This window comes from Bacteroidota bacterium (assembly GCA_016714535.1).
Taxonomy (GTDB): Bacteria; Bacteroidota; Bacteroidia; order AKYH767-A; family OLB10; genus JADKFV01.
This window is the reverse complement of sequence record JADKDR010000001.1, coordinates 115,344-230,686: the sequence shown is the minus strand read 5'-3', so window position 1 is coordinate 230,686 and position 115,343 is coordinate 115,344. Positions and strand designations below refer to the sequence as shown.

79 protein-coding genes, 1 tRNA gene, 1 other RNA gene and 6 pseudogenes (2 of these 87 cut by a window edge) are annotated in these 115,343 nt (G+C 39.3%); 49 read left to right on the top strand and 38 right to left on the bottom strand.

Features of this window, described 5'->3' with window-relative positions; genetic code table 11:
- The 9 genes from IPO27_00960 to IPO27_00920 all read left to right on the top strand — a co-directional run.
- Positions 1–1,088 carry the end of a SprB repeat-containing protein gene (locus tag IPO27_00960; GenBank protein MBK8845180.1) on the top strand. It extends 1,231 nt beyond the left edge of the window, so only the last 1,088 of its 2,319 coding nucleotides appear in the window; its start codon lies off the left edge, out of view; the stop codon is at positions 1,086–1,088.
- A gap of 91 nt (positions 1,089–1,179) precedes the next feature.
- Positions 1,180–1,521 carry a hypothetical protein gene (locus IPO27_00955; GenBank protein MBK8845179.1) on the top strand — a complete coding sequence of 114 codons (342 nt, stop codon included), beginning with the start codon at positions 1,180–1,182 and terminating at the stop codon, positions 1,519–1,521.
- Positions 1,508–1,813 carry a SprB repeat-containing protein gene (locus IPO27_00950; protein MBK8845178.1) on the top strand — a complete coding sequence of 102 codons (306 nt, stop codon included), beginning with the start codon at positions 1,508–1,510 and terminating at the stop codon, positions 1,811–1,813. The genes IPO27_00955 and IPO27_00950 overlap by 14 nt, the downstream gene beginning before the upstream one ends.
- Before the next feature lies 1 nt (position 1,814).
- Complete coding sequence (locus IPO27_00945; protein MBK8845177.1) at positions 1,815–1,982, top strand: hypothetical protein; 168 nt, start codon at positions 1,815–1,817, stop codon at positions 1,980–1,982.
- Positions 1,983–1,989: 7 nt separating this feature from the next.
- The gene (locus IPO27_00940) at positions 1,990–3,123 is read left to right on the top strand and encodes a SprB repeat-containing protein (GenBank protein MBK8845176.1); all 1,134 of its coding nucleotides are present in this window, start codon (positions 1,990–1,992) and stop codon (positions 3,121–3,123) included.
- Positions 3,124–3,184: 61 nt separating this feature from the next.
- A complete protein-coding gene (locus IPO27_00935; protein MBK8845175.1) occupies positions 3,185–3,577 on the top strand; it encodes a hypothetical protein in 393 nt (130 codons plus the stop codon).
- On the top strand, positions 3,570–12,596 hold the full coding sequence (locus IPO27_00930; GenBank protein MBK8845174.1) for a gliding motility-associated C-terminal domain-containing protein: 9,027 nt from the start codon (positions 3,570–3,572) through the stop codon (positions 12,594–12,596). Before IPO27_00935 ends, IPO27_00930 begins: the two co-directional genes overlap by 8 nt.
- A gap of 1 nt (position 12,597) precedes the next feature.
- Positions 12,598–13,518, top strand: a complete 921-nt coding sequence (locus IPO27_00925) for a type IX secretion system membrane protein PorP/SprF (GenBank protein ID MBK8845173.1) — start codon at positions 12,598–12,600, stop codon at positions 13,516–13,518.
- A 33-nt stretch (positions 13,519–13,551) separates the two neighbouring features.
- On the top strand, positions 13,552–15,435 hold the full coding sequence (locus IPO27_00920; protein MBK8845172.1) for an OmpA family protein: 1,884 nt from the start codon (positions 13,552–13,554) through the stop codon (positions 15,433–15,435).
- Positions 15,436–15,476: 41 nt separating this feature from the next.
- Here IPO27_00920 and IPO27_00915 read toward each other — a convergent pair.
- Positions 15,477–15,552, bottom strand: a tRNA-His gene (locus IPO27_00915).
- A gap of 140 nt (positions 15,553–15,692) precedes the next feature.
- Here IPO27_00915 and IPO27_00910 point away from each other — a divergent pair.
- Positions 15,693–17,018 (top strand): tail fiber domain-containing protein, encoded by a 1,326-nt coding sequence (locus IPO27_00910; GenBank protein ID MBK8845171.1) that lies wholly within the window; start codon positions 15,693–15,695, stop codon positions 17,016–17,018.
- Between the two features lie 468 nt (positions 17,019–17,486).
- Here IPO27_00910 and IPO27_00905 read toward each other — a convergent pair whose 3' ends face one another.
- Genes IPO27_00905 through IPO27_00895 form a run of 3 tightly spaced genes read right to left on the bottom strand, consistent with a single transcriptional unit; the run spans position 17,487 to position 21,472 of the window.
- On the bottom strand, positions 17,487–18,644 hold the full coding sequence (locus IPO27_00905; protein ID MBK8845170.1) for a T9SS type A sorting domain-containing protein: 1,158 nt from the start codon (positions 18,642–18,644) through the stop codon (positions 17,487–17,489).
- The gene (locus IPO27_00900) at positions 18,617–19,342 is read right to left on the bottom strand and encodes a hypothetical protein (GenBank protein MBK8845169.1); all 726 of its coding nucleotides are present in this window, start codon (positions 19,340–19,342) and stop codon (positions 18,617–18,619) included. Before IPO27_00900 ends, IPO27_00905 begins: the two co-directional genes overlap by 28 nt.
- Positions 19,343–19,372: 30 nt before the next feature.
- The gene (locus tag IPO27_00895; GenBank protein ID MBK8845168.1) at positions 19,373–21,472 is read right to left on the bottom strand and encodes a T9SS type A sorting domain-containing protein; all 2,100 of its coding nucleotides are present in this window, start codon (positions 21,470–21,472) and stop codon (positions 19,373–19,375) included.
- A gap of 651 nt (positions 21,473–22,123) precedes the next feature.
- Between IPO27_00895 and IPO27_00890 the strand changes: the two genes are divergently transcribed.
- From IPO27_00890 to IPO27_00870, 5 genes are read left to right on the top strand one after another with little or no spacing between them, the layout of a single operon-like run.
- Positions 22,124–22,912: a polysaccharide biosynthesis/export family protein gene (locus IPO27_00890; protein ID MBK8845167.1), complete on the top strand. Its 789-nt coding sequence runs from the start codon at positions 22,124–22,126 to the stop codon at positions 22,910–22,912.
- A gap of 2 nt (positions 22,913–22,914) precedes the next feature.
- Entirely contained in the window at positions 22,915–25,368 is a 2,454-nt protein-coding gene (locus IPO27_00885; protein MBK8845166.1) for a polysaccharide biosynthesis tyrosine autokinase, read from the top strand.
- Positions 25,369–25,381: 13 nt separating this feature from the next.
- Positions 25,382–25,924: a dTDP-4-dehydrorhamnose 3,5-epimerase gene (rfbC, locus tag IPO27_00880; GenBank protein ID MBK8845165.1), complete on the top strand. Its 543-nt coding sequence runs from the start codon at positions 25,382–25,384 to the stop codon at positions 25,922–25,924.
- A gap of 4 nt (positions 25,925–25,928) precedes the next feature.
- Complete coding sequence (locus IPO27_00875; protein MBK8845164.1) at positions 25,929–26,510, top strand: hypothetical protein; 582 nt, start codon at positions 25,929–25,931, stop codon at positions 26,508–26,510.
- Positions 26,488–27,087, top strand: a complete 600-nt coding sequence (locus IPO27_00870) for a hypothetical protein (protein ID MBK8845163.1) — start codon at positions 26,488–26,490, stop codon at positions 27,085–27,087. Before IPO27_00875 ends, IPO27_00870 begins: the two co-directional genes overlap by 23 nt.
- Positions 27,088–27,125: 38 nt before the next feature.
- Here IPO27_00870 and IPO27_00865 read toward each other — a convergent pair.
- A pseudogene (locus IPO27_00865) lies at positions 27,126–27,859 on the bottom strand (rhomboid family intramembrane serine protease).
- Between the two features lie 150 nt (positions 27,860–28,009).
- Between IPO27_00865 and IPO27_00860 the strand changes: the two are divergent.
- Positions 28,010–28,642 carry a YceI family protein gene (locus IPO27_00860; GenBank protein MBK8845162.1) on the top strand — a complete coding sequence of 211 codons (633 nt, stop codon included), beginning with the start codon at positions 28,010–28,012 and terminating at the stop codon, positions 28,640–28,642.
- 122 nt (positions 28,643–28,764) lie between these two features.
- On the opposite strand, the gene IPO27_00855 is transcribed toward IPO27_00860, so the two are convergent.
- Positions 28,765–31,452: a valine--tRNA ligase gene (locus IPO27_00855; GenBank protein ID MBK8845161.1), complete on the bottom strand. Its 2,688-nt coding sequence runs from the start codon at positions 31,450–31,452 to the stop codon at positions 28,765–28,767.
- 372 nt (positions 31,453–31,824) lie between these two features.
- Here IPO27_00855 and ygiD point away from each other — a divergent pair, with 372 nt between their 5' ends.
- Together ygiD and IPO27_00845 are read left to right on the top strand one after the other, a co-directional pair.
- Complete coding sequence (gene ygiD / locus IPO27_00850; GenBank protein ID MBK8845160.1) at positions 31,825–32,688, top strand: 4,5-DOPA dioxygenase extradiol; 864 nt, start codon at positions 31,825–31,827, stop codon at positions 32,686–32,688.
- Positions 32,689–32,693: 5 nt separating this feature from the next.
- Positions 32,694–33,401, top strand: coding sequence for a hypothetical protein (locus IPO27_00845; GenBank protein MBK8845159.1), 708 nt, complete (start codon positions 32,694–32,696; stop codon positions 33,399–33,401).
- Between the two features lie 44 nt (positions 33,402–33,445).
- On the opposite strand, the gene IPO27_00840 is transcribed toward IPO27_00845, so the two are convergent.
- Entirely contained in the window at positions 33,446–34,108 is a 663-nt protein-coding gene (locus IPO27_00840) for an SAM-dependent methyltransferase (protein MBK8845158.1), read from the bottom strand.
- A gap of 3 nt (positions 34,109–34,111) precedes the next feature.
- Positions 34,112–34,576, bottom strand: coding sequence for a low molecular weight phosphotyrosine protein phosphatase (locus IPO27_00835; protein ID MBK8845157.1), 465 nt, complete (start codon positions 34,574–34,576; stop codon positions 34,112–34,114).
- A gap of 302 nt (positions 34,577–34,878) precedes the next feature.
- On the opposite strand from IPO27_00835, the gene IPO27_00830 reads away from it, so the two are divergent.
- The 8 genes and pseudogenes from IPO27_00830 to IPO27_00795 all read left to right on the top strand — a co-directional run bounded on the left by IPO27_00830 (position 34,879) and on the right by IPO27_00795 (position 45,214).
- The gene (locus IPO27_00830) at positions 34,879–35,910 is read left to right on the top strand and encodes a histidine kinase (GenBank protein ID MBK8845156.1); all 1,032 of its coding nucleotides are present in this window, start codon (positions 34,879–34,881) and stop codon (positions 35,908–35,910) included.
- Positions 35,907–36,634, top strand: a pseudogene (locus tag IPO27_00825) (LytTR family transcriptional regulator DNA-binding domain-containing protein). The gene IPO27_00830 and the pseudogene IPO27_00825 overlap by 4 nt, the downstream one beginning before the upstream one ends.
- 68 nt (positions 36,635–36,702) lie before the next feature.
- Positions 36,703–40,419 (top strand): T9SS type A sorting domain-containing protein, encoded by a 3,717-nt coding sequence (locus IPO27_00820; protein MBK8845155.1) that lies wholly within the window; start codon positions 36,703–36,705, stop codon positions 40,417–40,419.
- A gap of 378 nt (positions 40,420–40,797) precedes the next feature.
- A complete protein-coding gene (locus IPO27_00815; protein MBK8845154.1) occupies positions 40,798–41,220 on the top strand; it encodes a DUF1573 domain-containing protein in 423 nt (140 codons plus the stop codon).
- Between the two features lie 16 nt (positions 41,221–41,236).
- Positions 41,237–41,593 (top strand): preprotein translocase subunit YajC, encoded by a 357-nt coding sequence (yajC, locus tag IPO27_00810; GenBank protein MBK8845153.1) that lies wholly within the window; start codon positions 41,237–41,239, stop codon positions 41,591–41,593.
- Between the two features lie 18 nt (positions 41,594–41,611).
- On the top strand, positions 41,612–41,995 hold the full coding sequence (locus tag IPO27_00805; protein MBK8845152.1) for a hypothetical protein: 384 nt from the start codon (positions 41,612–41,614) through the stop codon (positions 41,993–41,995).
- A 39-nt stretch (positions 41,996–42,034) separates the two neighbouring features.
- On the top strand, positions 42,035–42,676 hold the full coding sequence (locus IPO27_00800; GenBank protein ID MBK8845151.1) for a hypothetical protein: 642 nt from the start codon (positions 42,035–42,037) through the stop codon (positions 42,674–42,676).
- 39 nt (positions 42,677–42,715) lie between these two features.
- On the top strand, positions 42,716–45,214 hold the full coding sequence (locus tag IPO27_00795) for a metallophosphoesterase (protein MBK8845150.1): 2,499 nt from the start codon (positions 42,716–42,718) through the stop codon (positions 45,212–45,214).
- A gap of 587 nt (positions 45,215–45,801) precedes the next feature.
- Here the strand turns inward: IPO27_00795 and thrC are convergent.
- The 5 genes and pseudogenes from thrC to IPO27_00770 all read right to left on the bottom strand — a co-directional run bounded on the left by thrC (position 45,802) and on the right by IPO27_00770 (position 52,876).
- Positions 45,802–47,091, bottom strand: coding sequence for a threonine synthase (thrC, locus tag IPO27_00790; protein ID MBK8845149.1), 1,290 nt, complete (start codon positions 47,089–47,091; stop codon positions 45,802–45,804).
- A 91-nt stretch (positions 47,092–47,182) separates the two neighbouring features.
- The gene (locus tag IPO27_00785) at positions 47,183–48,034 is read right to left on the bottom strand and encodes a homoserine kinase (protein MBK8845148.1); all 852 of its coding nucleotides are present in this window, start codon (positions 48,032–48,034) and stop codon (positions 47,183–47,185) included.
- Positions 48,031–50,492 (bottom strand): annotated as a pseudogene (thrA, locus tag IPO27_00780) (bifunctional aspartate kinase/homoserine dehydrogenase I). The gene IPO27_00785 and the pseudogene thrA overlap by 4 nt, the downstream one beginning before the upstream one ends.
- Positions 50,493–50,603: 111 nt before the next feature.
- Entirely contained in the window at positions 50,604–52,226 is a 1,623-nt protein-coding gene (locus IPO27_00775; protein MBK8845147.1) for an amidohydrolase, read from the bottom strand.
- Complete coding sequence (locus tag IPO27_00770) at positions 52,223–52,876, bottom strand: protein-L-isoaspartate(D-aspartate) O-methyltransferase (GenBank protein ID MBK8845146.1); 654 nt, start codon at positions 52,874–52,876, stop codon at positions 52,223–52,225. Before IPO27_00770 ends, IPO27_00775 begins: the two co-directional genes overlap by 4 nt.
- A gap of 274 nt (positions 52,877–53,150) precedes the next feature.
- Here IPO27_00770 and IPO27_00765 point away from each other — a divergent pair, with 274 nt between their 5' ends.
- On the top strand, positions 53,151–54,116 hold the full coding sequence (locus IPO27_00765) for a Gfo/Idh/MocA family oxidoreductase (GenBank protein ID MBK8845145.1): 966 nt from the start codon (positions 53,151–53,153) through the stop codon (positions 54,114–54,116).
- On the opposite strand, the gene IPO27_00760 is transcribed toward IPO27_00765, so the two are convergent.
- Genes IPO27_00760 through IPO27_00740 form a run of 5 tightly spaced genes read right to left on the bottom strand, consistent with a single transcriptional unit; the run spans position 54,110 to position 57,054 of the window.
- Positions 54,110–54,598 (bottom strand): acyltransferase family protein, encoded by a 489-nt coding sequence (locus tag IPO27_00760; GenBank protein MBK8845144.1) that lies wholly within the window; start codon positions 54,596–54,598, stop codon positions 54,110–54,112. The genes IPO27_00765 and IPO27_00760 overlap by 7 nt on opposite strands.
- A complete protein-coding gene (locus IPO27_00755; GenBank protein MBK8845143.1) occupies positions 54,588–55,298 on the bottom strand; it encodes an acyltransferase family protein in 711 nt (236 codons plus the stop codon). Before IPO27_00755 ends, IPO27_00760 begins: the two co-directional genes overlap by 11 nt.
- Before the next feature lie 31 nt (positions 55,299–55,329).
- Entirely contained in the window at positions 55,330–56,079 is a 750-nt protein-coding gene (gene aroE / locus IPO27_00750) for a shikimate dehydrogenase (GenBank protein MBK8845142.1), read from the bottom strand.
- Positions 56,072–56,725: a DedA family protein gene (locus IPO27_00745; protein MBK8845141.1), complete on the bottom strand. Its 654-nt coding sequence runs from the start codon at positions 56,723–56,725 to the stop codon at positions 56,072–56,074. Before IPO27_00745 ends, aroE begins: the two co-directional genes overlap by 8 nt.
- Positions 56,726–56,736: 11 nt before the next feature.
- Positions 56,737–57,054, bottom strand: coding sequence for a rhodanese-like domain-containing protein (locus IPO27_00740; protein MBK8845140.1), 318 nt, complete (start codon positions 57,052–57,054; stop codon positions 56,737–56,739).
- 231 nt (positions 57,055–57,285) lie between these two features.
- Between IPO27_00740 and IPO27_00735 the strand changes: the two genes are divergently transcribed.
- Entirely contained in the window at positions 57,286–58,275 is a 990-nt protein-coding gene (locus IPO27_00735; protein MBK8845139.1) for a ketoacyl-ACP synthase III, read from the top strand.
- Between the two features lie 200 nt (positions 58,276–58,475).
- Complete coding sequence (locus tag IPO27_00730; GenBank protein ID MBK8845138.1) at positions 58,476–59,306, top strand: OmpA family protein; 831 nt, start codon at positions 58,476–58,478, stop codon at positions 59,304–59,306.
- 361 nt (positions 59,307–59,667) lie between these two features.
- On the opposite strand, the gene IPO27_00725 is transcribed toward IPO27_00730, so the two are convergent.
- Positions 59,668–61,485 (bottom strand): tetratricopeptide repeat protein, encoded by a 1,818-nt coding sequence (locus IPO27_00725; GenBank protein MBK8845137.1) that lies wholly within the window; start codon positions 61,483–61,485, stop codon positions 59,668–59,670.
- 181 nt (positions 61,486–61,666) lie between these two features.
- On the opposite strand from IPO27_00725, the gene prfA reads away from it, so the two are divergent.
- The 4 genes from prfA (at position 61,667) to IPO27_00705 (ending at position 67,322) form a co-directional block, all read left to right on the top strand.
- Complete coding sequence (gene prfA / locus IPO27_00720; GenBank protein ID MBK8845136.1) at positions 61,667–62,737, top strand: peptide chain release factor 1; 1,071 nt, start codon at positions 61,667–61,669, stop codon at positions 62,735–62,737.
- 15 nt (positions 62,738–62,752) lie between these two features.
- Positions 62,753–63,571 (top strand): orotidine-5'-phosphate decarboxylase, encoded by an 819-nt coding sequence (gene pyrF, locus IPO27_00715; GenBank protein MBK8845135.1) that lies wholly within the window; start codon positions 62,753–62,755, stop codon positions 63,569–63,571.
- 407 nt (positions 63,572–63,978) lie between these two features.
- Positions 63,979–65,505: a bifunctional phosphoribosylaminoimidazolecarboxamide formyltransferase/IMP cyclohydrolase gene (gene purH, locus IPO27_00710; GenBank protein MBK8845134.1), complete on the top strand. Its 1,527-nt coding sequence runs from the start codon at positions 63,979–63,981 to the stop codon at positions 65,503–65,505.
- A 254-nt stretch (positions 65,506–65,759) separates the two neighbouring features.
- On the top strand, positions 65,760–67,322 hold the full coding sequence (locus IPO27_00705) for a T9SS type A sorting domain-containing protein (GenBank protein MBK8845133.1): 1,563 nt from the start codon (positions 65,760–65,762) through the stop codon (positions 67,320–67,322).
- Positions 67,323–67,470: 148 nt separating this feature from the next.
- Here IPO27_00705 and IPO27_00700 read toward each other — a convergent pair whose 3' ends face one another.
- The 9 genes from IPO27_00700 to IPO27_00660 form a co-directional block, all read right to left on the bottom strand.
- Positions 67,471–68,817: a peptidylprolyl isomerase gene (locus tag IPO27_00700; protein MBK8845132.1), complete on the bottom strand. Its 1,347-nt coding sequence runs from the start codon at positions 68,815–68,817 to the stop codon at positions 67,471–67,473.
- A gap of 131 nt (positions 68,818–68,948) precedes the next feature.
- Positions 68,949–69,722, bottom strand: coding sequence for a hypothetical protein (locus tag IPO27_00695; GenBank protein MBK8845131.1), 774 nt, complete (start codon positions 69,720–69,722; stop codon positions 68,949–68,951).
- 85 nt (positions 69,723–69,807) lie between these two features.
- Positions 69,808–71,760: a peptidylprolyl isomerase gene (locus tag IPO27_00690; GenBank protein MBK8845130.1), complete on the bottom strand. Its 1,953-nt coding sequence runs from the start codon at positions 71,758–71,760 to the stop codon at positions 69,808–69,810.
- 124 nt (positions 71,761–71,884) lie between these two features.
- Positions 71,885–73,342 (bottom strand): T9SS type A sorting domain-containing protein, encoded by a 1,458-nt coding sequence (locus tag IPO27_00685; GenBank protein MBK8845129.1) that lies wholly within the window; start codon positions 73,340–73,342, stop codon positions 71,885–71,887.
- Between the two features lie 65 nt (positions 73,343–73,407).
- Positions 73,408–74,262: a hypothetical protein gene (locus tag IPO27_00680; GenBank protein MBK8845128.1), complete on the bottom strand. Its 855-nt coding sequence runs from the start codon at positions 74,260–74,262 to the stop codon at positions 73,408–73,410.
- A 36-nt stretch (positions 74,263–74,298) separates the two neighbouring features.
- Positions 74,299–75,423, bottom strand: a complete 1,125-nt coding sequence (locus tag IPO27_00675; protein ID MBK8845127.1) for a hypothetical protein — start codon at positions 75,421–75,423, stop codon at positions 74,299–74,301.
- Positions 75,365–76,006 carry a hypothetical protein gene (locus IPO27_00670; GenBank protein MBK8845126.1) on the bottom strand — a complete coding sequence of 214 codons (642 nt, stop codon included), beginning with the start codon at positions 76,004–76,006 and terminating at the stop codon, positions 75,365–75,367. Before IPO27_00670 ends, IPO27_00675 begins: the two co-directional genes overlap by 59 nt.
- Before the next feature lie 309 nt (positions 76,007–76,315).
- Positions 76,316–78,601 carry a T9SS type A sorting domain-containing protein gene (locus tag IPO27_00665; protein MBK8845125.1) on the bottom strand — a complete coding sequence of 762 codons (2,286 nt, stop codon included), beginning with the start codon at positions 78,599–78,601 and terminating at the stop codon, positions 76,316–76,318.
- Positions 78,553–78,840, bottom strand: a complete 288-nt coding sequence (locus IPO27_00660) for a hypothetical protein (protein ID MBK8845124.1) — start codon at positions 78,838–78,840, stop codon at positions 78,553–78,555. Before IPO27_00660 ends, IPO27_00665 begins: the two co-directional genes overlap by 49 nt.
- Before the next feature lie 225 nt (positions 78,841–79,065).
- Between IPO27_00660 and IPO27_00655 the strand changes: the two genes are divergently transcribed.
- From IPO27_00655 to IPO27_00630, 6 genes and pseudogenes are all read left to right on the top strand, one after another.
- Positions 79,066–80,730 (top strand): peptide MFS transporter, encoded by a 1,665-nt coding sequence (locus IPO27_00655; GenBank protein ID MBK8845123.1) that lies wholly within the window; start codon positions 79,066–79,068, stop codon positions 80,728–80,730.
- Positions 80,731–80,777: 47 nt separating this feature from the next.
- Positions 80,778–83,245, top strand: a pseudogene (locus tag IPO27_00650) (ligase-associated DNA damage response DEXH box helicase).
- A gap of 133 nt (positions 83,246–83,378) precedes the next feature.
- The gene (locus tag IPO27_00645) at positions 83,379–84,023 is read left to right on the top strand and encodes a hypothetical protein (GenBank protein MBK8845122.1); all 645 of its coding nucleotides are present in this window, start codon (positions 83,379–83,381) and stop codon (positions 84,021–84,023) included.
- Positions 84,024–84,041: 18 nt separating this feature from the next.
- Positions 84,042–84,365, top strand: a complete 324-nt coding sequence (gene ytxJ / locus IPO27_00640; GenBank protein MBK8845121.1) for a bacillithiol system redox-active protein YtxJ — start codon at positions 84,042–84,044, stop codon at positions 84,363–84,365.
- A gap of 9 nt (positions 84,366–84,374) precedes the next feature.
- The gene (locus IPO27_00635) at positions 84,375–84,818 is read left to right on the top strand and encodes a hypothetical protein (protein ID MBK8845120.1); all 444 of its coding nucleotides are present in this window, start codon (positions 84,375–84,377) and stop codon (positions 84,816–84,818) included.
- 11 nt (positions 84,819–84,829) lie between these two features.
- Positions 84,830–88,408 (top strand): M4 family metallopeptidase, encoded by a 3,579-nt coding sequence (locus IPO27_00630; protein ID MBK8845119.1) that lies wholly within the window; start codon positions 84,830–84,832, stop codon positions 88,406–88,408.
- A 348-nt stretch (positions 88,409–88,756) separates the two neighbouring features.
- Here IPO27_00630 and IPO27_00625 read toward each other — a convergent pair whose 3' ends face one another.
- The 4 genes from IPO27_00625 to IPO27_00610 form a co-directional block, all read right to left on the bottom strand.
- A complete protein-coding gene (locus IPO27_00625) occupies positions 88,757–89,869 on the bottom strand; it encodes an efflux RND transporter periplasmic adaptor subunit (protein MBK8845118.1) in 1,113 nt (370 codons plus the stop codon).
- Positions 89,870–89,931: 62 nt separating this feature from the next.
- On the bottom strand, positions 89,932–91,182 hold the full coding sequence (locus IPO27_00620; protein ID MBK8845117.1) for an ABC transporter permease: 1,251 nt from the start codon (positions 91,180–91,182) through the stop codon (positions 89,932–89,934).
- Positions 91,183–91,193: 11 nt separating this feature from the next.
- The gene (locus IPO27_00615) at positions 91,194–92,420 is read right to left on the bottom strand and encodes an ABC transporter permease (protein ID MBK8845116.1); all 1,227 of its coding nucleotides are present in this window, start codon (positions 92,418–92,420) and stop codon (positions 91,194–91,196) included.
- 46 nt (positions 92,421–92,466) lie between these two features.
- Positions 92,467–93,132, bottom strand: coding sequence for an ABC transporter ATP-binding protein (locus IPO27_00610; GenBank protein ID MBK8845115.1), 666 nt, complete (start codon positions 93,130–93,132; stop codon positions 92,467–92,469).
- Positions 93,133–94,009: 877 nt separating this feature from the next.
- Here IPO27_00610 and IPO27_00605 point away from each other — a divergent pair.
- A complete protein-coding gene (locus IPO27_00605; protein MBK8845114.1) occupies positions 94,010–95,629 on the top strand; it encodes a T9SS type A sorting domain-containing protein in 1,620 nt (539 codons plus the stop codon).
- Positions 95,630–95,709: 80 nt separating this feature from the next.
- Here IPO27_00605 and IPO27_00600 read toward each other — a convergent pair whose 3' ends face one another.
- From IPO27_00600 to IPO27_00590, 3 genes and pseudogenes are all read right to left on the bottom strand, one after another.
- Positions 95,710–97,596: a fibronectin type III domain-containing protein gene (locus IPO27_00600; GenBank protein MBK8845113.1), complete on the bottom strand. Its 1,887-nt coding sequence runs from the start codon at positions 97,594–97,596 to the stop codon at positions 95,710–95,712.
- Positions 97,597–97,736: 140 nt separating this feature from the next.
- A pseudogene (feoB, locus tag IPO27_00595) lies at positions 97,737–99,868 on the bottom strand (ferrous iron transport protein B).
- A 5-nt stretch (positions 99,869–99,873) separates the two neighbouring features.
- Positions 99,874–100,131, bottom strand: coding sequence for a ferrous iron transport protein A (locus IPO27_00590; protein ID MBK8845112.1), 258 nt, complete (start codon positions 100,129–100,131; stop codon positions 99,874–99,876).
- 312 nt (positions 100,132–100,443) lie between these two features.
- Here IPO27_00590 and rnpB point away from each other — a divergent pair.
- Positions 100,444–100,839, top strand: an RNA gene (gene rnpB, locus IPO27_00585) — RNase P RNA component class A.
- 14 nt (positions 100,840–100,853) lie between these two features.
- On the opposite strand, the gene IPO27_00580 is transcribed toward rnpB, so the two are convergent.
- A complete protein-coding gene (locus IPO27_00580) occupies positions 100,854–101,651 on the bottom strand; it encodes a hypothetical protein (protein MBK8845111.1) in 798 nt (265 codons plus the stop codon).
- 72 nt (positions 101,652–101,723) lie between these two features.
- Between IPO27_00580 and fabG the strand changes: the two genes are divergently transcribed.
- The 7 genes and pseudogenes from fabG (at position 101,724) to IPO27_00545 (ending at position 112,074) form a co-directional block, all read left to right on the top strand.
- The gene (gene fabG / locus IPO27_00575; protein MBK8845110.1) at positions 101,724–102,470 is read left to right on the top strand and encodes a 3-oxoacyl-[acyl-carrier-protein] reductase; all 747 of its coding nucleotides are present in this window, start codon (positions 101,724–101,726) and stop codon (positions 102,468–102,470) included.
- Between the two features lie 219 nt (positions 102,471–102,689).
- A complete protein-coding gene (dnaE, locus tag IPO27_00570) occupies positions 102,690–106,313 on the top strand; it encodes a DNA polymerase III subunit alpha (protein MBK8845109.1) in 3,624 nt (1,207 codons plus the stop codon).
- A gap of 111 nt (positions 106,314–106,424) precedes the next feature.
- A pseudogene (locus IPO27_00565) lies at positions 106,425–107,863 on the top strand (CoA-acylating methylmalonate-semialdehyde dehydrogenase).
- A gap of 455 nt (positions 107,864–108,318) precedes the next feature.
- Positions 108,319–109,656 carry an aminotransferase class III-fold pyridoxal phosphate-dependent enzyme gene (locus IPO27_00560; protein ID MBK8845108.1) on the top strand — a complete coding sequence of 446 codons (1,338 nt, stop codon included), beginning with the start codon at positions 108,319–108,321 and terminating at the stop codon, positions 109,654–109,656.
- 78 nt (positions 109,657–109,734) lie between these two features.
- Complete coding sequence (locus tag IPO27_00555) at positions 109,735–111,195, top strand: NCS1 family nucleobase:cation symporter-1 (GenBank protein MBK8845107.1); 1,461 nt, start codon at positions 109,735–109,737, stop codon at positions 111,193–111,195.
- Between the two features lie 310 nt (positions 111,196–111,505).
- Positions 111,506–111,709: a dodecin domain-containing protein gene (locus IPO27_00550; protein ID MBK8845106.1), complete on the top strand. Its 204-nt coding sequence runs from the start codon at positions 111,506–111,508 to the stop codon at positions 111,707–111,709.
- 116 nt (positions 111,710–111,825) lie between these two features.
- Positions 111,826–112,074, top strand: a complete 249-nt coding sequence (locus IPO27_00545) for an RNA-binding protein (GenBank protein ID MBK8845105.1) — start codon at positions 111,826–111,828, stop codon at positions 112,072–112,074.
- Positions 112,075–112,076: 2 nt separating this feature from the next.
- Here the strand turns inward: IPO27_00545 and aroB are convergent, their stop codons facing one another.
- Positions 112,077–113,060 carry a 3-dehydroquinate synthase gene (gene aroB, locus IPO27_00540; protein ID MBK8845104.1) on the bottom strand — a complete coding sequence of 328 codons (984 nt, stop codon included), beginning with the start codon at positions 113,058–113,060 and terminating at the stop codon, positions 112,077–112,079.
- Positions 113,061–113,114: 54 nt separating this feature from the next.
- Positions 113,115–114,233: a bifunctional 3-deoxy-7-phosphoheptulonate synthase/chorismate mutase type II gene (locus IPO27_00535; protein ID MBK8845103.1), complete on the bottom strand. Its 1,119-nt coding sequence runs from the start codon at positions 114,231–114,233 to the stop codon at positions 113,115–113,117.
- Between the two features lie 367 nt (positions 114,234–114,600).
- On the opposite strand from IPO27_00535, the gene IPO27_00530 reads away from it, so the two are divergent.
- Positions 114,601–115,343 carry the 5' portion of an acyltransferase gene (locus IPO27_00530; protein MBK8845102.1) on the top strand. It continues 124 nt past the right edge of the window, so 743 of the gene's 867 nt are visible here — the first part of the coding sequence; the start codon lies at positions 114,601–114,603; its stop codon lies beyond the right edge, outside the window.

Below are 115,343 nucleotides of genomic sequence, written 5' to 3'. Positions count from 1 at the left end.
CAAGCGGAGGAACTACACCTTATGGTTACGTTTGGAGCAATGGTTCAACCAATCAGAATCAAACAGGCTTAGCAGCCGGAACTTATACCGTTACCGTAACTGATGCGAATGGTTGCACCAAAACCGTGTCGCAAACTGTGACACAACCATCCACATTGGATGTGATAATAAGTAACTTCACCAATGTTGGTTGCAATGGTGCTTCCAATGGAACAATCAACATCACTGCAAGCGGAGGAACTACGCCTTATGGATACGTTTGGAGTAATGGTTCAACCAATCAGAATCAAACAGGCCTTGCAGCCGGAACTTATACCGTTACCGTAACAGATGCGAATGGTTGCACCAAAACCGTGTCACAAACGGTGACACAACCATCCACATTGAATATAGTGGTTAGCAGCTTTATCAATGTTGGTTGCAATGGTGCTTCCAATGGAACAATCAACATCACTGCAAGCGGAGGAACTACGCCTTATGGATACGTTTGGAGTAATGGTTCAACCAATCAGAATCAAACAGGCCTTGCAGCCGGAACATATACCGTTACCGTAACTGATGCGAATGGTTGCACCAAAACCGTGTCGCAAACGGTGACACAACCATCTACATTGAATGTAGTGGTTAGCAGCTTTACCAATGTTAGCTGCAATGGTGCTTCCAATGGAACAATCAACATCAATACAAGCGGAGGAACTACACCTTATGGTTACGTTTGGAGTAATGGATCAACCACTCAGAATCAAACAGGGCTTGCAGCCGGAACATATACCGTTACCGTAACTGATGCGAATGGTTGCACCAAAACCTTGTCACAAACAGTAACACAACCATCCACATTGAATGTAGTGGTAAGTAACTTCACCAATGTTGGTTGCAATGGAGCATCCAATGGAATAATCAACATCAATACAAGCGGAGGAACTACACCTTATGGATACGTTTGGAGCAATGGCTCAACCAATCAGAATCAAACAAGCCTTGCAGCCGGAACATATACCGTTACCGTAACAGATGCGAATGGTTGCACCAAAACCGTGTCACAAACGGTGACACAACCATCCACATTGGATGTGATAATAAGTTAACTGATGCGAATGGTTGCACCAAAACCGTGTCACAAACGGTGACACAACCATCCACATTGGATGTGGTAATTAGTAACTTTACCAATGTTGGTTGCAATGGTGCATCCAATGGAACAATCAACATCAGCCTGCAAGCGGAGGAACTACGCCTTATGGATACGTTTGGAGTAATGGTTCAACTATCCAGAATCAAACAGGCTTAGCAGCCGGAACTTATACCGTTACCGTAACTGATGCGAATGGATGCACTGCAACCGAATCACAAACTGTGACACAACCAACTACAGTGAATGCAGTTGTTAACAGCTTTACCAACATTGGTTGCAATGGAGGAACTACCGGAACAATCAGCATAACGACCACCGGAGGCACTACCCCCCCCCCCCCCCCCGCCCCCCCCCCCGAGTCCTTACAGTTATTTGTGGAACAATAGTTCAACGCTACAAGACCAAACAGGTCTTGCAGTTGGTACCTATACAGTCACGGTAACTGATGTGAATGGATGCACTGCAACTGTATCCCAAACTTTGACCGGTGCGGCAGGATTAAGTGTAGCGGTAAGCAGCTTTACCAACATTGCTTGCAATGGAGGAGCCACGGGAACCATCAGCATAACGACCAACGGAGGAAGTACCCCTTACAGTTATTTATGGAACAATAGTTCAACGCCTGCAAGACCAAACAAAAGGTCTTGCAGCCGGAACCTATACAGTCACGGTAACTGATGTGAATGGATGCACTGCAACCGTGTCCCAAACTTTGACCGGTGCGGCAGGATTAAGTGTAGCGGTAAGCAGCTTTACCAACATTGCTTGCAATGGAGGAACTACGGGAACAATCAGCATAACGACCACCGGAGGCACTACCCCCTTACAGTTATTTATGGAACAATAGTTCAACGTTGCAAGACCAAACAGGTCTTGCAGTTGGAACCTTTACAGTCACGGTAACTGATGTGAATGGATGCACTGCAACCGTGTCCCAAACTTTGACCGGTGCGGCAGGATTAAGTGTAGCGGTAAGCAGCTTTACCAACATTGCTTGCAATGGAGGAGCTACCGGAGCTATCAGCATAACAACCACTGGAGGCACTACCCCTTACAGTTATTTATGGAACAATAGTTCAACGCTGCAAGACCAAACAGGTCTTGCAGCCGGAACCTATACAGTCACGGTAACTGATGTGAATGGATGCACTGCAACCGTGTCCCAAACTTTGACCGGTGCGGCAGGATTAAGTGCAGCGGTAAGCAGCTTTACCAACATTGGTTGTAATGGAGGAACTACCGGAACAATCAGCATAACGACCACTGGAGGCACTACCCCTTACAGTTATTTATGGAACAATAGTTCAACGCTACAAGACCAAACAGGTCTTGCAGTTGGTACCTATACAGTCACGGTAACTGATGTGAATGGATGCACTGCAACCGTGTCCCAAACTTTGACCGGTGCGGCAGGATTAAGTGTAGCGGTAAGCAGCTTTACCAACATTGCTTGCAATGGAGGAACTACCGGAACAATCAGTATAACGACCACTGGAGGCACTACCCCTTACAGTTATTTATGGAACAATAGTTCAACGCTGCAAGACCAAACAGGTCTTGCAGTTGGTACCTATACAGTCACGGTAACTGATGTGAATGGATGCACTGCAACCGTGTCCCAAACTTTGACCGGTGCGGCAGTATTAAGTGTTGCGGTAAGCAGCTTTACCAACATTGCTTGCAATGGTGGAGCCACGGGAACCATCAGCATAACGACCAACGGAGGAAGTACCCCTTACAGTTATTTATGGAACAATAGTTCAACGCTGCAAGACCAAACAGGTCTTGCAGCCGGAACCTATACAGTCACGGTAACTGATGTGAATGGATGCACTGCAACCGTGTCCCAAACTTTGACCGGTGCGGCAGGATTAAGTGTAGCGGTAAGCAGCTTTACCAACATTGCTTGCAATGGAGGAGCCACGGGAACCATCAGCATAACGACCACTGGAGGCACTACCCCCTTACAGTTATTTATGGAACAATAGTTCAACGCTGCAAGACCAAACAGGTCTTGCAGCCGGAACCTATACAGTCACGGTAACTGATGTGAATGGATGCACTGCAACCGTGTCCCAAACTTTGACCGGTGCGGCAGGATTAAGTGTAGCGGTAAGCAGCTTTACCAACATTGCTTGCAATGGAGGAACTACCGGAGCTATCAGCATAACAACCACCGGAGGCACTACCCCTTACAGTTATTTATGGAACAATAGTTCAACGCTACAAGACCAAACAGGTCTTGCAGTTGGTACCTATACAGTCACGGTAACTGATGTGAATGGATGCACTGCAACCGTGTCCCAAACTTTGACCGGTGCGGCAGGATTAAGTGTAGCGGTAAGCAGCTTTACCAACATTGCGTGCAATGGAGGAACTACCGGAACAATCAGTATAACGACCACTGAGGCACTACCCTTACAGTTATTTATGAATGAATAGTTCAACGCTACAAGACCAAACTGGTCTTGCAGCCGGAACCTATACAGTCACGGTAACCGATGTAAATGGATGTACTGCAACCGTGTCACAAACCTTAACCGCTGCTGCAGTATTAAGTGTAGCGGTAAGCAGCTTTACCAACATTGCTTGCAATGGAGGAACTACCGGAACAATCAGCATAACGACCACCGGAGGCACTACCCCTTACAGTTATTTATGGAACAATAGTTCAACGCTACAAGACCAAACAGGTCTTGCAGTTGGAACCTATACAGTCACGGTAACTGATGTGAATGGATGTACTATAACAACCTCACAGATAATTTTATCCGTTTCGGGAGTTATAATTGATTTGGACAGTACTTCAAATCCGAACTGCCATGGTGCTTTGAACGGTTCAATATTTATTAGCGTTTCAGGTGGGACACCTCCATATTTGTTTACATGGAGTAATGGTAGCTCAACGGAGGATATTACAAATATTGGAGTTGGCCTATACCTAGTTACTGTATCAGATATCAATGGTTGTACAACAACACTTCAACAGTTGATTTCGCAGCCAGACTCTATAATTATACAACTTGACACATTAATTAACTCACCATGTTTTCAAGTAGGTTCTGCAAGTATTCAAATTTCAGTTTTAGGAGGCACTCCACCTTATAGTTATTTATGGTCAAATGGAGTAACCATGCAGGACATTTTTTCTTTGCTTAGTGGGAATTATTCAGTTACCGTGACCGATTCAATAGGATGTATTCAGGCCGTTTCGTATGTAGTTACTCAGCCGCCAAATTTAATTGGGGCAATAACTAATGTTAGTAATGTTAGCTGTAATGGGCAAAACAATGGCTCAATCAATGTTTTTGTTGGCGGAGGCGCTGGTGGGTATACCTATAACTGGAGCAATGGTGCAACCAACCAGAATTTAACGAACGTCTCTGCAGGAACCTATACATTGTCCATAAAAGATGTTAATAACTGTTCTGTGACAATTGATACAACTATTACAGAGCCATTATTTTTGCAGATTGATTTAATCAACAAAAATGATGTTACTTGCTACGGTGGTAGCAATGGCTCAATAACAATTCAGGTTTCCGGAGGCACATCACCATATTCTTATCTCTGGAGCAATGGAAACACTACATTAAGTATGACAGGTTTGATAGTTGGATTATATACCCTTTTGGTAACTGATGTAAATGGTTGCACAAAAAATTTTAGTGAATCAATCTTGCAAAACGATTCTTTGGTAGTTACATTCAACTCAACTTCTCCAATATGCAATCTATCTAATGGGAGTATTGGTGTAAATGTTAGTGGAGGAACTGCGCCATACACCTATTTATGGAGCACCGGTGGTACAAATGATACTGTTTCAAATGTTCCTGCTGGCTTATATACAGTCAGTATTTCAGACTTTGATGGTTGTTCAAAGTCAGCAACTGTTAGTTTAAGTAATATAAATGGCCCATCTATAGTTGTGGATTCAATAAATCAGCCCTTATGTAATGGGCCAAACAATGGTTCAATCTATATTACATGCACTAGCGGAACATTTCCTTATACTTTTCTATGGTCGGATGGATCGACCAATGAGGATTTGTTAAATGAACAAATTGGCATTTATACAGTAACAGTTACCGATGCTGCCGGATGCATTTCAATTCTTACAGACAGTATACAAATTGATGATAGTATTGAAGTGCAGTTTAATGTCACCAATGCACAGTGTAATCTGCAGAATGGATCTGTTTTAACCTCAGTTACCGGAGGGGTAGGCCCATACGGCTATTTGTGGTCGAGTGGTAGCACCAACTCGCAGTTGACGAATGTATTTGCTGGCACTTACACCTTAACTATTACAGATGTAAATGGATGTATTGCTATTGATTCAGTTCAAATAGGGAATGCAGGAAGTTTCAGTGTGCAAATGAATGTAATTCAAAATGCGCTATGCTATGGAGCAAATACTGGAGCCATAAGTTGTACTCCGGTTGGTGGTGTTGCCCCCTACAGTTTTTTATGGAGTAATGCAATTACCAATCAGAATGTGGTTAGTTTGGTGGCAGGTACCTATACAGTCACTGTGACCGATGCGCTAGGCTGCACAAGCTCTGCATCTGAAACCATAACTGAGCCAACGGAGATTATACTCAGTACTAGTTCTATAAATAGTTTGTGCGGGCAAGCAAACGGTAGTGCGAGTGTTCTGGCCGCGGGAGGAGTTGGCCCATACCAATATAACTGGTCCAACGGCAGTACGACTAACACCACGGGGCCTTCAGGAGCCGGCACTTATACTGTTACCGTTACAGACGCAATTAATTGCAGTGTATCATCCTCTGTAGTTATTTTAAACACCAATGGGCCGATTGCCCTGGTCACCGGATTTACAAATAATTCATGTAATAGCGACTCAAGTGGCTCTATAGTAATTTCAGTAAGTGGAGGTGCTCCGCCTTATAGTGTGATTTGGTCGAATGGTACAACTACATTAAATAATAATTTTATTCCTTCGGGAACGTATACTGCTACGGTGACAGATACGAATAATTGCTCATCTGTAGTTGTGCAAACAATTATACAGCCTGATTCAATAAATATTGTTACTTCAGTGAATCCTGCAATATGCACAAATGACAATGGCAGTATAACAGTATCTGCTTCCGGTGGTACAGGGTTATTGACTTTTTTATGGTCAACAGGAGCAAGCGTTCAAACGTTAAACGGTCTGTCTTCCGGAATCTATACGGTTACAGTAACAGACCAAAATTCTTGTACAAAAACCACATCAATTTCAGTAATCTATTTTCCTCCACCCAACCTGTCTATAGCTTCTTTTACAAATATTAGCTGTTATGGATTTAATAATGGTGTAATCAACATCAATGTAAGTTCCGGAACCCTACCTTATACCTATTTATGGAGCAACGGATCAACAGTAGCAAATCAAAGTAATTTAGCTCCAGGTAATTATTCGGTTGTTGTTACAGATTCTTTAGGCTGCAAGGATACTGCGACACAATTTTTGACTGAGCCCGATTCATTGTATTTATTGTTAGCAGGAACCAACTTAACCTGCGGCATTCAAAACGGATTAGTGAGCGTTACCGCGATTGGAGGTACACCATTATATACTTATTTATGGTCGAATAATAATACGAATGCCAGTCAGAACGGGCTTGCAGCAGGAACATATACTGTTACTGTTACTGATGCAAAAGGATGTACCAAGTCTGGATCACAAACGATTGTTGCGCTATCTACTCCCCAACTTGCTGTGCAGTCTCAAGTAAATGTCAGTTGCAATGGAGGTAACAATGGTTCAGTAACCGTCTCAGTTTCGGGCGGACAATTAGCGTATTCGTATCTTTGGTCTACAGGTGGCACCACTACCTCCCTAGCAGGTTTGATTGCAGGTAGCTATACTGTTACGGTAACAGACGCTAACGGATGCAAAGACACCTTAATTGTAAATATAACTCAGCCTGCAAATTTATCTGTAGTTCTGACAAAACTGAATGCAATTTGCGGTAGTAATAATGGGCAAATAACTACTAGTGTTAGCGGAGGGACAACCCCTTACAGTTTCTTATGGTCAAATACAGCTACAACATCTGCTATCAATAATTTGGCGGCTGGTACGTATACTGTAACGGTAACAGATAGCAACGGTTGCACTGTAATTTCTTCGGTTTCCTTGCAGCAAATAAATGGTCCGGTGGTAACTATTCAAAACATAGGAAGTCCATCCTGTAATGGAGGAAGCAACGGGTTTATCAATATTAATGCATCAGGTGCGGGCAATCTTAATTTTTTATGGAGTAATGCTGCGACTACCCAGAATATAAGCCTGATAACTTCAGGAACGTATACAGTAACGGTAACTGATACCAATGGATGCACAAGTACATTATCGCAATTGATTATTGAGCCTGCTCTAATTGATATATTAATTGCCAAGGTTGATGTAACGTGCAATGCTCCAAACGGGGTAGCCATCGCTTCAGCGAGCGGAGGAACCGGCAGCTTAGCCTATTTATGGAGCAACAGCAACACAACAAACACCATTACCGGACTATTGCCTGGAGTATATACGGTTACGGTAACTGACGGTAATTTATGTTCGAAAACAGCCTCGGTAACTATTATTTCCTTAGCAACCCCGGTAATAACTTTCGACTCAGTAAAACATGTTTCCTGTTTTGGAGGAAGTGATGGTTATGCTTCTGTTTTTGTAACCGGGGGAACATCACCCTATTCCTACTTATGGTCAAACGGAAGTACTACTTCAGTTGCCAATGGACTATTAGCAGGTTTGGTGCTTATTACAGTGACTGATGCAAGCAACTGTAGTGTTTACGAAGACACATTAATTATTGAACCTTTGCCGCTCAGTTTAGGAATGAACAGCACCCTTGTTTCATGTTTTGGCATAGATGGCACGGCCTCAGTTAATGTTTCGGGCGGAGTTTCACCCTATACGTATTTATGGAGCACCGGATCTACCTTGAATTCAATTGTAGGTCAAAATACTGGAACATATACTGTCACTGTGACTGATGGTAATGGATGTCTTAAGAGTGATACAGTGAATATTAGCAAGGCTCCAGATCCTGTTATAGCATTTAATTCGGTTACCGGCATTGGTTGTACAGGTAATCCTGTTGGTGCAATTGATATCCTTGTTACGGGTGGCATCTCTTTCACTTATTTGTGGAGCAATGCAGCTACTACGCAGGATTTAAGTGGTTTGCTGCCCGGCTTATATACTATAACCGTTACCAATAACTATGGATGCAGCTCTACTGACACCATAATCGTACCTGGATTTTATCCCATCTCTATATCTTCAAACATCACTAATGCAACATGTGAAAACCCGAATGGAAGCATTTCATCTATAGTGAGCGGTGGATCAGGTGCGTATTTTTATTTATGGAGTAACAACGCTACCACTTCTGCGATTTCTGGTTTACCTGCGGGAGTATATACGGTTACGGTTACAGACAATCAGCAATGTACTACCACAACCACATTTAATTTAATCAATCTTGCCTCTCCGGGTATTGTAATCGATTCGATAATTGAGCCCTTATGCGCTGGTGATTCCAATGCTGCCATTTATATTTCTGCTTTAGGTAATGGGTTGTTATCTTACCTCTGGTCGAATGGAAATACCTTGGAAGACTTAATAGGAGTGCCAGCCGGTACTTATACCATTGCCATTTCTGACTCTAATAATTGCCAAACAGATTCAACAATTATTATTTCGCAAACACTGGCAATGCAAATTCAATTCAGTGTTGTACCTGCAAATTGTGGACTTTCGAACGGAGCTATTTCAGCAGCCATCATAAATGGAAGTCAGCCTTACTCTTATTTGTGGAGTACTAGTTCAAGTAGTGATACTATTAGTTCGCTTAGTGCAGGATTATTTGCCCTAACAGTTACAGATATTAACGGATGCATCATTAGCGATACCGTTTCGGTTCCAAGTTTGAACAAGGTTTTATTTATAGTTGATTCAATAGTTCAGCCACTGTGCAACGGAGGGAGCGATGGAGGCGTATATCTAAATGTGCAAAGCTCATCTTTGTTTAGTTACTTGTGGACAGGCGGTGCAACTACAGAAGATTTGACCGGAGTAGCAGCGGGTCTATATACTCTTTCCATAACGGGTCCTAATGGCTGTAGTTTCGATACAACTTTCAATATTGGGCAACCTGCTGCGCTTAGCGCAGTATTTCAATTGGTAGCATCTGCATGCAGTTCGGCAACCGGATCAGCCACTATAAATGTTAGCGGAGGTACACAAGCTTATTCGTATAACTGGTCGAACGGAGCTACCATAAATAGTATTTCCGGAGTAGGGTCAGGCACTTATACATGCACCGTTACAGATTTAAATGGATGTGTGTTTGAAGATAGTATTGTGATTGGGTTGCTTTCCAATATACAAGTAGTGACCGATTCCATTATAAATGAAAAGTGTTATGGAGAATCCAATGGAGGCATCTATATCACTGCATTGAATGGAATTCCTTTGTATAACTATCAGTGGTCGAATGGGGCCACAAGCCAAAATATAACAACGTTACTTGCAGGAAATTATTCGGTATTAGTAACCGATTCGGCCGGCTGCAAAGATTCGGCAGTATTTAATATCACACAGCCCGATAGCATTTCCATTGCCTTACAATCAGTTGCTCCTGATTGTAACACTGCCAATGGATCAATAACTGCACAGTCTTCCGGAGGCACAGCAGGATATACATATCTTTGGGATAATGGAAATACGGATGCTGTCTTAAGTAACTTGGCGCAAGGTACCTATACAGTAACGGTTACTGATATAAACGGATGCAGTAAGTCGGTCTCTTTTAATTTGTTTGCGGTAGGAGCACCGGTTATTGCGGTAGACTCTGTTATAAATGTCGTGTGCGGAGGAAGTAATTCAGGCGCTATCTATATTACTGCATCAGGAAATCAGCCGTTCAGCTATGTATGGTCAAATGGATCAACACTTGACGATTTATCCGGAATAGCGGGAGGAACATATAGTGTTACGGTAACAGACTTTGCAGGGTGTACTTCATTAATTCAAATAAGCGTAAATGAAAACCCTGAGATTATTTTAACACCTGGTTCGATCAATGCCGCATGTGGAAGCAGCACTGGTGTTGCTTATGTGAGCGCTGCAGGAGGTATCACTCCATATTCCTACTTTTGGCCATTTGATAATAGCACCAACGATACGTTGTCAGGATTGCTTCCCGGATCATACGATGTTATCATTACTGATCAGCTTGGTTGCACCAAGCAGACCACTGTAAATGTTAGTAATGCAAATGCTCCGGTATTGAGCATTGATTCGATCAAACATGTTAGCTGTGCAGGTGGCGCTAATGGGGCAATATTTGTTTCAACTTCAGGAGGTACACAGCCTTATTCATATCTTTGGAATAATGGAAATACGAATGAAGATATATTAAATATTCCTGCTGGTGTCTATTCGTTGACCATTGTTGACGCATTGGGGTGCGTAATGATAATTTCGGATACAGTTTTTCAGCCGGATTCTATTCATCTTTCATTTACTAGTACCCCTGCCGGATGTGCTCTTCCTAACGGTTCAGCAACTGTAATAGTTAATGGAGGCGTACCAAATTATTCGTATCAGTGGAACGTATTCTCTGTTACTCAATCAATTAATGGAGTGCCTCCTGGAGTATATACAGTTACCATTACAGATAATAATTTATGCACTGCCAGTGCAAGTGTTGCAATTGCTACCACTCCGGCTCCTATAATTTCTAATGATAGTGTTACCGATTTGACCTGTTTCAATGCAGGAGATGGAGGCATTGATATTACAGTTAGTTCTGGTCAACAACCATATACATTTTTATGGAGTAATGGTGTTACCAGCGAAGACCTTACCAGCATAGCAGCCGGCACATATACCATAACCGTGACTGATGCCAACAATTGTACCTTGGTGCAGCAGTTTAATGTTAATGAGCCTACCGAAATACAGTTTACAGTGCAGGTGCAAAATTCACCTTGCAATACGGCCAATGGTTCAGCTAGTGTAATTAATTTATTTGGTGGGCAAGGCCCCTATACATTTTTATGGTCAACATCTGTTAACGACACATCCAGTTCTGTTTCAGGTTTGTTTGCCGGCAGTTATATTGTCACCGTTACAGACGCAAAAAATTGTTCCAAAACTGCCATTGTAAATGTTAGTAATACATCAGGCCCTGCTATTCAGCAAGACAGTATTCATATGGTTACTTGTATCGGTGGAGCCAACGCATATATTGCTGTAAGTGTTAGTGGCATTTCGCCCCCATTTACCACCTTGTGGAGTAATGGCAGTACCAATTATACCTTAAGTGGCTTAACTGCCGGAAGTTATGTATTGGAAGTGACTGATAATGCAGGATGTAAGACCATCGAGACAGTTATAATTACTGAGCCGAATGCAATGGTCATTAATTCACAAATTGCAATAAACAATCCCCCACTTTATAATATCAGTTGCAATGGAGCAAGTGATGGTAGTATTTCAATTAGCGTTTCCGGAGGCACATTTCCTTATAACTATTTATGGAGTATTGGGTCTACTTCATCATCAGTAAATGGCCTTGCTGCAGGAACATATACGGTAGTTGTTACAGATGCCAATAATTGCACGGCAACTGTTGTATTTAATTTAACCGAGCCCCCAGCATTAAGTTCAGATGCAGGTAGTAACATTGAAATTTGCGGAGTAGATTCTGTAGTTTTAGGTGCAGTTAATCCATCCTATGGATATGGATTTTGGGCTATTTTAAATGGAGGCGGCAATTTTGGTAATGTAACATCTAATACAAGTAATGTTTATAATCTTCCTCAGGGAATTAGTACCTATTTGTGGATTGTTGCTGACAGCAGCAGTTGTAAGGATACCTCGCAGGTTTTGGTCAATGTTTTGGATGGAGTAACAGCCATTGCAGGTACCGATCGGGAGATTTGCGAAAACGAAGTTTTGCTCAATGCAACTGCACCTCAATTCGGTTTTGGAGCATGGATTGTTTCGTCAGGTGGTGCTATTGTTTTTGACAGCACTAAATCGACCACACAAGCATTTCAATTAAATCAGGGGAATAATAGTTTTCAATGGATAGTAGTAAACGGAGCTTGCGTTGATACAGATGAAGTAAATATTTTTGTTAAGGATTCGATAGATTGCTTGTCTCCATTAGAGTTTCCAACCGGTTTTTCACCTAATGGTGATAATTTTAACGAGTATTATGTGATTAAAGGAGTTTTAGAGTATCCTGACAATATCCTGATTGTTTACAATCGTTGGGGTAATATTGTATATGAAAAGAAAAGCTACGCCAATGAGTGGCGCGGAACCAATCTTGATGGAGATATATTACCCGAAGGAACATATTATGTTACGATTAAAATTGCAGGTTTTAAGAAGTACTTCACAAATTTTGTAGATATAAGGAGGTAAAATGAGACAATTAATTGCAATAATAATTTTAGTGGTTTTATTTGTAAAAGTAAAGGCCCAGCAACATCCGTTATTTTCGCAGTATATATTTAATGGGCTCACTATTAATCCTGCCTATGCAGGGTCGCGGCCTTATATGACTTTAAACTCAATCACTCGCAAACAGTGGGTAGGTGTTGACCGCTCTCCATTTACGCAAAGTATTGCCTGGCATGGTCCTTTGAAAGATAAGAAGAGTGGATTAGGATTTGTTTTTAATCATGACCGCGCAGGTATTGTTTCGCAATCGGATGTTTACGGAAGTTATAGTTATCATATTTCATTGCCTCGGGGAAAATTTAGCATGGGTTTGAGTGGTGGCGCAAGTTTTATACGGTCGCAATTGAGTGATGCGGTAATTTGGGATGCGGGTGATGCCGTGTATAATGCCAACAGCATTAGTATTACCCTACCTAATTTTGGGGCAGGTGCATATTATTATCATGAGAAATATTATGCGGGGCTATCTGTACCTCAAATAATCAGCTATTATAACAGAACAAAAGGTGGCGATCAGGTGGCGGCAGCGCATAGGCCCACACCGCATTATTACCTTCACACGGGAATGGTAATAGAAGGCAAAAATGATATTGATTTTAAACCTTCGGTCTTGCTTAAGTATGTTAAAGCTGCTCCGGTTCAATATGATATTAATCTGAATTTATTGTTTAGTAAAATATTGTGGGTTGGGGCAGGGTATCGAAGTGGTGATGCCATAACCGTGTTGTTAGAGTATCAAACATCAAGACAATTAAGATTAGGATACTCATTTGACTATACATTGTCGCGCCTACAAAACACTACTTTTGGAAGTCATGAAATTTCCATTGGTTACGATTTTGGATATGATATATTAAAAATAAAAAACCCAAGATATTTTTAAAAGGAGGTTGCCCCGATTATGTTGATTAAAAAAATGCTTAGGAATGTACTGATTTTAATACTAGCTGTTGTATTTAGTAACTGTAACACTATACGATACCGGTCAGGAGTTTCTTACTATAATGAACTTGCTTATACAGATGCTATAAAGAAGTTTGAAAGAGTAAGTGATAAAAATAAATATCCTGACTTGATTTTTAAGTTAGGTGATTGCTATCGTTTGACCGGTAATAATAATAAGTCGATTGCAACCTATGGTAAGATAGTGACCTTAAAAAACTGTCAAGCCCAGCACAGACTCTATTATGCAGAATCTTTAATGAAAGCAGGGAGATATAAGGATGCTAAAAACTGGTTTGGCTCTTATCTGAGTAATACCAGTATGAATGATCCAAGAGCCAAAGAACTGCAGGCAGCATGCGATTCAATTATGTTGTACCACAAAGATTCGGAATTGTATATTATTAGTGAGGCTCCTTTTAATGCGACTAATGTCAATTCTTATAGTGCCGCATTTTACAAAGATGGCGTAGTGTTTGTAAGTGACCGACCTTCTGCCCAATCAAAAAATTATCGTTCGCCTTGGACAGGGCAAAAGTATTACGACCTATACGTTACCGAACCAGAAGATAAGGGTGTGTGGTCAATACCGGTACCTTTTGGTGATGAAATAAACACCCCCTATAATGAAGGGCCTTGTGTGTTTAATAAAGATTTTAGTATCATTTATTTTACCCGGAATAATTACGATAAAAACAAAATTTCGAAGAATAACAAAGACGAAAGTATCCTGAAGATTTACAAAGGAATACTCGATAATAATACATGGAAAACAACCGGAGAACTTTCATTTAATGCGACCACCTATTCTTCTTTTCATCCTGCTATGGCAAGCAATGGTCAAACCATGTATTTTGCAAGCGATATGCCCTGGGGATATGGAGGCACTGACATCTACCGTGTGCGTTTTATAAATGGGCGATGGTCGAAACCTGAAAATCTGGGAAGTCAGGTAAACAGCCTTGGCAATGAAGCATTTCCTTTTATAGTAGGTGACAGCATACTTTATTTTTCGAGTACAGGTCATGGTGGGTTGGGAGGCTTTGATATCTATAGTGCAGAACTTAAGGAAGACAAGTGGGCTTATACCTACAATCTTGGCCACCCTGTAAACAGCGCTGCCGATGATTTTGCAATCATTATAAATAAAAACAATGAAGGTTATTTTACTTCCAATAGGAATAGTAAAGTTGACAAGATTTATTCTATAAAAAAACTGCCGCCACAAATAAGTATTGCCGGCAAAGTTACCGGTTTTCCGGATGGTGAGATTATACCACAAGCTATTATTAGAATTTACAACAATGCCGGAATAGATACCACATTTGCAGCGGATGCCAAAGGGGAGTTTAAATACAAACTTGATTTGGAAATGAATTATAAAGTATATGTAGGTGATAAAAGCTATTACAGTGCAGAGTTTGATATTAGTACGTTAGGAAAAAAATCATCGGAGGTGTTGGATGTACCTGTGGCCCTTGATCATATTATTTTGAACAAGCCAAAAATTAATGGAAAAATAAGGTTCGAAACCAAGTCAACTATTTATAGAAAAACAACCAATCCCGCCTTGGACGATTTGGCAAACATGCTCAAGCAAAACCCTCAAATCAAAATACAAATTACTTCATATACCGATTCGCGAAGTGATGATAAATCTAACCTTAAACTTACCAATGAACGCGGAATAGCATTAAAAGAATCGCTTATGCGAAGAGGAATAAATGCTGCTCGAGTTGTAACCAAAGGAGAAGGTGAAAATAAAATAATCAACCATTGTAAGAATGGTATTATTTGCATAGATGAAGAGCATGAGGATAATAACCGTGTAGAGATAACTGTACTTTCATTTGAATAAAATGAAAAAAGCCCCCACAGGAGGCTTTTTTTTTGAAAGAAGGGTGAAAGATGGGGCTCGAACCCACGACCCTCAGAACCACAATCTGATGCTCTAACCAACTGAGCTACAATCACCATGTTTTTCGGGGTGCAAATCTAAAAAAAAACAAAAACAACTAGGCAAATTTATTTATCCACAGGTTAAATTTATTTAGCTTTTGGAACAATTGAAATGATACCTTCGCCATACTATTAATCAAAAAAAATTTATTAATTATGAAAAAATTATTTCTAAGCGCTTGCGTATTAGCCTTTGCTTATACACAAGTAAATGCGCAAGGTAATTGGCTAACTGCCGGTAATACACTTGGCGGTACCGAAAAATTGGGTAGCCTGAATTCTAAGCCTTTAAAATTAATTACTGCCAACAAAACCCGAATGACTATAATGGGCAATGGCAAGGTAGGAATTGGTGTGGCTGCGCCAAAGTCATCTCTTGAATTATTGGGAGGAAAGCTTGCTGCTGATACCTTTCCTGCATTTAGCGCTACTGTTGGATTTGTAGGAACTAAAGATGTTCAAGCTATTTACGCTTATTCAGAACCTGCAGCGGGCTACGGAATTGGTATGAATGCTGTTGGTGGATGGATAGGTGCCTACGGAACAGGCGGTTCTTATGGGGTTGTAGGGTTAAGTTCTGTATCGGGAGTAGGTGGCTTCGCCATAGCAGCTGATACAACCAATGCTAACAATCCTGTTGTAACCGGTGTGTTTGGCGAGTCTACACGTGGTCACTTTTCAATTGGAGTTGAAGGTCACGCAGAGCTTGGCTGGAGAAATTATGGTGTTTATGGATCAACCGATACACCTCCTGATACTGCAGGCTTGGATTATGCAGGAATAATGAATGGAGATATGTTTGCTGTACGTTATTATCAAGCTTCGGATGCACGAGTTAAGCAAAACATTACTCCTTATACAAGTGCTTTAAATCAATTGGCAGCTATTAAGCCATCGTCTTATGAGTATCGTCATGATGTGCCACTAAGTGCTCCAATGGGCCGTCACATTGGTTTGATTGCTGAAAATGTTGCGCAAACTTTTCCTGAGCTTGTAAAGTCTGTGGCCATTCCTCCTAAGGTTGACCGCAAGGGTAACGTGATTCGCGAAGCGTACGAGTTTGATGCTGTAAATTATATTGGGTTAATTCCAGTATTGGTTAGCGCTGTTAATCAACAACAAGAAGCAATCATAGCGAAAGATATGGCTCTTGAAGAAATGAAGGCAAAAATTGCTTTGATGGAAAAATCGATAGCGCAGCTTGTTCAGCAAAATAGCTTACGCAATGGAGTAGCAGGAGCGTCATTGGTAACTGTAAGCCCAAATCCTGCAAAAACTAATATCAATTTTGTAATGCAGTCTGATGTAGCAAATGCCACCCTTACTATTATCAGCGCTGAAGGCAAGGTAGTTTATTCTCAACAAATAAACAACCGCGCCATGAACGTAAGTACAGATGGTCTTGCCGATGGAACGTATATATACAGCGTTACATCTGGAACAACTATCATAGCCAATGGTACTGTATTAGTAACTAAGTAAACCCCGAAATCCTATAATAGTAATGCCTGCAATGTAAAAGTTGCAGGCATTTTTTATATCAAGCGTTTTGAAGAAAACGTAACCCAACAACCCGGCTATAAAAAATTATTCAGAACTAGTTTTTAAGTTTGACTTTTCAAATGCGATAGATTAGTTGTGGCTTACTTTGCAACACCATATACACATCATTTCCTATCCCAGTGATATTGCTCTCCCTCAGTTGAACAAATGCATTCCTGAATTGTCTTGAAATAGTAATGGGACACACAATGTGTTGTCAATAGATAACTACGTGGCTAATGACAGGACTGTATCTATCACCATATACGATCTAAGAAGCAGGACGCACTTACGACTTTTTTGGAATTGATTCCAAAAAAAACATAACTTTTGTAGAATACAATCCAAATATTGCGATTTTGTAGTCAACAACGCTAACGAACTAAGAGTCAAAAAAATGTGAACCTCTTACTTCAGAAACGAAAACTTCCCTTGCGATTCTAATCCGCGCGATACCAAACGATAAAAATAAATTCCACTGTTGGTTAGGGGCAGGTCAACACTCGATGATGAAAGTTGCGATTTGAAAACTTCTTTGCCTTGTGCATCATATACCTGTAAAAAAGATTCAGGGTCAGTGATGCAATTACTTTGTAAATTTAATTTAGTGCCACTAAGCCATAGTTTGCAAGGGTTGGTTTCATGTTCTTTTATTGATGTGATAATCACGGTAGCCGAAGGTGTACTGCAACCGTTACTATCTGCAATAATTACAAAATAATCTCCCGGTATTAGTGGTTGAAAACATTGGGTAGTTGATAAAATGGTAGATAAGCTAGAAGTCTCGTACCATGCGTAAGAATATGCAGGCGATGAGCACATTATGCTGCCATTAACAGTTACAATTGGCGCTGGTGGGCTTTGTAATTCAGCAATAAAATTTGGGAAAAACAAACTGTCGCAACCGCCAACATTACATACTTTGAGGCTTACATCAAACTGTCCATAGTTTGGATAATATATTCCATTAGGATTTTGCAACGTAGAAGAATTAGGTTGTGCACCAGTAAAATACCATTGCCATGAAGTAGGATTATTAGTTGACAAATCAAAAAAGTTGATGGATTGCTTTTCACAGAAGATGGTGTCGGATGATTGCAGATTTGCCGTTGGAATTGTAGCCGTAATTGGGAAAACATAATCTGGCACAAAATTGGGCAAACCGGATGCGCAAATATTTCCTGAAAAATAAACGGCATTGTCAATATAGCTGCAATTCAACGCAGCAGAATCGGGTTGGTCTATTACTCCAAGGGTATTGTTATCGCGGTGGGCAGCATAAATTTTAAAATCAGGGGCAATTTGTAAGGCAGAATAATAATAAGAATTGAGATTGGAATCCAAGGTAGTTCTACTATTCAATATTGCAACTTGTGAGCCGGCACTTAAGTCAAATTGAAATAATTTTGATGGAGGATTCATTCTGGTGCCATATAAATACTTTCCACTGGGCGAAAACTCTGCACCATAAGTGTATTCCATGTCGGGAGCTTGCAATATGATGTGATTGCTTGCAATACCTGTTTGATTATTAAAGTCTAAAATATCAAACGAGTTTTTGCCCACAATGCCAATGCAAGTTTATTGCCTTGTCTATTGGCTTTAAAATAACCTGCGCTCTGCCCAATATCTTGCCCATGAAACGGCCCGGCATTGCTTATCACAGGTGTCAAATTAAGTCCGGTAGAGTCGAGTAGGTAAGCATATATATCATCATCAATCCAGTCATTAATCATTATCCAATAATCCATATTATTTCCATGTTTTGTTGCACAAATTTTTTCAAAAACATTTGCTCTTATTGGCATGTTTGCAGTTACCACATCGCCAAGTGAGCCATTCAAATTCATGTCTACTATTGAATAATTAAAACCATCACCGGCACTTAATCCATCGTGATTATAATCCATTGTAAAAATATAATACAAATTATTTGCGCCAGGTTTTTTCACTATTACAGCACTTTGCGTTGACGATGTATGACCCAACAAATTAAATCCATTTGGCATATTATTGTGAGTAGCATCATATACATTTCTACCATCGGTATAAAAAAGTAAATTGCCAAGGCTATCACTCATAGAAGCCACACCTTCTAAACAATTGATAGCACCATTGGTAACAACACCAGGCGCACCAGAGCTAAAATCGATACCTGCGTTATACCCAAAATACCAATGCCAAGCTTGTTTTTGTGCAGTTGCAAATGGCATGTAAGTAGTCAGAAATAGTATTGCTACGATTAAATGTTTTACTTTTTTCATTTCTAATTTTTTAGTTTCGATTACTTATTTTCATTGCTTCATTATTTTCTTTGACAAATTATTTCCGTCTACAACCACTTCAACAAAATAAATTCCTTTTTCGAGAAATGATAAATTTATGGCTTTGGTGTATTTATTATTCTCATTATTTAATTCGGAATTGTAAACACTTTGCCCCAACGTATTTTTTATTTCAACTACTACTTTTTTGTTAGTTTGATTTTTTAAATACAAGGTCACAATAATGAAATCGTTAAACGGATTGGGAATAATTTCAAATTGAAAATTGGGATTTTCAAAATTATTTACCCTTGTGATAACAATAGTACTTGATGCACCTTCACACTCATTCGTGTCTGTTACTATAACATAAAAACTTCCTGTATAGGTTGGTATATAGTAATAGTTAGTGGCACCATTTATTGATCCACTATCTACACTAAACCATTGATACGAAACAGCTGCTGACGAAAACAATGTATCGCCCGATTGTGTAATTGATGGTGCTGGTATTTGATATTCGTTTATAAAGCCGGGTAAAGTCAACGTGTCGCAACCCCCGCTGTTACAGGCTATAAGCGTAACATCAAAGCTGCCATAGTTGTTATAGCAAATACCAATTGGGTTTTGGTCGGTCGAAGTTGAGGGCAATGCACCGGTAAAATTCCATTGCCACGATGTAGGATTATTTGTACTAAGATCGGTAAAATTAATGCATTGCTTTTCGCAAAAAATGGTATCGCTTGATTGGAGGTTTATAATTGGAGCTTGAGCAACATTTATGCAACCACCACAAGTTGAATCAGGAACGAAACGCCATACGTCATTTTTAAAAGTAGGCCAATTTTCAGAACCCCCAAACAACCAAAGATTACCTTGCAAATCGATAGCTGCATTGCCACCCCATCGAGAAGATGGAAAATTTGTCGCTGCCGCAAGGCCTTTAATTCCATAATTACCAGCCTGATTGGAAGAGATACTCCCATTTATTCTCCTCCATAAATTTAATGCTGGGTCATATTGCCACAAATCATTGAAGAAAGTGCCATAACTATTATTGGCACCACCAAACATCCAAAACTTTCCGCAAGCATCGGTCCAGCAATAGCGGTTTTCGCCACGTCCTCCGGGCATATCAGAAATTGCCGATGTGCAATTTGAAACATAGTTGGCTGCAGTATTTAAATTTGAATTTCCATTTACCCATGTCCACATTAATGTGTTGGTATTATACATCCACATATCGTTATAAAATCCATTGGGTGTTTTACCACCCATCAACCAAAGGTTGCCTGTCAAATCTTTCCAGTGCGCAAAGTTTAATCGCGAACCAGGAGTATTAGATGGTGTTGCTACTCCTAATGTTCCATAATTACCCGGTGCCCCTATTAAAGACGAACCATGCATCCATGTCCAGCTATTGGTTGCTATATCATATTTCCATAAATCGTTATTATTAATATTACCATTATCGCCACCGCCAAACAGCCACAAATTATTATTTGTATCGGTCCAGCTTGTTCCACATTCAAATCGTGGTGGAGGATCGTTGCTTGGCGAAGACACTTGATATGTTCCATAATTCCCTGTTGTGTTAGACGTGTTACTTCCATGCATCCATGTCCATTCGTTTGTAGCTATGTTGTAACGCCAGAGGTCGTTCATTGGGCCATTCAGTGCAGGACTCCAGCCACCAAATAACCATAAGTAACCATTTAAGTCTATCCATGAGGCAAAGCCCCAGCCGCGTGCTCCGGGGGTATTGGATGTGGATGCTATACCCAATGTGCCGTGTAACGGTATTTGGTTTGTTGTTCCCCCGGGTCCTTCAACCCAAGTCCATTCATTGGTGAGTGGATTAAATTTCCATAAGTCAGAATAAAATTGTGACGAATTATTATACCCTCCATAAAGCCAAAAATTTCCTTGCACATCGGTCCATTCACAAGCCTCGTACATTGCAGGAGGTGTGTTGAGTGAAGAGGCTACTCCCTTTGTGCCGTAAACCCCTGAGGCATTTGCGCCACTGCTTCCGTTCATCCATGTCCACATATCAGATTGTGCATGGCTCAAGTCGAATGATATTACAAATAACATAGCCAGGAAAAATTGGCGATAAATATTTTTCATTGAGATTTTATAAAGTAAGTAAAACTGCTTATTAAATAGAATTGTAAATCTACATAAATTTTTTTTGAGGCCTTTAAAAAATCGATAACGATTACCAACTAGCCAGTTCGATTTCAAAAGCCGAATAGAATTAATAAGTTATGAAAAAAATGGTCATAACCTCAATAAAACACTTACGAGATTCGACCAGGATTTTGCTTTTAATTATTAATCTAAAAATATGCAGCTACTCTTCGCCAAAACAAAACAATGTGAAAGTAAGTAAAGGCCTTTTTTATTGAGAGGCGATTTGTTATAGGTTTCAAGTTCAAAATCAAAATTTTAAATAATTAAGCAAGCTCTCATGAACTAAGAGTGTTAAATTGATTTCAAATGGAGAGATAAAATAGGGGTGGCTTAAGCAATATTCTTTGGGTAAATACGTGCATAATCCAGTCTCATTATGGAGGTAACTTGGTTGTCAAGGAGCAAGTATTCCGGTTAAAATAGCATTTATAAGCAACTTATATTGGCAGCTCTATAAACAAATGAGGCCACATCTGGCAACGAATGGAAGACTCAAAATTTTCTTGGCTTTTTACATTTAATTAGTTATTAACAATTCTAAAAACTTTTGTTAGTTTTGCCTTCTCTTAAACTTAAAACAAATCTATGCGTAACTTATTTTTTATGGGAGTGGTGGTAATTATACTAAGCAGTTGTGGCAAAACCATTAACCCAAGTATTATGTTTAAAACTCCAAGCGATTTCCCCTATACCACCGATCAAACAATAGGTAATGTGGAGTACCGAATTGCACCCTTCGACATAATTGAATTTTCGTTGTTTAGCAACGATGGTGAAAAGCTCATCGAGCGCTCCATATCCTCAGGAAATCCAAATGCCTCTTTTAACCTTTCAAACAATCAGGCCATAGAACGTGGCATACAATATGATGTAGATTTGGATGGCAATGTAAAACTTCCGCAAATTGGTAAAATAAAGATTAAAGAAATGACCATTTCGGAAGCTGAAAAAATGCTTGAAGAAAAATATTCGGTTTATTATAAAAAGCCTTTTGCAATTGTTAATGTTATAAATAGAAGAGTTATCGTATTTACTGGCACAGGTGGCTTAGGAAGGGTAATACCGTTGCAAAATGAAAACACAACACTGATAGAGGCAATAGCTATAGCTGGAGGAATAACACAAACAGGAAAAGCCAGAAAAATAAAGTTGATACGCGGTGATACACGAAACCCACAAATTCAACTTATTGATTTAAGTACAGTAGAGGGACTAAGGCAAAGCAATTTGCTACTACAGGCAAACGATATAATTTATGTAGAACCTGTACCAAGACTATCGCAGGGAATACTGGCCGAAGTTGCCCCCATAGTAGGAATCATAACGAGCGGATTACTGATCTATAATTTTATCAATCAAATTAACTCCAAATAAGGATGCCTAAAAAAAAGATAACCCAGTTTAACGAAGATTTCGATTTTCGGTTATTTGCAACCATTGCACGCAAAAATGTAATTTGGGTAATGCTTTTTATCGGAGTTTGTATGTTGTCGGGTTTTCTATTCATCCGGTATACACAACCTACTTTTGAGGCGGCATCGTTAATAAAAATTTCGAGTGAAAACAAAGCAAACAAAATATTAGATATAAGTAGCAATTACCTGAATGACGATCGTTCGCGACTTGCAAGCGAAATGGAAATGATTCGTTCAAAAGTGATTGTAGAGCGCTCATTAGTCAGATTGCCGCTCGACATCAGTTATTTTTTGCGAGGTGCCGTTCTCGATTTTGAGATGTATCGTTCTTGTCCTTTTTATATAGGGTATGAAATTAAAGATTCAAGTATTTTTGGAAGAGCTTTTAATATTGAATTTGTAGATAAAAACAACTATACCATCTCGTATAAAAATTACGATGGCAAAGAAGAATTAAAAGCAACCTATAAGGCAGACACCTGGGTTGATTTGCCGGCACTGCGCATCAAAGTAATACCCATCGATTGGCCAAGAATATTGGAACATCAGGCAACAATAAAAGGAGGCGCTTCGTATTATTTTATCTTAAATGATATGGCAGCACTTGTGCGCGATTATGCTGCTAAGTTGCAACTAACAGTGGTAAACCCTGAAGCACGCACACTGCAAATAAAATTGCAGGATTATAATGGGCCTAAAAGTTCAGATGTAGTAAATAACATAGCCAATGAATTTATCAACTACGATGTTGAGCGAAATAATGCCACTGCCAATAAAGTACTGGAGTTTATTAATAGTACTATTTTAAATGTAGAGTTACTGATGAATAATAGCGAAGATTCATTGCAGGACTTTAAAAAGGAAACTAAAGTTTTTACACCAGCAGGTACTATTACCAACTTGCAAAATCAGTTTAATGCTTTGCATCAAACATTAATCAATGCGCAGTTGGAATACAGCATTTACGATGATCTAAAAAAAGAATTATCCTTGAGCAAAGAACCCAATCAAATGGTGTTGTCACTCTTTGGTATTCGCGATGAGGGAGGTATAGGAGATTTACTTGAGCAGTTAGTAATGATGATGAATGAAAAAAATCGCATGTTGGCACAAACAACAAGCGAAACCAGTTCGTATAAGTTGCTCGATACACAAATTCAGTCAACTGTAAGTTTTATTGTAAGGTCAATAATTAATCAGCAAGAAATTATTAACGCAAGAATTCAAGCTACACGCAAACAAATTGGAGAAATAGAAGGTCTTGTAAATAAGTTGCCGGAGCAAGAAGCTCGATTTGCCAGGCTTGAACGATTGTTTAATGTAAACGAAAAATTCTATGAACTCTTACTAGAGAAAAAGGCTGAGTTTTCAATTATTAAAGCAGGGTATGTAGCAGAAAATATTATACTTGAACAAGCAGCAGCGCCTCGCTATCCTGTTTCGCCAAAGAAACCATTAATTCTAAGTACCGCCTTATTGTTAGGTATTTTTTCAAGTTTTATTCTCATAGTGAGTAAGTACCTTATGTACAACGAAATTACCTCACTTGACGAAATTGGACAATATACCGATGCTGCATTATTGGGAATAGTTCCAAAGTATAAGCGCGCAATTCCTATTTCACAATTATTGGTTGATAAGAATCCCAAATCCATAATTTCGGAATCATTTAGGAGTATTCGAACTAACTTACAATTTATCAATGTAGAAGGCCCTAAGAAAGTAATGGCGGTAACTTCAACCATTTCAGGTGAAGGAAAAACGTTTAATGCTATTAATCTTGCTGGGGTTATAGCTTTTTCAGGAAAACGGGTAATAATTCTGGATCTCGATTTGCGCAAGCCTAAAATTCACCTTGGCTTTAATGCTGAGAATCTGCGTGGGGTTTCAACAATTTTGATAGGCAAAGATTCGGTAGAAAATTGCATTATCCATAGTTCGCTTGAAAATCTCGATTTTATTACTGCAGGCCCAATTCCTCCCAACCCTTCAGAGCTTATTCTTGCCGCACGCATGGATGAAATGATTGTTAAGCTTAAGGAAAGTTATGATATGATAATTATTGACCTTCCGCCTGTTGGAATAGTCAGTGATGGAATTCCAATTATTCAAAAAGTTGATTATCCAATTTATATTGTTCGAGCAAACTATTCTCGAAAAATGTTCATTCACAATATCAATAAACTAATGGATGAGAATAAGATTTCAAGATTAGCTGTTATATTGAACGGTGTCGAAATGTCGAAACTCAAATATGGCTATGGCTATGGGTATAGCTATGGCTACGGGTATGGCTATGGGTATGGCTACGGGTATGGCTACGGGTATGGCTATTACGAAGAAGACGCACAAGACAATTCCCTGATGGGAAGAATTAAGTCTTCAATTCCATTTCTTAATAAGAGCGACTCTTAAGTTGAAGTAATTTATGCTGGTTGAAAAATTTCAGATAGATGGATTGCTTTTACTTGCACCGAGAATTTTTGAGGATAATCGCGGGCATTTTTTTGAATCTTATAACAAACTAAGATTTATGGAGGTAGGTGTTACAGATGACTTTGTTCAGGATAATGAGTCTATTTCGCAAAAAAATGTTTTGCGAGGGTTGCATTTTCAATGCCCACCTTATGCTCAGGCTAAGCTAATTCGTGTTGTGCAAGGCAGCGTGCTCGATGTGGTGGTAGATTTACGGAATTCATCGCCTTCCTACGGCAAGCATATCTCATTTGAACTTACTGCCAACAAGGTACAGTACCTTTATATTCCGGTTGGCTTTGCACATGGATTTTTGACATTGGAAGACAATACAATTTTTCAGTATAAGTGTTCAGAATATTATAAGAAAGAAGCAGAGAGTGGAATTGTTTGGAATGATGCTGATTTGGCTATCGCCTGGAAAATATCGAACCCACTCTTAAGCGAAAAAGATTTAGACCTACCATTGTTTTCCAAGATGGTTAAAGTCTTTTAAAAAAATGCAAGACATCAATACATCCATACTACACACCAGTACCTTTCTTATTTATGGAAGCTATTTTATTTTTTCGCTTCTGTTTTCCTTTTTATTAAATAAGTTGTTTTTGAAATTCAGCGATACACTAGGAACAAAAAATAATGGAGCAGGAGAGGTGATACGATGGAGTGCCACAACCAAACCGGTATTAGGAGGTTTGTCTTTTTATATACTTTTCCTTATGTCGGTGGCCATATACTTTGCCTTTTTTAATACCGGTGTCAATGTGAGCACGGTTAGCAATTCGTTTATTGGAATTATTCTGTCGATGGCTGTAGGTTTCTTAGTGGGTCTTGCCGATGATGCCTATAACACCAAGCCTTTTCTGAAGTTTTCTGCTCAGTTTGCTTGTGGCTTTATTTTAATTGCAACAGGGGTGTACATAAAAATATTCGATAATAATTACATCAACTATGCCTTAACCATGTTTTGGGTAGTAGGAATTATGAATAGTGTAAATATGCTCGATAATATGGATGGAATAACAACCACTGTTTCTGCTTTCATTATGTGTGCATTTTTTGGGTCTCATTATTTTACATAAGGATTATAATAACCTGCATTTGATAATCATTACCGGTGTACTTGCTTCACTTTGCGGATTTTTATACTTTAACTGGAACCCAAGCAAAATGTATATGGGAGATACCGGCAGTCAGTTTCTGGGCGTGTTTCTTTCAGCATTTGGTATCATTTATTTTTGGAACGACTACTATGTTGATCTTTCAGCCGATTTTTCGATAATGAAACGAGTACTTACGGTGGCAGTTGCATTTGTATTGCCCATAGTAGACACTACGGTGGTTGTTGTTAATCGATTGCGGCAAGGGAAATCGCCATTTGTTGGCGGTCGCGATCATACTACGCATAGCCTTGCTTACATGGGTTTGACGGATAAGCAAGTGGCTATCGTGTTTGCAATTATTGCTGCTAACTCAACCATCATGTTGCTTTTTATTAAATACTTTATCAATGCCTGGAACAAAAATTATGAAGTAATTTTTGCCATCTATTTTATAGCATTGCTATTGTTTTTCTTTTATGCAGCCAACCGAAAAATGATAATGGAAAAACGTGACACGGATAAAAGCAAAGGGGCAACAAAAATTAAAGTTGCATAAAAGCTGCAAGTTTATTTTTCTCTAAATATTTTGTCTTATCAATTGTCGTTTTGGCTTCTATCAAAAATTTTAATTGTTAAAAGCCCGACAATAAATCCACCGATGTGCGCGGCATACGCAACCCCATCCGATTTGCCACCAAGCATGCCAAGACCACTTACAATTTGAAATCCAATCCAAATACCTAGCGCCCAAATAGCTTTCAAGGGAGAGATAAAACGTAATACTAAAACATAAACCGTATTGCGAGGAAACAATAAAAGGTAGGCACCCAATACAGCAGAAATGGCGCCTGATGCGCCAAGACTTGGCATTTGAGAATTTTGTGCTAGTAATTGGGTAGCAAATACATGACTAAGTGAAGCAATTATTCCGGTGAGCAAATAAAACAGAATGTAGCGCACATGCCCCAAACGGTTTTCAATATTATCGCCAAATACAAAAAGGTAAAGCATGTTTCCGCCAAGGTGTGCCCAACCTCCGTGCATAAAAATGCTCGTAATTAATGTGCCCCAAACCGGAATCGGTGTTTCGGCAAGCCCCGGTAATCTCCATTGGTGACCGGTAATTTCATCAATAATGATTTTCGAGTCGGTTATAAGATCGCGCCCCGTCAGGATTTCGGCAGGTACGCAAGAAAAAGCGTAGGTGAAACCATCATTGGCCCCATGCCCTGCAATACAACAAATACAAAAATATTAATTGCAATAAGTGTGTAGTTTACAAAGGGGGTGATAATTCTGTCTGAATTATCATCATACAATGGCATCATCGTCCAACAGTTTTAAGAATCAAATAACGCGATTTTTCTCCGAAGCAAGGATGTATCTCATTGTGTTAATAACCCCCAAAAAAAATTCATGTACGTACATGTAATTTTGTATTTTTGCGCCCTTAATTTTAAAAATCGAAATCAAAAAAAATGAAAAAGAACATTTCAGTATTGACCGTGCTAGCATTAGTGGCAAGCACAATTTTTATCTCTTGTGGCGGAAGTGGAAGCGAAACAGCTACCACAGACTCTACAGCAACTACAGCTGGAGAAGCTATGACTTTGAATGTAGATCCTGCATCAAGTTCAGTTAATTGGATGGGCGAAATGCTTGGCGTTTATTCGCATAGCGGAACAGTAAAACTGAGCAGTGGCGAAGTTATGCTTGCTGGTACGAATGTAACCGGTGGTAAATTTACTGTTGATATGAAAAGCATTAACCCTACCGATAGCAATTACAATGCTGCGGAAGGTCATACTGCTGACAAGTTGGTGGGACATTTAGCAACTGGGGATTTCTTTGCTGTTGACAGCATCCCAACTGCTTCATTTGAAATCACAAAAGTAGAAGGCAATGTGGCAACCGGTAACCTAACAGTTCGTGGCAAAACCAACGAAGAGCAAGTTAAAGACATTACCGTTACCCAGGAAGGTGATGCTTATAAAGTTTCAGGTAACCTTACCTTCGATCGTCAGAAGTATGGTGTAGCTTACAAAGCTGCTAAGGATATGGTACTTAGTGATAATATTGCTTTGAAGATTGACTTGATGGCACGCAAGTAATTATCATTTTTTATTATAGTTAAAAAAAATACCGGAGCATTGCTCCGGTATTTTTTTTGTGCTTCAGCACTTTATTATAAAAGAAATTTATCGGCTGAGGTAATTCGTTCACCCACTGGAAATTATCCTAATCCTTGCAACTGCTTTTCTAAGATTGCAATTTTTCCCTCGGCATCCGATTTCTTTTTTTGCTCCATAGCAATTACTTCAGGCTTGGCTTTGGCAGTAAATTTTTCGTTGCTAAGCTTAGCATCAAGCGATTTCAAAAAGCCTTTTAGGTATTCTATTTCCTTGCCTATTTTTTCGCGCTCAGAGGCTGCATCTATTTTTCCGGATAATGGAATAAAATATTCAGTTTGATTAATAATAAATGTAGCTGCATTATCAATAGCAGCATCTACGTAATCTATACCGCTAATGTTGCCTAGTTTCTTAATCATCTCTTCCATCGCAATTGACTTCTTTGATTTAATCATCAATTGCAAAGCATCTTTGGGCGACAACTGCTTTGAAGCACGTATGTTTCTAATTTGAATAACTACTTGCGATGTTTCTTCAAAATCTTGTATCACTTTTGCATCAGCAGTTACGGCTGTGGGCCAGGATGAAACTACAATGCATTCGCGCGTATCGCGTGTGCGGGCAAGATGCCATAACTCTTCGGTAATAAATGGCATAAATGGATGTAACAACTTGATAGAGTCTTCAAACAGTTTAATGGCTTCGTTATACAACCATTGTGATACCGGTGCAGCTTGTCCATCCTTGTATTCGGGTTTAACCATTTCTAAAAACCATGCGCAGAAATCATCCCAAAGTAATTTGTAACTAGTGAGCAGCGCATCATTGATGCGTAACTTATCATAGAATTCGTTTAGTTCATTAATTACAAGTGATAGTTTGTTACGATACCATTGCACACTCTGAGTTTCGAGCAGGGTTGGTTGGGCCTCGGTATCCACTTCCCAGCCATAAATTAATCTAAACGCATTCCAGATTTTGTTGGCAAAATTTCTTCCCTGTTCGCATAAGCTGTCATCATATAATAAATCATTTCCTGCAGGTGAGCATAGCAACATGCCTACACGCACGCCATCGGCACTGTATTTCTGCATCAATTCAATAGGGTCGGGGCTATTGCCCAACGACTTACTCATTTTGCGGCCTTGCTTATCGCGAACAATGCCGGTGAGGTAAACATTATTAAAAGGACGCTCGTTGCGGTATTCATATCCTGCAATAATCATTCGTGCAACCCAAAAGAATAATATCTCTGGGGCAGTAACCAAATCATTGGTTGGATAATAATAGTTGATGTCTGCATTAGCAGGATCTTTAAATCCATCAAACACGCTTATAGGCCATAACCATGATGAAAACCAGGTGTCAAGCACATCTTCGTCCTGCGCAATGTCTTTTGCACTGATCGTAATTCCTTTTTCGGAAAAAAGTTTTATTGCCTCATCGGCTGTTTTAGCAACCACAAATTCGCCATCATTTGTATACCATGCCGGTATACGTTGGCCCCACCACAATTGACGCGATATGCACCAGTCATGCACATTGGCCATCCAGTGTTTATAGGTGTTAATGTATTTATCGGGCACCAGCTTAATGTTTCCATTTAATACATTGGCTAGTGCAGGTTGCGATACTTTATCCATTTTTAGAAACCATTGCATACTTAGCTTTGGTTCTATGGCTGCATCGGTGCGTTCGCTATAACCTACCTGGCTTTTATAATCTTCAATCTTTATAAGGTACCCGGCAGTTTCCAGCTCTTTAGATATTTTCTTGCGTGCCACAAATCTATCCTCATTCACATAGCGCCCTGCACGTTCGTGCATGGTGCCGTTTTCATTTAATACATCAATCGTTTGCAATTTGTGTTTTACACCAAGGGCATAGTCATTGGCATCATGCGCAGGGGTAACTTTCAATGCACCGGTTCCAAATTCTATGGTTACATAATCATCACAAATTATGGGTACTTTTCTTCCTGTAAAAGGAACCATAACAAACTTACCATGGAATTTCTTGTAGCGTTCATCTTCGGGATGAACGCACACTGCCGTATCACCCAAAATTGTTTCTGGTCGCACGGTGGCAATGGTAATATAATTTCCCGTTTCGAATTTTTTATTTAATTCATCCGCATCATCCGGATTAAAATGCTCTTCCATATCAACCACAGGATACTGCACGTAATAAAGTTTTTGCATTACTTCTTTGCGAATAACCTCTTCATCGCTAACGGCAGTTAGGCCTTGCGGGTCCCAGTTTACCATCCGCACTCCACGATAAATTTGACCTTTTCGATATAAGTCAATAAATACTTCTATTACTGCTTCGCTCAGGTCATCTTCCATGGTAAAGCGCGTGCGCTCCCAGTCGCATGACGCACCAAGTTTTTCAAGTTGCTTTAGTATGATGCCTCCATATTTTTCTTTCCACTCCCATGCATGTTTCAAAAATTCTTCCCGTGTCAAATCCTTTTTGTTAATTCCTTTTTCTTTTAACATGGCCACTACCTTGGCTTCGGTAGCAATCGAAGCATGATCGGTACCCGGCACCCAACAGGCATTTTTATTCATCATGCGTGCCCTGCGAATGAGCACATCCTGAATCGTATTATTAAGCATATGGCCCATGTGTAATACACCCGTAACATTAGGCGGAGGTATTACAATCGTGTATGGCTCACGCTCATCAGGTACTGAGCGAAAAAATTTTTGCTCCAACCAATGGGCATACCATTTGTCTTCTACTTGTGCTGGATCGTATTTACTTGCTATTTCGTGCTTACTCATAAACGGTTCGTTTTGCGGGCAAATATATTGATTATAGAATCAATAGAAATTCGGTAGTGAGCAAAACATGCCTATCATGCGAATAAGTTTATGCATGTACCACTTTAAGAGCTGACTATAACAAATAAAAAAAATAAGAGCCAAACGGTTTACACAGCGGTGGGTGTTTTTACTACACTTTTATATTTCGAGAACTGACAAATAACTGCCACTGGATAAGAACTACTTCAATGATATTGGGATAAGCTCGTGTTGGTTCTAACTTGTCACTACATGGCTTTCATTTTTTTATAATGTGATAACCTTTTATTCGTGTACTTTTGCATACAGAAATAGATTATTAAATTGAATCGTAAAGATTTTTTAAAGACTATGGCCTTGATTCCTGCTGCCGGTTCTATTCTCGATGTAAAAGTATTCGGAAGCATTGCTTTGGGATTTAGTAATACTGCGCGTATGCCGGTATTATTTTTAGGTCATGGCAGCCCCATGAATGCGATTGAAGAAAATGAATTTGTTAGAGGCTTTCGTACCGTGGCATCTGAAATTGCATCGCCACAAGCCATCCTATGTATTTCGGCACATTGGGAAACTAAAGGAACTTTTGTTACGGCTATGGATCATCCACGAACGATTCAAGATTTTGGTGGTTTTCCACAGGCATTATTTGATGTGCAATACCCCGCTCCTGGTAGTGCGTTACTAGCGCAAACTACTAAAGAGATGGTTACAGCAACTGAGGTTGGTATGGATCATCAATGGGGCCTTGATCATGGAGCGTGGAGTGTAATAAAACAAATGTATCCCAAGGCAAACGTGCCGGTAGTGCAGTTGAGCCTTGATTATACAAAGCCTCCGCAATATCATTACGATCTTGCAGTGCAACTTGCTGCGCTGCGCAGCAAGGGAATTTTGATAATAGGAAGTGGCAATATGATACATAACCTTGGCCTCGTTGCCTGGGATAAATTAAACGAAAAGGAGTTTGGTTATGATTGGGCCTTGGAAGCACAGGCTAGTATGAAAAAGTTTATTCATCAAAAGAATCACCAATCGTTAATAAACTATAACAAACATGGCCGTGCATTTGAGTTGTCAATTCCTACTCCTGAACATTATTTGCCATTATTATATATACTTGCATTGCAAGACAAGGATGAACAACCTCAATTGTTTAATGATAAAGCAATAGGTGGAAGCCTTACTATGACATCAGTTAGAATCGATAAAGTTTAAATAATATGAAGAAAATCTTTAGTGCATTATTAGTTTTGCTTGCAACAGCAACCTTTGCTCAAACAGATGATGATACCGATAGCAGCATATACTACTTAATACAAACGCCTCAGGAAAAATCAGATAATCCGCCCATGATAGTTTTGCTACACGGTTTTGGAAGTAACGAAGAAGATCTTTTTTCTTTAAAAGAGGTTTTGCCGAAAAATTATTATATCGTTTCGGTACGTGCTCCATTTAAAATGGAAGAGGGGAGTTATATGTGGAGCAGTTTGAGTGTGGAGAATAAAAAAGTTAAGTCGAATCCTGTTGAAGCACTGGCAAGTTGCGACTCGCTAATAAAATTGATTGCTCGCATTAAAGAAAAATACCAATTAGGTAACAGCCCCGTGTATTGGATGGGATTTAGCCAGGGCGCTATGATGTGCTACACGCTGGCAATTGTAAAAAAAATGCCAATGACCGGATTAATAGCTATGAGCGGCCGAATGAACGATGAAGCCAAGGCTGCCCTTACTGGGTTTACGCCTGATGCCTCGCTAAGGGTTTTTATTTCTCATGGAAAACAGGATGAAGTAATATCAATTCAACTAGGCATGGAAGCCAACAACTTGCTCAAAGAAAAATTAAAATTTGTTCAGTTTAAAGAATATGAAGCGGGTCATGAAATAAATGAGGCTATGCTTAAAGATTTGGTTGAATGGCTCAAGTGATTTTTATTACCTGAAACAAAATACACAATACTTGTCTTTGAGGTTTACTTTTTCTTTTTCCAATCTTTTACCTTTTCGTTTTTTACACATTGCGTAGGCAAGGTGAGATTTTCGGCTACACATAGTTTTGTGTCTGGTTGTAAATGCTGACATAATGCTTCAAAGGTAGCCTGGTTGCGGTAATTGGTTTCTATTATTAGTTGGGTTTGGTGTTTTTGTTCCGATTCTTTTTCGAGCGATTTTATTTTTTGAGCAAGCAATTCTTTCTCTTTTGGCAAGTATCCATGAAAAGCAAATTGTTGTCCTCCAAGACCCGAAGCCATTAATGCTAGCATTAATGAAGTATAGCCCGGCAATGGAATAACACCCAAAGATATCTCATGTGCCTGCATTACTGCTCTTGCTCCAGGATCAGCTATGGCTGGCATGCCCGATTCACTCAACAAACCAATGTCATTTTCATTGCCATGGTCTTGCAAAAAATTTTTAAAATCCTGTTGTGGGTTGTGCTTATCAATTTCCAAAATAATTAGTTCTGATTGTGGGTGATTGATGTTGCAATTCTTTAAAAATTTGCGGGCCGATTTTTCGCGTTCCGCTATAAAGTGTTTGATATGTTTAAATTGATCTATCACACTTGGTGCAATAAAACTAACATCATATTCATCGCTAAGGCTGCAAGGAATAAGAAAGAGCCTGCCTGCCATGTCCTAAGCGTTTTCTTTGATGAGCCTGTCTATAACTTTGTCGCAGGCATCGTTCAAGAGCGTATAGGTGGCTTCAAAATCTTTTTCGGTGCCGTAGTATGGATCTGGAACGCTGAGCATATCGTGCCCTGCATACGTTAGTAGCAATTCGATTTTTTTTGCCTGCCGGTCGGTTTGAGCGTACTCTAGCAAATCGCGTTTGTTGTTTTCGTCCATCACAAATATTTTTTGAAACTCCGAAAAATCAGAAGGCAAAAACGGCCGGCTACGCTGAGAACTAATATCTATTCCCTTGCGTTTCATTTCGGCAATAGCACGCTTATCGGGCTTATCGCCCTGATGCCATGATGATGTACCCGCACTATCAACCTTCCAGTTTAATTTGAGTTGTTTTATCTTGTCTTTAAATATACCCTCGGCCATTGGAGAGCGACAAATATTACCCAAACATACCATTAGAATTTTCATACAGCTTGCTTCCTTAAAATTTGCGGCAAAGTAATTTCATAAACATACATCTATCAAGGATTTTAAAATAAATATTTCTTAATCGGTTTTATACAGTTGTTCTATTGCATTGGTAGGATTAATTTGATTTCTATTACAAATAACCTGCTCGCTTCCATGTATCCTTTCTTTTATATGTAATTGAACGTAAGATATTTCTTCGCTATTATGCTTGTCTTCACTACCAATCGCTTTTTCGGTTCCATTGGTTTATTGTTGCCTTTGTCGCAAGTACCCATATATTTGCCCTCAACATTTTTCAATTGAAGTATAACTCCTCTTTTCAATTTATCCTCTTGTACCTGCTGTGGTGGGTAGTGTGGACATTTATCTTTGCTTATACCTTAAACACCATAGGAATTAAATTTTCGCAAGCGATAGCCGATAGTGCTATTACTCATTTATTATTGGCCATGGCTGGTTTTGCAATTTTTAACGTATCGCGATTTTTAACCATACAGCGCACCAATGCCATTTATTTAATGCTCTATTTAGTGTTGATGATAGTGTTGGTTAATTATTTAGGCGATTACGTAATTACCAATTATATCAACGATAACTTCAATAAATTCTTTTATGGATTTACTGTGCCGTCACGGTACATGTATACTACGCTTATGTTATTATTGGTAGCGGTTAGCAGCGGCCTTCGGCATTACTATGCCGAAGAAAAGGAATTTGAGCGTAGAAAAAATGAATTAACCTTGTTGCAGCGTGACGCTGAATTATCAGGCCTTCGCATGCAATTACAACCACACTTTTTATTTAATAGCCTTAATTCAATTTCGGCATTGGCAGGCAGTAAAACCGATGATGCCCGTAGGATGATAGAATTGCTAGCAGACTTTTTGCGAGGCTCTCTTGCACAAGATCATATGCAACGCGTTTCTTTAAAAAACGAATTGCAACAAATTGGTCGTTATCTTGAAATTGAAAAAGTGCGTTTTGGCAACCGGCTAGCAGTAGCATACCAAATTGACGAAGCATGTCATGAAATGAATCTCCCTTCGCTTATCCTGCAGCCATTGCTCGAAAATGCCATTAAGTTTGGACTCTATGGCAATACAGGCACCGTAACCATTACCATTATTGCCGAAGAAATAAAACAAAACCTGGTTTTGTCAATCATCAACCCAATTGGTGAGGAGGATATTAACACGCATAAGGGAACAGGCTTTGGAATAAATGCTGTGCAACGAAGACTTGCCTTACTCTATCACCGCAACGATTTATTTGAAGTGCAAAAATCTGGGGGAGAGTTTGTTGCAAAAATTACCATTCCACAAGCTTCATGATACGCACGTTATTAATAGACGATGAGCCACTTGCACGTGCGTTGCTTCGCGAATTTCTCGAGGGCATTGAGGATATGGAAGTAGTTGGTGAATGTGAAGATGGCTTTGAAGGAGTAAAGGCAATTACCAAATCGAAACCTGATTTAATTTTATTGGATGTGCAAATGCCAAAGATTAATGGTTTTGAAATGCTTGAATTGCTTGATAATCCTCCCCATGTTATTTTTATTACTGCATTTGACAGTTACGCCTTACGCGCTTTTGAAGCAAATGCGATAGATTATGTACAAAAGCCGGTTTCGAAACATCGCCTTGAAAAAGCTGTGCAGCGTGTCAAAGAAAAAATTACGGCTAATACCAAACCCCTTGCCATATCGATGACAGCTCAGGCCGGAGAAAAAACAGAATTGTTGTTAAGTTTAATGGCAATATCAAAATAATTCCTGCGGAAGAAATTTTTTACATTGAAGCATTTGACGACTACGTTAAAATATTTACCGAGAAGGATTATTTTTTAAAAAAGAAAACGATGAGCGAATTAGAAGTTCAACTCAGCGAGACAGAGTTTATTCGTTGTCACCGATCGTTTATTATTCAACTAAAAAAAATAACGCGGGTAGAACCATACGAGAAATCAAAATACCTGGCTCTGTTAACTAATGGAAAAAAAATTCCCATTAGCCGTGCAGGTTATGCAAGGCTGAAGGAGATGCTTGGTATATAGTTTTTTTTTCATTTCGTTCCTTGTGTAAATTAATTTGTTACCTTGGTGCTTCCTAAAATAATAACATCATGAAGAAGATTTCACTGTGCCTACAGCTTATTATATATTTAAGTAGCACGGTTTATTGCGCTGTAGACCTTGCAGTAACAAATGTAAAATCCTCTTCACCTCAGGGAGGTACAAGCAGCAATGCTGTTATCACTATTAGGAATGCAGGCAATACTCCCATTTCAAATTTTCAATACTCCTATAAGTTGAATGGAGTTCAAAGCAATATTGCAACGTATGCATTTACCATTCAGCCTAATGACTCGGTAACCTTATCTGCAAGTACTTTTACAGTACCAATGTCAAATTTCACCTTGTGTGGAATTGTAAATTCTCCGCTCGACCTTCTTAAAACAAACGATACCATCTGCAAACTAATCACACTTGCAAGCGATACTGTGACTGTGCCTTTTACCGAGAATTTTGACGATCCCAATTTTATTCCATGGTACACCTTTAGCAATAGTTATGGGCAAAGCAGTTGGGAACATGGTTTGCCAAGTTATGGTGTTACTAATAGTACTCACTCAGCACCTTCTAGTTACGATATTAAACTAACCCAACCTTACTTAATCAACAATGACGAGTTTCTCGTTACTCCGTTTTTTAATGTAACCGGCCATGCAAATAGTGTCATCGAGTTTTGGATGAATTACGATGTAGAAACAAGCTACGATGGAATGCGAGTTGAATACAGTACTAACGGCACCTTGTGGCAAGTACTTGGCGGATATCTTGACCCACAAGGCTTGAATTGGTATAATGAACCTCAATTAGTTTCAAGCGGGTTGCCGGCAATTTCGGGAAGTTCTGGTACTTGGATAAAGGCACGTTACAAGTTGGGGATGCTTAATCTTAACAGTCATGTTAAATTTCGTTTTGTGTTTAATAGCGATAATATTTTCCAGATGGATGGCATTTCAATAGACGATTTTCAAGTGTACTATTATCCATCAATTGATGCCGAATTGCTTTCCTTAAACAATCCTTCATACCCTATTTCTACTGCCTTTCCTATTTCAATTTCTGTTACAAACAATGGTACTGCGCCCTTACAAAATATTCCCGTTGGTTATTCTATAGACGGAGGGGCGGTGGTTAATGGCATAGTAGCAGGACCATTGGCATCAGGCGCCACCACCAGTTATAATTTTCCTCAGGTTACAACCACTGTTGGTAAGCATGAAATTAGGGCATTTACTTTAGCAACAAATGATTCACTCCCCGGCAACGACACCCTGATAAAAAAAATTTTTGTAAGGCAGTTACAAGCCACTCCTTATTTTGATGATTTTGAAGGCGCCAATAATGGTTGGTATACCGATGAACTAGGAGGCATCAATACCAAATGGGAATTAGGAACTCCTACATGGGGTAGTACAAATACATGCCATAGTGGTACTAAATGTTGGGATGTAAATTTAAATGTTCCATACACTAACAATGCAACTGTAACTTTAAACTCTCCGCTTTTTTATCTTCCTGATTTGCCCGGCATCACCATGGAATTTTGGATGAACTTTTGTAATGGTGAATCTGTTTTTCTCGAATATACGTATGATTCTACCTATTGGTATTTGATTAATACATATACCGGTCTTGCATGCGGCTGGACTAAGCATTCCATAAATTTGCAAAATATTGCATTTGGTAGCAATGTGCAATTTAGATTTCGGTTTGCGAGTAACAACAGCCTGCCTAATGGAGATGGAGTGTCTATAGATGATTTCAAGATAATCGCTCCTCCATCAAACGATGTTGCTTTAGATTATTTTCGATATCCAAGAGCGATTACGTATAACTTTGGAACCATGCCCGTTGTACTTAATATTACCAACTTTGGTGTTGATCCTATCATAAATTGTAATTTTATAACCGAACTAGATGGCATACTACAATCAAATACTGGCAAGGCACTTTCGTTACAATATCTTGAACAAACGAGTGTTCAATTGCCATCAATAAATTGTAGTAACGGTAACCATATACTACGAGTGTTTATTAATTATCCTACTGATGCTAATCATGCAAACGATACTATTTCTATTCCGTTTGCCATGAATGCTATTACCTACACTGCATTGCCTTATCAGTCAGATTTTGAGACAGGGCTGGGGTTATGGTTTAGCGAGGCCTTCGGAATTTCGTCTACCAATTGGGAGTTTGGCACACCCAGTTATGGTGTTACTACTGGTGCATATTCAGGAATAAATTGCTGGGATGTTAATTTAAATGTACCATACACAAGTGGTGCCGAAACTTATGTTTACTCCCCCATATTTGATTTTACAAATGCGTATGCACCGCGTTTTTCAAGCTGGCTTAATTATAGGACCGATTGGTATAACGATGGTGCGTTTCTAGAGTATACCACCGATGGAGGCACCTGGAATTTGATAGGCTCAGCAATCGATACGGCCGGCATCAATTGGTACACGGCAAACTCTTATGTAAATAATCATAACGCCTGGACTAATGAATCTTTTGGATGGCAAAATGCACAATACAATCTAGAACTACTTTCCTTATCAGGCCCGGTGCAGTTCCGCTTTGGTTTTATTAGTTCAGCATTTGGAGGTACCTACGATGACGGTGTATCTATTGACGACTTTAAAATTTCAGTTGCCTTGCAACAAGATGCTGGCATAGCATACGTGCTCGAGCCCGGGTTGGTGGCTACAGCCAATACTATGCTAACGCCTAAGGTTATCCTTTCTAATAATGGAAGCTTAACGCTTAATAGTGTAGAGATTAAATATATGCTAAACAACATATACATGAATAGTTATTCCTGGACCGGGAGTCTCAATTATGGTGATACCCAAACGGTTACGCTACCGCCTTTCAATGTGCCTGTAGGTATCAATACCTTTAAGGCTTATGTTGATTGGGGATTGGATATTAATAAATTTAACGATACCGCTTTTGCTGCTTTTAATGGAATACTTTCGTACAATGCTCCTTACATTGATAATTTTGATTCTGCTACTAGTGGATGGTTTATTAATAGCGGCAATTTGAATAGTAAGTGGGAATATGGAAGTCCCAGTTTTGGGCAAACAAATTCTTGTTATAGTGGTAACCAATGTTGGGATATTAATTTGTATGCAGGCTATAAGATTTTTGGAAATTCAACATTGACTTCTCCCTTTTTTAATTATATAGGATTACAGAATAGTAAGCTAGGGTTTTACTACAACACCAATACGGAGTATGGGGCCGATGGGCTGCGACTTGAATTTACTACCAATGGCAAGGATTGGAATATACTTGGTGGAATAGGGCAGGGTACAAATTGGTATAATTCATATTTGTGGGACAATCAACCGGGATGGTCATTTAATTCGCAAGGATGGAAATTTGCCATACTACCTACACCTTTTCTAGATGGGAATAACCTGGTACAATGTCGCTTTCGTTTTATTTCGGACTTGTCTATTAATATGGATGGGGTAACAATTGATGATTTCATGATATCAGATGTAGTAGCTTTTGATGAGCAAAGTACGAATGATAAATTGATGATTTGGCCCAATCCTGCCAACGATAAAATTTATTTTTCAGGAATAGAAGAGGCACTTGCAAAAGTTTCAATCTTTAATGCAAAAGGTGAATTGGCAATTGAAACGCAGATCAATAACAAAGATTTTATTTCAGTTGAATTATTGAAAAGCGGCATCTATCTGGTAAAGGTAGTTGAACGTAATGCTGTAAAAACAGTTCGTTTAGTGAAATAGTAATTTCCTAGGCGCTAAAACGTTAACGGTGAGTGTATATGATGTCAACTTTTTTTTTGTTCAGGTTAAAAGGCAGCATATAAGCATACAAGATATTAAGATTACTGGCCTTGATACTCTTGTTTAAAATGACAGCATTATTTAGCAAAGTTTGAATAAGAACCTAGTTGCAAATTTAGGTTGGCCATTAATTAAAACTAACATAGGACAGGGCATGGCCGAAACACCTTCGTGTTGAGCAATTATTGGGGTTTATTAACTTTGTGTGATATTTTACTGTATGACTACAGTGCAGTGTACTTGATATTATGTACTAAAATCAAATTTTCTACATTTGCCCTCCCAATTTAATCAAGTATGCGATTAGTATTAATAACAATGTGTTTTATAATAGCTGCGTGCAAATCAGGAGGAGGTGAAGAACGCATTTCACCGGATGTTGTAAACAATCCTGCTTCTGCCGAAGGTACTAAGGATACCGATATGCCCGAAATGGAGTTTGAAACAACCCGACATGATTTTGGCGAGCTCAAAGATGGCGATGTAGTGGAGTATTCCTTTAACTTTACCAATACTGGACAATCGGATTTAGTTATTGCTACCGTACTTAGCAGTTGTGGTTGTACCACACCTAACTATACCAAAGAGCCTATAAAGCCCGGAGAAAAAGGAAAAATTGATGTACAATTTAATTCTACCGGCAAAACCGGCACAGTAAGCAAGACTATTTCGGTGAAAACAAATGCGGTTCCAAGCACTCGCATATTAATTATTAGTGCTGAGGTCTATCCTAAAGAGTAATTTTATTTTTTAATTAATGAATATGAATTTGATTTTAAGCGTAATGCTTCAGGCACAAAGCGGAGGCAGCACATGGAGTTTTGCATTGATGATGATACTTATGTTTGGTATCATGTATTTTTTTATGATTCGTCCGCAGATGCGCAAAGCAAAGGAAGAAGCAAAGTTTATTGGCGAAACAAAAAAAGGAGATCGTATAGTTACACTCGGTGGCATACATGGTAAAATTGTTGATGAAGACGAGCGTACTTTTTTGGTTGAAGTGGACAGCAATGTGCGCATTCGTTTTGAGCGCAAAGCAATCTCTGCTGAAGCTACTGCTGCTATGCGCAAGGCTAAAGGTATAGCGGAATCATCCGATACAAAAAAGTAAATCGCAGTATTGAGGAAAATGAAACTACCCGGACGCAAGGTCTATATATTTTTGCTGTTTGTACTTGTTGCTGCGTTCGTGTGGGTGCTTCATGCATTGAGCAGGCCGGCACAGGATAGTTTTGTTTTTACGCTTAAATATACCAATCCGGTTTATTCTGAAACAGGAGCATTGCAAAAAAAGGTGACTGCAACTATTGCCGGCAGAGGATATGATTTACTTTACGTAAAATGGAATTATCCAAGTCCAGAAATTGTTATCGATTTTAATAGAATAAAACCAACCGGAAAAGAAAGCAAGGTGGATTATAAAAAACTTATTACTGAGCAGTATCCGGAACTGCTTAACCATGTTTCCATAATGTCAGTAACACCGGAATCTTTTTATCTTGGTGCGGAATAACGCTCAATTAATTTACATTTGTTTTCTTATAAAATTCAAATGAAAAATCGAAGTAAACTTTCGTTACTAATTGTATGTCTATCATTTTTAATTAATAGCTTAGCGAGTGCGGCAACTGATACACTTATATTTCACAACTCAGTGTGGCGCTATCTGGATAATGGTACCAATCAAGGTAAACCATGGCGAAATCTTGCTTTTGTCGACACCAGTTGGAAATCAGGTTTTGCCGAATTGGGATATGGAGATGGGGGAGAAGCAACCGTTGTAAGCTTTGGCCCAAACGCTAAGTATAAATACATTACTACCTATTTCCGCAAAAAATTTATTGTTGAAAATCCACTGCAGTATACAACGCTTACACTGGATTTATTGCGCGATGATGGTGCAATGGTGTATCTTAATGGTACCCTTGTGTTGGCCGATAATATGCCAACTACCGGAAGCATCGGTTATAAGACACTTGCAGTAAATGATGTGATTGGTGCTGATGAAAGCACATTTTACAGCTATGCAATTCCACTATCGTTGCTTATAAGTGGCGATAATGTGTTGTGTGTAGAAATACATCAACGCAGACAAGGTAATAGTGATATAAGTTTTAATTGCCGCTTGCGTGCAGACTATACCCCTTGTACAATAGAGCCCACCAATGCTGTTTCCAATATTGGATTACTCTAGCTTACGCTAAATTGGGATACCACTGCTGCATTATATGATGTGCGATATAAGAAAGCAAACGACACAGATTGGACAGAAATGAATGATATAGCAACGAGCGCCTTTGTGCTTAGTGGTTTGTTACCGGCAACCACCTATAACTGGCAGGTTCGTAAAAATTGTTTGGTCAACAAAAGTCAATTTGCAAATGGAGGCGATTTCACAACCTTTCCTGTTTGTGATGTGCCGCTCGGATTAAAAGTTTCGTTCCCAACTGCAACTAGTGCCATCGTTTCTTTTTTACCTGTTACTGGTGCATTGTCCTATGTTGTTGAATATAGGAATATAGGAGGCTCATGGGTGTCTCAAACTATAGCCGGCACAAGCATTACACTTACAGGGTTGACACAGGCACGCACCTATGAGGTGCGTGTTGCCGCTATTTGCGCAGGAGGCAGCAGCAATTATGCACCTTCGGTATCTTTTACAACCATTCAGGTTGCGCAATTAATTGACACCATATTTTACGCAGGTACCAATTGGAAATATTTGGATAATGGCTCTAATCAAGATACAGCATGGCAGGAGCTTACCTTTAATGATCAGGCATGGCCGCAAGGAAATGCACAGTTTGGTTATGGTGATGGTGATGAAACTACCGTGGTAAGCTATGGCCCAAACAGCTCTAATAAATACGTGACTACTTATTTTCGTAAAAAATTCTATTTGGCCAATCCTTCGCAATACAGTTTTATGCGTATTCGGCTTTTACGCGATGATGGTGCCGTAGTATACATTAATGGCAATGAAGTTGCCCGCAGCAACATGCCCACCGGAATTATCAGAGATACCACACTTGCCGCATCCGCAGTAAGCGGTTCGGGAGAATCAACCTTTTATCTATTTACTTTTGCAACCAGCTTTTTGCAAAATGATACCAATGTAATTGCCGTTGAAGTGCATCAGAATTCACGAACGAGTTCCGACTTAGGTTTTGATCTCTTGCTTGAAGGAGTTACAACTTTATCAGTAACTAATTTAGTGCGCAGCCCCTACTTGCAAATGGTAACTCCTGATGCGATCACTATACGGTGGCGCACAGATTTGGCATCACCATCGCGGGTGCGATTTTCAACAGATATGGCTTTAATAAATACTGTTGATAGCAACAATACAATTTCCGAACACGAAGTGCGTATTACCGGGCTAAGTCCAAAAACGCGTTATTACTATAGCATAGGCAGCAATACCGAGGATTTGCAAGGTGATACTGCCAATACATTTGTAACCATGCCTGTATATGGAGATTCAGGTTTAGTACGTGTGTGGGTTACCGGAGATTTTGGCAACAACTCCAATAATCAGGATAGTGTTGCTAAGCGTATGGAAGAATATACCTCAAACAAGGGCACCGATTTTTGGTTATGGCTTGGTGATAACGCATACAATACCGGAACAGAAGCAGAATATACTACCAACGTGTTTGCGCGATATCCAAAGCAGTTCAAACGCATACCGGTTTATCCTTGTTTAGGTAATCATGATTATGGCAATGCAGGATATTTAGGCAGTGTGGCTATGGGATATAATGCACATTATTTTTCGGCATTTACTGTTCCTACAAATGCCGAAGCAGGAGGGTTAGCTTCAGCTACCGAAAAATATTATTCGTACAATTTTGGAAATGCCCACTTCATTGCGTTAGATAGCTATGGCTCGCTAAGCGCACCCGGAAGTCCAATGTATAATTGGTTGCAAAGTGATCTAGCTGCTAATACCATGAGATTTACTATTGTTTACTTTCACCATCCGCCTTATACGATGGGTACACACAATAGCGACAACGAAATTGAATCAATAGCCATGCGAAATAATATTATGCCCTTGCTTGAATTATATCATGCAGATGTGGTGTATAGTGGGCACAGTCACAATTATGAGCGCAGTGTGCTGATGCAGGGTCATTACGGATTGGAGCCTACTTTTAATTCTTCGCATGTAGTTGATTCTTCAACTGGAATGTTACCACACTATTTAAAATCTTCCCCTAATTTTTATGGAACGGTATATCAAGTTATAGGATGCAGCGGAAAGGGTGGAAGCGTTACCGTTCAACCTGCCTGGCCGCATAATGCAATGCTTTCTTATGCCAATACACTTTATGGAAGTGGAATTCTCGAAATTGAGGGCGACACATTGCATTCTAAATTTCTTACTTCTACCGGTGTGATTTACGATCAGTTTCGGATTGTAAAATCCGGAACACAACGTTATGGGGCCGTAACATTTTTTCAGGATAGTGAAGAGTTGATGTGCTTTCCAAATCCTTCTAACGAGCGTTGCACCGTACAGTTTAATGGAAATGAAAATGAAAAATATACGATTACCGTATATGCTTCTGATGGACGCGAGTTAGTAAGCAAACCTTACATCGCTCAATTTTCTGGAACACAACAAGTCTTATTAAATACCGATGATTTTAAGCATTTGGCAGGGATACTATTAATTAAAGTTGCGGGAAAGAACAAGTCTTATTCGTGCAAGTTGCAACGCTTATAGATAATGATTTGATAAGGGAGGTGTTTTGAAAAACTTTGAATGAATTTAGTATTGGCACATTCGAGTTTGAGGGTGCTGTCTAAGTTGGTGCTTTAGGTACGAGTAATTATGGCTTGCTCATTAATCTCTCCTTTTAACAGGGCAATAATTTAGCTGCGGAAATAGACAAATAGATGCACAGAAAAATGGCCAAAGCATCAAAAGATAAAAAACATCAAACACTAAATATTTTTTTGCCTTAGCTTTCTTATGTCAGTTTCTTACCTAGTTTTGGGTATCCAATTTGGTTTTTAATGAAGCAAAATGATATTAGAAATGCACAAGTTAAAGCTACAAGCTAGTAAATTTTTATTGCAAAAACATAGTTAGAAGCAAAAGTTGTTTAAAGTATTATTTCTATGAAAAAAAACACAAAATCTTTCCTTATTACTCCAGTATTCTCCATAAGTATACTAATTGATTAAACCGGGTTTATGGATACTAACAAAAATTCAATTTTTTAATTCAATTCATATGAATTCAAAAATAAAAATATCAAAAACTATATTTACAAACTGCTAGATTTTCCAACCACATTCAATCCCAATTTAGTTTTTACCTGACAGGATAATTTTTTTTAAAGAAGCATATTCAGCATCTATTTGTAAAGCATGCGATTCTTTTTTGGCAATAATTTCTAGTTGTGGTGGCAGCTTAATATCCATGCCAAGCGTTTGCTCTACGGTTTCTTTAAACTTTGCCGGATGCGCAGTTGACATAATAACTACGGGTCCTTGCGATTCAATTTTTTTATGCGCTGCAATTGCTACGCAAGTATGAGGGTCGGCAATATATCCATAGTTAGCATACGTTTCTTTCATGGCCACAAGTGTTTGCTCATCAGTAATGCTTACCGAATTAAAATCGGTTTTCATTTCATCCACATTGTTCTTATACAACCACTGTATACGTTCCAGGTTGCTTGGTGCACCCACATCCATGGCGTTGCTCAATGTTTGAATACTTGATTGCGGCTGATAAAATCCACTTGCCAGATAATCAGGCACTACCTTGTTTGCATTTACGGCAGCTATAAAGTGTTTAATGGGTTCGCACATTTTTAAAGCCATCAGCCCTGCCATGAGGTTTCCGAAATTGCCACTTGGCACCACCATCGTAGCTTTCTTACCTGTAGCTTCAAGCATCTGTCTGGCAACGGCTCCATAATAAATCATTTGCGGCAACAAACGACCAATGTTGATAGAGTTTGCAGACGATAAATTTACCTGGTTTGCTAAGTCTGTATCATTAAACGCTTGCTTTACCAATTGCTGACATGTATCGAAAGAGCCTTTGACTTTTACTGCTGTAATATTTTCTCCATAGGTAGTTAGTTGTTTTTCCTGCAAAGGGCTTACTTTACCCTCAGGGTAAAGTATGATAACTTCAATATTTGGTAACCTGTAAAATCCACTTGCTACAGCACTGCCAGTATCGCCAGAGGTAGCCACCAGAATTTGCAGTTTGCCTGTTTGCTGCTGCATACACCTGCTCATAATTTGCGCAATAAACCTGCCACCAAAATCTTTAAAGGCTAAGGTTGGCCCATGAAACAATTCGCACACAAATAATTTTTTTTGTAATTCAATAACAGGAAGTGGAAAATTAAATGCAGCCTCAATCATTTGGGCTATTGCTGCTTTGGTAAAGTCTTCTAAACAAAAAGGAGTGAGTAGTTCATTAGCGACTTCTTTTAGCGAGCATGCATCTGTGCGCTTGCTAATATCTTTAAAATCAGTAGCGGGTACATATAGGCCGCCATCAGCTGCAAGCCCACCAAGCACTGCCTCCGGCAGGCTAAACATTTTTTCTTTGTTTCGCGTTGAGTAAAATTTCATAGGTTCAATAATTTATGAAATGATGGTAGCACCTTCTGTATTGATTGGCGAAACGGCACATACATGTTCGGCAAAGAGTTTCGAAGCAATCTTACTCCATGCTTCTTTTTACCCTTTGGGCAGTAGTTTCAGATTCGCACAGTGCAAATACGGTTGGGCCACTTCCGCTAATAGAACTTCCAATAGCATTGTTCTCATTAGCGCATAACATTAATTCATCAAAGTTAGGTATTAATTGCTTTCGAAACGGTACTGCTATATTATCCTCCATGCCTTTCTTTACCAAATTTGCATCATGATGATGAAATCCTTGCAGCAAGGCTGCAAGGTTAAACGTTTGTTCTATTACTTTTTCTTTGGCATATATCGATGGCAAAAGTTTTCGTGCTTCGCTGGTTAATATGGCAATTGGTTGGTGCAACACCACTACAAACCAGGCTGGTGGGGCAATCTTGGTAACCTGCACTTGTTGTCCATGTCCATGGCAAATGGTAATGCCACCTAGCATGCAAGGTGCAATATTATCAGCATGGTAAGCTTTGCTTGCAATAAATTCTCCAGCAAGGGCATGCGGTATAAGGTCTTGTTTTGAAAATGGAGTACCCAATAATTTATTTAGTGCAACAACTCCGGCTACGGCACTTGCTGCGCTGCTTCCCAGGCCACTACCTAAAGGAAGTTTTTTGTTTATAGTAACATCAACGCCCTGTGTGCTTTGCAATGCATCTAACATAGATTGCATGGCAACGGTGCATGTATTTTTTTCTGCTTCAAGCGGAAGTTTTCCACCATCACCTGCAATGCTTGTAATGCGTAGTTTTTGCGTGTCGTTTATGGTTACCGTTACAAAATCGCCAAGGGTACAAATGGCAAGCCCTGCAATGTCGAAGGCACTGCCAAGGTTGGCAATGGTGGCTGGGGCAAAGGCTGTTATCATGCTCATACGAGATAATTGCTGATACTTATTATTTCGGCAAATACACCTGCAGCAGTTACTTCGGCACCTGCGCCAGGTCCTTTTACTACCAAGGGTTGTCGCGAATAGCGTTGGGTGGTAAACGCAATTAGATTATCAGTGCCACTCATGGTATAAAAGGGACTGTCTGATTTTACTTGAGCCGTTTGTATAGAAGCCTTCCCATTTTCAAATGTGCCTATGGCTCTTAGTTTTTCTGATTTTTTTTGTGCCGAGGCAGCAAGCTTTTCAAAATAGTCATTGTGTTTTTGTAATACGATAAAAAATTCGTCCACGGTTTTTGCCTTCATACATGCTGCCGGAAGAAGCGGGGTTATTGATACCTCATCTAATTCAAGCTGTTGGCCTGCATCGCGTGCAAGTATTAATAGCTTGCGTGCAAAGTCTTTGCATGACAGGTCATCTCTTGGGTCGGGTTCGGTATATCCTTTTTCCTTAGCCGATTTTACTATTTCGCTAAAGGGTACGGTGCCATCAAATGTATTAAAGATGTATGATAGAGTTCCCGATAGCACGGCTTCAATTTTTACAATGCGATCGCCACTAAGTATTAAGTCGCGCAATACACTGATTACAGGCAAGCCTGCACCTACATTGGTTTCATACAAATATTTTACATGATGATTTTTTGCGGTTTCTTTAAGTTGAAAATATTTTGAATAACTACCGCTGTTTGCAATTTTGTTGGGTGTAACTATGCTGATACTGCTTTCAAGAATAGTTTGATATGCTTCGGCTACATCTTCATTGGCAGTGCAATCTACAAATACACTGTTCGAGAGATTAAGCTCGTGCATGCGTTTTACAAAACGTTTCAGACTCATTGGTTCGCCCTCTGTATCGAGTAAGTGTAGCGATTGCGATAATTTAATGAGGTGCTTATCAAAAAACATTTTGCGCGAATTAGCAATACCACACAGGCGCAGTTCAATAGCATGTTTGTCAAGAAGGAATTTTTTGTTTTTCGAAATTTGATCGAGCAATTGCTTACCAATGAGGCCGGTGCCAATGCAGTATAAGTGAACAATTTTGTGATGAGATAAAAAGAATGCCTGATGCAGAGTGTTTAGTGCTTTATCGAGATGTTCGTTTTTAATTACTACCGAAATATTTAGTTCTGACGAACCCTGAGCAGTGGCAATTACGCTAATACCATTTTTTCCAAGTGCTTGAAATAATCGACCCGATACACCCGGGGTGTTTTTCATATTCTCACCAATGATGGCAACAATAGATAGTTCACGGGTAATTTGAACAGGATCAAGCAGACCAAGTTTTAATTCAAATTTAAAAGTTTCTTCAATTACTTTTTTGCTAATGCGCTCACTTCGGGTTTTATAGCAAAGGTGATGTTATGTTCCGAGCTTCCTTGGGTGATTAATATAACACTGATGTGATGGGTTGCCAATGTACCAAACACGCGCGCTGCAACACCTGCAACACCTATCATTCCACTACCTTGTAAGGTTACTACATGCACCTTGTCTATGGATGTAATTCCTTTTACATAATGGCTGCGGTCGCCTGAGTCGAGCGAAATAAACGTTCCTGTATCATCAGGACGCATGCTGTTTTTTATAAACAAGGGTATGTTGCGGTTAAGGGCAGGCTGTATGGTTGGAGGATGAATAACTTTCGCTCCAAAATAACACATCTCCAAAGCTTCGATATAGGATAGTTTGGCAATTGGAAATGCTTCGGGCACTTTGCGTGGGTCGGCAGTATAAACACCACTTACATCTGTCCATATTTGTATTTCGCGGACCTGCAAGGCTCCGCCAATGATGCTTGCCGTATAGTCACTACCACCTCGACCTAAGGTAGTTGATATTCCCGAAGCTGTGCTTCCGATAAATCCGGTAACAACGTATATGGTGTTGGTTTCTTTAAAGAAGGATTTTATTTTTTCATCGGTCACTTTAAAGTCAACCTGCGCCTCGCCATACTTGTCATCGGTAGTAATAAATTTTCGTGCATCACAATAAATCGCAGCTGTTTTGCAATACTTAAAGTATTCAGCAATAATGGTGCACGATAATTGTTCGCCAAAACCTGCAATAGCATCTGAAGTACGGGGTGATAGTTCTTGCGTATAGCACACACCCATCAAAAGTTTTTCAAGTTCATTTAAAAGTGTATTGATGGATTTCGAAATTTCTACACGCGAGCGGCCATTAAAAAGATCATTAATAATTTCCAGCTGTTTGGATTTAATGTGCTTTAGATGATGTCGCATTTCATCTTCGCTATGTGTAGCTGCGTTGCTGGCCAAAAGAAGCATATCCGTAATACCGGAAACAGCGCTGCATACAACAATTAGTTTTTTGGTTTTACCAAGCGTAGTTACAATTTCATACAGGGCTTTAATACGTGAAGCACTACCTACCGAAGTGCCTCCAAATTTTAGAATAGAAAAATTACTCATTGCAAAAAAAATTTCAGGTGCAAATGTAGTTCAATCAACTGCCTAGAAGAATATTTAGCAAAAATGACCGATCAGAAATTTTTGTTCAGCATCAACAGATAGTAAACAAGGCTAATAAACCTTTATACCGTTACTGTATACGCGATCTATTGCTACTTGGTACAAGATAGAGTCAGGAGCAGTTAACAGGTCTTGGCGAGTGATAACAAAGTCAGCAAATTTTCCTTTTTCAATACTTCCTTTTTCATTTTCTTCAAAGGCAGCATAAGCAGCCCAAATGGTCATACCACGCAATGCTTGCTCGCGCGAAAGTTTATTTTCTGTTTGAAAACCCTGTTGCGGAAAACCCTGTTGGTCTTTACGCACTACCGCAGCATAAAATCCAAAAAGCGGGTTAATGCTTTCTACAGGAAAGTCGCTGCCACATGCAACAAGACCATATGATAGCAACAACTCATGGTAAGCGTAGGCAGTTTTTAATCGCTCATTGCCTAAGCGTTCATCGGCCCAGTACATGTCGCTGGTAGCATGAGTAGGTTGCACCGAAGGAATAATTCCAAGTTTGCCAAACTCACTGATATCGCCAGGTTGCAGTACCTGCGCATGTTCTATGCGCCACCTTGTTTGCTTGTCGTTGCCAAAAGCTTTTTTATATAGTTGTAATAATAAATGATTAGCACTATCACCTATACAATGCGTATTCATTTGAAAGCCGTTCTTGTAAATTTGGTTTGCAGCATCCTGCATATCACTAACGCTGGTAAGGAGAAAACCACGATGTCCCGGCAAATCAGCATAGTCATGACTCAGGCAAGCACCTCGCGACCCTAGCGCACCATCTGCATACACTTTAAAAGATCGTACATTGAGGTAATCAGTTTTAATTTTTCCTTTCTTAAAATAATAAGCAGCATTATCAGGTGTGTAACTGATCATGGTATAACAACGCATCTTAATCTTACCTTCTTTTTGTAATGAATCAATAAGTTCAATTTCAGAACGATCCAGCCCTGCATCGGCAATGGAGGTAAGGCCAACAGCAAAACAATTTTCCTGAGCAGTAATTAAAGCTGCTATCTGATCAGCTCGCGATGGTTTAGGTACTTTTGCTTTTACAATATCTACCGCATTGTCTATTAATAAGCCTGTAGGTTGCCCATTGGTTGTAATAATCTCTCCACCCGGTATTTTTGTAGATGCCGTTATATTAGCAAGTGTTAGTGCCTTTTGATTGCAAAGTGCTGCATGTCCATCAACGCGAATAAGCAAAACAGGAACATCAGGAAATAAGCTGTCAAGTTTTTCTCTGGTAGGAAATTTTTTTTCTGACCAATCATTCTGATCCCATCCTCGCCCATAAATCCAACCCGAAAATTTTTTGTCACGGTATTTAATTAAAGTATCAACCAAATTTTCAAAAGAGGTTGTGGCAGTAAGATTTATTTTTTTCTGATCAATTCCATATCCGTAGAAGTGACAATGAGCATCGTAAAATCCCGGATAAACAAACTGACCATTCAAGTCAACTTTATTTTTTGATTGGTATTGCTGATTGATCTGCTCATTGGTGCCGGTTGCAATTATCTTTCCGTCTTGCACAGCCATAGCTTGCACTACATTGAAAGCACTATCTACCGTATAAATTTTTCCGTTCAAAAAAATTGAATCTACTTCTTTACGTGCGCCACATGCGGCAAAAATTAACAGCAAGCACGCGCCTAAAATGTTTTTCATTTAAGTTGATTTTTTACTTTATCAGGCAACATAGGTACAAATTTAAACATGTCAAATTCGCGTGTTTCAAAATCGTCTTCACTCGTGCGTAGCACGATTGTCATGCGTTGTTCTTTCTCGCCCAGAGGTATCACCATCCAACCACCAATTTTCACTTGCTGTACTAGTAAGGGCGGAATAAAGGGGGCACCACAGGTAATAATAATTTTATCAAATGGCGCATCAACAGGCAAGCCTTTAAATCCATCGCCAAAAAACATTTTTGGTTTATACTTTAATGCTGCAAGTAGTTTGCTTGTTTTGTCAAACAGTTCGCGTTGCCGCTCAATGGTAAATACACGGGCTCCCATTTCGAGCAATACACAAGCCTGATAACCGCTACCGGTTCCTATTTCCAGAATCTTATCGCCTCGCTTAATATCGAGCAGCGATGTTTGGTAAGCAACCGTATAAGGTTGCGAAATAGTTTGGTCAGCGGCAATAGGGAAGGCGCGGTCTTCATAAGCCATCTCTAAAAAGGCGGTATCCATAAAAGCATGACGCGGCACTTTGTTAATGGCTTGTAAAACGGGTTCGTTCACAATGCCCTTAGCACGCAAGCCTTCCACCATGCGCCTGCGCATGCCTTGATGGCGGAAGCTGTCCTCTATGCTTTGACTTGGTAACATATTTATTATTCTTTAAGAAAGGGTATTTTATAATTTGATTTTATGGAGAAAGCTTGCTTTAGGTAACTTTTATTGATTGGGAATGTGCGTGTGTTCTGATAGCCGAAGCAAAGACCGTAACTTATTTTATATTCCTAAAGCTATTTTCTAAGCAAATACAAAAAACAATTAACGTTACAAGGTGTAAAAATAATTCTTGACTTTTTGCAAAGCATATAACAGGCATTTGTTTCTTTGTGGCAAACATTAAAGAACAATGCTGAAAGCAAGTGTGATAGGAGTAGGTCATTTAGGAAAAATACATGCCCGATTGTTGAAGGAGAACCATCACTTTCAACTTGCCGGAGTTTACGATATATTGCCAGATAAGGCACAGAAGTTTGCAACCGAAATAGAATGTCATGTTTTTGAAAATTTGCAAGAAGCAGTAGCACAAGCAGATGTGGTAATAATTGTGACACCTACTGCTTCGCATTGTGAAATTGCAACCTATGCCATGCAACAAGGCAAACATGTATTTATTGAAAAGCCTGTAACCTTGCATCGCGATGAAATTAATGCGCTTGTGGCATGTCAGAATCATTCAAGAGTGAAAGTGCAGGTAGGGCATGTGGAGCGCTTTAATCCTGCATTCTTAATTGTGCAGCACCAAATAAATCAACCACGCTTTATCGAAACACATCGCCTTGCACAGTTTAATCCAAGAGGCACTGATGTATCGGTAGTGCTCGACCTTATGGTACACGACCTCGATATTGTGTATGCGATTGTACAGAGTAAAGTAAAAAATATTTTAGCAAATGCAGTAGCCATTGTAAGCGATACGCCTGATATTGCCAATGCTCGCATTGAATTTGAAAACGGATGTGTTGCCAACTTAACTGCAAGCCGCATCTCGTTAAAGAACATGCGCAAGACTCGCGTGTTTCAAAGTGATGCTTACATTTCTATTGATTTTTTAAATAAAAAAAGTGAAGTCATTAAAATTGATTCTAATGTGGATGAATCAAATCCGTTTGCATTAATACTTGACCTACATGAAAAGGGCAAGCGGCAGATTACCATAAAACAGCCTAAACTTGATGCTATAAACAGTATTGTTTACGAACATCAACTTTTTAAAAATGCAATAACTGAAAATAAAGAACCAGTAATTGGATTACAGCAAGCTAAAGAAGTAATGGAAATTGCTTTTGGCGTAATGGAAAAATGTTCTCAATGATTGCTCTTTGCTAGGAAAAATTTTCTGATTAAAGGTTGAACTATCAATTCGAGCACCCATGAGAGCAACAAAGTAATCACAATAAATAGCAAGCCACGCAAAAGAAAGGTGAACAAATTGCCCGAAGCAAGTTCGATTTTTCCAATCAAATTCATTACAGGTACATGTATAATGTACACCGAATAAGACACACTACCCAGCCAGGTAATTTTATGAAATAAATTGAATTCGGTTTTTACAAACCTAAAAGCAAGCGATAATAAAAATAGAACAATGCCAAAAATGTAAACGGGGCTCTCGAATGCTTTCTGGGTAACAAGCAGGGCGACACAACAAGCACCAATCATACCATAAGCTAGCAGGTGTAAATATTTTTCATGCTTAAATTGACGGTTTCCTGCCAATAACACTAAGGACAGACAAACGGGATAGGCAAACAGGTCTCCAACATTTATGATGTTCCATTTCCACTTATCTAACAAGTGCAATTGACCAAAGAAAAAAAGATCGGGCTCTATAAAAGAAGTGGCAAGAAATAAAATAAGAAGGCTTAATATAAAACCACCACGGTTGCGGAGGTTGGTATAATCCAATTTCCAGGCAGCTATCAGGCCCTGATAACCAAAAAAACCAACCAGTAGCATAGTCCGAAATTTTTATAGGTAGCTGATGGTACACAATAATAAAGGCACTTAAGACAAATACGGTTATGGCAAGTATCCATAGGTTTGGTCTAATAGCCAGAATGAGCAAAAACAAAAGATAGTAGATAGCTTCGTAGTTGAGCGTCCACAATACGGAGTTTGCTTTGATGGTATCGGTTACCAGGTATTGCAGAAAAAATAAATTGCCTGTTATGGTTGTAAGATTATCAATGGGCATTACTGCAACTGCAAATACAATGGCAAAAAAGTAAAGTGGGTACAAACGCACCCACCTCTTTTTTAAATAAGTTAGTGCAATGTCAAGTGAAAAGGTATTTTTATTGGTAAGGCCAATTACATATCCTGAAAGAATAAAAAACAACAGTACGCTATTGTGAGCAAAGTTAACTTCAACCAGCGGACCATGCAGTGCAAAATTCGGATCGAGTGCATATTTAAAATAGACAATATGCCAAAGAGCAACGGTAAAAGCTGCAAACCCGCGAAGGCCTTCTATTTCTGTTTCGAAGTTTTTCAAAATGTTGTTTTTGTTTCGGTTTGCAAATCAACTAAAATGAATTGCTATTCCAAATTTCCCAGGCCGCTTCGGCCTGAGTATGCAACATAAGTGACCCATTACTTATGCGGCAGTTGCGACTTGCGGCTTGTTTCAAAAATGGTGTAAGTTCAGGATTGTATATCAAATCAATGCAAGTATGTTGGGGCAAAATAAAATGATTGGGAATGGGGAGCATTTCTTCTTGAGGATACATACCTACTGGTGTGCAATTTATAAGCAGGTCGTAAGCAGATGAGTCTACTTTTTCTAATTCAAGAAAAGTAAAACTATTTTTTGTATTATTTCGCGATACGATATCAAAAGCAATGTTTTGCTTTTGTAGAATATAGCGTACCGCTTTTGCTGCACCTCCATTTCCAAAAATTAGTGCTTTGAAATATTTTTTGTCGTCAAAAAACTGAAGCGTCTTTTCAAAGCCCGTAATATCCGTATTAAATCCCCAAAGCTTGATTGCATTATCTGTACGGATAATTTTTATGGTGTTTACAGCACCAACTTGAACAGCTTCGTCTTCAATGGCGTGCAGCAAAGGAATAATTTTTTCTTTGTAGGGAATTGTAACATTTAATCCTGTCAGGCTTGAATTATTAGTTATTACGGCCTCCAACGAATCAAGCGAATTGATTTCGAAATTATGGTAATGATGTTGGGAAAGATTTAATTCTCTGAATTTTTTTTCAAAATATTTTTTAGAAAAGGAATGGGTAAGCGGATAACCGATTAATCCAAAATCAGGCATCTTCTTTTTTGAATTTAGCTTTGATAATACCAATGATGATAGGCAATACGGATACAAAAATGATAAGCAGCACTACCTTTTCAAAGTTGGCTTTTACCCACGGAATATTTCCGAAGAAATATCCTGCCCAAAGGCAAACATTTATCCAAAGTATACTTCCTAAAATACTATTAAAAATAAATCGAGGGTATTTCATAGCACCCACACCGGCCACAAAAGGAGCAAAGGTTCGCACTATGGGAACAAAACGAGCCATGATTACAGTTTTGCCTCCATGTTTTTCATAGAACTGATTTGTTTTGTCAAGGTATTCGCGTTTAAAAAGTTTATAGTTCTGTTCGTAAACTTTTGCTCCCAAAAATTTTCCAACAAAGTAATTGGTGTTGTCACCTAGAAATACGGCACAAAACAAAAGGACAATTAAGGTATTGATATTAAGTGGAGCATTATCGGCAGCTGCTATAGCACCGGCAGCAAACAGAAGAGAGTCGCCCGGTAATAGTGGCGCAAATACAAGACCTGTTTCGGCAAAAACAATAAGGAAGAGAATTACATAGATAAATGTATCGTACTTGGCGATTAACCCAATAAGCCCATTGTATGGATCGCGCAAGAGATCTAAAAGAGTTTGAAAAAAATCGACCATAAAGCGTGAAATTAAGAAACCTGTAATGAATTATCTATTTCGCGAGCATAAGCTAATATTCCTCCTTTTAGGTTATAAAGATTGGTAAAGCCATGCTGTGCTTCGAGTGCCATTATTGCAGTGCCACTGCGTGCGCCACTGCGACAATGCACAACAACCGTTTTGTCGCGGCTTATCTTATCTATACTGTCCATCACTGATCCCAAAGGTATTAACTCGCCATTCAGGTTGGCCATATCAAATTCATGCTCTTCGCGCACATCTATCAATTGAAAATCGTCACCACGGTCGCGCATGGCTTTTAGTTCTTGTACTGTTACTTCTTTCATTGCCTTTTTTTGCTGGGCGAAAGTATATAAAAGGATTTAATTTCTACTCACCCTGCTTATCAAGTTGAATTGGCAAGCAAACTTGCATGATTTTGTATTTTGGAAGTGCAAGCTTCCATTGGCTGAACAATCATTTCGGGCTAGAAGAATGATGTCAGAGAAACATAAAATCGATTCGATTTTATTATTAAGCGTAATGTTTCTAATTTAGCCGCCCCTTATACCAATTATATGCAAAAAATAACCGCGGCAATAACTGCAGTGCATGCTTGGGTTCCGCCCGATATTCTTACCAATCATGACCTTGAAAAAATGGTTGATACTACGGACGAGTGGATACTATCGCGCACCGGAATTAAAGAGCGCCATATACTTAAGGGCGAAGGCATGGGCACATCCGAAATAGCAGTGCAGGCTATTAATGGCATTCTTAAAAAGAAAAACCTGGGAGCTACAGATATTGATTTGATTATCTGTGCAACTACCACACCCGACCTTCAGTTTCCGGCAACCGCCAATATTATTGCCGATAAAGTAGGCGCAGTAAATGCCTGGGGCTATGATATTAATGCGGCATGTTCAGGCTTTTTATTTGCTCTTACCACAGCGTCTAAGTTCATCGAGACAGGGCAACATAAGCGAGTAATTGTGGTTGGTGCCGATAAAATGTCAGCAATCATTGACTATACCGATCGCGCTACCTGTATCATTTTTGGTGATGGGGGAGGAGCGGTACTACTGGAGCCTAACACAGAAGGACTTGGTATTATTGACAACCTCTTACGCACTGATGGAAGTGGACGTGCCTTTTTACATCAAAAGGCCGGAGGCAGTGCAAAGCCTGCATCGCATGCTACCATAGATGCACGCGAGCATTACGTTTATCAGGAAGGGCAAACGGTATTTAAGTTTGCCGTTACCAATATGGCTGAAGTAAGTGCCCAGATAATGGAACGCAATCACCTCACAGCTGATGACATAGCATGGCTGGCACCACATCAGGCCAATAAGCGCATTATAGATGCTACTGCCAAGCGCATGGGCCTACCCGATGAAAAGGTAATGCTCAACATTGAGCGGTATGGTAACACTACCAATGGCACTATTCCAATTTGTTTGTGGGAATACGAAAATCGTATGAAACGTGGCGACAACATTATTCTTGCTGCCTTTGGCGGTGGCTTTACATGGGGTGCCGTTTATCTTAAATGGGCGTATTAATTACAAATTCTTTCTTCCCTAATTTTTTTTATTCAGTTCTCTCACAAACAAATGAGCTGTTTGGCTTCCGTTTTTATCTTGTGAATAAAATCTTTTGTTAATGCTTGTTTATACACTTGTTTGGAAGTTTCAAAAATTAATTTTGCACGCGTTAATCAAAGAACATAAAAACAATCTATTTTAATATTTTAATCGAAGAGATGAAAAGACTAGTGATTCTATTTGTAGCTGTAACGACTTTAAGCGCCTGTGTTACCAAGAAAAAATTTAATGCCCTAAGTGATAAGTACGATAAGACAGAAGCAGAGTTAAGCACCGCCAAAACGCTGCTTGCTGTGTGCGAAAGTGATAAGGACAAGTGCCGCACCGAGGTTGATTTCCTGAAAGAAATGAACAAGAAACTATCGCAGAATATTACTGATGCCAGTTCACTATCATCTAAGCAGGCAGAAAATCTTGAAAAATCACTTGAGTCGATGAAAGAAAAAGATCTGCATATTAAATCGCTTAACGAGGCTCTTACCCGCAAAGACTCGATGACCATAGCACTGGTTACAAACCTTAAGCGTGCATTGGTAAACGAAAACGATAGCGACATTCAAATCAATGTAGATAAAGGTGTAGTTTTTGTTTCGCTTAGCGATCGTTTTCTTTTTAAAAGCGGTAGTTACGAGATCAATTCAAATGCAAAGAATGTATTAGGTAAGGTAGCACGTATTATTGAATCGAAGCCAGATATGGAAGTAATGGTTGAAGGTCATACAGATTCATTGCAATATATCAACGGTGTATTGCTTGATAATTGGGATTTAAGTGTGAAGCGCAGCACAGCATTGGTGCGTATGTTGCAAAAGGACTTTAAGATAGACCCTGCCCGCCTTACGGCAGCGGGTCGCAGCTATTATGTGCCGCTAACAACAAATGCCACTGTTGCAGGCCGCGCTGCCAATCGCAGAACACGTATCATCATCATGCCTAAACTCGATCAGTTTTACAACATGATCGAACAGGAACTTGGTGGTAAAAAATAAGAAATCAGAAAGGGAATAGAAATGAGGCTGCAGTGTTGCAGCCTTTTTTTTTCTTACATCCTATTGCCTTGGATAATTATAAGTTATTGCCACCAATACACGAATGGGCGCGGATAATATGAAGGGAAGAATCGAATTGAATTAATCGCGTTTGGAGTTGGTTTTCTCATTCGTGAAAATTAGTGCATTCGTGGCAAAAAATACAATTGGCACGAATGCACGAATGGGCACGGATAATTCTCAAGGAGAATTGAATTTTAAGAATAGAAATTCGATTTTTTAATTCGTGCTTTCGAGGCAAGAATTAAAGCAAATTATTTGGCTTTTTAAGAAAGAACTTAGAGGTAGTTTTGTGTTGAAATTAATTTATCTTATCGCCTCGCAAGGTTCTGAAGCGCTTACGCGCTTCGGCAACAAACAAACTACCCGAATATTTTTGTAGAAACAATTCGTAAGCATCCATCGCTTTTTGTTTGTCTTGTTTTATGTTGTCGTAAATTCCTGCAATACGAAATTGGGAATCGTCACTAAGTATATCGTCACCGTGATATAGTACAATATCATTGTATAATTTAAGAGCAAGGTCGTAGTCGCCTTGTCGGGCAGCTATTTCTGCTTTTTTAAATGTGGCTTCGTCTTGCAGCGAATGTCCGGGGAATTCTTTGGTTAAACTATCCAAGGCAACCAAAGCCTCAGGTATTCGGTTTTGAAATGCCATTAATTCGGCATGCGCATACAATATAAGGGGAATAGGATTGGTATCAACCGTAATATTATCCTGGATTAGCAAAGCCAGCGACATGGCATCATTGCTAATGAGTTGGGTTGTTGCAGCTTTCAATACATTCAATTGTCCGGCAGCCCATTCAAATTGCCCTTCGTAATAATATGCACGCGCTACCCTGAATTTGGCCTCACGGCCAAGTTCATCGTGTTTAAAATCTTTATCTACCTGACCATAATACAAGAGCGCATCCCATACTTCATCTTTTAGAATTAATAAATCGCCCAACTCTAATTTTACTTCAGCCAAATCTTCGGGGCGCAGTGCCGGCATTACTATAAGCTGATTTAAAATAGAATCAGCATTGTTTACATCATTCAAATAAAAGGCCTTTAAGTGGGCATGTCCACGCATCAAGTCGGCTGTCATCGAATTGCGGCCAAGTTCGTCTAACGCGCCATTGTAAGCAGCATCTAATTTTTGTAAATCATTTTGCGTGAAATTTTTTTGCGATGTAATACGCAAGTATAACGATTGAATTTGTTGTTGCCTTGCACCAACGTATATGGTCTTGTTGTCGCTATAGGTTTCAACCAGATATTGAAACGCCTCTTCGGCAGTACTGTATTGTTGATTTGACATTGCCATGTGGCCTATTTCGCTTACGCGAATTCCATTGTGATCTTTGCGCTTATCAAGAGCTTTGGCCTGCATTAAGGCCCCATCAAAATCTTTTTCTTGCAAGTACAGCCAATACAATAACTCGGAGTAGGTGGTTTCATTTGGATTCTTTTGAATTCTACGCAACAGCCCTTCCCTGAATTTGCCGGCAATAATGCCATCATAATCGTTGTGTAATTTATTTTGAAGTATCGATTGTAGGCTTGGAATAAACTGTGGTGCCGTTTCAGGAATAGTTAGCAACTCTTCTATCATCATATCGGCATTTTGCATTTGCCCGTAAGCCTCTGCCATTTCGAATATAAATGGATATTGACCACGCAGATTTTTTCTCCCTTCCTTATACGTTTCTACTGCATATTCAACATGCCCTTTCTCTATAAACTTATTTGCAAGATTTATGTATGCCGGTTGGTTTTTGGCAACTTCTTTTATGGCTTTCAAATAATTTTCTTTTGCCTTGGCATCATCCATTTGAAGCTCATACAAATTTGCAAGATCTATATAATAGGGAGCATCGTCATCCGTTTTTTTCATTTGCTTACGAATAAGTTTCTCGCCTTTGTCGTACTCGCGCAATGCAATAAGGCATTTTAAATAGCCATCGTAAGTGCCGTTGGGGTCAAAGTCATAGCGCTTTTCAAAATATACCAATGCCTTTTCATATTCGCCCGCATTAAAATATTGTTGAGCAAGTTGCCAATCATTATTAGGTTGGGCAACGGTAATGCCCGCAATTAGTATGGCAATTAGTAAAACAAAAATATTTCTCACTTTATGTTGCTTATTTTTACAAAATGCAAGTTTAATCAATATTTGTGAGTTAGGTGCAACAGTCGCTTAAGGTGGTGTTAAAGTTAACCGCTTTACAATAATTTGAGCCGACAAACACGCATTAGTTCAGGCTATTTCTTTTCACAATTTTTAAAGGTATCTTCGCACTTTAATTTTCCCAATGATAGAGAAACTAGCAGCAATAAAAGATAAGTTTGACGAAGTACAGGCGGAGATAAGCACCCCCGAGGCATTATCAGATATGAAACGATATGCCCAACTAAACCGCAGCTACAAAGAGATGCAACCGGTAGTACACAAGTACGAAGAATACAAACTCATCTTAGGCAATCTGAAAAACGCAAAGGATATAATTGCAACCGAAAAAGATTTAGAAATGAAAGAAATGGCCTTGCTTGAACTGGATGAATTGCAAGCCAAGCAAGAAGCGCTCGAAGAAGAAATTCGTATTCTGCTCATACCTGCCGACCCCGAAGATGCTAAAAAGGCCATATTCGAAATACGTGCAGGCACCGGAGGCGATGAAGCAAGTATATTTGCTGGCGACCTTTATCGCATGTACCAGCGTTATTGTGAAGCCCGCGGTTGGCGTACCGAGTTGGTTGATTTTAGTGATGGTACCACCGGAGGATATAAAGAGGTAATTTTTAATATACTCGGAGATGGCAGCTATGGCGTGCTCAAGTACGAGAGCGGAGTGCACCGCGTGCAACGCGTACCTGTTACCGAAACACAGGGGCGTGTACATACCAGTGCCGCCACAGTTGCAGTGCTGCCCGAAGCCGATGAGTTTGATGTTGACATCAAAGAAAACGATGTGCGCAAAGACCTCTTTTGCAGTAGTGGCCCGGGCGGACAAAGTGTTAACACCACCTACTCAGCCGTGCGCCTTACACACATACCTACCGGTATTGTAGTGCAATGCCAGGACGAAAAGTCGCAAATAAAAAATTACCAAAAGGCACTTGGTGTATTACGTGCCCGCATATACGAGCTTGAGTATAGCAAGCGCATGGATGAAATTGCTCGCAAGCGCAAAACCATGGTAAGCAGTGGCGACCGTAGTGCTAAAATCCGCACATACAATTATTCGCAGTCGCGCGTTACCGATCATCGCATCGGTATTTCAACATTTAACCTGCCGGGGTTTATGGATGGCAACATTCAGGAGTTTATCGATGCCCTGCAAGTAGCAGAGAATGCTGAGAAAATGAAAGAAATGGCCATGTAAAAATTTGAGAAGCACGTGAATAATCAAATCCTTACCGGACAGATACTTGAAAAAAAATCCTTTCTCTGTGTAGGCCTCGATACCGACAGCAGTCAATTACCACCATCACTTATTGGAAAGCCCAAAGCCGTTTTCCAATTCAACAAAGCTATCATAGATGCTACGTATACACATACCGTTGCATACAAAATAAACACCGCGTTTTATGAGTGCGATGGCATTGCCGGTTGGCAAGCCATGGAACAAACCGCCCAATACATACACCAACATCACCCCAACATATTCCTGATAGCTGATGCCAAGCGTGGCGATATTGGCAACACCTCGCGCATGTATGCCAAAGCATTTTTGCAAAACATGCCTTTCCATGCCATCACAGTAGCACCTTACATGGGTAGCGACTCCATTCAGCCATTCCTGCAAGTCGAACATAAATATGTTATCGTACTTGGCCTGACCTCCAATCAAGGCAGCAACGATTTCCAGCATTTAACCCTGACCAATGACAAACCTTTGTACCAGCAGGTTATTGAAACCGTGGCCGGTTATGGCACACCGCACAATACCATGTTTGTAATAGGCGCTACACAAGCACAAAACCTGCAACACATTCGCAGCATTATACCCCACCACTTTTTGCTTGTGCCCGGTGTGGGTGCCCAGGGAGGTAGGCTTGCCGATGTAATAACCTATGGCGCAAATGAGCATGGTGGCCTCCTTATCAACGCTTCGCGTAGCATCATCTATGCATCAAAGCACGATGACTTTGCCCAGGCCGCAGCTATCGAAGCCGCTTCTATGGTAGCACAAATGGCGCCCCACTTCGCCCGCTAGTTTTCAGTTATCAACACTTTGCCGTTTTTTGGTGATATTATCTTCTCCATACTTTTTGACCTTATTGCTAACATTGCACCCTCCAAAAAAACAGCAAGCGATCAATGTATATAGGCACCGTTACAAACCATACTTCCATCAACCAAACATACGCATCAGTCAAGTGGCAAGCGACATGTGTTATTTATAAATCTAATGTTGAATTTCTCTCAGGTAGGGTTGGGCGTGCCCCACTGCCCACCACCAGCCGCAAGGGTCAGGCTGTTCGCTCATACTCCTCGTGCTGCCCGCAAGGCCCGGCTACTGCGGGGTATCCGCTACCATCCTTCACGCAAAAGGCCCTGCTGCCAATCCATTTCTCCTTACTAAAAACAATTATTCCAGTTCAATAATAACCCACCAGTATCATGTCCTCAACAAAAAAAATAAAATCCGCCTTAGTATCCGTTTATCACAAAGATGGATTAGAGCCTATCATTATACAAATGCAAAAGTTGGGCATCACCATTTACTCAACCGGTGGTACTTCGCAGTACATTCAAAGTTTACAAGTTGATGTTATCGATGTAAGTACCCTTACCGGTTTTCCCGAAGTATTTGGGGGCCGTGTAAAAACACTGCACCCTACTGTATTTGGCGGCATTCTGCATCGCAGAGATAATGCTGAAGATATACAGCAGGCAGCACAACATCAAATACCACCCATCGATATGGTAATAGTTGACTTATACCCGTTTGAGCAAACCGCAGCATCCAATGCAACACATGATGATATTATAGAAAAAATAGATGTAGGCGGAATAGCACTCATACGTGGTGCCGCAAAAAATTACAAGGATGTAGTAATAATCCCATCACAAAGCGATTACCAAGAGGCGCTAACCATATTAAGCGACCAACAAGGTGATTCAAACCTGGTGCAACGCAAAGCACTGGCCGGCAAATCATTTGCAATAACATCGCATTACGATGCTGCCATTTGCAAGTGGTTCGATAAGCAAGATGATTTCTTCAAAAGCTCCCAGCTTCAAAGCCGCACACTTCGCTATGGAGAAAACCCACATCAACAAGGAAAATATTTTGGCGACCTGAGCCAGTTGTTTACTCAAGTGCACGGTAAAGAAATATCATACAACAATCTATTAGATATAGATGCGGCTTTCAACTATATCAGCGAATTTTCAGCCCCGGCCGTTGCCATCATCAAACATAATAACGCTTGTGGCATAGCCACAAGCGCAGATATAAAATCAGCCTACATCAACGCTCTTGCCGGTGATCCTGTTAGTGCCTTTGGTGGCATAGTAATAGCCAACCGCAACATCGATGCAGCAGTAGCTGCCGAAATGAATATCCTTTTTATGGAGATACTCATTGCACCGGCTATCGATATCGATGCCCTTGAACTTATTAAATCAAAAAAGAACCGCATTGTGCTTCTTGCCAAAGAATTCAAAAAGCCTACAAGTCAGTTTCGAAGTTTACTCAACGGAGTTATTTGGCAGCAGGCCGATAATGGAAATGAAATACAAGCAAGTGCAACATGGAATACAGTTACCGTTACAAAACCAACACCCTCGCAAATGGCCGATTTAATTTTTGCAAACCAGGTTTGCAAAAATCATAAATCCAATGCCATTGTGCTTGCCCGCAACGGGCAATTGCTTGGCAGCGGTTGCGGCATGACGAGCAGGGTAGATGCACTACGGCATGCCATCAGCAAAGCTGCCGAATTTGGACATAGCCTGCAAGGAGCAGTTATGGCAAGCGATGCTTTTTTTCCCTTTCCCGATTGTGTCGAGATAGCACACCAAGCAGGCATAGTAGCAGTAGTGCAGCCGGGTGGCAGCATCAAGGATAGCGACAGTATTCAATATTGCAACACACAAAACCTTAGCATGGTCATCACCGGGCAACGCCACTTCAAGCATTAATTTTTGTGGAGAAGTAGCGAGCACTTCAATAGATGAAAGTATTGTGTTATAAGTTGTTTATTAATATTAATTGTTGCAATCGTTTTCCGCAATATCCAATTTCGTGAGCAGAGTTTGCATTTACCTGCAACTCAAGTCCCAAAAGCTAAAAGGGAAAATGGGTAAATTGGTTTACTGTGTTATTTGACTTATTAATATTTCATTATATTTAAACTTTCTTATATTTGCTAAATCGAATTTTAAAAAAAATACGGATGAAAAAATTATTTTTTCTTTTTGCCATTTCAATCTCAAGCTTTACTGCGAATGCCCAAGTGGCAACCTGGGCCGATCAGGCAGCATGTGTTATTTACACACGATGTACATCGTGCCATAATCCCAATGGCATTGCAAAGAATCAATCGTTTGTAGATTATTTTGATGCCATCAGTTACGCACAAGAAATTGATTCGTTTGTACAACACAACATTATGCCACCATGGCCCCCCGACCAAAATTATCAAACGTATGCACACGAAAAAGTACTTACGCAAGATGAAAAAGATGTCATACACAATTGGGTGATAAACGGTACGCAACAAGGTAATATGCAAAATGCCCCTACTCCTCCGGTTTATGCTTCTACTGCATTAATTGCCAATCCCGATGTGACGGCACAAATGCAACTTTACCAAATACCTCCTATTACAACTGATTTGTACCGATGCTTTGTAATTCAAAATGTGAATGCAGTTGACAAGTTTATTTCAGGGCTTGAGGTTATTCCGGGCAATCGCAACATTGTGCATCATGTACTTGTTTTTGCCGATCAGGGAAATACGGTTATCAATTTAGATAATGCCGATCCCGGGCCAGGCTATACCGCTTTTGGTGGTATTGGAAGCAATTCAGCTGAATTGCTTGGTGTATGGGCTCCCGGAGGCGAGGCCAACTTTTTCCCTACAGGCATGGGCATTAAACTTAAAGCTAACTCGCATATTATTTTACAAATTCATTATCCGATAGGTACATCCGGGCAATGGGATAGTACCAAAGTAAATTTAAAATGGAGCACTTCTGGCTTTACACGCGAAGTAGCTATTGATCCTATTTTAAATCATGGAGATCTTAATGAAGGGTTCCTTTACATTCCTGCCGATAGCATGCGGACTTTTACATGTGACTATACTGTTCCGGCAAATGTAACACTCTTGGCATGTGCTCCGCACATGCACCTGGTGGGCACCGAAATACGTGCACATGGAATAACTCCGCTTAACGATACACTTCGATTGGTTGATATTCCCAAATGGGATTTTCACTGGCAAAATATGTATTGGTTCCGGAAGCCTATGAAAGTACCACAAGGGACGGTACTGCATTCAGAAGCCATTTATAACAACACGGCCTCCAATCCATTTAATCCTAACTCACCACCGCAACCGGTATATCTTGGAGAGGCTACCACTGACGAAATGATGCTTATTTATTTTTATTGGACAATATATTTACCGGGTGATGAAAATATTATTGTTGACACAAGCACTTCTGTGCCCGCCTATAATGGATGCAACTTCTCGCTTGGTGGCACCGAAAACTGGTTGCAATCGCAGTATTCCATTTACCCTAATCCGGCAAACGAAATCATCAATATTAACGTTGGCTGGCGCGAGGCTTATACCATCACTATATATGATGTGGCAGGTAGAGTGGTGTTGCGCAAAGAAAATTTAGTAGGTAAAGAATCGCTACTCTTAACTGACTTTAGTAAAGGCTGCTATATTGTCGAACTAAATAATAACAGCAATAAATTTAACAGCAAGCTTATATTAAACTGATTTTACTTTTGAAGTAAATATTAATGCCTTTGCTTCAGTAGGTTGTAATTGAAAGATAGCAAACTGATTCATCCACATGATGTTGATGTTAATGTAAACGCGTTGGCTTTTTAAGTCCTACCTTTCACTTGCTTAAGAATGGAAGTAATTATTCCTTCCATCCGTACTCATTGTCGCATTGTGCAAATTGATCATCAATGCGGAAGTAGGTAGACGCTTTCTTTTTCTTAATCCAATCCATCATGGCCTTTTCCGATTTTTCGTTTGATGCTGCTTCGCTCAGGCGTTGATAGTCATCTTTAAGGTTGGTAACATGTGGGGATGTACGCTTATTGAGTTGTAATATTCGATAGCCGGTATTGCCCTCCTGATTGGTGTAAGGTAAAACCTTTGTTATTTCTCCGGGCTTTAATTGATCGAGTTGAAAAAATATGCTGCCTTCTATCTGATCGGCTTCAAATCGAATACTGCTGGTTTGTGGATTTATCATTTTGCCTCCATTATATCGTGTTTCAGAATCATCTGAAAACCGCGATGCAGCTTGAGCAAAACTAAGGCTATCATATTTTACCAGGGTAGCAATACTGTCGAGTTTGTTGGCAACGCTAATATTATCTTCAGTGCCAACTTTTGGACGAAGCAAAATATGACGTGCATTAAACATATCGCCTTTTCGTTCAATCATTTGAATAAGGTGATAACCAAATTTTGATTCTACGATTTGCGAAACCTCGCCCGGCTTAAGTTTAAAAGCGGTTGCTTCAAATTCAGGTACAAGATCGCCACGGTTAACAAATCCCAGCTCGCCACTTTGCTTGGCCGATACCAGGTCTTCGCTATATAGCACTGCTAATGCTGCAAAGTCTTCGCCATTAATCACACGATCACGATACCCTTTCAATCTTTCAATACAATCTTTTTTTGCGGCATCGCTATATGATACCATCATCACAATTTGTGAAAATTCTATTTCCGAATTTATTAAAGGCAAACTATCCTTTGGTATCGCGTTATAGTAGTTGAGTACATCTTGCGGACTTACCGAAGTAGCTTTCGAAATTTTTCCCTGCATTTGTTGAATCATAATCTGATCGCGTACTATTGGCCGGAATTCTTCTTTTAATTCAACTATCGATTTGCCGTATTGTTTTTCCAATTCTTTTTCTCCACCAAACTGATTTATAAAATAACGGAAACGGCTTTCCAGCTGATCGGTTATTTGCCCTTCGCTTACTTCAACACTATCTAATATGGCATGATGCAACATCATCTTATTAAGCAACAACTGATTGTATATTTTGCATTTCATGGCTTCGTCTGCATAGTTGCCACGTGCTATCCATTCCAGATAATTTTGCTCAACTTCGCTAAGCAAAAGGATTTTGCTGCCCGCTATACCCACTATTTTATCAGCCACCGCAGGTTGTGCGTTACATAGCGTTATAGTGCCGCAGAGCAGGCTTGAGGCAACAAATATTATTTTATACAGTTTCATTAGTGTCGATATTGATAATTAAATTTATGTTTATAAATGCTACTTGAAAAACAATTGTACTTCGTTATTCTTAATAGCATTGTTGTAAGTGCTCTGACGCCATTTTTCAAGTACTTCGTTTTTGCGTTTATTTATGATAAGGTTTTTATGTTCTCGGTTTCAAAGCTCAACGGTGACATACTTTCTTTTATTTTAAAATCGAAAAATTTCACCACCATATTGCTGTTGCTATCAGGAATGTCAATCACTTTGGTGTATTGAAGAAATTGTTCCTGATTGTAAGTTTTTATTCCTGTACGCATCATTATATCGGTAAAGGGCATCCATACATCATCATTTAAAAAATAATCGGTGGCATGCTGAAAGCAAAAATTGTCAACCTGCTGACGTGAGTTCTCATCATTGCTCATGAGCCATTGCTTAAACTTTTGCAGGTTCTTTACATTTCGCGGGAAGCGTGCATATAAGCAACGTGTGATGTTTTCTTTCAATTGAAAATTTGCCTGATTGTTATCGTAATATTCCTGTATAGCATCATCGGTTACAATGGTATCGAGCATGCGCAGCACTACCGTGCGTTCATAATTATACAGAATGAGTGATTTACGATATTCTTCTACTTGCTTTTCAATGGTTTCGTTACTTGCATCTTCTCCTTGCGAGGCTTTATGAAGTAATACTTTTTCGCGTGTCCAGTTGTCAACATATGCTTTTAAGAATTTAATGCTGTCGGCAGGGCTCAATTTTTCGGGCAATACTTTTAATATTTCGTCTGTATACAATGCAAAGTCATGAACCTGCGCAATTTTAATCTTGCTTGTACTTTCAGTTTCATTCAACGAAAACGGATTTTTGCAAGAAGCTAGCATGCTTATCGCTAAACATGCAATCAATATATTTTTCAATCCGGTATTCATCTATGCAAAAAAACAAAAGTGAGTACATATTATCATGTTACTCACTTTTATAAAATTTATTTTGTCAAGTGATTTACTCTTTGATGATGGTTCTAAGCACAGCCTCATCTACATTAACGGGGTGTTTTTTACGTAACTCTTCGATCCAATTTTTCTCCAAATGGTTCTGATAGTCGGCAGTAATAATCCCTTTGGCTTCATCAAGGGCCTTTGGCATTGGCGTCAATACTTCCTTTACATCAACAAATACCGTTTGATTATTTTTTTGCATGTCGGCCGAAATTCCTTTGGTCCACGTTATGCCATCAATAATTTCATTATCACCTTTGCTGTATTTGCCTTCCTTTATGGTTAAGTTCAATTGAGAGTCTTTGTTTACTTCCTGCAACATTTCAGCATCGTCTTTCTTTTTCTTCAGCATCTTCCTTACCGAAGCAGCAATTTCAGGCGTGGCACATTGGTATATTTTTGCATTTATACGCTCTGCCCACATGTAGTTATTTTTATTTTTTTCGTAGTACTCTTTTAGCCCTGTAGTATCCTTAACTGCTTTACTCCAAACCAATTTATCAGTTAAATCAAATAGCAAAATTCCATCGCGATATTCCTGCATCAGGTTTTTAAATTCCGGATATTTTTTTTCTAAACGAGCTTCTTCGTAAGAGATACATGCTTCATCAACAAATCCCTGATACATGCTGTAGCCAACTGACATAGGCTCGCCAGAAGGTCTGCGCACTTGATGCAGAGCAAGATAATTTGCAAAGTCGCGTTGTGAGTAGGTGTTTTCGCCCAGCGTCATAATTGGTTTTGTTAACGGTGCTTTTTCGTCAGGAGCATATTCACCTTTAATAATAGAGGAGTCCAGGGTTGCTAAAAACGCATCGCGGTTAGCCGCGTTTTCACTAAACTTGTATTCAGCTTTTATCTTATTTAACATGCTTGTTTTGCTAAGCTCGCTACGACTGTCTTTTTGAATTTGTTGTTTAAGTTCACCTTTCTTTTCATCATAGGTTGGGAGGCCGCGCTTTTCAAGTCGCTTGATAATATGCCAGCCATACGAAGATTTGATAGGTTCACTTACTTCGTTATCACCTTTTAAAGCGAAGGCAGTACGTTCAAATTCAGGAACCATACGCCCTGTGCCAAACCAGGGTAGCACTCCGCCATTTTTTGCCGAGCCCTTATCATCGCTGAATTGGGTAGCAAGGTCTTCAAATTTTTCTCCTTGCTTGAGTTTTGCAGCTATCTCTTCAATTTTTGCTTTTGCCGCTGTCTTAACACTGTCGCTAGTTTCGTTGTCTGCACACTTTACCATAATATGAGCGCAATGAATTTCACCTTGAGCAGGACGCATATCAACAGTTTTCAAAATATGATATCCAAAGCGAGTACGCACTGGCATGGATAACTTTCCAATTGGTGTAGTGTATGCCGCTGATTCAAAAGGGTAAACCATTTGCATAGCAGTAAAGTAGCCTAAATCACCTCCATTTTCTTTGGCCGAAGGATCTTCGCTGCTATCACGTGCCATGGTAGCAAAATCTGCGCCTTTCATTATCTTCTCACGAATCTTCATGGCCTTATTGTAAGCTGCAACTGTATCCTTTGGCAATGCATCAGCAGCGCATTTTACAAGGATATGGCTTGCTCGTACATCTTTTTGCATGCGGTCGTACGCCTCTTTTATCAAACCCTCCGATACTTCCTTGTCTGTAAGGTATGGTTGAGCCAATTGTTTCTTATAACCATTAAGTTCATTCATAAAAGCGCTTGATGTGTCCATATGTAGTTCCTCAGCTGCTTTTACCTTTAGTTTGTAGTTGATGTAAAGGTCTAGATACTCACGCACTGCTTTGTTGTCAAAACTTACATCCTTGGTGTTGTTTTTCTTGTAAACCCTTTCAAACTCAGACTTGCTAACCGTTTCACCATCAATGGTGATAAGTGCTGGGTCGGGTTGGGCATACGACATCATTGAAAACCCAAATAATGCGACAACCAGATTTAAAATTTTCTTGTTCATAGTTAAATTTAGATTATATAAGAATTAAAATATTTTGCAATTGGATGGATTCAGAAACGGGGTGCAAATGTAGAAAATTACACATTCCACCCAAATTATAGCTCTGTAAAAAAGATGAAAATTATTACTCCACCACCAAAACCCGTTTGCTCTCGCTCACATTATTACAACTTACATTAACTACATACAAGCCCGGTGTGTACATTGCAGTGGATACTTGCAGGTTTGAAAAATGCCCATACAAATTATGTTGCTCTATTTTCTTACCACTTACATCATACACGGTGGCAAGTGCTGTGGTATTGCCCGGTATAGAGTAGTGTATATTGTAAAACCCATTTGCAGGATTTGGAAATAATTGCAAACCCATTGAAGTAATTACCTCATGCTGTGCCAAGCCAAGGCTATCGCAAATACTGCCTATCTCGGGGCCAAGCTCGTAGTTTGGCCAGTTTGGGCAAGTGCGACTGTTAAGAATACCAAAATGAAAACTATGCGGTTGGGCATCGCACAGTGTATCAAACAAATCAGGTTGATTGATTACGGTCATATTATCGCTTTGTGATTGGGTGATACAATATATCTTTTTATCTGCACCTACAAACATTTGCCAGAAGGTGGCCCAAGAGTTTGCAAATGGAGATGCGTATCCATCATAAGTAGCAATAATTTTTTTTGTATTGACCATATTGCTACCATCCTGCAAATTGTATTGGTATATGTGCAATCCTGTAGCCACGTATAAAAATTTATTATTAGGAGAAAAAGCAACACCGCCAACATAGCCACTATCAATTAAATCAACAATTAAATTGCTAAATGTTCCGGTGCATCGGTCAAATTCCATAAGTACAACTTGGCTTGTATCTGTAATCCAAGTGGTATCTAAACGTGTATCTACCCTTGCATAATAACGGCCATCCTGGCTAAAGGCAGATTGCCCCTCGTAAGTTGCCGATTCTCCAATGGGGCCAAGTGCCTGTGTTGACATTGTTATGCCTGTAGGTGTTACTAAAAATTTAAAGTAGGAATTTGTATTGCGCTGTAGTTTTACAAGCCACCAGTCACGACCATTGCCATGTTTAACAGCCGAAAAAAAACTTTCGGTCATACTATCATTCAACACTAAATTATTATGAGATATAACCTTGCCCATTCCACCGGCACTATCCATACTGATGTGATGATAGTCTATTTCATTAATCCAGTACACATTGGGGTCATCATTATTAAATTGAACTTGAAACATTAAATATTCATTTGGGTGACCTGGGTGAGGAATGCTTAACAAGCCTTGATTGCACCCCCAGCCTACACTAATAGAACCCAATGAATAAGCAGCACTATATAAGTTTATGCTATCTCCACCCATCATAATGCTATCATTTCTATCAACTATAAACAAACCATTTGAGCTGAAAAGCAAATTTCCTGTAGAATCAGCCATAGTAGTATTTGTTTGTAGAAAATTTAATCTCCTATTGTTGTTTATAGTATTAATAGTCAAACCTGATGAAAAATTCACATAGCCTTTTCCCCAAGGTGGATTTTTGTCAAATCCATACATAAAGTACGAGTTCATTTGACCTTTTGTTTCATTGAAAACAAAAATAATAACAAGGGTTAAAAATATTAAGATCTTTTTCATTATCTCTCGATATAAAATAATCTTGAATAGGTTACTACATTCGTAATTGAGGTGTGCTTGATAATATAGAAATTATTTTCTTTAAGATGCTGTTTTATGAAATTAGAATTCTTGCTATTTGAAATAGCAACTAATTTTCCAGCTAAATCATATACTTCTATTGATTTTACATTTTCAAAGTTTTGAAATACATTCAAATCTTGTTGTACATTTTCATCTAATCCGTTAGCATTTAAGGTTGATTTGTAAGTTACACCGAAAACTGCGCACTGCGCTGTATTATCAAAATTTGCAGGTGAAGAATTAATTAAGTTATAAATGGCCTGCGCAATAAAAACTCCATCACCTTTTATATAGGGACAGTCGAAGGCAAGGCTGTTTACAAAATCTATTTCATTTTGATTTAATACTATTTCCTCATTTTCAAATATTTTAATAACTATTCTTAGTGCATCTTTACGATTGGATGCGAAAACATCATTTTCTGTTATGCTATTAATTACATCGATTATATCATCTATGGCGGTTTGTTTTTGAAACATCAAACTCGCAGCTATTTGAGCATCGGGCTTATTCGAAAATATTCCATTATTCAAGTTGTTGGTATATAGTAGAATTGCATTATGTATTTCAATAGAAGTTGAATTTAAGTTTAAGGTACTAAATAAACTTCTTGCATTAATTAACTCAGTCAACAGGCTCGCCATGTAATTTAAAGCCTCTCCATTTATTAATGAGTTTACTGATCCAAGCGCATTTAAATTATCTACGATCTCGTTGTACTTATTATATTTGGTAGTTGCATTATTATTGTAAAAATTTTGAATAGCTGTGCTTGCATTTGCTGCTATCAAATCATTTTCAATTTTGTTATATAAAATTTCTTTTTCCTATTCTAAGATTCCTTCTTGAAATTCGCTTGTAACATATTGATTGGTTGCAATCTTCTCTGCAAATTCCAAATCAATCGTATCGCCTGTAATAAATGATGGACAAACAAATGGCAAATTAACTAAAGTGTCTTCAGGACAATCTGATGGATCAATTCCTTGCTGCTGAATAAACCATCCAAGAGGTGGAATTACTGTTATTGGTTCATATAATGTTCCAATACCATTATAATAGTATTCATTTAAAAAAGCACTATTTATGTTCAAAGCATCCAATACAGAAGGTACTGCCCAAGTATTACCTGCAAAAAGTTGCTGACCAACTGTTACATTAGCATCATATAATAATCCTGTTTGGTGATTACGAAAATGATTTTCCCGAATTAATGAACCCGAATTACTACCATGCACTGCAAGACCATAATACGTATTAGTCATTTTATTGCAGCCGATTTGGGCAGTTGGGCATGCAGTCATATTTATTCCTTGATGGAATAGAGTTGGCCCTAATATTGTAGAAATAATATTGTTGCATGTAACTCTTATAGCTTCGCATTTTACAATATCTATCCCAATCGAACTTTTAAGTGTATGGTCCATTGATATGCCATTCTTATGAATATGGTGTACATACATAGTTCCATTGTTATTGACATTGGATGATATACCAATACATCTGATTCCTGCAACTCCATTGTGCATGACAATATCATTTTCTGCAATTTCCATGTAATTATTATTAAGTGCTAACGCTGCTAAATGAATAGCTTCGCCATTGCTGGGCGCGCCAATAAGAACATTCAAGATTATAGAGTTTGCATCAATAAAGGCACCCTGCACTTGTGTTACATCATTAATAAATACACCATGATTAAATGAGTTTATATTATTGGCATTTACAGTTAATAATCCAAATGCCCTATGCCCCAATACACCATACTGAAAAATGTCATTCATATTGCAATTGGTAACAGTTGGCATAATATTATTAAACTCCACTCCAATATCGCATGAGTAAAAGTCAACCGGAATATTATTGTTTTGTTGTCCTTGAACAATTAAAAAATTACTTGAACCCCCATTTGCGTAAACTCCATCCCTTGTAATTGAAACTATGCATATCATAGTTTCTAATTTCTTCAAACTTGCAATTGTTTACAATACAATTTCCTCGGGTGCTTACAATTCCATTGTTAAGGTTATCAAATGCCACGGTTGATGGACTTACAAAAGGTGTCATGTCTAAAGTGCCAATATTTTTTGCAATAATTCCGGCTAAAGGTTTTGTAAGTCCTTGAATTGGTAATGTAGAGCATTGTGCTATCAGATTCGTTGATGAAGTAAAACGTGTTTCAGCAATTGTGAAACTTATTGCATTCCAAATACCACCCGTGCCTAACTCAATCCCAACAACATTGGCATCAAATAAGGAGTAAACGGATGAAACGGTGCTCCCCATTGCTGCTTCAATTCCTGTATAGGAATTGCGAATCGTTGCTCCATGCAATTCGCAGGTTGCCCCCGACCCAAAAGTATTTACAGGATTGCCAATTAACCGAATACCGCGCCAAGCTGTTGTGGTACTATTGGTAAGTGTGGCATTTACTACTTGCATATAAGAACCGGGCTCGCAAATAATACTTACCCCTGCATCAAATTGTAACGTGCAATTCGTAATAATTAGAGTTGTGCCCGATAACAAGCGCATATTTTAAGTAATGGTTTGATTGGTGTTAATGGTTTGCGAAGAATAGGTAGTTGTAGTTGGGTTGCAGCATTTCGCATTTTTGTAATTAATAAGTAATATAATTAATGATAGAATAAATATCCGACTTAGCTTGATGGCATGTTCTAAAACGAATGAGGCTGCTGCGTTTTGTGTGCTGTGTGCTGTGATTTCATAACGATATATTTTTATAGATTAGAGTGTAAATATATAAATTAGTTGAAATGGGAAAATAGTAAATGGATAGCTTCATAAATTATAGCTTGTTATTTTTCTAATTTATTAATTGTGTCACATTTTTTCAAATTTTGTATAATAACTTTCCAATGCTGTATTGATTTGAATAATATAAATGCCTTTTGTTAATTTATCTGTATTATACTTTACATGTTGCAGGCCTTTGTCAAACTGTTGCTGTGGCAGTGTTTCAATCATTTTTCCTAAAAGATTATAAATTTCAACAGTAAGTAACTGCTGATTTGGATTTTGAAATTTTATGAAGCAAAAATCATTGGCAGGATTTGGAAATGGATTATATATTTTAAAATAAGACTTAGATGCATTTCCGTTTGAAATGGCAAGCGGGTCATCATCACTGGCATCGCGTTTCCATAATGCACGTCCATAGGTACTTGCATAGATAGTGAGTTTGCCATTAATGGCTGTGCTGTCAACATAATCAAGTTGTGTTATTTCTACTCTGCGTGGCAAGCCATAGCTCCAGCGCGACCAGGTGGTACCGCCATCCAGGGTGCGAAACGCTCCTTCGGTGGTGGCTATATATATGATGTTGTTGTTTACCGGTGAAGGTAAAATGTCGGTAACCGAAAAGTTTGGCAGGTTGCCCGAAATATTATTCCATGTATTGCCCTGGTCAGGTGAGTAAAATACTTTTTTTCCAACTGCCCCGGCATCAATATCTCTTATACACACATAAATGCCATCCAGATTAAATGGATCTGTTTTAATTCGGCCTTTGAGCAAACTTGTGGCAATGCCTGCTGTACGGTCAGCCCATAGTTGGGTATTACGATCGCGTACCCATATGCGCGAAAGACCACCGCTGTAGGAAACTAATGAATAAATTCCCGGATCAATATTTCCGCTTTGGTCTATTACAAAGTCATAAATATCACCATTGTTAAATGGGTTATTCAAATTCTCTTTGCTCCATGTTGCTCCTAGATTATCGGTACGGTAAATATAGGGTCCGCCTTCGGTATATAGGGTGCCTGCCTGATCATCGTAGCGCATAATTGGATACCAGTCGCCATGCGGGTCGAGTCCTGCACTCACATCCGCGCTTTGTGCCATCCCATTGGTACTTATAAACCTGCGAAACGAAATGTTTCCACCAAATACACCAACAGCATAATATATATTATCTGTGGTATAAGGATCTGTTAACACGCCACCGCCATCGCCACCGGTTGTTGCCCACTTACCCGATGCATTGGTATGGTAAACAACCCCATTATCCTGCGTACCGCCTACAATTGTATTGGCGCCAGCTTTAGATACAGACATGTCAACAAACTGTGTGATCTGCATATCATTAATACTATCATTAATAGCGTTAAAAGAAAAGCCTGAATTTTTCGAAACAAATAGTCCTCCATCATTGCCCGAAATAACCCAGCCATTGCTTGCAAATGCCAAGGCATGTTGGTCAACATGACCAACATTGACTTCGTTAAATACATTTCCATCAGTGGTGCGCCATAGGCCACCGCCACCAACTACTACCAAATCGCTGTTATTCGGATCAGATTTAATGATATTATTATACCAGCCTTGTCCCCAGTGTATTTCGCCTGATGCAGGGTTACCGAGCAGGTCTACCCCAAAAGCACAAGTGCTCCAGGTGGCTCCATCATCGTTTGATTTGTAGATTCCTTTGGTAAGGTTGTCGCTGTTATTTGTTACGCTTGCATAGATTACATTGGGTGCAGAAAGCGAATTGGTAAGAGCTGTTCGGCCAAAATTAGTTGCTGGTGCTGAAGTGTTTTTTATCCAGGTTGCTCCTCCATCTGTACTTCCGAAAATGCCATTACCCCAAACAGCTATATTAATAATATCAGGGTTGTTGTAATTGATAGTAACATCCGAAACATTGCTGTTGTATTTTAATGTCCATGTAAGGCCACCATCTTGAGAAACATATAATCCAACATTGGTTGCTAAATAAAATTTTTGTGGAATGGTATTCAGTAGTATCAAATGATAACAAGCACTTGGTGTAACTGAAAGCGGAATGTTTGTCCAGCTCTGACCTTTGTCGGTAGTTTTATAAAGTCCACAACCACCGCCAAGACCACCTTCTCCGGTGCCCACCCAAATGGTGTTGCTATTGGTAGGGTCAGTTGCTATCGCGCCTCCGGCATTACAGTCAAGATTATCACTTATTGGATAGTTTACAATTTGGGTGGGCGATATGCTGTCCATTTGCCATACACCACCACTTGCTGAAACAATGCGCACGCTGCCATTTCCAACATATTCAACATCGGCAATGCGTCCACTATATTTTATTGACGATACCGGAGCATTAATTCCATTTGGGCCAAAGTTTTCCATGGCGAAATAGCGCTGACTTTACCATTTATAATATTTTCTTCGCCCGGCATGGCATCTATCGCTTTGCGTATATTTTTAATGTACTCGGGGGTAGCGTTTTCAAACGGATGGTACAGTTTAGCCCTGAATTCTTTTTCCCGTAAAGGTCCTATTTCATTTTTGTCTGCACGTTTTTCATTTTGTGAAAAGGCTGTTATTCCTATAGCCGTGATTAAACTAAGTAACAATATTTTTTTCATACGCTTGAATTGATTTTTAAAAGATGAAACAAAAATAGTCTATTCCTGTTAAAGCATACCCTTTTAACGAATGGATAACAATCTTTTTTGTGTCATAGGTTTGTTTTTTTAAAGTGCTAATTCTTTAAGACATTTTAGTTGGTATAGTTTAAACAGAAGAAGATTTCATTTTAAATTGAATTTTTGCCTTTATTGCATTTTCAAAAAATAATAGCGGAATAATTTATGTCACAAACAAATCATCCTAAAGGGTTACCCTATCTCTTCTTTAGCGAAATGTGGGAACGCTTCGGTTACTATCTCATGATTGGTATTTTTACCTTATATCTTAAAGATCAGAAAGCCGGATTTTCTATGAACGAAGCTGAAAGTGCCGATTTGTATGGTACTTTCATAGCTCTTGTATTTTTAACGCCTTTTATTGGAGGATTATTGGCCGACCGATATTTGGGCTATCGCAAGTCGATTATTATGGGAGGCTTGCTTATGGGTATTGGCTATTGCCTCATGGGTGTGCATAGCAAACCTATGCTTTATCTGGCTATGACGTTGGTTATTTTTGGCAATGGTTTCTTTAAACCTAACATAAGTACCTTGCTCGGAAATTTATATTCAACTCCCGAACATAAGCACCTTAAAGATACTGGCTATAATATCTTTTACATGGGTATTAATATTGGTGCTTTTATCTGTAATTTTTTTGGCGCGGCATTATATCTTACTTATGGATGGGCTTGGGCGTTTTTGGCAGCAGGCGTAGGTATGTTTATTGGGGTATTGGTATTTTTAATAGGAACAAAACACTACAAAGATTTCGATATTATAAAAGGTACCAAGCCGGGCGATATGCCATTGAGCAGAATTGTCTGGATGATTCTAATACCATCTGTAGTATTCGGAATTGGTGGATGGCTTATAAAAGGAGTAACAGATACCATCACAAATCCCAAAGGAAATATTTTTGGAAGTGATAGTACCGATGCATTTGTGTTTGCCTGCATTCCGGTTTTGTATTTTTACTTACGCGAATATTTTAATGCCGAAGCGCATGAGAAAAAACCCATTGGTGCCTTACTTGCAATTTTTGGAGTAGTAATACTTTTTTGGGCCGTATTTAAATTAAACGGTAGCGCACTTAATACCTGGGCCGATCGCTATACCAACCGCGAAATTAATGGAACTACAAAAACGGTAATGCAAAGCCTTAAGCTAAGTAAGGATATTGCTTATACCCGCGACACGGTTACCCTATATGATGCGCAGTTTAGGCTGCAACGCGATGCCAATGGCAAAACAATGACCATCTATGACTATCCTTCATACTTTCATAATATGAATAAGGCCGAGTTGCCTCGCGATGGCGATAAGATTAGTGTATGGGCACCTAATTTAAGTCAGTCTATTAATCCGGGATGGGTTATATTGCTAACTCCGGTTGTGGTTGCATTTTTCTCCTGGTTAGGAAGGCTTAGGCGCGAACCATCAACTCCCACTAAAATCGCATTAGGACTTTTTGTTTCAGCCTTATCAGTTTTGGTTATGGTAGGTGCTGTTATGGCTGGCAACAATGGAACCGAAAAAGTATCGCTATGGTGGCTCATTGCCAATTATGGTGTAATCACTATTGGTGAGTTATGCCTTAGCCCCATGGGGCTAAGCGTAGTTTCTAAATTAAGCCCGCAAAGGATAACTTCGCTCATGATGGGTGGGTGGTTTCTAGCTACTTCTATTGGTAACAAGTTGAGCGGTGTGCTTGCCAGTTTGTGGGATGAATATGCTGACAAGACTTATTTCTTTTGGTTGAATTTTGGTTTGCTTATTGGCGCCACCCTGTTCTTGTTATTAATGTTAAAGTGGCTAAACGCTATCTTTAAGGAGTATGTAAAGTAATAAGCGCCACTAAATAAAATATTGATTCTGATAATTCTTATTTATTAATGCCAGAATCAAATTCAAAATACAAGGCTACGGATGGGTATAAGCGTGTTCTCGATTTTTTAGAGAGCAGGGGCTTTAGTCCATTTGACTTTCAATCAGAAACGTGGCATCACTTTTTAACCGGCCGCAGCGGAATGCTAAATGCGCCAACCGGCTTTGGAAAAACCTATGCGCTCTTGCTGCCATTTTTAATGCATTATATAAATGGGCATGGCAACAAAAAGAGAAATACCGATGGCTTACAATTACTTTGGATAACCCCATTACGAGCATTGGCGCGCGATACCGAACAAGTAATGAATGAGGTAATAAAAGCGCTTGGCTTGTCAATACAAGTAGGTGTTCGAAATGGTGATACCACTACCGCAAAGCGAGCGCAACAAGCCAAACGAATGCCCGAAATTTTAATTATTACCCCCGAAAGTGTTCACCTGCTGCTTGCCTCAAAGGAATGTAGTCGCTTCTTTGCTAAGCTAAGTGCAATCGTAGTCGATGAGTGGCATGAATTAATAGGCAGTAAGCGCGGTGTGCAAGTTGAATTGGCATTATCGCGAATAGCAAACATGACAAGTGAAAAGCTTCTTATATGGGGCATTTCGGCAACCATCGAAAATATGGATCAATCGCTTACCACACTTTTGGGTATCAAGCATCAGGGCGTTGTAGTAAAATCTAAATTAAAAAAAGAGATAGAAGTAATTCCTGTGTTGCCTCCCGGTGATGAGCGCTATCCGTATGCCGGTCACTTAGGAATTCGTATGAGCCAATCGCTCATACCCATCATAGAAAATTGTAATTCTTGTTTATTATTTACCAATACACGAGCGCAAAGCGAAATATGGTATCATCATCTGTTAACCATAATGCCCGGCCTGGCAGGCGCTATGGCCTTGCATCATGGCAGCATAGACAGCAAAGTGCGTAAGTGGGTAGAGCAAGCTGTACACGCCAATAAGATGAAACTCGTGGTGTGCACATCGAGCCTCGACCTCGGAGTTGATTTTGCCCCCGTTGATATCATTATACAAATTGGCTCTCCCAAAGGCATAGCGCGATTTGTGCAACGTGCTGGCCGCAGTGGACATAAGCCGGGAGCAAAAAGCAAAATATTCTTTTGCCCACCAATGCGCTTGAACTGCTTGAATGTGCAGCCCTACGCGCTGCTATCGACAAGGGAATTTTTGAGTCACGGTATCCATATACGTTGTGTTTCGATGTGCTGCTGCAATATCTAACCACACTTGCTACCGGTATTGGATTTTATCCCGATAAGGTGTTTGAAGAAATTAAAACAACACATGCCTTTGCTACTATTGCCAGGCATGAGTTTGATTGGTGTTTGAAATTTTTGCATCAGGGTGGCGAAGTGCTTTCTAAATATGATGAGTTTAAGAAAATTGAAATTCTGGAAGGATTGTGGAAAGTTACCGATCGAAAAATCGCCATGCGCCACCGTTTAAGTATTGGCACTATAGTAAGTGAACAAATCGTATCAGTAAAACTTTTAAATGGGAAAAGAATTGGAACCATCGAAGAGTATTTTATTTCACGTCTAAACGAAGGAGATGTATTCAGCCTTGCCGGACAAAATCTTGAGTTTATAAAGATGCATGAAATGACTGCGTTTGCTCGCAAAAGTAAGTCGACCAAAGCATTAGTGCCTTCGTGGATGGGTGGGCGTATGTCCCTTTCATCTAATTTGGGAACCATGCTGCGCCTGCAGCTGAATCGCGCGGCAAGAGGCAACCGGCAAGAGCTCGAATTAAAAAGCCTGCAACCCTTGCTGCTAACTCAAGCTCAATATTCGCGTGTGCCAAGTACCGGAGAGTTGCTTATCGAAAAAATAAAAACCAATCAGGGATATCATGTCTTTGTATATCCATTTGAAGGAAGAAGTGTGCATGAAGCAATGGCGGCCATGCTTGCTCACCGACTTTCGCGTGTGGCACCAATGACTTTTTCCATTGCACTGAATGATTATGGTTTCGAATTGCTAAGCGATTCGGAAATTCCATTGAATATAAACAATGTTCTTGAATTATTAAGTCAACAAAATTTTTTAGATGATTTGCAACAGGGCATCAATGCCACCGAAATGGTACGTAGACGATTTAGAGACATTGCCGTTATTGCAGGCTTGGTATTTCAAGGCAACCCCGGACAGCAAATGAAAACCAGGCATTTGCAATCTAATTCAGCACTTTTTTACAAAGTATTTAGCGAGTACGACCGACATAATTTGCTCCTGCGGCAGGCATTAAACGAGGTATTGCAATATCAGGTAGAAGAAGCCCGATTGCTTAGCACCTTGCAACGAATTGCGACTTCCAGCATATATATCACAACTCCCGAATCGTTCAGCCCGTTTTCGTTTCCATTAATGGTTGATCGCTTACGCGAAACTATTTCCAATGAATCGATGGAAGACCGTATTGCCAAAATCTTAGCTCAATCAATTGCGAATTAGTTTGACACATCTGGTAAAACTGATGTTTTATTAAAAAAAGGGTAATTAAGTATTTGGCATATTTTATGAGTAGCATAATATTTTTATTGTAAATTTGCCATTCATTAAAAATATCTCAAAAATTAGAAAAATTATGAAGAAAGTTTTTTTAGCAGCCATTGCTGTTTGTATGTATGCAGGTGCAATTGCACAAGAAAGCAAAGAGGAAAAAATTAACCGCATGTTAAAAGATGGCGGTGAGTACGTAAAAGAAAAAAAGTATAAGGAAGCTGCTGCAAGTTTACAGGAAGGTATCAATATTATTAACGAAATATTGGGTGCACAGATTCTTACAGGTTTACCGGTATCTTCTTCAGGTCTTAACTGCGATGTAGCTAACGATCAGGTAACCAGCCTTGGAACTCTTATGGGTGCTGGCATGCAGGTTAGCCGTCAATACTATAATGAAGAAGGAAAATCCATTAGCCTAACGTTACAACCTAATTCTCCACAACTGTCTTCGCTTAATATGTTTTTAGATAATAAAGATGATTACCCCGAAGGAGAAGTTGGTAAGCGTGTGGTAGTAAAGGAGCACAAGGCATTATTACGTTTTAACATATCTGCCGATGGCGAAGAGGGAGCAGCTGGTGTTGCTTATATGAGCATGCCTTTTTATTCATCGGTTATTACCTTTCAAGGAAATGGTTATAAAACTGAAAAAGAGTTTTTGGCTTTTGCCGAATCACTTGATTTTGATAAATTGGCCGTAGCTATGGGCTTTGCAAAAAAAGAATAATAATTTATTTTTAAGCCTATGCCTTGGAAGAATCTAGAATCTATTGAACAGTTTGAAAATGTCCTTGCCTCCGAAATATCGGGGGCAATGATTTTTAAACACAGTACGCGATGCAGTGTAAGCAGAATGGTGCTCAAGAATTTTATGGCGGAAACAGAAACGCAACCGCAGAATATTTACTTATTGGATTTAATAAACCTAAGAGAAGTATCCAATCATATTGCTCAGCGATTAAATATTAAACATGAATCACCACAATTAATTTGCATTAAAAATCATCTTGCACAAAGTGTTGCTAACCACGAAAATATTTTAAATCATCAAATCGATTCAAATTTATAATAAGAAAAAATGAAAAAATTACTCACTGTTTTGTTTGCAGTTATAGTGTTGGCTTCAGTAACCGCTGTTGCTCAAACAAAAAAGAAACCGGCCCCAAAAGCAAAAGCTCCTACTAAGACAGGCTTAGTAGTAAATGGAAAAATGAGCAATAAAGCTACAGCCGAGCAAATGATAGCTTGGAGCGAATTAGAAAAACTGGAAGTGATGTGCGATAATGGCAAGAAATATGTTCTTAAAAATTTCCAGATTAATATCATTGTAAAAGAACCATATGCTTTCAGAGACTTTGGAATAGGTGAATTTGGAATGCCTATTATGGCCCGCAAGGGAATAAAGGAAATGAAAGAAGGTGATTCAATTTACTTAAAGGAAATTAAGGCGCTTGATGAAAATGCCATGGAAGTAGATCTACCGGTAATGGTAGTTGGTGTGTATAGTGAAACATCAAAATAAAAAATAAGGAAATGCAAAATAAACTTACATGTCTTATTATTAATCTTGTTTTTTCGCTTTGCGTTAAGGCGCAAATGAAACCCGGATTTCAGGTCTTTTATGATAGTAAATCATCAGCAGCATTTGCAGAGTTTGATGCAGATGCAACCAAGCCAGATTTTATCGTCTTTAAAGAGCAGGCAAAAGTGGCAAAGCAATTTGCTTTTATTGAACTAAAGCCCATACTGGGTATTGGCAATGATGACTCATTTATTTTGCAACGAAGCGATGCTGACAATTTGGGTTTTACCCATCACCGCTATCAACAGCATTATAAAGCTATCATGGTAGAGACAGGAGAGTTTATTCTGCATGAAAAAGGAAATGCAGTACTGCATGCAAATGGAGAGTTTTTAAGTGAGATTGACTTAAACGTTGTTCCCACAATATCTAAAGAAAATTCCATACTAATTGCCAAAGCTGAAATAGGAGCATTAAAATATAAGTGGGAGATTACTGGCGAACAAAAATGGCACAAGCAGGTATCGGGAAATCAGCAGGCAACCTTATATCCTGTGCCCGAGTTGGTGATCATAAAAAATCCTGATTCTGAATCGAAGAATAAATATTTGTTATGTTGGAAGATGGATATATATGCACACGAGCCAATGAGTCGCGATTTTGTTTATGTTGATGCACAATCAGGAAACGTGGTTAAGAAGATAAATCGTATATGTGAATTTGTAAGCACAGGCACAGCCCTTACCAAGTATAGCGGTTGGCAAACTATAAAAACAGACAGTCTGAATGCTTCCAGTTTTCGCCTTCGCGATTATAGCCATGCAGCTAATATATTTACCTATGATATGAACAAGGGTACAAATTATGGAGCCGCTGTGGATTTTACTGATAATGATAATGTTTGGGATAGCATCACCAATCAGGATAATGCTGCTTACGATGCCCATCATGGTGCAATTGCAACCTACGAGTATTTTCTTAATGTGCATAACCGAAATAGTTTTAATAATGCCGGAGCTCCACTTATTTCTTACATCCATTATTCTAATAATTATAACAACGCATTTTGGAATGGTTCGGTAATGACCTATGGTGATGGTAACGGAGTTACCTTTTCGCCACTTACAACCATTGATGTGTGCGGGCACGAATTAACACATGGTGTTACTGGAAATTCTTCGAACCTTATTTATTCTTATGAGTCAGGAGCACTAAACGAATCGTTTAGTGATATTTTTGGAACCTGTGTTGATTTTTACGCTCTTCCCGGCACCGCTAATTGGCTTATTGGCGACCAATGTTATACTCCCGCCACCTCTGGAGATGCCCTGCGATTTATGAATAACCCTAACGCTGCTTCTGACCCGGATACTTATCTTGGATCTTTCTGGTATTCAGGTACGGGCGACAATGGCGGTGTACATATTAATTCAGGAGTGCAAAATTTTTGGTTCTATTTGCTTACCGTTGGTGGTGTTGGTACAAACGACTTTGGTTTTAATTACAATGTTACCGGCCTTGGTATAAATACAGCTGCATTAATCGCTTATCGCAATAATAATTTTTATCTCACTTCGGGTTCGCAATATTCAGATGCACGCAGATACGCTTTACAAGCAGCGGTAGATATTTTTGGGCCATGCAGTAATGAGCAGCTTCAAACAAAAAATGCATGGGATGCCGTAGGAGTTAATGGACCTTTTAATCCAAATCCACTGGCCAATGCTGCAAATACAGGCATCGTGTGCGAGGGTAGTTCGGTTACGCTAATGGCTGCCGGTGGCGTCAGCTATACATGGTCAGGCCCCAATGGCTTTAATTCTACCGAGCAACATCCAGTTTTAACAAACACTACCATGGCTAATGCAGGAGGTTACTCTGTTATAGCTACAACTAACAGTGGATGTTCAGGAACTGCTACCACCAATGTTGTATTAAACGCCAAACCTTCGTTAACCGGAAGTGCAGGAGACGCTTGCCCTAATGTGCCTGTTGCTATGGATGCTATTGCTGCAGCCATCGGGATGGGTGGACCGCCACTAACAACATCAAATACCAACCGTATTTCGATTCCCGATCAAAATACTACGGGAATTGAATCCCCAATGAACGTTGTATCAAGCGGTACAGCTGCTGAATTAATTTCGATAGAAATTGATAGCATTTCACACACATGGGATGCAGATTTGAGCATAAGATTAGTGGCGCCCGATAATAGCACCATTACACTGGCAAATGGAGTGGGCGGCAGTGGTGATGGATTTTCGCATACTATTTTTAGCAAAGCAGCAACCAATGTAATTGGTAGCAATGGAAATAACACCGCACCATTTAATGGAACCTACGCACCTCAGCAGTCATTTTCTAACTTAACGGGTTCGGCTAATGGCACATGGAAAATAAAAGTTATTGATGCTTATGCGCAAGATACAGGATCTATATGGGGATGGAAAATTACCATGTCATCAAACAACATTATTACCACATATGAATGGAGTCCGGCCTTAGGTTTAAGCAGTACAACCTCTCAAAATCCGATAGCTTCAGTTAGCGCAACTTCTACGTATACAGTTACAGTTAGCGATTATATAGGGTGCACCAATACTGCCACGGCCGAAGTGCAAATTCATCCGTTGGTTTCGGCAACATATTCCACTACCGATGCTTCTTGTTTTGGTAATAATGGTACTTTGTTTGTTTCTACTTCGGTTGGAACAGCGCCAGTATTGTTTTCGGTAGATGGTGGAGTGTATAGTCCAATCGTTAGTTATAGTTTGCCTGCAGGAGCTCATACCCTCGAAGCCAAAGATGAAAACCTTTGCAATGTGGCCAGCTATCCATTTAGCATATCCGAACCACTTGCTGTGGCCGCTACTACTACCGGAGCAAATCTTAAATGTTATGGTCAAAAAAACGGAACCATTAACCTTACGGCAACAGGAGGAACAGGTTTTTATTCCTATTTATGGAGCAACAATAAAACAACATCATCATTATCTAATCTGGTTGCTGGTACATATACATGTACCGTAACAGATGCAAATAATTGCACTACCACGGTTGCGCGCACGTTAACACAACCTGCTCAAATTACCATGTCATTTACCAAGCTTGATCCTACCGGACCTTTGTTTGATAATGGAAGTGCTACCTGCAATCCTGCCAATGGATTTACTCCTTATCGTTACACATGGAATACTTCTCCAGCACAAACCACACAAACAGCTACCGGCCTTTCGCCAGGAACATATACGGTAACTGTTAAAGATAATAAAAAGTGTGCGCGAAACGGAGCAGTAGTTTTAGTGCCTGCAAGAATTGCTTCTGATAAATTAATATCAGGTTCAATACAAGTTTCACCAAACCCAACTTCAGGAGAGTTTGCCTTGCTTTTTGTTTATGAAAAGAGTGACCAAGTATCAGTTACCATTAATGATGTGACAGGCAGAGTAGTAAGTGAGTATGTTTTATTGTGCCGTGAGGAGGCAAATCAATTTAACTTTGATATTTCTGATTTTTCAAATGGTGTTTATTTTCTTCGATTGAATTTGAATGAGAAGCAAGAAACCATTCGGATTATAAAGCAGTAAAATCTTTTTTATTTGTGTATAAAACGCAAGGAACGCCTGCAATTTTGCAGGCGTTTTTTATTTTTAAGAGATTGATAAATATTCAGGAAAGTGTGTTTGCTCTGCTTGCGACTGGTGTTTTCACCAAACGAATTTCGACAAGGATAGATTTTCTTGTGCTTGTGAAACAACAGCAAAAAAGCAGAGTATGACTTATGTAACGATAGAATTAATTTCATGCACTTCCTCTATGTATGTTATTTAGGTTGAAACGCATGGGTGATGCGCTAATCAAAAACAGATTGATGGAAAAATAAAAAAATTCAAAAGTTTTGTCGGGATTTAATCTAGCAAAAAGTAAACTTTTTTCTAGTTTCCATTCTCCACCGGAGTTTTCAAATCAGGAATTTTTATTTTATCGCTTTTCGTAATGCCTTCGAGCACTTCAATATTTACTCCGTCCGACAAACCTGTTTTTATAAATCGTTTTTCAAATTTGTTTGGTGCTACTTCAACCTCTACAAAAGTTTTATCTTTTTCAAACTGTAAAACCGATTCGGAAACCGCAAAGGCATTATCTTTTCTATCCAAAATAATATCGGCATTGGCGCTATAACCTGCGCGTAAAAACGAACCTCCTTGTGCTTTAGTTAAGGCAGCACGAATAAGAAATTGTATGGCGCCATTTTCTGTAACTCCTTTTGGCGCTATATATTCTAGTGTGGCTTTGAAACGTTCGGCATCTATTGCACCTATGGTTAATAATAATTCCATTCCCGATTTTATTTTTCCCACTTCGCTTTCATCAACCTTGCCTTCAAAAATCATTTCGCCCATGTTGGCTACCGATGCAATGGAGGTGCCTTCGTTAAATGTATTGCTTTCAATTACACTGCTTCCTTCTTTTATTGGCACATCGAGCACCATGCCATTTATAGTGCTGCGTATGAGGGTATTGGTAGCACTGCCTGCCGATTTGGTCACACCATTTTTTATTAATTGCAAATTATTATCGGCAGCATTCATTTCTTCTTTTGCAGTTTTCAATCGTAATTCATTTTGTTGAAATTCGGCTTTTGATACTACCTGTTGGTTGAATAAAGTTTCGCTGCGATCGTAGTCTGCTTTTGCGTTATCAAAATTGATGCGGGCTTGATTCACTCTATTTTCAGCACTTGCAAGGTTTATCATGTTAGGAATAATTTTCACTTTTGCTATTACATCACCTGATTTAATTTCTTGCCCTGCCACTACAAACAATTTTTCGACAATGCCCGACACCTGCGATTTCATATTTACTTCTTTGCGAGGAATTACACTGCCGGCTGCCACTGTTTTTTTAATTATGGTAGTGTCGAATGCAGTTGTTGTTTCAAATACTACCGGAGCCTGTTCCGATTTTTTGTATAGGAAATAAAGCGTCCACACAAAAACTCCTAAGAGGACAATAACTAAAACGATTTTTAAAATTCTTTTTATCATAAAATATTATTCAGCAATTTATTTTCAAGTAACGATAATTATTATTTCAAGGTTTATATTCTTTATTCAGAACGCAAAGCCTCTACAGGCAAAACAGATACTGCACGTTGTGCAGGTATTAATCCTGCGAGGGCACCACACCCAATTAATACAGCAAGCGATACAATGGCAACATTAATGTCCACTGTGGGATTGTTAAACATCGGCACATCGGCACCCATTGCCATATTTATTAATTCGAGCAAGCCTATACCTATTACCAAACCAAAGTAGCCGGCAACAGCAGTCAGGAAAACCGATTCTAATATTATTTGAAACATCACACTTATTGGAGTGGCGCCTAATGCACGTTTGACACCTATCTCCTTGGTGCGTTCTTTTACAACAATAAGCATAATGTTGCTGATGCCAATAATACCTGCTATTAATGTTCCTATACCAACTACCCAAATGAGCAGTGAAATTCCAGAAAACAAACCTTCCATTTTTTTGAATTGCACTTCCATATTCCAATGGCCAATTGCCTGCTCATCTTCGGGCGCAATTTTATGCCGTTCTTTCATTAGTGCAATAACTTTTTCTTCGGCTACTGCTGCCGAAATGTTTGGTTGCGATGAAATAGCAAACCAACCAACCTGGTCGCCATAGTTAAACGCACTTTGAAATGTTGTAAAAGGCACCACCACACGCGAAGCTTCCTGCTCAGCTTGCCCACCACTGCCCATAGGCACCGTAATGCCTACAACCATAAAGTATACTCCATTGATGGAAACATAATCGCCAAGTACTTTTTCTTCTGGTTTAAAAAGATTTTCTTTTACTGCTCTGCCAATCACACAAACTTTGCGTTTATTGGTGATATCATTTTCATTTAAAAAACGGCCTTGAGTAATTTTTACTGCCGATATTTTTGCAATGTTTGGATATACGCCCGCCACTTCGTAGTTGCCCGATTTTAAACCCCGCATTACATTATTACCGCCTTGATATCCACCCAATTGATTTTGTGGCGACACAACTGCAAGTTCTTTTAATTGCCGTAATGCCATAGCATCGCCATTATTGAAATCGAAATCGCGGCCTGGTTTCATGCCCTTGTAAGGTTTGGTGGTACGCTGCGTCCACATAAAAAAACTATTTGTGGCCGTGCCATCAAAATCTTTTAGCACCCCATTTTTTAATCCGTTGCCGGCACCCAACATTATAACAAGCATAAAAATTCCCCACCCCACACCAAGTGAAGTTAGAAAAGTGCGCAACTTATTTTTTTTTATCGTAGCAAATATTTCTTGCCAGTTGTCTTGATCAAACATGATATAATTTTTTATTCGTCACGCAATGCCGCTACAGGTTCAACTCTTGAAGCTCGCAGCGCAGGGAACAAACCTGCTAAACCGCCCACGGTAATTATTAACAAGGTGGCAGCAATGGCCACATTAAAATCTACTTCAGGATTGCGAAAAAAATCGCTCTCGATTTTTTTTCCCATCAATTCGAGTAGGGCAATACCTCCCAACAAACCAAAATATCCGGCAGCTGCAGTTATGAATATTGCTTCCTGCACTATCAACATTACTATAGACGTTGGGGTGGCTCCCAAAGCTTTGCGTACTCCTATTTCCTTGGTGCGTTCCTTCACTATTATCATCATGATATTACTCACACCTACAACTCCGGCAATCAGTGTGCAAATGCCAATTATCCAAACAAAAATTTTTATGCCCGTCATCATATTCATAATGCGTGTATACTCTTCGGTCCAGTTTTCTATGCGCACTGCATCAACATCTGCCGGGTCAAATTTATGTTTCGAAGCCATCATTTTTCTGATCTGAGTTACCATTTCGGCACTGTTGTCAAATCCTTCTTTGTCAACACTTGTCCAAATATTGTTTACTTTGTTTTGGCCATTGAAAGTGCGTTGCATGGTTGTTAACGGTACATATATACGATTGAGGTCGCCATTACCGGGGTCGGTAAAAATGCCTACTACTTTAAATGGTGTTCCTTCTACATCAATAAATTTATCGATGGGGTCTTCGTCTTTAAAAAGCTCATCGCGCACAGGCTCGCCTATACAGCATACTTTGCGATAATCTTTGATATCTATATCGTTAATAAAACGGCCTTTGATGATGGTGGCATTTTCTAGATAATCATGATCGGGCATGCAAGAGCGAACAGTAAAGGAAGCATGGCGATTTTTATAGGTCATAGGTTTCGAATTCCAACCGGCATAGGTAGCACTGCCATGTTCAATATGCTCAATCTTATTTCTAATTTCGTAATAGTCCTCGTTTGTAAGTTGTATGTTACGGCCAGGCTTTAATCCTTTGTATGACATGCTAGTTTCACCACCACGTATATTGATACTGTTAACGGCATCGCTCATAAACTGATGTTGAACACCATTGCGCAATCCATTGCCGGCACCCAACAAAACAACAAGAATAAAAATACCCCAGGCAACACTAAAAGCAGTAAGAAAAGTACGTAACTTATTCTTACTAATGGTAGCCATAATCTCTTGCCATTTATCCTGGTCGAACATTGCTTTTTTCTTTTTGGTTGGGTTAGTGATTTATTGTAATAGAAAATTATTGCTCTACAATTAATCCATCACTCAGCCGAATTATACGGTCGGTCATTTTACTAATATCGTTTTCGTGTGTTACAATCACCACGGTTATTCCTTGTGCATTTACTTCTTTAAATAATTGCATCACTTCGAGCGAATTTGTAGAGTCGAGCGCACCGGTAGGTTCATCGGCAAATATCACTTTGGGTTTACCTATCAATGCCCGCGCTATTGCTACGCGTTGTTTTTGCCCACCACTCATTTCACTTGGCAAATGATTGGCCCAATCTTTAAGACCTACTTTGTCCAAATATTCCATGGCTATTTTGTTGCGTTCTTTTCGGCCAACTTTCTGATAATAAAGTGGCAGGGCAACATTCTCAGCAGCATTTTTAAATGATAATAAATTGAAAGATTGAAAAACAAACCCTAAAAATTTATTTCGCAATTGTGCGGCTTTGGTTTGCGATAAATTACTCATCAATAAATCGTTCAAATGATATTCGCCTTTATCGTAAGAGTCGAGCAAGCCCAAAATGTTGAGTAACGTAGATTTGCCCGAGCCAGACGACCCCATTATGGACACAAGTTCACCGGGCTTTATATACATATCGATACCTTTAAGCACATGCATGCTGTTGTTACCAATGGTATAAGATTTATTAATGTTTGAAAGGCGAATCACAAAAAATTTATTTGGCGTTAAAAGTAAATTATTTTCGTTCTTCCTTAGGACACAACTATAAGCTAAACGTTACAAGGGTGTTAAATTATTATTTGCCCCGAATTCTATTTGAAAGCACAATTTGAGAAGTATTATTCAATCTTCAGTGATAGAGTGAGTAAAAACTTTACTTTCTAAAACAGAATTTAAGCAGGCTCTGAAATAATTCTGCTTGATGGTGGTGGTTTCGCTAAACACATTTCAGCAAGCATAATTTGATTAGACATTTTAAAACACTATTACTCGGCCAATTCACCCCCAACTCCCACATGGGGTATTACCTATACTGCGCTGGGTGTTTAGTATGATTTCATTTTTTGTTTCAAACGGAAATTAGTTTTTTCAATTTCATTCAATGCATCGGTTATTTTATTCAAGATAATTTTTTTGCTAAAACGAATTTCAAAAACAGCCTTTTTTAATAGTAAAATTCTTTTTCAATTTGAAACTTTAAAACAACATTGTTCAGCCAATTTACCTCACGCTGCCACGAACTTTTAGTAAGAGCCAGTTAAGTGCAAATACCGCTTGCTTAAGAATTTATGCTTTCTAATCATCACTTTTCAATCTTTAATACTATCAAAGTAGGTAAGTGCAATAAGCACGCTCCAGTCACGGGAATTTGAATAAGAAGCAAGTAATCATAAGAATTATAAAGCAATAAAAAGTTTTTTTTGTTTGTGTATAATATACATTGAACGCCTCTAATTCTGCCAAAGTTTTTATTTTTTAAAAGATGGAAAAATATTCAGAAAGTTTTACTTTCTTTGTTTTATAAAGTTAAAATAGCTTTTAACCGTTTTTTTAATCCAAATTCTCAAATTTTAAAATAATAATAATGAAAAAAATTTTAGTATTTGTTATGGTTGCAATGGGAATATTGCAAGCGCAGGCGCAGTCAGGCAGAACGTGTGCTTCTGACATTTACATGCAAGAACAATTTGCGCGCAATCCTCAATTGCGAATACAGCATGAGGAAAATGAGCGAATTACGCAAGAGTATATCGCTAGCCACGAGAACGAAAAGTCAAGTGCTGTGGTAACTATTCCTGTTGTGTTTCACATCATTTATAAGACCACTGCAGAGAACATTTCGGAGAATCGCATCATGGATCAATTAAAAGTTTTAAACTATGACTTTGCTCGCACTAACGCAGATAAAGTTAACACACCAGCGGTGTTTGCTGCCGTTTCATCAAATACACAAATTCAATTTTGCCTTGCCAAACGCACACCATCAGGTGCAGTTACTACGGGTATTAATCGCGTATTAACAACGGTAACAAGTTTTCCTTATAACAGTACTATGAAATTTAGTTCAAGCGGTGGTGCCGATGCCTGGAACCGAGATAAATATTTAAATATTTGGGTTTGCACCCTTGGTAGTGGTTTATTGGGTTTTGCCACCTTTCCCGGAGGAATTGCCTCTGAAGATGGTGTGGTGTGCCTAAACACTTCTGTTGGTGGACCAACCTATCCCGGAACTCTAAATCCTTACCACCTTGGACGCACACTAACGCACGAGGTTGGCCATTGGTTAAATTTGTACCACATTTGGGGCGATGCAACCTGCGGAAACGATCAGGTTAGCGATACACCCACACAACAAACTTCCAATTTCGGATGTCCAAATTTTCCACATATAACTTGCAGCAATGGACCAAATGGTGATATGTTTATGAATTACATGGACTACTCTGATGATCCATGTATGAATGCCTTTTCTACCGGTCAGGGTACAAGAATGAATGCGTGCCTTAATACAACACGTGTATCATTAAAAACTTCGGATGGTTGTACACCTTTAGGATGTGTTGATACCTATGAGCCAAATGGTACAACCGCTACCGCCAAGCTAATTCCGGTTAATACAAATATTTTTGCATTAATTAATCCTACCAATGATGTGGATATGTTTAAGTTCAATACGGTTGCTGCAAAACCTAAGATTAAAGTAACCCTTCAGCAATTGCCGGCTAATTATAGTTTGCGATTAATGAGCCCTACCAACACCACTCTTGCAAATTCGCTTAACGCAGGACTTACAAATGAAACAATTATATATAATGCTACCACTCCCGCAACAGGCTATAAAGTAAGAGTATGGGGTGTAAGTGGTGCATTTAACGCAACTAGTTGTTATCGACTGCGTGTTAGCGTTTCGGCAACAGATTGGGTTCGCCTTGCAGGCGAATTGGCTTATGATGCCGAAGGTTTAAGTGCCTATCCAAATCCAGCCAATGAAAATGTTGCCCTGGCGTTTAACAGTGAGTTTGCTGGTAATGTAACTATTACCATATACGATGCAATGGGAAAACTTGTTTTGATGCAAAACGAATCGGTAATTGAAGGTGCTAACCTGGTTTACTTAAACATTGGTGAGTATAAATCAGGATTGTATTTTGTTGAACTAATGAATAACCAAACCGTAAGCAGGATTAAAATAATAAAAGAATAAGCACTACATTCTGACTTTAAACAGTCAAGCCCCGGTAATTGAAAAATTCCGGGGCTTTTTATTTGAGCTAATTTCTTTTGTTAGTGTTTGATAAACTTTACCGAACTCTTTTCAGTAATCAAAATAAATAAGCCTGGTTGAAGTTTTTCAATCGGAACTTGAGTTTCGTTATTAGTTAACCTGCCTGCTATGCATAATTTTCCGTGAGCATTTAGTATTGTGAAATTTTCTGAACCCTCATCTGATCGTTTTACAACAATGAACTCATTGGCAGGGTTGGGATATATCTGCATTTCACTTTCTATCTTTTCCGTAATCGAAAAAGCAGTTTTATTTGGATCATCTTGTTGTGGGCATCCTGCGGTGCTTACTACGATGATGGATGAATAGGCGCTTGAGGATGTATAACTGCATTGACTGCGAACACGTATATCATAATCGGTGCATCCAGTAAGTCCGTTAATGGTATAGGTTTTGGCTGCCGAATATTTTGTTGTCCATGTGGTGGTGCCTGTTGGTCGGTATTGAACATTATAACCACCAGCACCAGTGCCTTTCCAACTTACAGTAATTGAACTGACAGTGGTAGAGAGCCCGGTCCAACTGGTTGGTATATTGCATGCAGTAACACAACCTACCGTTTGAAAATTAACTGCATTACTGTATGCACTGGTAACACCATTGCACACACTGGCCACTCTTACCTGATAGGGCGTGCAGGCATATAAATTAGTAAGACCATGTGAGGTAGCATTTACAACTACGGTTGTCCATACGGTTGCATTTACCGGCTTATATCTTATTTTGTAGGAATCTGCATTGGTGGTTTGCCATGCAAGCGATACAGTGCTTGCTCCCACCGAACTAACAGTTAATCCGGTCGGAACAACAGCGGTTGTACAAGATGGTGCCGCGTTAAATAAGCTTTGATAGTTGGTGGCAAATTCATAAGAACTATTGTTGCAGGTATTTACTGCATCCCAATTAATAGACCATGTCATTAAACCTCGTAAGTCCTGATACCCATTAGGATTTGATCTTGTATAACTGCCAGGTTTGGGCCCCGTGCCTTTTAAGTAATTGATGGCAGCAGCTACGGTGCTTGTGGGAGTAAAACCTCCACCAGCAGCTTGTGGGCAGGCCGGCAACGCTATTGCAACTTTGCTTGCTGGTAATCCCGCAAAATATCCACCTTGTGTATTGAAACCAACGATCACAGCTTCGGCCATTGCTGCTATAAAATCTGCTGTGCCCTGAGTATAAATGTTTCCATCAATACCATACATAGTACCGCTATTATATAATTGCACCTGCAAAATATCTATTGAATCGCGCAAAGCATGTACTATAGGCAAGTATGCGCCCCATATACTTCCATAAGCCGACATACCACCTTGTATAAATGCAGTTTCAGGTGCCATGGTAAGAAATAATTTTTTTCCATACTGTGCTCGATAGTTAATCATGATTTGTTTAATAGCATTTATTAAATTGATAATTTTCGCATCCGTAGGGTTTGCAATAGTGCCTCCACTTACCAATACGGAACTTCCTTCGAGGTCAATATCAATACCATCAAATCCATAGGTATTTACAATGCCTGTCATGCGTGCAACAAAAGTGTCGCGTTCAGCAATGTTATCTAACGATACGGTTGCATTGGCTCCTCCTATACTGATAAGCACTTTTTTATTTTGGCTTTTTAATGTTTGAATTTGGCTTATAAAATTTGCCTGCGATGTTTGAGCAGGACTGAAAACCATCTTATAGTCAGTTCCAAATTCTGGTTCGGCAAAGGCTACTTCTATAACATTATAGCGGCTGTCAATTTGATTAAGCTGAATATAAGGTGCCGCACCATCATTCCAGTTGTGAAAGTAACCCACAAGGGCAGGTGTTGGCGACTGAGCAATTGCTAAATTTAATACAAGGCATGCAGTGAGACACGCCCAAATAGTTTTTTTCATAAGCTTATTATTTTGGAATTAAAAAAGCAATAGTAAAAGCAAAATTTAAGAATCGTTACTTTTTGCCAAAAAAAAATAGAAACTTGAAACAAGTTTTTTAAAACAGAATAAAGTTTATTCGTGAAGACGAACTTTTCAATTTACTTTAATATAGTATAAGCAAGGAAACTTGCTGCATAAGCCAGCAAACTCATATAAATAAATTGAAATAGGGGAATGCCCCAGTTTCGGTTTCGCGTTTTACTACAGCAAGCGTGCTCATGCATTGCATAGCAAAAGCATAAAACAACATGAGCGATATTCCTGTTGCCAGATCGTATCGGGGCTTTCCGGTTAGGTTGTTGGTTTCACTTGCCATGCGTTCTTTCACCGTTTGCAGATCATCGCTGTTACCAACACTGTATATGGTACTCATGGTGCCAACAAATACTTCGCGGGCAGCAAATGAGGTGATGAGCGCAATACCTATTTTCCAATCGAACCCAAGAGGTGCAATAGCAGGTTCCATCCAATGACCAGCAATGCCGGCATACGAATTTTCGAGTCGTTCGCTTTGAAAAGCGTTTTCCAGTTGCTCCTTGTTGGCACCAGGTTGCTGTTTAAGCAACTCATATTTTTCTGCAATTTTTTGTTGACGCTGTATCGGGCCAAAAGTGCTTAGTACCCAAAGCACTATCGATATGGCAATAATTATTTTTCCTGCATCAAACAAAAATATTTTCACTTTATCAAAAATGGTAATCAGTACATTTTTCCAGCGGGGCATACGATACACCGGAATTTCCATAATATAAAAAGAACGCTCTTTACTTTTGATAAGGTATTTAAAAATAAAGGCACTGAAAATGGCAGCACAGAATCCTATCAGGTATAGCGACATTAAGACCAGCCCTTGTAAATTAATCAAACCAAACAAAACTGATTTAGAAGGTATAACCAATGCAATGAGCAAGGTGTAAACCGGTAAGCGGGCACTGCAACTCATTAAAGGTGTTATAAGTATGGTGATATATCTTTCCTTCCAGTTTTGAATAGTACGCGTGCTAAGTATAGCGGGCACTGCACAAGCAACTCCGCTAATAAGTGGAATAACACTGCGTCCGTTTAGTCCGAATTTGCGCATCAGTTTATCCATAATAAAACTGATACGAGCCATGTATCCGCTATCTTCAAGAATGGCGATAAAGGCAAATAGCAAAGCTATTTGCGGAATAAAAATTACTATTCCTGCTAAGCCTGCAATAATTCCATTGATAAACAGATCGCTCAATATACCTCCGGGCAGCACATTAGATAACCACGTTGACAATTGAACAAAGGTGTTATCTACTATATTCATTGGTACCTGTGCCAATGAAAAAATTACCTGAAATATTACAAACAAGATAAATAAAAACGATACATAACCCCAAACGCCATGCGTGAGTACTTTGTCTAGGCGCGAACTTATTGATTTGCTTTCTTCTAATTCAGGATTTTTAATAAACAAACTTAATATATTGCTAATATGCTGATACCGCTCAAGTGTTTCGGTTGATTGTGTTTTAAAAGGTTCAAAATAATTGGCAGTAAGTATTTTTTGCAACGAATCTTTTACATAAGCATTTTGCTTAAATAGTGAAATCTCTTTGTAATTGTGCGCAGCCAAAAAAGCAATGTAATCTGTCCTGAAATGAAATTTTTGCTGAATGCTGTTAATCAGGTCAGGAGCAAATTTATTGCAATCAAGAAAAGTTTTTTCACTGGCGTATACAGGTATGGTTAACAAACGTTTCAGCTCATCTACTCCTTCGCCATTGCTTGCATTAATGCCTACTATTTTTATGCCTAGTTCGTTTTGCAAGGCATCAAAATCTATTACCAGTCCCGAGGCAGTAACAAGGTCAATCATATTAATGGCCAGTATGCACGGGATTTTTAAATCCATTACCTGAGTACATAAAAAAAGACTGCGTTTTAAATTAGTGCCATCAGCAACTATAACTGCAATATCCGGATGCGACTCATCATGTTCATCGCAAAGCACCACAAAGGGTATTTTTTCGTCAAGGGTTTTAGGGTACAGACTATAGGTGCCGGGCAAGTCAATAATTTCTGCGCTTATACTTTTCTGCGATTCGCTAAAAAGTGTACAGTTACCTGTTTTTTTTTCTACCGTAACTCCAGGAAAATTGGCTATTTTTTGATTTAAGCCTGTAAGTAAATTGAAGAGGGTGCTTTTTCCACTATTGGGATTTCCTACCAATGCAATTTTCAGGCGTTGCTCTTTCAAGGGAATTATTTTTCGAACTTGGTTACTAAAATATTGTCTGCTTCCTCTACCCGCAAACTTAGTGTGTAATTTGCAACTTTTATTGCAAGCGGGCAGCCCAATGGTGCATATTGTGTTACTCTGATTTTTTCGCCCGGCAGGCAACCCATTTCCATCAACTTTTGTTTCATTTCGTCATTCGTAAATGAGTCGATGATAGCCGATTCTCCCTTTATCAATTCAGATAGTTTATATTGTTTAGCTAGTGTTGCCTTTGCTTTCATCTATTTAATAACCTTTCTTTTTCGTATCAACTGCTTTTAACCTGTTATTGATTTTGTTGGTGTGCAAATATATGTTTTTTCAAATGGAAGTTTGGTAATTAATAAACCAGGGGTTATGACATTAATCAGTTCTTTTTGTAATTTATTTTTAATTAGGATGCATTGCTTTAAGTACCTGAGGGTATGGAAACAATTGAGTAGGGAGATGATTAAGGAACCATATCAAACTTCGGATGGCATACCAAATGCTAAATTTTAAATTGTTTACTTGTTTTATAGAGTTCAGGCTGCAAGTTTCATACATTTGTGCTGTCGTTGTAATGATCTATCGCTGCTGATTTATCAGTAGAGGAAAGTCCGGGCAGCACAGGGAGCCATACTTCCTAACAGGAAGGTGCAGCATATGCAAGTATGCCGCAACAGAAAGTGCAACAGAAAATAAACAGCCTATGTATATGTAAATATACAGGCAATGGTGAAATCGTGGGGTAAGAGCCCACGCATATGTTGGCAACAGCATATGTGGCAAACCTTATGGGCTGAAAGGCCAAATATACCGACACTTTACCGCGTCCCGTGGTAATATATAACGCAAGTTATGTTGTGGCGGAGGGTAGGCTGCACGATTGTCTTAGCAATAAGGCAACAAGGTTAATGATAGATGTTTCGAAAGAAATACAGAACCCGGCTTACAGTTACAGCGACATCGTATACACCGGTAGTTATTCTACCGGTTTTTTTTCTTCCTTCTTTTTTGTAATAATATTCATGCTTACACCAAACATAATTCCTCCGGTAAATAGGGTAGTGGGAGCATAATCATATTCGAAGTCTTTGTTGTAGTGGCTGTATAAACCGGTTAAGCCTATCAGGTTTTCGTTTTTATTTTGTTCGTTATAAAAACTATCAAACAACTCGCTCTTATCCATTTCTTTTGTAACGTCACTTAGCGATCGGGTAAACCTCACACCTGCATTAATCACAATGCGTTCGGACGTTTTTATATTTATTCCAAGTCCGGCAGCAACACCAAATATGGTTTTGTGAAACTGATGCGAGATATTGCGTGCATTATATTCATAGGTAAGAGGTTGCACCGGGTCAATTGATCCTAGCGAAGTACGCACCAGCATCATACGTGGGCCAAACTCAAAATACATTCCTCCGTTATTCGAAATTTGAAACATCAACGGAATATCGTAAAATTTAACCTTGTCTTCGCCTTTGTAATTAACACTTACATTATTGGCAAATTGAAACTCGCCATTATATTTTTGTCTTACTGTAAATGTATTTAACTCCAGTTTAATAGCAGTATTCTTTCCAAACAAATATCCTCCCTGCAATCCAATAGAGTTGGCAAAAGATGCTTCGGGGTTAATCCAACTTCCTGCCTCATTAATGTTTTTATTCAATAGCCAGGTGGTATTAAAGTTTGCATTAACACCGAATAACGTTGATTGTGCCTTTGCGTTTGCTGAAATAGTTATTAACACAATTGCGAAAAAGAGTTTTCTCATTTTGTAAGGAGTTTAGGTTAAAATATATTTGGCAAATCTAAACGTGAACTTACCTATAAAAATACCATTGATATGAAATTATTAACAGGCAAATATGCATTAATTACAGGCGCATCGCGCGGAATAGGCAGAGGCATTGCCCTTAAGCTTGCTGAGCATGGCGCTCATATAGCTTTTACTTATAACTCTTCGATTGAAAAAGCGATGCTACTTCAAGACGAACTCAAGCAGTTTGGTGTGCAGGCTATTGGCTTTCAGTCTAACGCGGCAGATTATAAAGCGGCCGAAGATCTGGTAGCAGGCATATTAGCACAATGGCCATCTATTGATATTGTGGTAAACAATGCAGGCATCACCCGCGACAATCTCCTTATGCGTATGAGCGAAGAGCACTTTGATGAGGTAATTAATACCAACCTGAAAAGTGTGTTTAATGTGACCAAGGCTGTGCAGCGACAATTGCTTAAGCAGCGGTCGGGCAGCATTATTAATATAAGTTCGGTAGTTGGTGTTAAAGGCAATGCCGGACAAGCCAATTATGCTGCAAGCAAAGCAGGTATTAATGGATTTACCAAAAGTATTGCCCTAGAGTTAGGTTCGCGTAATATCCGTTGTAATTCTATTGCACCGGGATTTATTGAAACCGAAATGACGGCAGCACTCAATCAGGATACCGTAAAACAATGGCGTGAGGCCATTCCATTAAAGCGTGGAGGCACGGCAGATGATGTTGCTAACCTTGTCGTTTTTCTTGCTAGTGATATGGCTTCCTATATTACCGGTCAGGTGATAAATGTGGATGGCGGTATGCTCACTTAGCAGTTGTTGCTTGCATGCATCCATGTATATGCTGCCATGGGGCATAAGGTTAACAAGTACTCTTTTCTTACCGATTTTTCTTACCTTCAAAAAAATTTTAATTAATCATTGTAGTATTATTCGATAGGTGATAGTTGTTTCGTTTTCAAATAAAAATAACGCTACAAGAGGAAAGTGCAAGCCATCGAATTTTAATATCATTTAATATCAACAATCAACATGCCCGATTTTTCACATTTACACGTACATTCACAATATAGTCTTCTTGATGGTGCCGCATCTATTTCAGCTATGTATAAAAAAGCTACAGGCGATAAGATGCGAGCAATTGCTTTAACCGATCATGGTAATATGTTTGGTGCCTTTGAATTTGTGGCCGAAGCTGCTAAGTATAACAAAGGCACCTACGAAACTATAAAACCAATTGTTGGTTGCGAATTTTATCTGGTAGATGATAGAACCAAACAACAATTTACGCGTGACGATAAAGATGTGCGTTATCATCAACTATTTCTTGCGAAGGATGAAACAGGATATCAAAACCTGGTAAAGCTTTGCTCGCTTGGGTATATAGAAGGTATGTATGGAAAATATCCACGCATTGATAAAAGATTAGTAGAGCAATATAAAGAGGGGTTAATTGCAACCACCTGTTGTTTAGCTGCAGAAGTACCTCGGGCTATTATACAAAAAGGTGAAGATGCTGCTGAAAAGATTTTCCAATGGTGGCTAAACTTATTTGGTGAAGATTATTACATTGAATTACAACGGCACGGTATACCTGATCAGGATAAAGTAAACGAAGTATTACTTAGGTGGAGTCTAAAGTATCAGGTGAAAGTAATATGCAGCAACGATTCGCATTATGTAGATCAGTCAGATTCTAATGCACATGATATTTTATTGTGCATTAATACCGGAGAAAAACAAAGCACACCCAAAATGAAAGATTTTGGCGATGACGATGCCTTTGTTAAAGGTCGCAGGTTTGCATTTTATAACGATGAGTTTTATTTCAAAACTCAGAAGCAAATGCTTCAAAAGTTTAGCGACATACCTCAGGCACTTGATAATACAAACGAAATAGTTGATAAGGTAAAAATGCTGAATCTTACCAAAGATATTTTGCTTCCGTTTTACCAGATTCCTTCTGCTTTTTTATCGCAGGACCATTACCTTGAGCACATCACGTTTGAGGGTGCCAAAGCGAGATACAGGGAAATTGATCATGAAACAGAAGAACGTATAAAGTTTGAGTTGGGAGTAATACGTAACATGGGGTTTGCCGGGTACTTTCTTATCGTTGCCGATTTTATACGAGCCGGCCGAGATATGGGTGTATTTATTGGCCCCGGACGAGGTAGCGCAGCCGGCAGTGTAGTAGCATATTGTATTGGTATAACCAACATCGATCCTATCAAATACAATTTACTGTTTGAGCGCTTTTTAAATCCCGAAAGAAAAAGCATGCCTGATATTGATACCGACTTTGATGACGAGGGCCGCCAAAAAGTAATTGATTATGTAATTAATAAATACGGAAGAAATCAGGTGGCGCAAATTATTACCTATGGTACCATGGCTGCTAAAATGAGTATTAAAGATGTTGCCCGTGTTCTCGATTTGCCTTTGCCTGATGCTAATGCCCTTGCTAAACTTGTGCCTGACCGCCCGGGCACTGAACTGAACCGGGTAATACTTGCGCCCTTAGATGGTGAAAAAGGGTTGATTGAAAAGGAAGGATATAATAGCGACACTCTTGCCGACATTATGAAGCTACGCGACATATACAGTGGTAATGACATAAAAGCGCAGGTGTTGCAGGAGGCGGTTAAACTTGAAGGAAGTGTACGAAACACCGGTGTGCATGCCGCAGGAATTATTATTGCACCTAAAGATTTAATGGAGATTATTCCCGTGTGTGTTGCCAAGGATTCTGATTTGTTGGTGTCGCAATTTGAGGGCACTGTAATTGAAAATGCCGGTGTTATCAAAATGGATTTTCTCGGGCTCAAAACGCTCACTATTATTAAAGATGCGCTTCGACTGATCAAGCAGAATTATGCCATTGAAATTGATATTGATAATATTCCATTGGATGATGCTGCAACCTATCAATTGTATCAGCGTGGCGAAACCAATGGAACATTTCAATTCGAATCGCCCGGTATGCAAAAGTATCTTAAGGAGCTAAAGCCCGATAGACTCGAAGATTTAATAGCCATGAATGCATTATATCGCCCGGGGCCATTAGAATATATTCCACAGTTTATCAGGCGAAAGCACAAGCAGGAACAAGTTGTGTATGATCTTGCTGATATGGAAGAAATGTTAGAGGAAACCTATGGCATAACCGTCTATCAGGAGCAGGTGATGCTGCTATCGCAAAAGCTTGCCGGATTTAGCAAAGGCGATGCTGATGTATTGCGCAAGGCCATGGGTAAGAAACAACTCGACACGCTTAATAAGTTGAAAGGCAAATTTATGGAAGGTGCCGGCATGCGTGGTCATGATCTTATCGTATGCGAAAAAGTATGGACCGATTGGACGGCCTTTGCAAGCTATGCTTTCAATAAGTCGCACTCTACATGTTATGCATTTGTTGCGTATCAAACCGCTTATCTCAAAGCACATTACCCACAAGAGTATATGGCTGCGGTACTAACTCATAACCTTAGCAATATAGAGAAAGTTACCTTCTTTATGGAAGAGTGCAGGCGCATGGGAATTAACGTGCTTGGCCCGGATGTAAATGAGAGTTCGTTTCACTTCACGGTAAATAAGCAAAAGCAAATTCGCTTTGGATTGGGAGCAGTAAAAGGCGTTGGTGAAAATGCTGTAGAAAATATAATTGACTGCCGCATCAAAGATGGACCATATCATTCAATTTTTGAGTTAACGGAACGTTGCAACCTGCGCGCAGTAAATAAACGTACACTTGAAGGATTGTCAAAAGCCGGGGCTTTTGATTGCTTTGCCGAAACACATAGAGCGCAATATTTTTTCGCTAATAAAGAAAGCATTAATGGCCTTGACATGGCTGTTAAATACGGACAGCAAAAACAGGAGTCGGCCAACGCATCGCAGTTTAACTTATTTGAAGATGTTTCGCAGCCCGAAAAAGCTGCTATGAAACCGCGTTTACCCGAATGCGAGCCTTGGTCGGTTTTAGAGAAACTCCACTTTGAACGTGAAATGATTGGCATGTACCTTTCAGGGCATCCGCTAGATTTGTTTAGGTACGAATTAGATTACTTTACTAATATAAATTGTATGGAAATTATTCCTGATAATTATGCAGCGTTAAAGGGTAAAGAACTTTGTTTTGCAGGTATCGTGACAAAATCAAATCCGCGGGTAGGCAAAACAGGAAAACGATTTGGTTTTTTTACTGTGGCCGATTTGTCAGGCAGTGTCGAGCTCGCTATTTTTGATGAAAAGAAACTTGTTGAATATGAAAAGTTCCTTACTGAGCAATCTTTTGTTTTTGTGAAGGCAATCGTTCAATCGAGATTTAATAATCCAAACGAGTTGGAGCTAAAGGTAAATAGTGTTCACCTGTTATCTGAAATTGGAAACAGCCTTGCGCGCAGCATTACCATCATTGCCGATAAAAATGAAGTTGATAAAGAATGGTTGGACAACCTTCAAAAAAACATAGAGAACAACAAAGGCAAAATTGGAATTAAGTTTTCCATCAATAACGAAGATATGAAGTATAGCATCGAAGTAGCTTCGCGCAAATGGAAAGTAGAGTTTTCTAAATCTTTTTTTGATGAACTGAAATATAAGGGATTCCGATTTAAAATAGAACGAATGGAGCGGGCTCCAGCTGCCAATTAAAAGATAAATAGGCAACTATTGCAGGCAGCTGATTTTTTAAAAGACTTCGCACATAATCATTACTTTTGTGAGCAAGAGAATTTAATTTATTTCTAATAAAAAAAAATACCAATGGCAACATCAACAGTCAACACATCCGAAGCAACTACACATCGCATGATGGATGTATATTCTCCGGTAGATGGAAAAGTGCTTTCAAAAATTCCAATGTCAACTGCAGCCGATCTTGACGAAGCAGTGAAGCGTGCAAGGCAAGCATTAGTTACATGGAGCAAAGTGCCCATTAAGGAACGAGCGCAAGTGTTTTTCAAATACAAAGTATTGCTCGAAAAAAACTTTGATGAGCTAACCCGGTTGGTGCATTTAGAAAATGGAAAAACCATAGACGAGGCAAAAGCAGAAATTGAAAAAAGCATAGAGCTTACCGAATTTGCTTGCAGCATGCCGCAATTGGTAGCAGGCGAAATAATGGAAGTAAGCAAAGGCGTAGAGTGCCGCACCGAGCGTTTTCCGGTAGGCGTGGTTGCTTCTATTGTGCCCTTTAATTTTCCGGCCATGGTGCCCAACTGGACCATACCAAACGCGCTCGTACTTGGCAACACCATGATTATGAAACCTTCTGAGCTTGTTCCTTTAAGTTGTATTCGCCTGGCCGAATTACTTACCGAAGCAGGATTACCCAAAGATGTTTATACCATTGTAAATGGAGACAAAGAAATTGTTGAAGCGATTTGCGATCATCCCGGCATAGATGCTGTAACTTTTGTCGGCAGCACCAAAGTTGCGAAGTTGGTTTATCAGCGCTCCACACATAATCTTAAGCGATGCCTTGCATTGGGTGGCGCCAAAAATCATTTGATTGTATTGCCTGATGCGCACCCTGCTATGACAGCAAATAATGTAGCCGCATCCATGTCGGGTTGTGCAGGGCAACGATGCATGGCCGCTTCGGCCATGATTGCTGTTGGTCCTGTTGATCATATAATTAAGTTGCTTTGCGAAGAAGCACGAAAAGTTGTGCCCGGAAAAATCTTGGAAGCGTAATTACACAAGCAGCAAAAGAGCGTATAGAAAATTATATAACCGAAGCCGAAAAACAAGGCGCCAAAATTTTAGTAGATGGCCGCAACACGGTAGTGCCCGGAAAAGAAAATGGGTATTATGTAGGCCCAACCGTAATTGATTATGTTACCCCCGATATGGCTGTTGCACGTGAAGAAATTTTTGGCCCGGTAATAAGCATTATTCGCGCAAGCGATGTGGACGAAGCAATAAGCATAGAAAATAGCAATCCTTATGGTAATGCTGCTGCAGTTTTTACACAAAGTGGAAGCTGGGCAAGGTATGTAATGGAGCATGCAAGTGCAGGTATGATAGGTGTTAATATTGGGGTGCCTGTACCCCGCGAACCATTTAGCTTTGGTGGCTGGAACGATTCGCGATTTGGCGTAGGAGATATAACCGGAAAAAGCTCTATCGACTTTTGGACAAAATTAAAAAAGACCACCACCAAATGGAATGCTGAATCGAAAACAAATTGGATGAGTTAGTTTTTTAAGGCTTTTCAATAAGCCTACTCATACTTAGTCAAGGAAGCTAAAGAAATTATTGCCAAATAAGATTATTGATTCATTTGTTGTGGTCAACAGTTTTTTTGCCAGACAACATATATACTCACAGATACATTCTTTCATTTTGCAACCTTTGCTAATTGCAACAGGATGCATTTCAACTCCACCTCCTATTAAGGAGAAACATAGGATTAGGCTTGCAAAAACCACATCGTTTGGTATATATAATTGCGCACATTACACATATTGTGTTATAAGCCAATTTTGCTAAATTATTTTATTGCCTAAGCTTGAAAACCTGGACTAAAAAAATGCAGTGTTTTATTATTTCTGCGAGCTATAAGTCATAATGTAAAGCCAAGCAAGATTTTTATTTTAAAAAGTATTAGCAAAAATAATATTTGTATTTTGCTCAAACATTTATAGGAATAAATATGAATAGTACGAGTGCACTTCAAGACAATCTAAACTACACTTTGTTTTCATGGTCAAAGCAAAAGGGAATCAATCCAATAATGATAGACAAAGCCAAGGGCGTTTATTTGTATGATGCTGATGGCAAGCGTTATCTTGATTTTTCTTCAGGCTTAATGAACGTAAACATAGGCCATGGTGATGAACGAGTAACTGCTGCTGTAGTTGAGCAAATGAATCGTGTATCCTTTGTTACGCCCAGTTGTGCTACGGAAGTACGGGGTGAGTTAGGAAAAAAAATTGCTGAGATTAGTCCGGGCAATTTAACCAAAACCTTGTTTACCGTATGCGGTGCTACCGCAATTGATAACGCGATAAAGCTTGCACGCCTTTATACGGGACGTCATAAAATTATTGCCAGGTATCGTGCATTTCATGGTGCCAGCTATGGAGCTATGACTGCCGGTGGCGACCCCCGCAAGTTGCAAAGTGATAGTCAACAAATGCCCAATGTGGTGCACGTAGAAGATCCATATTGCTACCGATGCCCATTTGGGCAGCAAGGCCCCGACTCTTGCCAGCGCGAGTGTTTGCAACACGTGCAACGTGTGCTTGAGTTTGAAGGCCCCGAAAATATTGCAGCAATTTTAATGGAAGGGGAGTCCGGCTCTTCCGGCTGTATTAAATATCCTGCAGGCTATTTAAAAGGTATTAGAGAGTTATGCAATCGCTATGGCATTCTGCTTATTGCTGACGAGGTTATGTCTGGCTGGGGGCGAACAGGTAAGTGGTTTGGTGTTGACCATCATGAAGTTGTACCCGATATTATTGCCACGGCCAAAGGAATTACTTCGGGATACATTCCATTTGGAGCAGTAATAGTGAGCGATACCATTGCGCATCATTATGATGATATTCCGCTAATGCTTGGATTAACGTATAGTGCTCATTCGGTTGGGTGTGCTGCCGCATTAGCTAATATCAAAATTTATGAGCAGGATAATTTAATTCAAAATGCACATGCCATGGGACAGTATCTGGATTCACAAATTGAATTACTAAAAGTGAAACATGCCTGCATTGGTGATTGGCGCAATACCGGCTTATTGGGTTGTCTCGAACTAGTTAAGGATAGAAAAACAAAAGAGCCTATGGCTCCTTTTAATGCAAAAGCAAACGAAATGGAAGTTATGAATAAAGTGGCTGCATACTTGCGCGAAAATGGAATGTATACGTTTGTACGCTGGAACTATGTATTTATTGCACCTCCACTAATCATTACCAAAGAGCAAATTGATGAGGGCCTTGCCATAATATCCGGAGCGCTGCACATAGCAGATAAAGCTACAGTAAATTAATGGTTTGATGAAAAAGTAACAACTAACACCATATATGTTTTAATCACCATTTAGTAGTGGTATTAACAAATTAAATCAATGGATAACACAATCAAGCAAAGCAATCTGTATAGCGAAGATATAGCACCCATTGAAAAGGAAAAGCGAACATGGGGTACATGGAATTATGCCGCGTTATGGATTAGCATGAGTCTGTGCATACCCACCTACATGCTTGCCAGCTCTTTAATTGCAGGAGGAATGAATTGGTGGCAGGCCATCTTAACTATCTTTCTTGGCAATTCGATTGTTTTAGTTCCTATGGTTTTAAATGGTCACGCAGGTGCTAAGTATGGAATTCCATTTCCCGTATTAGCCCGCGCAAGTTTTGGCACCATAGGCGCCAATATTCCTGCTATGTTACGTGCAATTGTTGCATGTGGTTGGTTTGGTATTCAAACCTGGATTGGAGGTTATGCACTCTACCTGTTGCTTAAAGCTTGGTGGCCTTCAGTAGATGCCTGGCCACAGTTTTTTCCTCCCTCGTTTAATTTGCAAACGGCTCCTGCTATTGCCTTTCTGCTGTTTTGGTTGCTCAATATGTATGTAGTATATCTGGGTGTAGAAAGTATTCGAAAGTTACTCGTGTTCAAAGCTATTTTTCTTCCCTTTGCTGCATTAGCATTATTGTTTTGGGCCATAGCTGCGGCCGATGGTTTGGGGCCTATACTTATGCAACCCAGTAAGTTTGAAACAAACGCACAGTTTTGGAAATTTTTCTTTCCTGCACTTACCGGTATGGTTGGCTTTTGGGCCACTTTATCGCTCAATATTCCAGACTTTACCCGTTATGCAATAAGTCAAAAAGCACAAGTTAGAGGACAGGCCATAGGATTGCCTCCATCTATGACCTTGTTTGCATTTGTTGGCGTAGTAGTTAGCAGTGCCACGGTGATTGTATACGATGAAATGATTTGGGACCCGCTGGTGCTTGCCGGTAAATTCGACAGTAAATTGCTGGTGTCATTAGCGATGATAGCGGTGGCAATCTCAACACTTGCCACTAACATTGCTGCTAATATTGTAAGCCCCGCAAATGACTTCGCAAATCTGGCACCCCACCGTATAAGTTTTCGTATGGGAGGTTACATCACCGGTATTGTTGGAATTTTTATTTTTCCCTGGAAACTGGTAGCCGATCCCAATGGATATATTTTTACTTGGCTTATTGCTTACTCAAGTTTACTGGGACCAGTGGGCGGCATCATGATTGCCGATTATTTATTTATACGAAAAAAAGAATTATTTGTAACCGAGCTCTATTCGCTTGATGGCCGATATACATATCATAATGGCGTGAATACCCATGCTATTGTGGCTTTGCTTGCCGGCATTATTCCAAACATTTTTGGCTTCCTTGTAACCATTGGCGCTGTGGAGGAAACCACTTTCCCTAAATGGATTAGTGAGTTATATCATTATGCCTGGTTTGTTGGATTTGCAGTATCTTTGATTACATATTTGCTTCTCATGAAACGAAATGCAAACGCATCGAAGTGATTCACTTTCAATTCAAATTGTATATCACCATCTTATGGCTTAGATGAATAATATGAATGCTGCGTATCATTATTTCCTTATTGCTTGTTATACACATATTTCAGTGTCGTTCCCCATTTTATGAGGCAGAAGGAATTTAGCAGCGCAGCAAGTAAATGGACTTTTGTTGTAGTGGTAGTCTTAGCTATTGAATAGAAGAATAAGAGGCGAAGCGTCATTTTATGTCTTCGGAAAATGCATTTATTATAGCACACTTTTTTGTTGTACATATGTAATGTAATTCATAACCTTGCAATTCAATTGAGAGGATATGGGAGTGATTAAAGTGATAGAGGTTTTGGCTAATAGTAAGGTGAGTTGGGAAGAAGCAACACAAAATGCAGTAGCGCATGCTTACAAAACGGTGCAGAAAATAAAAAGTGTGAATGTTTCTAAACTGAGTGCCACGGTTGATAGCAAGGGCAAGATTTCGGAGTACCGGATTAATGTAAAAATAAGTTTCGAATTGGAATAAAGAAACAGTTGCAATAAAGCCTTTAGTGCAAATGTAGGAGCAAAGAAATTTGCTCCTTTTTTATTTTTAGAAGCGATAAAATGTAAGGTGATTTTATTTTCGCGTATATTTACCTCATGAAATTATTCGTAAAAAATATTGAATCAAGCATAAACGAAGCCATGCTTGAGGGATTATTCGCTCCATTTGGCGATATTGAAAGCACCAAAATAGTTTATGACCGAATAACCTGGGAGTCGAAAGGTTACGGTTTTGTGGAGTTCGAAAAAAAGGAAGATGGTGAAAAAGCCATTGAAGCTTTAAACGGTCGTGAGGTTCGCGGCAAAGCACTTTCGGTAGCTGAAGCCGAAGAGCGCAGAAAGTAAAATTATTTTTTGCCAGGCAACTTTACTAAAAAATCTAACGATTTTTTTAGTAATTCTTTTTTCGGAAAAATTAAATCTGAATTAGCTTGTCCGATTGCATGCAATGGGATTATTCCAATTTTTGAAGTTTGGTTTTTCTTATCGTGATGCATCCACTTCATCACTGCTTCTAATTGACTTTGTTTTATAGTTAACCGTGGACAAAGCGGTGCAAACACATGTTTTATTTCATCAAAATCGTTGGAAGGCAAAACGCCTGATTTGTGGAGGATATAACTTTCGGCAAGCATACCGGCAAGTACCGCTTCACCATGCAGTAGGGGCTTGGCTTGAGTAAGAAAATAACTCTCCAGAGCATGTCCTATCGTATGGCCAAAATTGAGGATCCTGCGCAAGTTTAGTTCATGCATATCTTGCTCAATAATATCATTTTTAATTTCAATGCATCTTGCAACAAGCCTTTTGTCAGCAGCAAACTCACTTGCAGTAATGCCTTTTATGATTTGCCATAAATACCGGTCGGCTATCAATGCATGCTTAAGTGCTTCGGCAAATCCATTATTAAGTTGTCGTTTCGGGAGAGTCGTCAACCAGGCATTTTCAATAACTACACCACTTGGCTTGTAAAAGGTGCCTATATTATTTTTAATACCATCGCGATTAACTCCGGTCTTGCTGCCATGTGCAGCATCTATCATCGCAAGTAAGGTGGTAGGTATATGGTAATAGTTAATTCCACGTTTAAAGATAGAGGCAGCAAATCCGCCTGTATCGGTAATTATACCACCACCAAGGTTTAGCAGAATATCATTGCGCGAAAAAAAGTGCTCATTCAGTTTGTCTATTATTTGAAGTAGCGTGGTTGTGTTTTTAAATCGTTCACCAGGTTTGATAGTAATGATGCAGGATATCTTTACCTTTTTTAAATGCTTTTGTAAAACAGGGAAGGCAGTATTTTTTTGTGTTCGAATCGCACAGGATGGCAATTTTGCTAACCTTGCTTTTCAGTAAGAGGTCGTTTAGCAAGTCCAGAGAAAGTATCATGTCTTTTTTTGAAATTGATCAAGACTATTCATCATGCGTGCCTGATTATTAATGGATTCTTCGTGCAGTATGTTGACGAGTTTCAAAAGAAACTCGCGGTTGAGTTCTTTTTCTACACCATGTTTTGTTCTGGTTTTTACTATTTGATCCCAACGTTCGGGTTGAAAAATGGCAATGTCATTTTTCTTTTTTAATTCGCCAATCTCACGCGATATAGACATTCGCTTTGCAAGTATTTCAATTAAATCAGTATCAAGGGTATCAATCAGCGTGCGCAGGTGATTCAATTCTGCCAGCTCAAACACATCGGTAATCTGGGGTGCGCGATATTTTAATTTCGCTAGCAATAGTTCCAACTCACGAGGTGTAAGTTGTTGTGCTGCATCACTCAATGCTTTTGGTGGATCAATATGCGTTTCTATCATCAGTCCATCATAGTTGATGTCGAGCGCTGTTTGCGCCACATTGCCCACCTTAGATGATGACCCGCTTATATGCGAGGGGTCGCAAATCATTGGAATGTTTTTCATTTGTCTGCGAAATTCTATTGGAATTTCCCAGTTGGGCTTATTACGATATATATTATTTTCATAGCTTGAAAAACCACGATGTATGGCAGCAATTTTTTGCACTCCCAATTTTTGTAAACGCTCAATAGCACCTAACCAAAGGGCAAGGTCCGGATTAACCGGATTTTTTACCATTACCGGAATATCAATTCCTTTAAGTGCATCGGCTATATCCTGCATCATGAAAGGGCTTACCGTGGTGCGTGCCCCAATCCAAAGCACATCAATGCCTGCAATAACAGCGGCTTCAACATGTGCAGCGGTGGCTACCTCAACTGTGCAAGGCAGGTTGTATTTTGTGGTAGCTTCTTTAAGCCATCTTAATGCTTCTGTGCCTCTGCCTTCAAAACTATCGGGGCGTGTGCGTGGTTTCCATATGCCTGCACGTACCATGTGAATAGGTAAATGACTTATGGCATCAACAGTAGCATGCACCTGCAGTTCACTTTCGGCACCACAAGGCCCGGCAATAATAAATGGCCGCGGTGTTATGGCCGCTTGATTTGATTCTGGATTAAAAAATAATTCGAGTGGTGACAACGTCATTAATTTTTGCAAATGTAGAGTAAAACTATTTCAATGCGATACAATCTTTTTATCTCTTGATCATACCATGATAAGGTAAACAGTATCAATTACAAAAAGTTAGGGATATAAATGGGCATGTATTTTCCCGGCTAAATAGGGGTGGGCTTTATCCCGCCCCTTTAGTTTTTATCCCGCCCCTATTTAGATTTACCAGCATGCTTTGAAGCGTAGCATATAGTTTTGCTTCGAAAAAAAATTGCATTATCGCCTTTTAATAGCAAACAATAATCATAGAACAATCTCTTAAATATAAATTTTAAGCCGACAAGTATGTGCTATTTTAAATTCAATTCCTATATTCGTACAAACAAAAAAACATATCGCTATGCCACGCATTATAAAATCAGGATTAATACAAATGTCGCTTCCCAAAACTGAGGGCGAAGGAACAGTTCAGGAAATTGTTGATGCTATGTTGAACAAACATCTGCCGTATATTGAAGAAGCAGGTAAAAAGGGAGTGCAGATACTGTGTCTTCAGGAAATTTTTAATACTCCTTACTTCTGCAAGGGCCAGGATAAAATGTGGTATGCAAGTGCCGAAACAGTACCCGGCCCAACTACCGAAGTAATGCAGCAGTATTCAAAAAAGTATAACATGGTTATAGTTGTTCCTGTATATGAGCGCGAACAAGCAGGCGTATTATATAACACTGCAGCTGTGATAGATGCCGATGGAACCTATCTGGGTAAGTATCGCAAAAATCATATTCCACATACTTCCGGATTTTGGGAAAATTTTTTCTTCAAGCCAGGAAACCTCGGCTACCCTGTGTTTCAAACCAGGTATGCCAAAGTTGGTGTGTATATATGTTACGATCGTCACTTTCCCGAAGGTGCGCGCATACTTGGATTGAATGGTGCAGAAATCGTTTATAATCCTTCGGCTACTGTTGCCGGCTTATCGCAGTACTTATGGAAAATAGAACAACCTGCACATGCTGTTGCTAATGGTTATTACATGGGATGCATTAATCGAGTTGGCGAAGAAAAACCATGGAATCTTGGAAAGTTTTATGGTACCAGTTATTTTGTTGACCCACGTGGGCAAATATTTGCTCAGGCATC

Coding starts and splice junctions, on each gene's coding strand:
- IPO27_00930 (MBK8845174.1), top strand. CDS start 3,570: ATGAATAGTTCAACGCTACAAGACCAAACTGGTCTTGCAGCCGGAACC.
- IPO27_00925 (MBK8845173.1), top strand. CDS start 12,598: ATGAGACAATTAATTGCAATAATAATTTTAGTGGTTTTATTTGTAAAA.
- IPO27_00920 (MBK8845172.1), top strand. CDS start 13,552: ATGCTTAGGAATGTACTGATTTTAATACTAGCTGTTGTATTTAGTAAC.
- IPO27_00910 (MBK8845171.1), top strand. CDS start 15,693: ATGAAAAAATTATTTCTAAGCGCTTGCGTATTAGCCTTTGCTTATACA.
- IPO27_00900 (MBK8845169.1), bottom strand. CDS start 19,342: ATGAAAAAAGTAAAACATTTAATCGTAGCAATACTATTTCTGACTACT.
- IPO27_00895 (MBK8845168.1), bottom strand. CDS start 21,472: ATGAAAAATATTTATCGCCAATTTTTCCTGGCTATGTTATTTGTAATA.
- IPO27_00890 (MBK8845167.1), top strand. CDS start 22,124: ATGCGTAACTTATTTTTTATGGGAGTGGTGGTAATTATACTAAGCAGT.
- IPO27_00885 (MBK8845166.1), top strand. CDS start 22,915: ATGCCTAAAAAAAAGATAACCCAGTTTAACGAAGATTTCGATTTTCGG.
- rfbC (MBK8845165.1), top strand. CDS start 25,382: ATGCTGGTTGAAAAATTTCAGATAGATGGATTGCTTTTACTTGCACCG.
- IPO27_00875 (MBK8845164.1), top strand. CDS start 25,929: ATGCAAGACATCAATACATCCATACTACACACCAGTACCTTTCTTATT.
- IPO27_00860 (MBK8845162.1), top strand. CDS start 28,010: ATGAAAAAGAACATTTCAGTATTGACCGTGCTAGCATTAGTGGCAAGC.
- IPO27_00855 (MBK8845161.1), bottom strand. CDS start 31,452: ATGAGTAAGCACGAAATAGCAAGTAAATACGATCCAGCACAAGTAGAA.
- ygiD (MBK8845160.1), top strand. CDS start 31,825: ATGGCCTTGATTCCTGCTGCCGGTTCTATTCTCGATGTAAAAGTATTC.
- IPO27_00845 (MBK8845159.1), top strand. CDS start 32,694: ATGAAGAAAATCTTTAGTGCATTATTAGTTTTGCTTGCAACAGCAACC.
- IPO27_00840 (MBK8845158.1), bottom strand. CDS start 34,108: ATGGCAGGCAGGCTCTTTCTTATTCCTTGCAGCCTTAGCGATGAATAT.
- IPO27_00835 (MBK8845157.1), bottom strand. CDS start 34,576: ATGAAAATTCTAATGGTATGTTTGGGTAATATTTGTCGCTCTCCAATG.
- IPO27_00820 (MBK8845155.1), top strand. CDS start 36,703: ATGAAGAAGATTTCACTGTGCCTACAGCTTATTATATATTTAAGTAGC.
- IPO27_00815 (MBK8845154.1), top strand. CDS start 40,798: ATGTGTTTTATAATAGCTGCGTGCAAATCAGGAGGAGGTGAAGAACGC.
- yajC (MBK8845153.1), top strand. CDS start 41,237: ATGAATATGAATTTGATTTTAAGCGTAATGCTTCAGGCACAAAGCGGA.
- IPO27_00805 (MBK8845152.1), top strand. CDS start 41,612: ATGAAACTACCCGGACGCAAGGTCTATATATTTTTGCTGTTTGTACTT.
- IPO27_00800 (MBK8845151.1), top strand. CDS start 42,035: ATGAAAAATCGAAGTAAACTTTCGTTACTAATTGTATGTCTATCATTT.
- thrC (MBK8845149.1), bottom strand. CDS start 47,091: ATGAAATTTTACTCAACGCGAAACAAAGAAAAAATGTTTAGCCTGCCG.
- IPO27_00785 (MBK8845148.1), bottom strand. CDS start 48,034: ATGAGCATGATAACAGCCTTTGCCCCAGCCACCATTGCCAACCTTGGC.
- IPO27_00775 (MBK8845147.1), bottom strand. CDS start 52,226: ATGAAAAACATTTTAGGCGCGTGCTTGCTGTTAATTTTTGCCGCATGT.
- IPO27_00765 (MBK8845145.1), top strand. CDS start 53,151: ATGCTGAAAGCAAGTGTGATAGGAGTAGGTCATTTAGGAAAAATACAT.
- aroE (MBK8845142.1), bottom strand. CDS start 56,079: ATGCCTGATTTTGGATTAATCGGTTATCCGCTTACCCATTCCTTTTCT.
- IPO27_00745 (MBK8845141.1), bottom strand. CDS start 56,725: ATGGTCGATTTTTTTCAAACTCTTTTAGATCTCTTGCGCGATCCATAC.
- IPO27_00740 (MBK8845140.1), bottom strand. CDS start 57,054: ATGAAAGAAGTAACAGTACAAGAACTAAAAGCCATGCGCGACCGTGGT.
- IPO27_00735 (MBK8845139.1), top strand. CDS start 57,286: ATGCAAAAAATAACCGCGGCAATAACTGCAGTGCATGCTTGGGTTCCG.
- IPO27_00730 (MBK8845138.1), top strand. CDS start 58,476: ATGAAAAGACTAGTGATTCTATTTGTAGCTGTAACGACTTTAAGCGCC.
- prfA (MBK8845136.1), top strand. CDS start 61,667: ATGATAGAGAAACTAGCAGCAATAAAAGATAAGTTTGACGAAGTACAG.
- purH (MBK8845134.1), top strand. CDS start 63,979: ATGTCCTCAACAAAAAAAATAAAATCCGCCTTAGTATCCGTTTATCAC.
- IPO27_00705 (MBK8845133.1), top strand. CDS start 65,760: ATGAAAAAATTATTTTTTCTTTTTGCCATTTCAATCTCAAGCTTTACT.
- IPO27_00700 (MBK8845132.1), bottom strand. CDS start 68,817: ATGAAACTGTATAAAATAATATTTGTTGCCTCAAGCCTGCTCTGCGGC.
- IPO27_00690 (MBK8845130.1), bottom strand. CDS start 71,760: ATGAACAAGAAAATTTTAAATCTGGTTGTCGCATTATTTGGGTTTTCA.
- IPO27_00685 (MBK8845129.1), bottom strand. CDS start 73,342: ATGAACTCGTACTTTATGTATGGATTTGACAAAAATCCACCTTGGGGA.
- IPO27_00675 (MBK8845127.1), bottom strand. CDS start 75,423: ATGATATGCATAGTTTCAATTACAAGGGATGGAGTTTACGCAAATGGG.
- IPO27_00670 (MBK8845126.1), bottom strand. CDS start 76,006: ATGCGCTTGTTATCGGGCACAACTCTAATTATTACGAATTGCACGTTA.
- IPO27_00665 (MBK8845125.1), bottom strand. CDS start 78,601: ATGGAAAACTTTGGCCCAAATGGAATTAATGCTCCGGTATCGTCAATA.
- IPO27_00660 (MBK8845124.1), bottom strand. CDS start 78,840: ATGAAAAAAATATTGTTACTTAGTTTAATCACGGCTATAGGAATAACA.
- IPO27_00655 (MBK8845123.1), top strand. CDS start 79,066: ATGTCACAAACAAATCATCCTAAAGGGTTACCCTATCTCTTCTTTAGC.
- IPO27_00645 (MBK8845122.1), top strand. CDS start 83,379: ATGAAGAAAGTTTTTTTAGCAGCCATTGCTGTTTGTATGTATGCAGGT.
- ytxJ (MBK8845121.1), top strand. CDS start 84,042: ATGCCTTGGAAGAATCTAGAATCTATTGAACAGTTTGAAAATGTCCTT.
- IPO27_00635 (MBK8845120.1), top strand. CDS start 84,375: ATGAAAAAATTACTCACTGTTTTGTTTGCAGTTATAGTGTTGGCTTCA.
- IPO27_00630 (MBK8845119.1), top strand. CDS start 84,830: ATGCAAAATAAACTTACATGTCTTATTATTAATCTTGTTTTTTCGCTT.
- IPO27_00625 (MBK8845118.1), bottom strand. CDS start 89,869: ATGATAAAAAGAATTTTAAAAATCGTTTTAGTTATTGTCCTCTTAGGA.
- IPO27_00620 (MBK8845117.1), bottom strand. CDS start 91,182: ATGTTTGATCAAGACAACTGGCAAGAAATATTTGCTACGATAAAAAAA.
- IPO27_00615 (MBK8845116.1), bottom strand. CDS start 92,420: ATGTTCGACCAGGATAAATGGCAAGAGATTATGGCTACCATTAGTAAG.
- IPO27_00605 (MBK8845114.1), top strand. CDS start 94,010: ATGAAAAAAATTTTAGTATTTGTTATGGTTGCAATGGGAATATTGCAA.
- IPO27_00600 (MBK8845113.1), bottom strand. CDS start 97,596: ATGAAAAAAACTATTTGGGCGTGTCTCACTGCATGCCTTGTATTAAAT.
- IPO27_00590 (MBK8845112.1), bottom strand. CDS start 100,131: ATGAAAGCAAAGGCAACACTAGCTAAACAATATAAACTATCTGAATTG.
- IPO27_00580 (MBK8845111.1), bottom strand. CDS start 101,651: ATGAGAAAACTCTTTTTCGCAATTGTGTTAATAACTATTTCAGCAAAC.
- fabG (MBK8845110.1), top strand. CDS start 101,724: ATGAAATTATTAACAGGCAAATATGCATTAATTACAGGCGCATCGCGC.
- dnaE (MBK8845109.1), top strand. CDS start 102,690: ATGCCCGATTTTTCACATTTACACGTACATTCACAATATAGTCTTCTT.
- IPO27_00560 (MBK8845108.1), top strand. CDS start 108,319: ATGAATAGTACGAGTGCACTTCAAGACAATCTAAACTACACTTTGTTT.
- IPO27_00555 (MBK8845107.1), top strand. CDS start 109,735: ATGGATAACACAATCAAGCAAAGCAATCTGTATAGCGAAGATATAGCA.
- IPO27_00550 (MBK8845106.1), top strand. CDS start 111,506: ATGGGAGTGATTAAAGTGATAGAGGTTTTGGCTAATAGTAAGGTGAGT.
- IPO27_00545 (MBK8845105.1), top strand. CDS start 111,826: ATGAAATTATTCGTAAAAAATATTGAATCAAGCATAAACGAAGCCATG.
- IPO27_00535 (MBK8845103.1), bottom strand. CDS start 114,233: ATGACGTTGTCACCACTCGAATTATTTTTTAATCCAGAATCAAATCAA.